The 113,737-nt window shown below is 73.5% G+C and carries 94 protein-coding genes and 1 pseudogene (1 of these 95 cut by a window edge); 34 read left to right on the top strand and 61 right to left on the bottom strand.

Going from position 1 to position 113,737, the window contains the following annotated elements; all coding sequences use genetic code 11:
* The 4 genes and pseudogenes from ACIPYQ_RS21595 to ACIPYQ_RS21610 all read left to right on the top strand — a co-directional run.
* Positions 1-132: pseudogene (locus ACIPYQ_RS21595) on the top strand (4-hydroxy-3-methylbut-2-en-1-yl diphosphate synthase); the annotation flags it as partial.
* Between the two features lie 31 nt (positions 133-163).
* The gene (dxs, locus tag ACIPYQ_RS21600; RefSeq protein WP_401253448.1) at positions 164-2,089 is read left to right on the top strand and encodes a 1-deoxy-D-xylulose-5-phosphate synthase; all 1,926 of its coding nucleotides are present in this window, start codon (positions 164-166) and stop codon (positions 2,087-2,089) included.
* Positions 2,086-3,096, top strand: coding sequence for a 4-hydroxy-3-methylbut-2-enyl diphosphate reductase (locus ACIPYQ_RS21605; protein WP_401253451.1), 1,011 nt, complete (start codon positions 2,086-2,088; stop codon positions 3,094-3,096). The genes dxs and ACIPYQ_RS21605 overlap by 4 nt, the downstream gene beginning before the upstream one ends.
* 96 nt (positions 3,097-3,192) lie before the next feature.
* Complete coding sequence (locus tag ACIPYQ_RS21610) at positions 3,193-4,335, top strand: alpha/beta hydrolase family protein (RefSeq protein WP_401253454.1); 1,143 nt, start codon at positions 3,193-3,195, stop codon at positions 4,333-4,335.
* A gap of 132 nt (positions 4,336-4,467) precedes the next feature.
* Here the strand turns inward: ACIPYQ_RS21610 and ACIPYQ_RS21615 are convergent, their stop codons facing one another.
* The 5 genes from ACIPYQ_RS21615 to ACIPYQ_RS21635 form a co-directional block, all read right to left on the bottom strand.
* Positions 4,468-5,325 carry an SAM-dependent methyltransferase gene (locus tag ACIPYQ_RS21615; protein ID WP_401253456.1) on the bottom strand — a complete coding sequence of 286 codons (858 nt, stop codon included), beginning with the start codon at positions 5,323-5,325 and terminating at the stop codon, positions 4,468-4,470.
* Entirely contained in the window at positions 5,322-6,323 is a 1,002-nt protein-coding gene (locus ACIPYQ_RS21620; protein ID WP_401253459.1) for an NAD-dependent epimerase/dehydratase family protein, read from the bottom strand. The genes ACIPYQ_RS21615 and ACIPYQ_RS21620 overlap by 4 nt, the downstream gene beginning before the upstream one ends.
* Positions 6,324-6,518: 195 nt before the next feature.
* The gene (locus ACIPYQ_RS21625; protein ID WP_361754514.1) at positions 6,519-7,325 is read right to left on the bottom strand and encodes a class I SAM-dependent methyltransferase; all 807 of its coding nucleotides are present in this window, start codon (positions 7,323-7,325) and stop codon (positions 6,519-6,521) included.
* Positions 7,326-7,407: 82 nt separating this feature from the next.
* Positions 7,408-8,295, bottom strand: coding sequence for an SAM-dependent methyltransferase (locus tag ACIPYQ_RS21630; protein WP_401253462.1), 888 nt, complete (start codon positions 8,293-8,295; stop codon positions 7,408-7,410).
* Positions 8,296-8,340: 45 nt separating this feature from the next.
* Complete coding sequence (locus ACIPYQ_RS21635) at positions 8,341-9,516, bottom strand: cytochrome P450 (protein ID WP_401253465.1); 1,176 nt, start codon at positions 9,514-9,516, stop codon at positions 8,341-8,343.
* Between the two features lie 158 nt (positions 9,517-9,674).
* On the opposite strand from ACIPYQ_RS21635, the gene ACIPYQ_RS21640 reads away from it, so the two are divergent.
* Positions 9,675-10,265 (top strand): helix-turn-helix domain-containing protein, encoded by a 591-nt coding sequence (locus ACIPYQ_RS21640; protein WP_361754505.1) that lies wholly within the window; start codon positions 9,675-9,677, stop codon positions 10,263-10,265.
* 544 nt (positions 10,266-10,809) lie between these two features.
* Positions 10,810-12,078, top strand: a complete 1,269-nt coding sequence (locus tag ACIPYQ_RS21645) for a cation:proton antiporter (RefSeq protein ID WP_401253468.1) — start codon at positions 10,810-10,812, stop codon at positions 12,076-12,078.
* 103 nt (positions 12,079-12,181) lie between these two features.
* Here ACIPYQ_RS21645 and ACIPYQ_RS21650 read toward each other — a convergent pair whose 3' ends face one another.
* The 8 genes from ACIPYQ_RS21650 to ACIPYQ_RS21685 all read right to left on the bottom strand — a co-directional run bounded on the left by ACIPYQ_RS21650 (position 12,182) and on the right by ACIPYQ_RS21685 (position 20,568).
* Positions 12,182-12,394 carry a helix-turn-helix transcriptional regulator gene (locus ACIPYQ_RS21650; protein ID WP_361754499.1) on the bottom strand — a complete coding sequence of 71 codons (213 nt, stop codon included), beginning with the start codon at positions 12,392-12,394 and terminating at the stop codon, positions 12,182-12,184.
* Between the two features lie 80 nt (positions 12,395-12,474).
* Positions 12,475-13,341 (bottom strand): TauD/TfdA dioxygenase family protein, encoded by an 867-nt coding sequence (locus tag ACIPYQ_RS21655; protein ID WP_401253472.1) that lies wholly within the window; start codon positions 13,339-13,341, stop codon positions 12,475-12,477.
* 68 nt (positions 13,342-13,409) lie between these two features.
* Positions 13,410-14,693, bottom strand: coding sequence for an FAD-dependent oxidoreductase (locus ACIPYQ_RS21660; protein ID WP_401253475.1), 1,284 nt, complete (start codon positions 14,691-14,693; stop codon positions 13,410-13,412).
* A gap of 20 nt (positions 14,694-14,713) precedes the next feature.
* Positions 14,714-16,426, bottom strand: coding sequence for a prenyltransferase/squalene oxidase repeat-containing protein (locus tag ACIPYQ_RS21665; protein WP_401253477.1), 1,713 nt, complete (start codon positions 16,424-16,426; stop codon positions 14,714-14,716).
* Between the two features lie 39 nt (positions 16,427-16,465).
* Entirely contained in the window at positions 16,466-17,464 is a 999-nt protein-coding gene (locus ACIPYQ_RS21670; protein ID WP_401253480.1) for a UbiA family prenyltransferase, read from the bottom strand.
* Position 17,465: 1 nt separating this feature from the next.
* Positions 17,466-18,497, bottom strand: a complete 1,032-nt coding sequence (locus tag ACIPYQ_RS21675; RefSeq protein WP_401253483.1) for a polyprenyl synthetase family protein — start codon at positions 18,495-18,497, stop codon at positions 17,466-17,468.
* Positions 18,494-19,330, bottom strand: coding sequence for a fumarylacetoacetate hydrolase family protein (locus ACIPYQ_RS21680; RefSeq protein WP_401253486.1), 837 nt, complete (start codon positions 19,328-19,330; stop codon positions 18,494-18,496). The genes ACIPYQ_RS21675 and ACIPYQ_RS21680 overlap by 4 nt, the downstream gene beginning before the upstream one ends.
* Before the next feature lie 170 nt (positions 19,331-19,500).
* Complete coding sequence (locus tag ACIPYQ_RS21685; RefSeq protein ID WP_401253489.1) at positions 19,501-20,568, bottom strand: cytochrome P450; 1,068 nt, start codon at positions 20,566-20,568, stop codon at positions 19,501-19,503.
* A 788-nt stretch (positions 20,569-21,356) separates the two neighbouring features.
* Between ACIPYQ_RS21685 and ACIPYQ_RS21690 the strand changes: the two genes are divergently transcribed.
* The 11 genes from ACIPYQ_RS21690 to ACIPYQ_RS21740 all read left to right on the top strand — a co-directional run bounded on the left by ACIPYQ_RS21690 (position 21,357) and on the right by ACIPYQ_RS21740 (position 34,694).
* Entirely contained in the window at positions 21,357-22,901 is a 1,545-nt protein-coding gene (locus ACIPYQ_RS21690) for a class I adenylate-forming enzyme family protein (RefSeq protein ID WP_401253492.1), read from the top strand.
* A 2-nt stretch (positions 22,902-22,903) separates the two neighbouring features.
* Positions 22,904-23,161, top strand: coding sequence for a phosphopantetheine-binding protein (locus ACIPYQ_RS21695; protein ID WP_401253495.1), 258 nt, complete (start codon positions 22,904-22,906; stop codon positions 23,159-23,161).
* Complete coding sequence (locus ACIPYQ_RS21700) at positions 23,158-23,742, top strand: flavin reductase family protein (protein ID WP_361754469.1); 585 nt, start codon at positions 23,158-23,160, stop codon at positions 23,740-23,742. Before ACIPYQ_RS21695 ends, ACIPYQ_RS21700 begins: the two co-directional genes overlap by 4 nt.
* The gene (locus ACIPYQ_RS21705; RefSeq protein WP_401253498.1) at positions 23,739-24,947 is read left to right on the top strand and encodes a cytochrome P450; all 1,209 of its coding nucleotides are present in this window, start codon (positions 23,739-23,741) and stop codon (positions 24,945-24,947) included. Before ACIPYQ_RS21700 ends, ACIPYQ_RS21705 begins: the two co-directional genes overlap by 4 nt.
* Before the next feature lie 77 nt (positions 24,948-25,024).
* Positions 25,025-25,876 carry an alpha/beta hydrolase gene (locus ACIPYQ_RS21710; protein WP_361754463.1) on the top strand — a complete coding sequence of 284 codons (852 nt, stop codon included), beginning with the start codon at positions 25,025-25,027 and terminating at the stop codon, positions 25,874-25,876.
* Positions 25,877-25,920: 44 nt separating this feature from the next.
* Positions 25,921-26,652, top strand: coding sequence for a tryptophan 2,3-dioxygenase family protein (locus ACIPYQ_RS21715; RefSeq protein WP_401253502.1), 732 nt, complete (start codon positions 25,921-25,923; stop codon positions 26,650-26,652).
* Positions 26,653-26,690: 38 nt separating this feature from the next.
* A complete protein-coding gene (locus ACIPYQ_RS21720) occupies positions 26,691-28,268 on the top strand; it encodes a tryptophan halogenase family protein (protein WP_401253505.1) in 1,578 nt (525 codons plus the stop codon).
* Between the two features lie 4 nt (positions 28,269-28,272).
* The gene (locus ACIPYQ_RS21725) at positions 28,273-28,533 is read left to right on the top strand and encodes a DUF6059 family protein (RefSeq protein WP_401253508.1); all 261 of its coding nucleotides are present in this window, start codon (positions 28,273-28,275) and stop codon (positions 28,531-28,533) included.
* Positions 28,534-28,561: 28 nt separating this feature from the next.
* On the top strand, positions 28,562-33,730 hold the full coding sequence (locus ACIPYQ_RS21730) for a caspase family protein (RefSeq protein ID WP_401253511.1): 5,169 nt from the start codon (positions 28,562-28,564) through the stop codon (positions 33,728-33,730).
* Positions 33,727-34,092 (top strand): hypothetical protein, encoded by a 366-nt coding sequence (locus ACIPYQ_RS21735; RefSeq protein WP_401253513.1) that lies wholly within the window; start codon positions 33,727-33,729, stop codon positions 34,090-34,092. Before ACIPYQ_RS21730 ends, ACIPYQ_RS21735 begins: the two co-directional genes overlap by 4 nt.
* The gene (locus ACIPYQ_RS21740) at positions 34,089-34,694 is read left to right on the top strand and encodes a hypothetical protein (protein ID WP_401253516.1); all 606 of its coding nucleotides are present in this window, start codon (positions 34,089-34,091) and stop codon (positions 34,692-34,694) included. Before ACIPYQ_RS21735 ends, ACIPYQ_RS21740 begins: the two co-directional genes overlap by 4 nt.
* 45 nt (positions 34,695-34,739) lie before the next feature.
* On the opposite strand, the gene ACIPYQ_RS21745 is transcribed toward ACIPYQ_RS21740, so the two are convergent.
* The 20 genes from ACIPYQ_RS21745 to ACIPYQ_RS21840 all read right to left on the bottom strand — a co-directional run bounded on the left by ACIPYQ_RS21745 (position 34,740) and on the right by ACIPYQ_RS21840 (position 52,893).
* Positions 34,740-35,087: a S26 family signal peptidase gene (locus tag ACIPYQ_RS21745; protein WP_401253519.1), complete on the bottom strand. Its 348-nt coding sequence runs from the start codon at positions 35,085-35,087 to the stop codon at positions 34,740-34,742.
* 202 nt (positions 35,088-35,289) lie between these two features.
* Positions 35,290-35,625 carry a hypothetical protein gene (locus ACIPYQ_RS21750; protein WP_401253522.1) on the bottom strand — a complete coding sequence of 112 codons (336 nt, stop codon included), beginning with the start codon at positions 35,623-35,625 and terminating at the stop codon, positions 35,290-35,292.
* 395 nt (positions 35,626-36,020) lie between these two features.
* Positions 36,021-36,341 carry a hypothetical protein gene (locus ACIPYQ_RS21755; RefSeq protein WP_401253524.1) on the bottom strand — a complete coding sequence of 107 codons (321 nt, stop codon included), beginning with the start codon at positions 36,339-36,341 and terminating at the stop codon, positions 36,021-36,023.
* A gap of 309 nt (positions 36,342-36,650) precedes the next feature.
* Positions 36,651-37,712 (bottom strand): hydrogenase expression/formation protein HypE, encoded by a 1,062-nt coding sequence (gene hypE, locus ACIPYQ_RS21760; protein WP_361754442.1) that lies wholly within the window; start codon positions 37,710-37,712, stop codon positions 36,651-36,653.
* A complete protein-coding gene (gene hypD / locus ACIPYQ_RS21765) occupies positions 37,705-38,847 on the bottom strand; it encodes a hydrogenase formation protein HypD (RefSeq protein WP_401253526.1) in 1,143 nt (380 codons plus the stop codon). Before hypD ends, hypE begins: the two co-directional genes overlap by 8 nt.
* Positions 38,844-39,176 carry a HypC/HybG/HupF family hydrogenase formation chaperone gene (locus ACIPYQ_RS21770; protein ID WP_401253529.1) on the bottom strand — a complete coding sequence of 111 codons (333 nt, stop codon included), beginning with the start codon at positions 39,174-39,176 and terminating at the stop codon, positions 38,844-38,846. The genes hypD and ACIPYQ_RS21770 overlap by 4 nt, the downstream gene beginning before the upstream one ends.
* Complete coding sequence (hypF, locus tag ACIPYQ_RS21775; protein WP_401253532.1) at positions 39,145-41,541, bottom strand: carbamoyltransferase HypF; 2,397 nt, start codon at positions 41,539-41,541, stop codon at positions 39,145-39,147. The genes ACIPYQ_RS21770 and hypF overlap by 32 nt, the downstream gene beginning before the upstream one ends.
* Positions 41,541-42,392: a hydrogenase nickel incorporation protein HypB gene (hypB, locus tag ACIPYQ_RS21780; protein ID WP_401253534.1), complete on the bottom strand. Its 852-nt coding sequence runs from the start codon at positions 42,390-42,392 to the stop codon at positions 41,541-41,543. The genes hypF and hypB overlap by 1 nt, the downstream gene beginning before the upstream one ends.
* Positions 42,393-42,395: 3 nt before the next feature.
* Positions 42,396-42,791 (bottom strand): hydrogenase maturation nickel metallochaperone HypA, encoded by a 396-nt coding sequence (locus tag ACIPYQ_RS21785; protein WP_361754427.1) that lies wholly within the window; start codon positions 42,789-42,791, stop codon positions 42,396-42,398.
* A 113-nt stretch (positions 42,792-42,904) separates the two neighbouring features.
* Positions 42,905-43,009, bottom strand: a complete 105-nt coding sequence (locus ACIPYQ_RS21790; RefSeq protein ID WP_401253538.1) for a DUF6893 family small protein — start codon at positions 43,007-43,009, stop codon at positions 42,905-42,907.
* Positions 43,006-43,560, bottom strand: coding sequence for a hydrogenase maturation protease (locus ACIPYQ_RS21795; protein ID WP_401253541.1), 555 nt, complete (start codon positions 43,558-43,560; stop codon positions 43,006-43,008). The genes ACIPYQ_RS21790 and ACIPYQ_RS21795 overlap by 4 nt, the downstream gene beginning before the upstream one ends.
* Positions 43,557-44,999, bottom strand: coding sequence for a hypothetical protein (locus ACIPYQ_RS21800; protein WP_401253544.1), 1,443 nt, complete (start codon positions 44,997-44,999; stop codon positions 43,557-43,559). Before ACIPYQ_RS21800 ends, ACIPYQ_RS21795 begins: the two co-directional genes overlap by 4 nt.
* A complete protein-coding gene (locus ACIPYQ_RS21805) occupies positions 44,996-45,700 on the bottom strand; it encodes a DUF6084 family protein (RefSeq protein ID WP_401253547.1) in 705 nt (234 codons plus the stop codon). The genes ACIPYQ_RS21800 and ACIPYQ_RS21805 overlap by 4 nt, the downstream gene beginning before the upstream one ends.
* The gene (locus ACIPYQ_RS21810) at positions 45,697-46,353 is read right to left on the bottom strand and encodes a DUF5947 family protein (RefSeq protein ID WP_401253550.1); all 657 of its coding nucleotides are present in this window, start codon (positions 46,351-46,353) and stop codon (positions 45,697-45,699) included. Before ACIPYQ_RS21810 ends, ACIPYQ_RS21805 begins: the two co-directional genes overlap by 4 nt.
* A complete protein-coding gene (locus ACIPYQ_RS21815; RefSeq protein WP_401253553.1) occupies positions 46,350-46,877 on the bottom strand; it encodes a hypothetical protein in 528 nt (175 codons plus the stop codon). Before ACIPYQ_RS21815 ends, ACIPYQ_RS21810 begins: the two co-directional genes overlap by 4 nt.
* Positions 46,874-48,658, bottom strand: a complete 1,785-nt coding sequence (locus ACIPYQ_RS21820; RefSeq protein WP_361754409.1) for a nickel-dependent hydrogenase large subunit — start codon at positions 48,656-48,658, stop codon at positions 46,874-46,876. The genes ACIPYQ_RS21815 and ACIPYQ_RS21820 overlap by 4 nt, the downstream gene beginning before the upstream one ends.
* 63 nt (positions 48,659-48,721) lie before the next feature.
* Positions 48,722-49,777: a hydrogenase expression protein HypE gene (locus ACIPYQ_RS21825; RefSeq protein WP_361754406.1), complete on the bottom strand. Its 1,056-nt coding sequence runs from the start codon at positions 49,775-49,777 to the stop codon at positions 48,722-48,724.
* Positions 49,778-49,849: 72 nt separating this feature from the next.
* Positions 49,850-51,727: a hydrogenase maturation protein gene (locus ACIPYQ_RS21830; protein ID WP_401253557.1), complete on the bottom strand. Its 1,878-nt coding sequence runs from the start codon at positions 51,725-51,727 to the stop codon at positions 49,850-49,852.
* 185 nt (positions 51,728-51,912) lie between these two features.
* Entirely contained in the window at positions 51,913-52,284 is a 372-nt protein-coding gene (locus ACIPYQ_RS21835) for a hypothetical protein (RefSeq protein ID WP_401253560.1), read from the bottom strand.
* 105 nt (positions 52,285-52,389) lie between these two features.
* Positions 52,390-52,893, bottom strand: a complete 504-nt coding sequence (locus ACIPYQ_RS21840) for a hypothetical protein (protein ID WP_401253563.1) — start codon at positions 52,891-52,893, stop codon at positions 52,390-52,392.
* 125 nt (positions 52,894-53,018) lie between these two features.
* On the opposite strand from ACIPYQ_RS21840, the gene ACIPYQ_RS21845 reads away from it, so the two are divergent.
* Positions 53,019-53,882: an alpha/beta fold hydrolase gene (locus tag ACIPYQ_RS21845; protein WP_401253565.1), complete on the top strand. Its 864-nt coding sequence runs from the start codon at positions 53,019-53,021 to the stop codon at positions 53,880-53,882.
* 34 nt (positions 53,883-53,916) lie between these two features.
* Here ACIPYQ_RS21845 and ACIPYQ_RS21850 read toward each other — a convergent pair whose 3' ends face one another.
* The 3 genes from ACIPYQ_RS21850 to ACIPYQ_RS21860 all read right to left on the bottom strand — a co-directional run bounded on the left by ACIPYQ_RS21850 (position 53,917) and on the right by ACIPYQ_RS21860 (position 57,285).
* The gene (locus tag ACIPYQ_RS21850; protein ID WP_401253568.1) at positions 53,917-54,936 is read right to left on the bottom strand and encodes a TolB family protein; all 1,020 of its coding nucleotides are present in this window, start codon (positions 54,934-54,936) and stop codon (positions 53,917-53,919) included.
* The gene (locus ACIPYQ_RS21855) at positions 54,933-56,285 is read right to left on the bottom strand and encodes an MFS transporter (RefSeq protein WP_401253570.1); all 1,353 of its coding nucleotides are present in this window, start codon (positions 56,283-56,285) and stop codon (positions 54,933-54,935) included. Before ACIPYQ_RS21855 ends, ACIPYQ_RS21850 begins: the two co-directional genes overlap by 4 nt.
* A 121-nt stretch (positions 56,286-56,406) precedes the next feature.
* On the bottom strand, positions 56,407-57,285 hold the full coding sequence (locus ACIPYQ_RS21860; RefSeq protein ID WP_401253573.1) for a glycosyltransferase: 879 nt from the start codon (positions 57,283-57,285) through the stop codon (positions 56,407-56,409).
* A gap of 371 nt (positions 57,286-57,656) precedes the next feature.
* Between ACIPYQ_RS21860 and ACIPYQ_RS21865 the strand changes: the two genes are divergently transcribed.
* From ACIPYQ_RS21865 to ACIPYQ_RS21895, 7 genes are read left to right on the top strand one after another with little or no spacing between them, the layout of a single operon-like run.
* On the top strand, positions 57,657-58,781 hold the full coding sequence (locus ACIPYQ_RS21865) for a Gfo/Idh/MocA family protein (RefSeq protein ID WP_401253576.1): 1,125 nt from the start codon (positions 57,657-57,659) through the stop codon (positions 58,779-58,781).
* A 55-nt stretch (positions 58,782-58,836) separates the two neighbouring features.
* On the top strand, positions 58,837-59,865 hold the full coding sequence (locus ACIPYQ_RS21870; RefSeq protein ID WP_401253579.1) for an NAD-dependent epimerase/dehydratase family protein: 1,029 nt from the start codon (positions 58,837-58,839) through the stop codon (positions 59,863-59,865).
* Positions 59,862-61,019 (top strand): DegT/DnrJ/EryC1/StrS family aminotransferase, encoded by a 1,158-nt coding sequence (locus tag ACIPYQ_RS21875; RefSeq protein WP_401253582.1) that lies wholly within the window; start codon positions 59,862-59,864, stop codon positions 61,017-61,019. The genes ACIPYQ_RS21870 and ACIPYQ_RS21875 overlap by 4 nt, the downstream gene beginning before the upstream one ends.
* Positions 61,016-61,783, top strand: coding sequence for a NeuD/PglB/VioB family sugar acetyltransferase (locus ACIPYQ_RS21880; RefSeq protein WP_401253585.1), 768 nt, complete (start codon positions 61,016-61,018; stop codon positions 61,781-61,783). The genes ACIPYQ_RS21875 and ACIPYQ_RS21880 overlap by 4 nt, the downstream gene beginning before the upstream one ends.
* The gene (locus ACIPYQ_RS21885; protein ID WP_401253588.1) at positions 61,780-62,895 is read left to right on the top strand and encodes a DegT/DnrJ/EryC1/StrS family aminotransferase; all 1,116 of its coding nucleotides are present in this window, start codon (positions 61,780-61,782) and stop codon (positions 62,893-62,895) included. The genes ACIPYQ_RS21880 and ACIPYQ_RS21885 overlap by 4 nt, the downstream gene beginning before the upstream one ends.
* A gap of 34 nt (positions 62,896-62,929) precedes the next feature.
* Positions 62,930-66,235: a DUF4082 domain-containing protein gene (locus ACIPYQ_RS21890; RefSeq protein WP_401253591.1), complete on the top strand. Its 3,306-nt coding sequence runs from the start codon at positions 62,930-62,932 to the stop codon at positions 66,233-66,235.
* Positions 66,232-67,281: a glycosyltransferase gene (locus ACIPYQ_RS21895; protein ID WP_401253594.1), complete on the top strand. Its 1,050-nt coding sequence runs from the start codon at positions 66,232-66,234 to the stop codon at positions 67,279-67,281. The genes ACIPYQ_RS21890 and ACIPYQ_RS21895 overlap by 4 nt, the downstream gene beginning before the upstream one ends.
* On the opposite strand, the gene ACIPYQ_RS21900 is transcribed toward ACIPYQ_RS21895, so the two are convergent.
* Positions 67,200-67,976, bottom strand: coding sequence for a hypothetical protein (locus ACIPYQ_RS21900; protein WP_401253597.1), 777 nt, complete (start codon positions 67,974-67,976; stop codon positions 67,200-67,202). The two genes, ACIPYQ_RS21895 and ACIPYQ_RS21900, sit on opposite strands and share 82 nt — an antisense overlap.
* A 62-nt stretch (positions 67,977-68,038) precedes the next feature.
* Between ACIPYQ_RS21900 and ACIPYQ_RS21905 the strand changes: the two genes are divergently transcribed.
* Together ACIPYQ_RS21905 and ACIPYQ_RS21910 are read left to right on the top strand one after the other, a co-directional pair.
* Positions 68,039-70,072 (top strand): O-antigen ligase family protein, encoded by a 2,034-nt coding sequence (locus ACIPYQ_RS21905; RefSeq protein WP_401253600.1) that lies wholly within the window; start codon positions 68,039-68,041, stop codon positions 70,070-70,072.
* The gene (locus ACIPYQ_RS21910) at positions 70,006-70,989 is read left to right on the top strand and encodes a glycosyltransferase (protein ID WP_401253602.1); all 984 of its coding nucleotides are present in this window, start codon (positions 70,006-70,008) and stop codon (positions 70,987-70,989) included. The genes ACIPYQ_RS21905 and ACIPYQ_RS21910 overlap by 67 nt, the downstream gene beginning before the upstream one ends.
* An 8-nt stretch (positions 70,990-70,997) precedes the next feature.
* Here the strand turns inward: ACIPYQ_RS21910 and ACIPYQ_RS21915 are convergent, their stop codons facing one another.
* From ACIPYQ_RS21915 to ACIPYQ_RS21975, 13 genes are all read right to left on the bottom strand, one after another.
* Positions 70,998-71,978: an SAM-dependent methyltransferase gene (locus tag ACIPYQ_RS21915; protein WP_401253605.1), complete on the bottom strand. Its 981-nt coding sequence runs from the start codon at positions 71,976-71,978 to the stop codon at positions 70,998-71,000.
* On the bottom strand, positions 71,972-72,649 hold the full coding sequence (locus tag ACIPYQ_RS21920) for a class I SAM-dependent methyltransferase (protein ID WP_362238982.1): 678 nt from the start codon (positions 72,647-72,649) through the stop codon (positions 71,972-71,974). The genes ACIPYQ_RS21915 and ACIPYQ_RS21920 overlap by 7 nt, the downstream gene beginning before the upstream one ends.
* A gap of 41 nt (positions 72,650-72,690) precedes the next feature.
* Entirely contained in the window at positions 72,691-73,500 is an 810-nt protein-coding gene (locus ACIPYQ_RS21925; RefSeq protein ID WP_401253608.1) for a glycosyltransferase family 2 protein, read from the bottom strand.
* The gene (locus tag ACIPYQ_RS21930; protein WP_401253611.1) at positions 73,497-74,603 is read right to left on the bottom strand and encodes a hypothetical protein; all 1,107 of its coding nucleotides are present in this window, start codon (positions 74,601-74,603) and stop codon (positions 73,497-73,499) included. Before ACIPYQ_RS21930 ends, ACIPYQ_RS21925 begins: the two co-directional genes overlap by 4 nt.
* Positions 74,604-74,608: 5 nt before the next feature.
* Positions 74,609-76,138 carry an oligosaccharide flippase family protein gene (locus ACIPYQ_RS21935; RefSeq protein ID WP_401253614.1) on the bottom strand — a complete coding sequence of 510 codons (1,530 nt, stop codon included), beginning with the start codon at positions 76,136-76,138 and terminating at the stop codon, positions 74,609-74,611.
* Positions 76,110-77,009, bottom strand: coding sequence for a chain length determinant protein (locus tag ACIPYQ_RS21940; protein ID WP_401253617.1), 900 nt, complete (start codon positions 77,007-77,009; stop codon positions 76,110-76,112). The genes ACIPYQ_RS21935 and ACIPYQ_RS21940 overlap by 29 nt, the downstream gene beginning before the upstream one ends.
* 24 nt (positions 77,010-77,033) lie before the next feature.
* Positions 77,034-78,152, bottom strand: a complete 1,119-nt coding sequence (gene wecB, locus ACIPYQ_RS21945) for a non-hydrolyzing UDP-N-acetylglucosamine 2-epimerase (protein WP_361754335.1) — start codon at positions 78,150-78,152, stop codon at positions 77,034-77,036.
* 4 nt (positions 78,153-78,156) lie between these two features.
* Positions 78,157-79,413 (bottom strand): nucleotide sugar dehydrogenase, encoded by a 1,257-nt coding sequence (locus ACIPYQ_RS21950; protein ID WP_401253620.1) that lies wholly within the window; start codon positions 79,411-79,413, stop codon positions 78,157-78,159.
* The gene (locus ACIPYQ_RS21955) at positions 79,413-80,183 is read right to left on the bottom strand and encodes a WecB/TagA/CpsF family glycosyltransferase (protein WP_361754329.1); all 771 of its coding nucleotides are present in this window, start codon (positions 80,181-80,183) and stop codon (positions 79,413-79,415) included. Before ACIPYQ_RS21955 ends, ACIPYQ_RS21950 begins: the two co-directional genes overlap by 1 nt.
* Entirely contained in the window at positions 80,180-81,349 is a 1,170-nt protein-coding gene (locus ACIPYQ_RS21960) for a hypothetical protein (RefSeq protein ID WP_401253623.1), read from the bottom strand. Before ACIPYQ_RS21960 ends, ACIPYQ_RS21955 begins: the two co-directional genes overlap by 4 nt.
* A gap of 405 nt (positions 81,350-81,754) precedes the next feature.
* Complete coding sequence (locus tag ACIPYQ_RS21965; RefSeq protein ID WP_401253626.1) at positions 81,755-82,354, bottom strand: acyltransferase; 600 nt, start codon at positions 82,352-82,354, stop codon at positions 81,755-81,757.
* Positions 82,355-82,538: 184 nt separating this feature from the next.
* Positions 82,539-83,489, bottom strand: coding sequence for an AIR synthase-related protein (locus tag ACIPYQ_RS21970; protein WP_362236575.1), 951 nt, complete (start codon positions 83,487-83,489; stop codon positions 82,539-82,541).
* Positions 83,490-83,585: 96 nt separating this feature from the next.
* The gene (locus ACIPYQ_RS21975; RefSeq protein WP_401253630.1) at positions 83,586-85,193 is read right to left on the bottom strand and encodes an MFS transporter; all 1,608 of its coding nucleotides are present in this window, start codon (positions 85,191-85,193) and stop codon (positions 83,586-83,588) included.
* Between the two features lie 247 nt (positions 85,194-85,440).
* On the opposite strand from ACIPYQ_RS21975, the gene ACIPYQ_RS21980 reads away from it, so the two are divergent.
* Genes ACIPYQ_RS21980 through ACIPYQ_RS21995 form a run of 4 tightly spaced genes read left to right on the top strand, consistent with a single transcriptional unit; the run spans position 85,441 to position 93,564 of the window.
* Positions 85,441-86,445, top strand: a complete 1,005-nt coding sequence (locus ACIPYQ_RS21980; protein WP_361754314.1) for an AfsA-related hotdog domain-containing protein — start codon at positions 85,441-85,443, stop codon at positions 86,443-86,445.
* Between the two features lie 5 nt (positions 86,446-86,450).
* Positions 86,451-89,168: a BTAD domain-containing putative transcriptional regulator gene (locus tag ACIPYQ_RS21985; RefSeq protein WP_401253634.1), complete on the top strand. Its 2,718-nt coding sequence runs from the start codon at positions 86,451-86,453 to the stop codon at positions 89,166-89,168.
* Positions 89,169-89,188: 20 nt separating this feature from the next.
* Positions 89,189-91,834: a LuxR C-terminal-related transcriptional regulator gene (locus ACIPYQ_RS21990; protein WP_401253637.1), complete on the top strand. Its 2,646-nt coding sequence runs from the start codon at positions 89,189-89,191 to the stop codon at positions 91,832-91,834.
* Positions 91,825-93,564: an AMP-binding protein gene (locus tag ACIPYQ_RS21995; protein ID WP_401253640.1), complete on the top strand. Its 1,740-nt coding sequence runs from the start codon at positions 91,825-91,827 to the stop codon at positions 93,562-93,564. Before ACIPYQ_RS21990 ends, ACIPYQ_RS21995 begins: the two co-directional genes overlap by 10 nt.
* A 512-nt stretch (positions 93,565-94,076) precedes the next feature.
* On the opposite strand, the gene ACIPYQ_RS22000 is transcribed toward ACIPYQ_RS21995, so the two are convergent.
* From ACIPYQ_RS22000 to ACIPYQ_RS22010, 3 genes are all read right to left on the bottom strand, one after another.
* Complete coding sequence (locus ACIPYQ_RS22000; protein ID WP_401253643.1) at positions 94,077-95,027, bottom strand: polyprenyl synthetase family protein; 951 nt, start codon at positions 95,025-95,027, stop codon at positions 94,077-94,079.
* A gap of 186 nt (positions 95,028-95,213) precedes the next feature.
* Positions 95,214-97,895 carry an AAA family ATPase gene (locus tag ACIPYQ_RS22005; protein WP_401253646.1) on the bottom strand — a complete coding sequence of 894 codons (2,682 nt, stop codon included), beginning with the start codon at positions 97,893-97,895 and terminating at the stop codon, positions 95,214-95,216.
* A gap of 145 nt (positions 97,896-98,040) precedes the next feature.
* Entirely contained in the window at positions 98,041-98,868 is an 828-nt protein-coding gene (locus ACIPYQ_RS22010) for a metallophosphoesterase family protein (protein ID WP_401253648.1), read from the bottom strand.
* Between the two features lie 309 nt (positions 98,869-99,177).
* On the opposite strand from ACIPYQ_RS22010, the gene ACIPYQ_RS22015 reads away from it, so the two are divergent.
* The gene (locus ACIPYQ_RS22015) at positions 99,178-99,906 is read left to right on the top strand and encodes a 4'-phosphopantetheinyl transferase (protein WP_401253651.1); all 729 of its coding nucleotides are present in this window, start codon (positions 99,178-99,180) and stop codon (positions 99,904-99,906) included.
* Between the two features lie 384 nt (positions 99,907-100,290).
* Complete coding sequence (locus tag ACIPYQ_RS22020) at positions 100,291-101,328, top strand: LuxR C-terminal-related transcriptional regulator (protein WP_401253654.1); 1,038 nt, start codon at positions 100,291-100,293, stop codon at positions 101,326-101,328.
* A gap of 16 nt (positions 101,329-101,344) precedes the next feature.
* On the opposite strand, the gene ACIPYQ_RS22025 is transcribed toward ACIPYQ_RS22020, so the two are convergent.
* From ACIPYQ_RS22025 to ACIPYQ_RS22060, 8 genes are read right to left on the bottom strand one after another with little or no spacing between them, the layout of a single operon-like run.
* Positions 101,345-102,259: a 4'-phosphopantetheinyl transferase family protein gene (locus ACIPYQ_RS22025; protein WP_401253657.1), complete on the bottom strand. Its 915-nt coding sequence runs from the start codon at positions 102,257-102,259 to the stop codon at positions 101,345-101,347.
* Positions 102,256-102,492: a phosphopantetheine-binding protein gene (locus tag ACIPYQ_RS22030; RefSeq protein WP_401253660.1), complete on the bottom strand. Its 237-nt coding sequence runs from the start codon at positions 102,490-102,492 to the stop codon at positions 102,256-102,258. Before ACIPYQ_RS22030 ends, ACIPYQ_RS22025 begins: the two co-directional genes overlap by 4 nt.
* Entirely contained in the window at positions 102,479-104,404 is a 1,926-nt protein-coding gene (locus ACIPYQ_RS22035; protein ID WP_401253663.1) for an HAD-IIIC family phosphatase, read from the bottom strand. The genes ACIPYQ_RS22030 and ACIPYQ_RS22035 overlap by 14 nt, the downstream gene beginning before the upstream one ends.
* Before the next feature lie 7 nt (positions 104,405-104,411).
* Complete coding sequence (locus ACIPYQ_RS22040; protein ID WP_401253665.1) at positions 104,412-105,452, bottom strand: 3-oxoacyl-ACP synthase III family protein; 1,041 nt, start codon at positions 105,450-105,452, stop codon at positions 104,412-104,414.
* Positions 105,449-108,421 (bottom strand): type I polyketide synthase, encoded by a 2,973-nt coding sequence (locus ACIPYQ_RS22045; RefSeq protein ID WP_401253667.1) that lies wholly within the window; start codon positions 108,419-108,421, stop codon positions 105,449-105,451. Before ACIPYQ_RS22045 ends, ACIPYQ_RS22040 begins: the two co-directional genes overlap by 4 nt.
* On the bottom strand, positions 108,421-108,723 hold the full coding sequence (locus ACIPYQ_RS22050) for an acyl carrier protein (protein WP_361754274.1): 303 nt from the start codon (positions 108,721-108,723) through the stop codon (positions 108,421-108,423). Before ACIPYQ_RS22050 ends, ACIPYQ_RS22045 begins: the two co-directional genes overlap by 1 nt.
* Positions 108,724-108,776: 53 nt before the next feature.
* A complete protein-coding gene (locus tag ACIPYQ_RS22055; protein WP_362233700.1) occupies positions 108,777-110,534 on the bottom strand; it encodes an acyl-CoA dehydrogenase in 1,758 nt (585 codons plus the stop codon).
* A complete protein-coding gene (locus ACIPYQ_RS22060; RefSeq protein WP_401253671.1) occupies positions 110,528-112,339 on the bottom strand; it encodes a fatty acyl-AMP ligase in 1,812 nt (603 codons plus the stop codon). Before ACIPYQ_RS22060 ends, ACIPYQ_RS22055 begins: the two co-directional genes overlap by 7 nt.
* Before the next feature lie 270 nt (positions 112,340-112,609).
* Here ACIPYQ_RS22060 and ACIPYQ_RS22065 point away from each other — a divergent pair, with 270 nt between their 5' ends.
* Positions 112,610-113,737, top strand: the 5' portion of a protein-coding gene (locus ACIPYQ_RS22065) for an acyl-CoA carboxylase subunit beta (RefSeq protein ID WP_401253674.1). 432 nt of this gene lie beyond the right edge of the window; only the first 1,128 of its 1,560 coding nucleotides appear in the window; its start codon is at positions 112,610-112,612; its stop codon lies off the right edge, out of view.

Below are 113,737 nucleotides of genomic sequence, written 5' to 3' on the forward strand. Positions count from 1 at the left end.
AAGGGCGAGGTCATCAAGACCGTCCCCGAATCCAAGATCGTGGAAACCCTCATCGAAGAGGCACTGAAGATCGCCGAACAGATGGAGAAGGACGGTGCCGAAGCCGGCGCACCCGCCGTACTCGTTCCCTGACCCCCACTCGCCACGGCACGAAGGCCGGACCATGTCATTGCTCTCTGCCATCCGGGGACCGCGCGACCTCGACCGGCTCAGCACGGCGCAACTCTCCGCACTGGCCGGGGAGATCCGCGGCTTCCTGGTCGAGGCGGTGTCCAAGACCGGTGGCCACCTCGGCCCGAACCTCGGCGTCGTCGAGCTGACGATCGCCCTGCACCGGGTCTTCGACTCGCCGCGCGAGCGCATCCTCTTCGACACCGGCCACCAGAGCTACGTGCACAAGCTCCTCACCGGCCGGCAGGACTTCGCCGGGCTGCGCGCCAAGGGCGGCCTGTCCGGCTACCCGTCCCGGGCCGAATCCGAACACGACGTGATCGAGAACTCGCACGCCTCCACCGCGCTCGGCTACGCCGACGGCCTGGCCAAGGCCCATCAGCTCCTGGGCCATCGGGGCCGTCCCGTGGTCGCCGTCATCGGTGACGGCGCGCTCACCGGCGGCATGGCCTGGGAGGCGCTCAACAACATCGCCGACGCCAGGGACCGTCCGGTGGTCATCGTCGTCAACGACAACGAGCGCTCGTACTCCCCGACCATCGGCGGCCTCGCCAACCACCTCGCGGCCCTGCGGACCTCCCAGGGGTACGAGCGCTTCCTGTCCTGGGGCAAGGAAGCGCTGCAGCGCACCCCCGTGGTCGGCCGCCCGCTCTTCGGAACCCTGCACGGAGCCAAGAAGGGGCTCAAGGACTTCATCGCCCCGCAGGGCCTGTTCGAGGACCTCGGCCTCAAGTACATCGGCCCGGTCGACGGCCACGACCTCGAGGCCCTGGAGTCCGCGCTCGGCAGGGCGCGCGGCTTCGGCGGTCCGGTGATCGTGCACTGCCTCACCGAGAAGGGCCGCGGCTACCACGCCGCCGAGAGCCACGACGAGGACCGCTTCCACGCGGTCGGCGTGATCCACCCGGAGACCGGGCTGCCGGTCAAGACCGCGGGCAAGGACTGGACCTCGGTCTTCGGCGAGGAGATGGTCGCCCTCGGCCGCGAGCGCACGGACATCGTCGGCATCACCGCGGCGATGCTGCACCCGGTGGGTCTGGCGCCGTTCGCCGCGGCCTTCCCGGAGCGCACCTTCGACGTCGGCATCGCCGAGCAGCACGCCGTAACGTCCGCCGCGGGGCTCGCCACCAACGGCCTGCACCCGGTCGTCGCGCTCTACGCGACCTTCCTGAACCGGGCCTTCGACCAGGTTCTGATGGACGTCGCCCTGCACCGGCTCGGCGTCACCTTCGTACTCGACCGCGCGGGCGTCACCGGCGCCGACGGCGCCTCGCACAACGGCATGTGGGACATGTCGATCCTGCAGGTCGTCCCCGGTCTGCGGCTCGCCGCCCCGCGCGACGCCGATCAGCTCCGCGCCCAGCTGCGCGAGGCCGCCGAGGTCGCCGACGCGCCCACCGTGGTCCGCTACCCCAAGGGCGCGGTCGGGCCCGCGGTGCCCTCGCTGGGCAGGGTCGGCGGCATGGACGTCCTGCGCGGCGAGGCGGAGCCGGGCGGCGGCCCGTACCGCGCCGACGTACTGGTGGTCGCGGTCGGCGCGACGGCTCCCGCCTGTCTGGAGGCCGCCGAGCTGCTGGCCGCGCAGGGCATCACCTCCACCGTGGTCGACCCGCGCTGGGTCAAGCCGGTCGACCCCGCCCTGCCCGGACTTGCCGCGCACCACCGGGTCGTCGTCACGGTGGAGGACAACGGCCGGGCCGGCGGCGTCGGTTCGGCGATCGCCCAGGCCCTGCGCGACGCCGACGTGGACCTGCCGCTGCGCGACATCGGCATACCGCAGCAGTTCCTGGACCACGCGAGCCGGGAGCAGATCACGGCCGGGATCGGACTGACCGGCCCCGACATCGCCCGCCGGGCCGCGGCCCTGGTACGGGCCGGCCGCCCGGCCCTCGAGCACAGCGGAGGAAAGACATCGTGACCACGAACCGGCCGGCGCCGGATCCCACCCCCACCCCCGCGACGGCCCCGGCACCGCGACGCCGCGTCCTGCTCGCTTCTCCGCACGGCAGCTGCGCGGGCGTCGACCGTGCGGTCGCGACCGTCGAGCGGGCCCTGGAGATCCACGGCCGGCCCGTGTACGTCAGGAAGCAGATCGTCCACAACTCCTTCGTCGTGAAAGACCTGGAGGACAAGGGTGCGGTGTTCGTCGAGGAGACGGACGAGGTGCCCGAGGGCGCCGTGGTGATCTTCTCGGCGCACGGGGTGGCCCCCGGGGTGCGCAGCGAGGCCGCCTCCCGCAACCTCCGCGCGATCGACGCGACCTGCCCGCTGGTCGCGAAGGTGCACCACGAGGCCCGGCGGTTCGCCGACGACGGCTACGACATCCTGCTCATCGGGCACGAGGGCCACGAGGAGGTGGTCGGCACCCTCGGCGAGGCGCCCGGCCGCATGCAGCTGGTCGGCGGGGCGGACGACGTGGCCCGGGTGGAGGTGCGCGATCCGGCGAAGGTGGCCTGGCTCTCCCAGACCACCCTGTCCGTGGACGAGACGACGGCGACGGCGCAGTTGCTGAGCCGGCGGTTCCCGCAGATCGTCGCACCACCGAGCGGCGACATCTGCTACGCGACGCAGAACCGGCAGCAGGCCGTCCGCGCCATCGCCGGCGACAGCGACCTCGTCCTGGTCGTCGGCTCCCCCAACTCGTCGAACTCGGTCCGCCTGGTCGAGACCGCCCTCGCCGCGGGCGCCCCCGCGGCCCGGCTCGTCGACGGTTTCCGGGACATCGATCCCGCCTGGCTCGCCGGCGTGTCGACGGTCGGCCTGACCAGCGGCGCCTCGGCACCGGAGGTGCTGATCACCGAGGTGCTCGACTGGCTTGCGGAGCAGGGGTACCGCGAGACGGTGCGGGTCAGCCCGGTCGAGGAGAACGTGACCTTCGCCCTGCCCGTGGAGGTGCGCCGGGGAGGCGGTACGCCCACCGCGTGAGCCCCCGCCGGCCACGTTCCGCAGCCCTGCGAACACGCCCGCATACCCCCAAAAATCGGGGCGGCCGGCCGGGGGCCCGCGTTGTAGCGTGAGGCCATGTCGCAACGATTAATACGCCTTGTTGCCACGCTGGTTGCCCTCTTCGGTGTGCTGGTGACCGTGGCAACGCCGTCCTCCGCCGCCGCCTCCGGCCCGCCCGCCGCGGGGACGGCCTCCGGCTCTCCCGAGCTTCCCGCGCCGACGGGCCGGTACCTGGTCGGCGCCCGGACGCTGCACCTGACGGACACGTCACGGCCCGACCCGTGGAAGCCCGGCACGGCCTTCCGCGAGCTGATGACCACCGTCTGGTACCCGGCGCTCTTCCCCTCGGCCCGCGAGACCCCCTTCATGTCCGCGCAGTTGTCCACCGCGGCGTTCGGCACGGCCGAACTCGGCACCGTGCGCACCCACTCCACCACCGACGCGGTCTCCCTTCCCGGCCGCAGACCGCTGGTCGTCCTGTCCCCCGGCTTCGGGATGAGCCGCGCCTCCCTGACCGGGCTGGCCGAGGACCTCGCCTCCCGGGGCTACGTGGTCGCCTCACTGGACCACACGTACGAGGCGGTCGTGGAGTTCCCCGGGGGCCGGCTGGAGCCCTGTCTGAACTGCACCGGCCAGGGTGGTCCCGAGGTGGTGCGCAGCCGGGTGAAGGACATCCGCTTCCTGCTCGACCGGCTGACCAGCCCCTCCTCCGGCCTGCCCGTCGACTGTTCGCGCATCGCCGTCGTCGGCCATGCCATCGGCGGGACCAGCGCCGTCGAGGTCCTGGGCGAGGACGCGCGCGTCGACGCCGCCGCCACCATGGACGGCACCTTCTTCACGCCGCCGCCCGCGCAGCCGGTGACGCGGCCGGTCTTGCTGATGGGGGCCCAGTGGCCGACGGCCGGCGGAACCCCCGCCGCCAACTGGGTCGACCGCTGGTCCGCCCTCGCCGGATGGAAGCGCTGGCTGAGCGTCCCCACCGCCGGCCACATGTCCTTCAGCGACGCCCACTGGCTGTACGAGCACATCGACCTGACGGGGACGATCCCGCCCGTCCTGGCGCCGGCCCTGTTCGGAACCGTGGGCGGCGAGCGCGCCACGGCGATCACCCGGAGCTACGTCGGTTCCTTCCTCGACCTCCAGCTGCGCGGCGTCCCGAGCCCGCTGCTCGACCGGCCCTCACCGGCCCATCCCGAGGTCTCCTTCGTAAGCCCGTGACGGAAGGCGGCGGCTTCGGCCGTGCCGTCGCCGCAGCAACCGCAGCGACGAGCCGGCCCGCATCGCTCCCTTGAGGGGGCGGATGCGGGCCGGCTGGGTCCGTCGCGGCGGCCGTTCCGGCCGGGTGGGCCGCTACGGAAGGCCGGGGCGCTCGGCGACGACCATGCCGTAGCCGAATCCGGCCGCCTCCAGGCGCAGGACGATGCCGTCGAACTGGTCGACGACCTGGGCGCCGAAGCGCCGGGTGAGCGAGGCGCGGTCGTCCACCAGTCTCTGCCGCATGGAGGCCATGGTCCGGGCCACCGTACGGTCGCTCACGTCGGTGATCTCCACGGGGACCAGGCCCGCCTCTTCGAGCAGCGCCGGATAGTCCCGCAGTGCCATCAGCTTGCCGGCCAGGACCGCGTACTGCGGCGCCGCCTCGGCACGCGGGGCGCCGTCACCGGGCGCGGTGCGGTCCAGGAAGTCGGTGAGGGCGAGGCGTCCGCCGGGTCTGAGGACGGCTGCCGCCTGCCGGAGCACGGCGAGCCGGTCCGGCATGGCCATGATCGACTCGAAGAGCCAGACCGCGTCGAACGACTCCGGTGCGAAGCCGAGGTGCACGGCGTCCTCGCACCGGAAGCTCACCCGGTCGGCCGCTCCGTTCTCTTCGGCGTACCGCGTGGCCAGACGTGCCTGTACCGGGCTGTTGGTGATGCCGACGACCGAGGCGCCCGTCGACCGTGCGAGCTGGACGGCCGGCGCGCCCGTGCCGCAGCCGATGTCGAGGACCCGGGCCCCGGGGCCGGCCTTGATCCGTTCGGCCATGAGATCGGTGAGACGGCGGGAGGCCTCGGCCATCGTCGCGCGGTCGGAGGGCGCGTCCCAGTAGCCCATGTGGAGGCTTCCGCCCGACAGTTCGGCGAGGAACTCGCTCGTGTCGTTGTAGAAGCCGTCCTCCGCCTCCTGCTGCGAGAGGGGCTCCGCCGGGGCATCGGCGCGGCGCGTCATCGTCCCTCCCCGCCGAAGCGGTCGAGCACGCGCTGCTCGGCGGCGGGATCCAGCCCGCGGGCGACCCCCGCCTGCCACGGCGGCTCGCCCTCCCGCTCCAGCCAGGACCAGGAATCGGCCAGGGTGTCCCGGAGCGGTCGGCTGGTGTCGAGCCCCGCGCCGTGGGCGGCGGAGACGTCGACGTCGTTGATGCCTCCGCGCATCGCGGCGGGCAGCCACAGCGGGAGGTCGAGATAGGGGCGGATCCCGGCGGCCAGGAGCTCCTCGTCGGGGACCCAGACCAGTTCCGCGTCGGAGCCGGTCACCTCGCGCATCGTCTCCAGGAGATCGCCCATCGTGTGGCGGCCGCGGGCGCACACGGTGTTGAAGGCTCCGCCGGTACCGCGCTCGACGGCGTCCAGCATCCAGGGGGCGTGATCGCGGACGTCGACGTACTGGAAGGGGTCGGACGGCCGGCCGGGGGCCAGCACCCGCCCGCCGCGGTGGATGCGGCGCAGCCACCAGGTCAGCGAGCCGACGTCCTCGTACGGGCCCAGCATCGGCCCGGGGCGGGTGATCAGCGCGCGCTCGCCGAAGACGCGCTGGACGGCCAGCTCGCAGCCGCGCTTGGCCACCGGGTAGAAGGCGTCGGACTCGTCGTCGGGATCGCCCTCGACGGTGGCGGCGCTCTCGTCGGCGCCGGGCGGAGCCGGTGGCCGGTACACCGCCCAGCTGGATACGTAGCCGTAGTGCCCGACCCGGTCGGCGAGCAGCGCGCAGGTGTCGCTCAGCACGCGGGGGGAACCGGTCCAGGTGTCGATCACCCCGTCCCACTTCCCGTCGCCGATCGCCCGGCGCAGTGCCGGTGGATCCGTCCGGTCCGCGATCAGGGGCTCGATGCCGTCGGCGGCGGGGCGGCTGCCGCGGTTGAGGGTGGTGACGTCGTCACCGCGCTCCAGGGCCGCGTCGACGATGCTGCGTCCCACGAAGTGCGTTCCGCCCAGCACCAGAAGTCTCATGACGTCCTTTCGGAGGAGGGTGATCCGGGCCGGGGTGCGGTGGCGCGGGCCCGCGGACCCTCGGCCGGCGGCCCGGATGTCGCGACGTCGGGGGTACCGGACCGGCTCACGGCCCGGCCGCCGCGGGACCCGGGCCGCCGACCGGCGTCCCGCCCGCAGCGGACGGACCGTGCGGGTGCCTGAGGTGCCGGTGCGTCAGGCGCCGGTGCGCACGGCGGAGATCGCCACCGTGGCGTAGTTCATCGTGAAGCTGCCGCCCATCGCGTCGATGGCGGTGCCGGCGCCGTCGAGCACCTCGGCCATCTTGTCCGGGGGAAGCCGGGTGAAGGCCCCCAGCGTGGGCATCTGGTCCAGCCAGGCGTCCCGGGTGTAGGTCCACTCCCAGTCGAAGCGCCACTGTTCCGGCTCCCCGAAGCCGCCGGCCTCGCGGATCCCGTCGGAGGTCTTCGCGAAGAAGGCCTGGTAGCCGTCCATGGCTCCGGTCAGCATCGCCCGGAAGTCGAACGGCGCGTCGGGCATCACCCGCTGGCAGACCTCGGCGATCGCGTCGGCCACCTCGGCCGGGAAGTGGAAGACGTTCCAGAAGGCCGCCAGGCGGCCGCCGGGGCGCAGGATCCGCGCGGTCTTGGCCGCGCCCGCGACCGGGTCGACCCAGTGCCAGGCCTGTGCGGCCACCACCGCGTCGTACTGGCGGCCGGCCGGATCCCAGTCTTCGAACGTCGCCACGTCCACCGCGAGGCCGAACTGGACGGCGAGTTCCGCGAGTCGCGGATCCGGTTCGACGCCGGACACGTGACAGCCGATCGCCTGGAACTGCCGGGCGGCGATGCCGGTGCCGGTGCCGACGTCGAGGACGTCCTTGCCGGAACTGCCGGCGACGATCCGCTCCACCATGGCCTCGGGGTACCGGGGCCGGGCCCGGTCGTAGCGTTCGGCGTCCGCGCCGAAGGACTCCGCGACCTGTCGCTGCTGATGTACTTCACCGTGAGGATTAGTGGGCATGCGCCCACTTTAAATGGGCGGGCGCCCACTCGTCAACTCCGCCTGCAGAAAGCCGGCTTCGGCGCTCTGCACGCGAGTGCGGCTACGCGGGGGCCTGCGCGACCACGACGCCGTAGCCGAAGCCGGCCCGCTCCAGGAGGGGCAGGACGGTCTCGTACTGGCGCACGACCTGGCTCCCGTACTTCCCCACGAGCTCCTCGTGATCGTCGGTGAGCTTCTGCCGGAGGCAGTCGAGCGTCCGGGCCACCGTGTGCTCCGTGACGTCGGTCCGCTCGACCGGCACCAGCCCGGCCTGTTCCAGCAGGGACGCGTACTCCTCCAGGCGGATCGGCCTGGCCACCAACGGGGAGTGCCCGTGCTCGCGCGAGTGCTCGGCCAGGTCGCCCACGGCCTGCTGCATCGGGTCCGGCGCCGGGTCCAGGTCCAGGAGGTCGGTCAGCGCGACCCGTCCGCCCGGCTTGAGCACCCGCGCGACCTGGCGGAGCGCCCCGAGCCGATCGGGCAGGTGGAAGATCGACTCGATCATCAGGACCGCGTCGAACGACCGGTCCGCGTAGTCGAGGACGGTGGCGTCCGCGCACCGGAACTCCACCCGGTCGCCCAGTCCGGCCTCCCGGGCGTTGCGGACGGCGGCCTCGATCTGTACGGCGCTGTTGGTGATGCCGACGACCTGCGCGCCCGTCGACCGAGCGAGCTGGACGGCCGGCGCGCCCGAGCCGCAGCCCAGGTCGAGGACCCGGCCGTCCGGCTTCACCTCCAGCTTGCCCACCAGCAGATCGGTGAGCTGCCGGGACGCCTCGGCCATCGACGCGGGGTCGGACGGGGAAGTCCAGTACCCCTCGTGCAGGCTCCCGCCGAACAACTCGGTCAGCAGGCCGCTGAGATCGTTGTAGAAGCCGGCCACCTCCTTCGACGGCGGGGCCTGCGCTCCCGCCTCCTGCGCGCCGGCTGCCGCGATCTGATCACTCACTGAGCTCATCTCCTGTCGAATGGGGGGTGAGGGCGTGCGCCGCGGTCACCAGGTGACGGGGAGTTCCCGCATTCCGCTGATGAGCCGGCCCTCGGCGTTGGCGAGTTCCCCGGCGGGTACGGCCAGCCGCAGGCCGGGGAAGGCGGCGAGCACCGCGCGCAGTGCCACCTCCAGCTCCATCCGCGCCAGTTGGGCGCCCAGGCAGCGGTGCGCGCCGTGGCCGAAGGTGAGGTGTCCGGCCGCGCCCGCGCGGGTCACCTCGAACCGCTCGGGTTCGGGGAACGCCTCCGGGTCGAAGTTGGCGCCCGGCAGGCTGGCGAAGACCACGCTCTGCGCGGGGATGACGACGCCCCCGAGCTCCACGTCACACGTGGTGGCCCGCACCTGACCGGCGTTCTCGCGGGCGCTCAGCGGCGCGTACCGCAGCACTTCCTCGACGGCGCCGGGGACCAGCGAGGGATCGGCGCGCAGTGCCGCCAGTTGGTCGGGGTGGTCGAGCAGGGCCGCCAGCCCCTTGCCGAGTTCGGTGGCGGTGGACTCGTTGCCGGCCATGAGCAGGCCGCAGCCGAGGTGGACGAGCTCCGTCTCGCCGAGCCGGTCCTCCTCGTCCCGGGCCGTGATGAGCTCCTGGAGCAGGCTGTCGTCCGGGGCGCGGCGCTTGGCCGCGACGAGGTCGGTCATGTACGAGACGACCGCCTCGAGGGCCTTCAAGGACTCTCCGGGCGGGTAGGCGGTGGTGGCCATGACGCGATCGGCCCAGCCGCTGAACAACTCCCGGTCCTGCTGCGGGACTCCGAGGATCTCGAAGATGACGGTGAGGGGCAGGGGGCGGCACAGGCCGGCGACCAGGTCGGCGGTGGGCCCGGCGGCGGCGAGACGCGCGACGAGGTCGTCGGCGATCTGCTCGATGCGCGGGCGGAGGGCGCGGATCCGGCGGGCGCTGAACGCTCCGGCCACCAGGCGGCGCATCCGGGCGTGTTCGGGTCCGTCCAGGTCGTTGATCCCGGGTTTCGCCAGGACCGCCGACGGAACGACGACCGCGCCGATCCGGCGCGCCTCGGCCCGGCTGAACCGCGCGTCGGAGAGCACGGTGCGGACCTCGTCCATTCCGGTGACGAGCCAGCCCTTCTGACCGGACTCCGTGGTGACTTCCCGTACCGGCGCCTGCCGCCATGCCGCGAGAACCGGCGCGGGTACCGTATAGGCGTCACGCCCTGCCACTGCCGCCGCCCGCGGGCAGCCCGAAGGCATGCCTGTAGAGGCATTTAAGGGTATAGTGGGCATGCGCCCACCGTAGTGGGCAGATGCCCACTCGTCAACGTCTGGGCGCGGTACGCATGAAACGCACGAGGTCCACGAGAAAGGCGAGGGAGGCCCGAATGCCGACAGGGGTAGCGATCCGCGACGTGTCCCAGCAGCTCTTCGACGCAGCCGAACGAGTCCTGCTCCAGCACGGGCCGAACGCACTGACCAGCCGGGCCGTCACCGCCGAGGCGGGCTGCGCCAAGGGCGTCCTGCACCGCCACTTCGCCGACTTCGACGCCTTCCTCGCCGAGCTCGTCCTGGACCGCATCGGCCGGATCCAGGCCCAGGCCGCCGCCATGTCGGCCTCGGTCGGGACGGGGACGGTCGTGGACAACCTCACCACCGCGCTGACGGACCTCTTCAAGTCGGTCGCCGTGGCGATCGTCGGCCTCGTCACCGCCCGGGACGAGCTGCGCGCCCGGCTGCACCAGGCGGGCTCCATGGGCGTTCCGGTCCTGGCCGAGGCCACCGCGATGTTCGCCGCGTACCTCGCCGCCGAGCGCGAGCAGGGCCGCCTCGTGAGCGACGCCGACGTCGACACGCTCGCCCTCACCCTGATCGGATCGGGCCACCTGCTGTTCGCCGGCCGCGGGGGCGTCGCACCCGAGGTCGCCGACGTCCGCAAGGTCGTGAGCTCGGTCGTCGCCGGCGCCGCCCGGCCGTAGCGGTCGGGGCCCTCGACTCGGACCCGGGTCCGCGGACCGGCCCCGGGCCCGCCCCATAGCGGCCCGAACCGCTCGGCCGAACGAGCCGGCCGGACGGCCGCGTTGACGTGTGGGCGGTCGCCCACTATCGTGCGGGCATCTCCACCTCCGCGCTGACGCGAGCGGGTCGCGCCAAGGTCGGCGTCCATGACGCCGGGCCGGGTGCCACGCGCGGGGACGGACCGCGGCACGGAACCAGGAGCTCCGGCGCCACGGCCCGGAGCCCGGTGCCACGGCTCTCCGCCCGATCGGCGCTCCCCGCCCCGCAACGCCCTCCGGGATCCGGTCGAACGTGCCGGTGCGGCACCGGCCCTGACGCGTCCACCGCCGAGCGGACCCGGGCTTCCGCATCGCCCTGATGAACGGCGCGCCCGCGTCCCGCGGCCCCCGCCGCCGGCTCCGGCACGGCCGGCGGGACGCCCGCCGGCAGCCTTCGCACCCGCACCGCGGCAGAAGAGCCGCCCGCCACGTCCCGGCTCCCGCCCGTCCGACAGAAACGGGTCACATGAAAGCCCAGCACATCACGGAACTGCTCATCGGGCTCGCGACGGTCGTGCTGCTCGCCCGCCTGCTGGGCGCGCTGGCCCGCCGGCTCGACCAACCGGCGGTGATCGGCGAGGTCCTGGCCGGCATCCTGCTGGGGCCGACGCTGTCCGGCGACCTGATCTCCGGCCACCTCTTCCCGACGGACATCCGACCGCAGCTCACGGCCCTGGCCACGGTCGGGGTCGCCGTCTTCATGTTCACCGTGGGCCTGGACTGGGACCTCGGCCGCGCCCGGCGCTCCGGGACCCTCGCGGTCACCGTGTCCCTGAGCTCCGTCCTCCTCCCCTTCGGCCTGGGCAGCGCCCTGGGCCTGTACCTCCTGCGGGAGCACCACAGCCCGAACGACGTGGCGTTCGTCCTCTTCATGGGCATCGCGATGTCGATCACGGCGTTCCCGGTACTCGCCCGGATCCTCACCGAACGCGGCCTGGACCGTACGGCCCTGGGCGCCCTCGCGCTCGCCTGCGCCTCCATCGACGACGTCCTTGCCTGGTCGGTGCTCGCCGGTGTGACCGCCGTCAGCGGCGCGGCCGGCGTCGGCCAGTGGCGGCTCCTGCTCGTGGTCCCCTACCTCCTGGGCATGCTGTTCGTGGTACGGCCGCTGCTGCGGCGCCTGGCGGCGCGCGGTGCCGGCGCCGGCAGCCTCGGCCCGACCGGGTTCGCGTGCGTCCTCGCCGGGCTGCTGCTGTCCGCGGCCGCGACGGAGTGGGCGGGCCTGCACTACATCTTCGGAGCCTTCCTGTTCGGCGCCCTCATCCCGCGCGAGCAGTCCTCGTCCCTGCGCGCACGGATCCACGAACGGCTCGGTCAGCTGAGCCAGACCCTGTTGCTGCCGGTCTTCTTCCTCACCGCCGGCCTGGCGGTCGACCTGTCCGGAATCGGCCCGGGCGCTCTCGCCGACCTGGGGCTGATCCTCCTGGTGGCCGTCGGCGGGAAGTTCGCCGGGGCGTTCCTCGCCGCGCGCGGCCACGGCGTACCGGCCCGGCAGTCCGCGGCCCTGGCCACGTTGATGAACACCCGCGGGCTGACCGAACTCGTCGCGCTGAGCGTGGGACTGAGTCTGGGGATCATCGACCGGGACCTGTACTCGCTGATGGTGGTCATGGCGGTGGTGACCACGGCGATGGCCGGGCCCCTGCTGCGCCGGCTCCTTCCCCGGCGGCGCCCCGAGGCCGCGGAGGACTGGGATCCGGTCGTCCCGAACGTGCCCGCCGCCGCCCGCCGCTGACTCCCCGTGGCCGGCGCCGGCGGACGGGTGAGGGCGGTGGCCCGGCTGATGCTCAACCGGGCCACCGCCCCTTGCGTCGCGCGGGCCCTTTCGGAACGGGCCGTCAGAACTGGACGATCCCCGAGGCGACGGCCCACCCGATCAGCCGGGACTTGCTGCGCGCCCCGACCCGCAGCCGGGCGTCGCGCAGGTGCTCGTCCACCGTGTTCTTCGAAATGCCCAGTCGACGGGCGGTTTCCTTCGCGGTCAGGCCCAGAACGGCGAGCCGGACCACCTCGGTCTGCCTGGGGGTGAGTAGTTGCGATGTTCCTAACACGTCACTCAACACCTCGCTTTAGCCTGCACAGGAGCGCATATGAGATCGAGCTGTTCGTCGGGTCCCTCGCGCAAACGCCGTCAGTAGGACTCCTTGGCATTGATCCGGGCCGGCGCGTAGCGCTCGCCCGGCTTGGGCTCGTACCGCGGCCACCGGGCCTCGTTACCGGTGGGCGTGTCCCCGAGCACCACGACCCGCAGTCCCGTACGGCGCTGCTGGTAGTCGTCGACGGCGTAGTGCTGGGTGACCCGGTTGTCCCAGATCGCCACGTCTCCCTGCCGCCACCGGTACCGGCAGGTGAACTGCGGGGAGGTGGAGAACTCGGCGAGGTACTGCAGGAGCGCGTCGCTCTCGTTCCGGCTCAGCTGCACGATGTGCGAGGTGTGGGCCCGGTTGACGAAGAGAGAGCGGCGGCCCGTCTCGGGGTGGACCCGGACCACGGGGTGCTCGGCCCGGCTGTCCAGTCCGGGGATGTGGATGGCGTGGACCGCGGTGAGCCCGTCGAGCAGCTCCCGCAGCGGGGCGGAGAGGGCCTCGTAGGCGAGGTACTGGTTCGACCACATCGTGTCGCCACCCGCACCGGGGCTGCGCACGATCTGCAGGATCGACCCGATCGGGGGGTTCGGCGCATAGGTCATGTCGGTGTGCCAGATGGGGATCTTGCCGTCCTGCTCCGAGTCGATGATCTGGATCTCGGGATGTCCGTCGAGGTGGGGCAGGTAGGGGTGGACCTCCAGTTCACCGAGTCTGCGGCCGAAGGCGGTGCGCGCCTCGGGCGACCATCCCTCCTGGTCCGGGATGAAGAGCACCAGGTGCTCCAGGAGCAGACGGCGCAGCTCGGCGAACTCCTCGTCGGTGACGGATTCCAGGCGCAGGCCGTGGATCTCCGCGCCGAGGGCAGCGGTCAACGGACGGACTTCGAAGGCCGTCCCGCGTAAGTTCGACATGGTTTCAACCCTTTCACTCGTCTTCCAACCCCTGCATGGGTCCTGCTCGTTCGGTCCGCGGCGGCGGATCACCCCGCCCCGCCGGCGGGCCGTGCCCTTCGGTCGGGCAGCAGACCGAGCTGGACCAGCCGGTCCACAGCGGTGAGCGGACGCATGCCGAGGCCGGACATGTTGTAGGTCGTCAGGTGGCGCAGCCGGGGGCTCCTGGACGTTCCGGTGAGCAGGCGCCGGCCCAGCATCCGGCCGCCGCGCGAGGTGCTGGTCATCATGCGCGCGGCGTTGTGGCTCATGGTGTGGATCGCCTTGACGCTGCCGAGGCGTTCGCCCTCGTACGCGCGCAGTGCGGCGTCGGCCGCGGCCGGGTCGGTGAGGTCCACGGCGGCCAGCCGGGAGGCGAACGCGGCGGCGTCGGCGATGGCCGTGTTCATGCCCTGGGCCGCCAGCGGGTGCACGCCGTGCGCCGCCTCGCCGATCAGCGCGATGCCCGGCCGTACCAGGGACGGCGCCCGGAACTGGAAGACCGGCAGCAGTTGCCGGCTGTCCAGGCCGCCCTTCAGCGCCGTGGCGAGGGGAGCGAGGGCGGGCACGTCGGCGAGCAGTTCCTCGCACCACTGCTGCAGTCGCGCCTGGTCCGCCTTCCGCAGCTCGTCCGCGGCGACCTGGACGTAGACCCGGATGCGCTCGTCCGGCAGCGGATAGACCATCACCAGCCCGCGGTCGGTGACGTAGGCGGAGACCTCGTCGTCCACGGGCGGCTTCCCTTCGAGTTCGAAGGACAGCAGCCGGTGGTCGTACGCGACCGGGTCCGCGGTCATCCCGGACAGGCGGCGCAGCCGTGAGGACCGGCCGTCGGCGGCCAGTACGACACCGGCGCGAATCTCGCGCTCGTTCCCGGCCTCAGTGACCCGCACCCCGACGACGCGGCCTCCACCGTCCCTGACCAGGTCGTTGACCAGCACCCCGCGCCGTCGGCGCACGGTGTCGCCGAGCAACTCCTCCAGGCATTCCAGGATCGCCGCGTAGTCGAGGGAGAGCATCCAGGGCCGCTCGCCGTCGAGCTCCGCGAAGTCCATCGTGAGCAGTTCGCGGCCGTCGGCGCGCCGGGCGACGAGCCGGTCGAGGCGGACCGCCCGCCGGGTCTCCAGCGCCGGCAGGACACCCCAGCGGTGCAGGAGGTCCAGCGAACCGGGCTGGAGCACCTCGCCCTTGGCGACCGGGGGCTGCCGCCGCTGCTTCTCCAGCAGCAGCACGTCCACGCCCAGCCGGCCGAGGGCACAGGCCGCCGCGAGGCCGGCCACTCCGGCCCCGCAGATCACGACACCGGCCTCCTCGGGAGCATGCGTCTCCCTCACGTGCCCCTGCCCCGCGCCCCTCACACCTCCTCCTTCGCGGGGGCCGTCGCGGCCAGCGCGGACCGGTAGCCGCCGAGTGCCGTCAGGGCGAGACCGGTCACGATCAGGCCGTCCACGTAGTAGGCGAGGTTGCGGATGTGCATGCAGACCTGGCTCGCCGGCCACAATCCGTCCGGCTGCTGCGCCGCCAGGATCCAGTCGGCCGCGCTCCGGATCCGGGGGTCGTCGGCCGGCACCCCGCCGGCGAGCAGTGCCCGCAGGGCCCAGGCGGTCTCCTCCACGGTTCCCCGCGCGGGTTCGTCACCGAGGATCCCGGTGTCGCCAGGTCCCCAGGAGCCGTCGGGGAGCTGGGCCCGCAGCAGGGCGTCACGGGCGCGCCGGGCCACCGGGTCCGCGGTGCGTCCGGCACGGCCGAAGGCCACCAGCACCATGGCGGTCCCGGGCGTGAGCCCCCGGTACCACAGGGCCTCGTAGGTGCCGTCCGGCCGCTGGTGGGCGCGCAGCCAGTCCAGGGCCCGGCGCACTCCGGGGTGGTCCGGGGAGGCGCCGCCGGCCAGGGCCACGTCGACGGCCTGGGCGGTGACGTAGGGGCAGGGGCCGTCGTTGGCGAGTGTGGTGTCGGGGACGAAGGTCCCCCACGAGCCCGTACGGTCCTGCCGGGACTGGAGCCAGCGCAGGCCGCGGCGCAGTGGTTCGGCGCCCTCCGTCTCGTCGCCGGTCTGGAGGGCGGACAGTACGGTGGCGCTGTCGAGGAAGTTCGGCCAGCCGCGCGGGCCTTCCCAGCCCCAGCCGCCGGGCGGGGCGCCGAACACGGGGAAGGCCCGGTCCTGTTGGCAGCCGCGCAGCCACTGCCGTGCCCGCGCCAGGCGTTCGTCGCGGGCGTAGCCGGCCTGGGCCAGGCCGCGGGCCACGAAGGAGCCGCCGATCAGGTCGAGGCCCTGCATGATGTGCCAGGAGCCGTCCGCCTGTACGTGGGAGCGGAGGTAGTCGACCGTGTCCGCGGTCATCGCGGCCGGGGCCCCGGTGCTGGTGAGACCGAGGCACACCAGGGCGACCAGCCAGTTGTCCCCGCCGTAGCCGCCGCGCTCGTTCTCGCCCGCTTCCACCCGGCCGAGCGTGCGGAGCCCGGCCCGCCGGGCGGATCGGTGGAGGAGGCGGCCGGGCCCGGCGGACGGGGCGAGGCGCGCCTGGAGGAACGCCATCGCGACGAACGGCGCCACCCGGAAGGAGAGCCTGCCGCGCCACAGCCGTGGTGGCAGCAGGAGGAGCTCCAGCGGGATGCGCCGCGAGTCCTTGATGTCCCCGAGGCCCGCGAGGGCGAGGAACGTCCTCGCCAGGTGGGCGATGCCGGGGTCGGCGAGCGACTCCACCCCGCCGTGCGCGCGCACCAGGTCCAGGGCGCGGCGTACGGGCTCCCGGTGTCCGGCCGGATCCAGCAGGTGCAGGCTGGCCGCCGCGATCACGGTGGGGACGAGCTGGGTGGGGGCGCCGGCGACTCCGCCCCAGCCGCCGTCGGCGTTCCGGGCGGCCAGCAGCCACCCCGCTCCGCGGCCGACGAGATCACGCGAGCGTTCGCGGTCGGCGATGTGGAGGGCGGCCACCGCGCCGGCCGTCCCCAGCACGGCGGCGGGCCGCCGGTTGGGCCAGGAGCCGTCGGGACGCTGGAGGGCGAACATGGTCTCGGCGGCCTGCGTGATCGACGCCTCGACGCGACTGTCCAGAGCTGAGCACACGGAATGCGTTCTCCTTCTCCCCGCCAGGGGGCGGTCGGTTCATGGGGCGGACGGTGCGCGGTCGCCCGGTGCGAACTCGTGCCGGGAACGCATCGTGCGCTGGGTGCCGATGGTCAGTACCAGTGCCACGGCGAGGATTCCGAGTGCCGCGGGCAGCCCGAGGCCCGGCACGAGCAGGGCGTCCGCGAGGACGAGGCGCTCGGCGACCAGCACCTCGTGGGAGCTGAGGGCGACGCGCGGGGTGAGGGCCCGGCCGGGGACGAAGAGCAGCCGGAAGGCCCCGCATCCGACGATCGCGGCGAGCAGCACCAGCAGGAGGTAGCCGGTCTGCCGGCCCGGTACCACCGCTGCCCCCGCGAGCGCGGCCGCGACGGCCGCGCCGTAGAGGACCGCCGCCGTACGGGCCGCCGTACGCAGGCCGTGGCGCACGGCGAAGGTGGCGTATCCGCCCTCGCGGTCCCCGGCGACGTCGCGCAGGGTGCCGACGAGGTTCGAGGCGGCGTCGTGCGCCCAGAACACCGCGGCGAACAGCAGCAGTCCGGCCGGCGGAAACGGTGCGGCGGTCATCGTGCCGAAGAGGAACGCCGCGCCGGTGAGGGCGCCGCGGACGATGTTGCCCCAGATCCCGCGGGCCTTGAAGAGGCCGTTGTACGCGAGCGCCCCGCCGATTCCGGCCACCAGGAGCAGGATCGTGCGCCAGTTGAGGACCACCGCGACGACGGTGGCCGCCGCGGCCAGGGCGGCGCCGCAGGCGAGCGCCGTCGAGGGTCGCATCCGGCCGGAGGGGATCGGCCGCTGCGGCTTGTCGATGGCGTCGAGGTCCCGGTCGAGGTAGTCGCCCAGGTAGTGGGCGGCGGTCCAGACCGCGGTGGGGACCAGCCAGGCGACCAGCATCCGCGCGGCCGAGAGCGGGGTGGGGTGCGGGGCGGCGGTCAGGGTGGCGCCGGCCAGCCCGACGAGACCGGGGTACCAGAGCGTGTAGGGCCGCCAGGTGTGCAGGTGCGCGCCGAGCGTCCGGCCGAGCGGAGTGCCGGCCACGTCAGAACGCGCGCCCGGACGAGTAGTCCGCGATCTGGGCGAGCGTGTCGGTGCTCTCGCCGGCCGGCAGTCTCGTGAGGCAGTCCTTGGCGTCGGCGATCAGGTCCGCGGCGAACTGCTGCGCCGCCTCGCGGCCTCCGGTGCTCTCGACGATCTTGCCGACCACGGCGAAGGACTCCTCGCTCGCGCAGTCCTCGCGGAACGCCCGTTCCAGCTCCCAGCGTTCGCCGGACGAGGCGCGCTGGTAGCTCAGCAGGATCGGCAGGGTGGGCCGCCGGTTCTGCAGGTCGCTCTCCCGCGGCTTGCCGATGAGCGCCGAGGAGCCGTCGAAGGCCAGGAGGTCGTCCCGGACCTGGAACGCGGTCCCCAGTCGCATGCCGAAGGTGCCCAGGGCGTCGATCCAGTCCTGGCGGCCGGTGCCGAGCACCGCACCGATCCGGCAGGCCGCCTCGAAGAGCGCCCCGGTCTTCAGCTGGGCCATCGTCAGGTACTGCTCCACGCCGCAGTTCAGGTCGCCGACGAACTCGGACTCCAGCAGCTGTCCGCGGCACACCCCCACGCCGGCCGACGCCATGATGGAGGTGACCGCCACGATGTCGGCGTCGGAGACGCCCGCGGGCCGGGCACCGGTGAGGGCGGCGAAGGTCTCCAGGATCAGACCGTCCCCGGCCACGATGGCGTCGGGAACGCCGAAGGCCGCCTGGACGGACGGGCGCCCGCGCCGGATGTCGTCCTCGTCGATGATGTCGTCGTGGATCAGGGTGGCGACGTGCAAGTACTCGATCGCGAGGGCCAGTTCGGTCAGTTCTTCCGGGGCCCCGCCCACGCACCGGGCCGACTCGAGCACCAGGAGGGGCCGGAGCAGTTTCCCGGCCGGGACGAGGGCGTGCTCCGCGATGGCGCCGAGGGGGTCGCGGCGTCCACCCCAGATGGCGGTCAGCTCGCGTTGCAGCAGGTCGCCGCCGGCCAGGAAGGAGGTCAGGCCGGACAGCCCCGACTCCCCCGGGCGGGTCATGTTGTTGACGGTCGTCATCCCTCGCACTGCCTTTCTTCCGGCTTGCCGATGGTGGTGGTGAGGGTGCCGATGCCCGCGATGGACACCTCGACCCGGTTGCCGGGCGACAGCGGACCCGACCCCGCCGGTGTCCCGGTGAGGATCACGTCTCCGGGCAACAGCGTCATGTGCTCGGTGACCGCGGCGATCACCTCGTGGACGGGGACGAGCAGGCCGCGGGTCGTCGCGCGCCGGACGGTCTCGCCGTCCACCGCGCAAGTGATCTCCGCGTCCGCCGGGTCCAGGTCCGTGGCCAGCCAGGGGCCGAGGGGCGTGAACCCGTCGAAGTGCTTCGCCCACACGGGCGGGTACGGCGTCCTCGCGGCCCCGCCGGGTACGTCCTCGGCGGGCAGCGCGTAGGCCGTGAGGTCGTTGGCGCAGGTGTACCCCGCGACCACGCGGGCCGCGTCCCCGGGCCGGACCCGCGTGCAGCGCACCCCGATCACGACGGCCAGCTCGGCCTCGTACGTCAGCTCCCAGGCGCTTCCCGGATGGACGACGGTGTCGCCGGAGCCGGTCAGCGAGGAGGGCGGCTTGAGGACGACCGCGCACGAGGCGGCGCCGGCCGGACGCCCGCTGCCGTCGGGCACGTGCCCTTCGGGAGCCCGGTTGAGCGCGACGCAGGCGATCTTGCTCGGCTCGGCGGGCGGCAGGAGGGTGAGCTCCGGGAGCGGGCGGGCCGGGCCGTCGGCCTCCACCCAGCGGCCGGCCTCCGGGTCGTACGCGACGGGAACGACGTGGCTGCCGTCTCCACGGTGTTCCAGGCGGCCGTAACGGGGCCGCCCCTCATCGATATATCGACAGACAAGCATGTGTAGGTTTCCTTCCTGGCCGTGACAGACGAGGACGGACGGGAGGGGAGGCCACAACGGGGCGACCCCTCACCGGGAACGGGAGCCCTCACCGGCGACGGGCACGCCTCATGCGGTGAGGTGCGGGCCTCATGCGGTGACGTGCGGGCCCCGCCGGGCGGCGGGCGGGTTCACCAGGCGACGGGCAGCGCCGTCAGTCCCAAGGTGACGTGGCCGCCGCGCCAGCGCAGGCTCTCCGGGGCCACCGCCAGGTGCATGTCAGGGAAGCGCCGGAGGATCGCCTCGAACACGGCTCTCATCTCGACTCTCGCCAGGGCGGCGCCGAGGCAGTGGTGGGCTCCGTGGCCGAAGGCGAGATGCGGGTTGGGCCGGCGCGCCACATCGAACCGCGCGGCATCGGGGAAGACCTCGTCGTCGCGGTTGGCGGCGTTGACGGAGACCTGGACGAGTTCACCGGCGCGCACGAGGCGGCCGCCCAGCCGGACGTCCTCGGTCGCCACCTGGACCCGGTTCAGGTCGATGACCGGCTGGTGGCGGAGCAGTTCCTCGATCGCCGGGTCCAGCAGCCCGGGGTCGTCGCGCAGTCTCGCCAGCTGATCGGGGTGGCGGAAGAGGCGGAGCAGTCCGGCACTGATCGCGGTCCGGGTCGTCTCCAGCCCGCCCGCGAGCACCACGACGACCAGCGTGACGAGTTCCTCCCGGGTGAGCGCCCCCTCCTCGTCGTGGGCGCGGACCAGCGTGCTCAGCACGTCCTCGTCCGGCGGGGCCCCCTGCGCGAGCGCGGAGCGCTTCGCGTCGGCCGCGCGGGTCACGTAGGCGCTGAGCTCACGCCACGCCTCCTGGTCCACACCACCGGCGCCCACCGTGGTGATCCGGTCGCACCAGCGGCCGAGTACCTCGTGGTCGGCGACCGGGAACCCCAGCAGTTCGCAGATGACGACGGCGGGCAGCGGGGCGGAGACGTGGCGGACCAGGTCCGCGGGCGGGCCGTCCTTCTCCAGGGCGTCCAGCAGACCGTCCGTCAGGTCCGCCACGCGCGGGCGCAGCGCGTCGATCTGCCGGACCCCGAAGGCCTTCGAGACCAGACGGCGGAGTTCGAGGTGCGGACGGCCGTCCATGTTCACCGTTCGCATGGGGCGTGCGCCGTCGGCCGGCTGCGCGGTACCGGCAGCGCCCGACAGGTCGCGGGTGAAGCCCGCCCCGGAGAGGACCGTCCGCACGTCGTCGTGGCGGGTCACGAGCCAGGCGGTCCGCCCGTCGGGTAGGCGGATCCGGGAAACCGGATCCGCCCGCCGTAACCGTTCCAGCTCTTGCGGGACTTCCCCCGCGTGGTCGGCCGAGCTCGGGTAATCGGCAATGTGGTCCATAGTCTGAATTCCGATCTGCACGCGTTCGCGACGGAGCGCGCGCCGAAGCGGCCCACGGTGTCGTACACCGCGCGGCACAGGTGACAGGGAATACCGGTGGACGGGTGAAGAGGTAAATGACCGGAGGCCGGCGACGTCTCAGACTCGAGGTCGACCCGGGGGTGGCGAATGGGTCCACGGGAAACCGGGAGCGCCCTGTTTCGGAATATCAGATGCCATCTCACTACCCCCGTACGATTGCAACTCTGCGGCACCGAAGCAGCGATGAGGGCGCGGTCGGGGAGCCGACCCGCCGCAACATCTCGCGCTTGTACCGCTTCTGTATCAATAGAAACATCGCCGAGGGACCCTCGGCGTAACAACCCTCATTTTGGAGGGTACCCAAACACTCCAGGGCTCGCTATAATCCGCCCGCCTCCGGGCCCGCCTGAACGCGAATGCGAATGACTCACGACTCCCCGCCATTCGCAACTCATTTTCCGTTGCGCCGGCGAGGCCCCGCCGTCTGCCCGTGCGCGCGAACTCGATCCGTTAGCAGACGAATGCCCGATCGGGTACCCCAGCAAAGTGAGGGTTGTTGGCCCCACCCCTGTCCCGGCAATGTGCCTGTTGCCGATCAGGAGACCAGGAATACCGAGAGACGGGGGAGGTGTTCGTCCATGTCATGGATGGCTCAACTACTGGAGAGGGGCCGGCAGCGCCGGGGCGAGCGGATCGCAGTCCTCGACGGCGAGAGGCAATGCACCTATGCCGAGCTGGACCGCCGGACCGACGCTCTGGCCACGGCTCTCCTCGGCCTGGGCATCGGTCTCGGCGACCGGGTCGTGGTCGTCTCGCACAACCGCCTGGAGGTGCTGGAGACCTACTTCGCCCTCGGGAAGATCGGGGCGGCCGCGGTTCCGCTCCACTACGGGGCGGTGGCCGGGGAAGTGGCCTCCGCGGTGCGGAGGTTCGAAGCCTCGGCCGTCATCGGTGAGGAGGGGCTGCCCGGTACGGCGGATCTCGGCCACGGCCTTCCCGTGCTGCGGTACGAGAGCGAGGAGTACCGGCAGGCCGTCTCCCGCGCACCCGACCTGCCCGAAGGCGAGGTTCCCGACGACGCGTTGATGTTCATCCTGCAGACGTCGGCGACGACCGGCCGGCCCAAGGGCGTCTGCGTGGACCACCGTTCGCTGCGCTCCGTGGCGCTGGGCTACCTGGCCGACGTCCCGACGGACCGCGAGACCGTCTTCCTGCACTGCGGACCGCTTTCCCACGGGGCGATGGTGATCCCGCTGATCTACCTCGCCGCCGGCGCGACGGTGGCACTGATGCGCATGTTCAGCCCGCAGGAGTGCCTCGCCACGATCCACCGGAACGGGGTGACCCACCTGTTCCTGGTCCCGGACATGCTCAGGTTCCTGCTCAGGGCCAAGGGGTTCGCGCCGGAACGGACGGCCGGCCTCCGGGAGGTCATCTACGGTGCGGCGCCGATGCCGCGCCCCCTGCTCCTCGAAGCCCGGAAGGCGCTCGGATGCGGGTTCCGTCAGCTGTACGGCCTGACCGAAGCCGGCGGCCCGGTGGTGACCCTGCCGCCCGAGGACCACGACTACGCACCGGGAGAAGCCCGGGGCCGGGCCGCGTCGATCGGCCGCGCGACCGCGGGCACGGCCGTCCGGAGCCGTGACGACCGGGAACACCCCTCCCCCACCGGACGGATCGGCGAACTCTGGGTGCGCAGCCCGGCCGTCATGCGGGGCTACTGGGCGGACACCGCGGCGACCGAGGACGCCCTGCGCGACGGCTGGGTGCGCACGGGGGATCTGGGGACGGTGGACGAGCAGGGCTACATCCACCTCACCGGCCGGGTCAAGGACGTCATCGTCCGCGGCGGGCAGAAGGTCTACCCCGCCGAGGTCGAACAGGTCCTTCTCAGCCATCCGGCCGTGCGCGAGGTGTGCGTCGTCGGAGTGCCGAGCGAGGACTGGGGCGAGCTCCCGTACGCCTGCGTGGTGGCCGACGGCCCGGATCCGGGGCTGGCCGGCGAACTGCGTGACCTCGCCCGTCGGCAACTGGCGCGCTACAAGCGGCCGGTGGAGTTCCTGACCCTGCCGGAGCTGCCGCGCAACAGCGCCGGGAAGACCGACCGGCGCAGCCTTCGCGCCGCCGTGGCCGACGGCGCCGCACCGACCGCTGGGACCGCCCGGCCGACGCAGGGAGAGTGAGCATGGCGAGCACCGAGCTGGAACACGTCCTCACCCGACTCGAAGCCCTCCTGGCGGAGGTCTGGGACGACCTCCCCGACGGTACGCCGGTCCCCCGCGACGCCTCGCTGCTGAGCCTCGGCGTCGACTCGCTCACCCTCACGATCCTCCTGGACCGTCTGGAGAACGAGTTCCGTGTCGCATGGGACGCGGACCGGCCCCCCTCCGCCTTCAGTTCGCTCCTCTCCCTCGCCGAGTCCGTGGCCGGACGGCCGGAGTGAAACCCCTTCCCACCGCCGCCCCCGGCTCCGAGCCGGCGCGCGCCGCCGACCGGTGCCACGTGGACGGCGCCGGCTTCCGGTCGCTGATGAGCTCGTTCCCCACCGGAGTGACGGTCGTGACGAGCACCGGCCGGGACGGCTCGCCCCGCGGCGTCACCTGTTCCTCGCTCAGCAGCGTGAGCCTCGATCCGCCGACCCTGCTCGTCAGTCTCAAGACCCACGGCAGCACCCTCGACGCGATCAGGTCCGGGGGCCGGTTCGCCGTGAACCTGCTGCACGCGCGGGCGCGCCGTACCGCGGAGGTCTTCGCCTCCCCGGTGGAGGACCGCTTCGCCCACGTCAGCTGGCGCCCGACCGGGGCGGCGCGCCTTCCACGGCTGGTCGAGGACGCCTTCGCGGTCGCCGAATGCGCCGTCTCCTCGCTGTTCGACGTCGGTGACCACACGGTCGTCCTCGGCGAGGTGGCGGCGGTGGACGTCCGGCCGGGCGTACCGCTGCTCTACGGCCTCCGGGAGTTCTCCGCCTGGCCGGCGACCGGCCGGGACCACCGTGCCGACCGAACGAGGGGAATACCGCGATGACCGCAGCCGCACACAGGGCCGGGCTGGCCGACCAGTCCGGCGACGCAGAGACCGTCCTGGCCTGGTTCCGGCGGATGAGGGAGGAAGAGCCCGTCAGCCACGACGAGGCGGCCGGCGTCTGGCACGTCTTCCGGTACGCCGACGCGGAGCAGATCCTGGCCGACCCGGTCACCTTCTCCTCGGACTTCAGCGATCTCACCCCCTCCCAGGAGGACGTCGACCTCTTCTCCCGGGGCAACCTCATCCGCAAGGACCCGCCCGACCACCGCAAGCTGCGCGCCCTGGTCGGCAAGGCGTTCACCCCGCGCGTGGTGGCCCGGCTGGAACCCCGCATCGCCGAGATCACCGCCGGGCTGCTGGACGACATGCGGGGATCCGACCGGATCGAACTGGTCTCGGACCTCGCCTACCCGCTGCCCGTCATCGTCATCACCGAGCTCCTGGGCATCCCGGCCGAGGACCGGAAGACCTTCCGGCGGTGGGCGGAGGCCCTCGTGTCGCCGGACGGGCAGACCGGCGGCCTCATCCCGAACGAGCAGCGCGTGCAGTCCATGGCGGCGGTCATGCGCGAGATGAACCCCTACTGCCTGGAGCACATCCGCTCCCGGCGCGCCCGGCCCCAGGACGACCTGATCAGCGCGCTCGCGGCCGCGGAGGTGGACGGACAGCGGCTGGAGGACGAGGAGATGGTGGGCTTCGTCAGTCTGCTGCTGCTCGCCGGCCACATCACCACCACCGTGCTGCTCGGCAACGCGGTGCTGTCCCTGTCCGAACACCCCGAGGCCGTCCGGGCCCTGCGCGCGGACCCGGGCGGGCTGCCCACCGCGATCGAGGAGGTGCTGCGCCACCGCGCGCCGCTCGCCCCCATGACGCGGAGGACCAGCAAGGACGTCCGGATCGGCGGGCACACCGTGCCGGCGGGCCGGATCGTCGTCACCTGGCTGTCCTCGGCCAACCGGGACGAACGCCGGTTCGCCGACCCGGACCGCTTCGACTTCCGCCGGTCACCCAACCCGCACCTGAGCTTCGGGCACGGGATCCACTTCTGCGTGGGCGCTCCGCTCGCGCGCCTGGAGGCCCGGATCGCGCTGGAGATGATGCTCGACCGGTGGAGCGGGTTCTCGGCCGGCCCGGACGTCGAGTTCCACGACTCGCGCGGGATCTTCGGCCCGAAGCGGCTCCCGCTCCGGCTGCAGTGGGCCTGAGCCCGGGCCGGCCCGCCGCCCCCGCCCGAGCCGGCGGGGATCCAGACCACGAGAACCAGAGAGAGGACGAGCCGGACATGGCGACGACCACCGAACCGACCGCCCGCACACTGGACGTGCCGGGCGCACGCATCTGCTACGAGACCGGCGGAACGGGCCCGTTGCTCCTGCTGGTCGGTGCGCCGATGGGCAGCAGGGGATTCGCGACCATCACCCCGCTGCTGGCCGAGCACTTCACCGTCGTCACCTACGACCCCCGCGGCTTCCTGCGCAGCACCGTCGAGGACCCGGACGCGGAGGTGACGCTCGACGTGCTGACCGACGACGTCCATCGGCTGCTGTCGGCGCTCGGCCGGGAGCCCGCGTACGTCTTCGGCAGCAGCGGCGGCGCCTCCATCGGCCTCGCGCTCACCGCCGGCCACCCCGAGCAGGTCCGCACCCTCGTGGCCCACGAGGCGCCCCTGGTCGAACTGCTGCCGGACCGGACGCGGTTGCGCGCCGGGATCGAGGAGGTCTACGCGACCTTCACCGGCGAGGGCCGCAACGCGGCGCTGAAGAAGTACGCCGCCCTGACCGGTGTCGAGCGCTTCTCCCGGCCGCCGGGCGGCGGCCGGCACGAAGTGACCGACCTGGAATCGTTCACCCCGCCGGCCGATGTCCGGGCCATCCTCGACCGGTTCTTCCTGCACGTCCTGCGTCCCACCGCTCTCCACCGCCCCGACCGGGCCGCGCTGCGGGCCGTGGCCGACCGCATCGTGGTGGCGGGCGGCTCCGACGCCGAGGGCCAGCTCTCCCACCGGTCCGCGACCGCGCTGGCCGAGGAGCTCGGTACGAAGCTCGTCGAGTTCCCCGGCGACCACACCGGCTTCCAGGGCGAGCCCGAGCCGTTCGTCCGTCTCCTGCGCCAGGTGCTCACCGAGAGGGCCTGAGCCGGCGCCGTGCCATCGACCCCGTGCTGCACCCGGAGTGACCCATGACCGATCTGACCACGACCGATCCGACCTACTCGGACTACCTGCGGGTGGACACCCTGCTCTCGCTGCAGACTCCCCGTACGCCCGCCACCGCCGACCGCGCGGTGGCCCTGGCCGAGCACTTCTTCATCGTCGCGCACCAGTCCTGCGAGCTGTGGCTCAAGCAGGTGATCGCCGACCTCGACGCCGTGGTGCAGGCCCTCGCGCCCGAGTCCGGAGCCGAGGGCGTCGAGACCGGCGTGGAGCTCCTGCGGCGGTCGAGCGATCTCCTCCGGGTGCTGCACGAGCAGGTCCTGGTGCTGGAGCGGCTGCCGCTGCGGCACTTCGCCGAGTTCCGGCCGTACCTCGGCACGGCGAGCGGGGCCCAGTCCGAGCAGTTCGCCCGGCTCGCCCGGCTGATCGGGGACGGCCGGCGGGCCGGGGCGCTGTACGAGGCGTTCACGGCGGCCGCGGCCCGTCGCGGCGCCTCGGTCGCCCAGGTGTGCCGGCCGGGACACGACACGGGCGGGCTGTACCGCGTCGGCGAGGGGCTGCTCGACGTCGGCGACGGCTACTGGCGCTGGAAGGTCGCCCACCTCGGTCTGATGTCGAGGATGGTCGGCGACGAGCCCGGCACGGGCGGCAGCAGCGGTGTCGACCACCTGGTGCGGCGCATCGTCCTGCCCTTCGCCGAGCTCCGGCGGCTCCGGGGCGCGGCGCACGCCCCGGAGCTCGCCGGCAGCGCCGGCTGAGAACCCCTTCGACCACGAAAGACTGAGGTGAGGACCAAATGATCTCCCGTGTGGTAATCGTCGGCGGCGGGACCGCCGGGTGGATGACCGCCACCTACCTCAAGGCCGCCCTCGGCGACCGGATCCACGTGACCCTCGTCGAGTCGGAGAACGTCTCGACGATCGGGGTGGGCGAGGCCACGTTCAGCACCGTGCGGCACTTCTTCGAGTTCCTGGGCCTGGCCGAGCACGAGTGGATGCCCGAGTGCCACGCCTCGTACAAACTCGCCATCCGCTTCGAGGACTGGCGGGCCAAGGGCCACCACTTCTACCACCCGTTCGAACGCCCGCGGTCCGTCGGGGGCTTCTCGCTGGCCGACTGGTGGCTGCACCTGCGGCCGGGTGACCAGTACGACCGCGACACCTCCGTGCTGGCCGCGCTGTGCGAGGCGAAGAGCTCGCCCCGGTACCTCGACGGGACCATCTTCGAGCAGGAGGTCACGGCCGGCGGCGACCGCCCCATGCACCGCGCGGCGCCGAACGCCGGGAGCACGCAGTTCCCGTACGCCTACCATTTCGACGCGACGCTGCTGGCCCGCTTCCTCACCCGGTACGGGACCGGGCGCGGGGTCCGGCACGTCGTCGACGACGTCCTCGACGTACGCCTCGACGAGCGCGGGCACATCCGGAACGTCCTCACCAAGGACCACGGCGAACTCGCCGGAGACCTGTTCGTCGACTGCACCGGCTTCCGCGGCATGCTGCTGAACCAGGCCCTGGGCGTGCCCTTCCTCTCGTACCAGGACAGTCTGCCCAACGACAGCGCGGTGGCCCTGCGCGTGCCGGTGGACGTGGCTTCGCGGGGCATGCGCCCCTGCACCACGGCCACCGCCCAGGACGCCGGATGGATCTGGACGATCCCGCTGCTCGACCGGCTGGGCACCGGGTACGTGTACGCCGGCGACTACCTGTCGAAGGAGGGCGCGGAGCGGACCCTGCGGGAGTTCGTCGGTCCGGCGGCGGACGACCTGGAGGTCAACCACATCCGGATGAGGATCGGGCGCAGCGCGCAGTCCTGGGTGAAGAACTGCGTGGCGATCGGCCTCTCCAGCGGGTTCGTCGAGCCGCTGGAGTCGACCGGGATCTTCTTCATCCAGAACGCCATCGAGCAGCTGGTGCGGCACCTCCCCGACCGGCAGGACGACGACCGCCTGCGCCAGGCGTACAACCGGCAGGTCGGGCGGGTCATGGACGGCGTCCGGGAGTTCCTCGTCCTCCACTACTACGCCGCCGCCCGCGACGACAACCAGTACTGGCGGGACGCCAAGACCCGTCCACTGCCGGACGCCCTCGCCGAGCGCATCGAGCAGTGGCGCACCAAACTGCCCGACGCGGACTCGGTCTACCCCTACTTCCACGGCTTCGAGCCCTACTCGTACACCGCCATGCTGCTGGGCCTCGGCGGTCTGCCGGTCCCGGCGCTCCCGGTGCTCGGCGGACTCGACGACGCCGACGCGGTCAGGGAGTTCGAGCTGGTGCGCCACCAGGCGAAGACCCTGGTCGACCGGCTGCCCAGCCAGTACGCCTACCTGGCGCACCAGCACGGCGGCGCGGCGGGCCGGGCCGCGGGCGTCTGATCGCATGGCGCACCGAGAACGGCACTGGCTGGTCAGGTTCACCGAGTGGATGCAGCCGGGGTTCATGGCCTTCGGCACGCTCTGGGGCCTCACCCCGCCCCTGGAATGGATCACCGCGGACGGGGCCCACCCGCCGGATCCCCGCTCACCCCCCGGCCCGGGCCACCCGGAGTGCCTCGTCCCCGACCTTCCGCCCTCCCCCGCCGAGCGGGCCCTGTGGAGTCAACTCACCACCGGAGCACGCGGATCGGATGCCATCATGTGATCTTCGGAGGGGATACCGAGGGGGTCGGATGGAAGCCGCCGGTCGTACCGCGCTCTTGATCGGCGTGCGGGACAACCCCGGGGTCGCGCACCGGCTGCGGCCGCTGGGGGCCACCGTCGACGCGGACCTCCGGGCCATGGGCGCCGCTCTGCGGGGGAGCGGCTACGCCGTCGAGACGCTGTGCGATCCGACGCGCAACGAGATCACCGAGCGGATCACCGCCCTCGCGGCGGGGGCGGCCGCCGGAAGCACCCTGCTCCTCTACTTCACCGGGCACGGCGTGCGCATCGGTGACACCGACTATCTGGTGCCCGCCGACGCCCGGGCCTCCTCCGGACCCGCCGACGCCCGGGCCTCCTCCGGACCCGGCGGCGACCGGGACGCCTGGGACCAGCCGCACGTACGCGAGTCCCTGCTGGACGCGGACATCAGCAGGTATCTGGCCGACTGCGGCGCCGGCACCGTCCTGTGGCTCATCGACGCCTGCCGCTCGGCCGGGGACGCGGGAGCCACCGCGTTCGGAAGCCACGTCACGCAGGGGCCGCCGCACTCCGGCTTCGCCCTGCTGACCGGATGCGCGCCCGGCGAGCGCAGCGGTTTCTCCGAGGCCGGCAGCTTCTTCTCCCTCGCCCTCGCCCGGGCGTTCGACCCCCTGACCGAAGCCGTCACGGTGGAACAGGTCCACGAGGCGGTCCGGCGGGAGACCCAGGCCCGCGCCCGGCGCGCGCGGGCGGCCCCTCAGCAGGTCCTGATCCGCTACGGCAGCGACCGGGAGGCCGAGACCAGGTCGCGGGAGATCGCCCGGGGCAGGCGCCTGCTGGAGGCGTGGCAGGATGCCGTGCGCACGTCGGTGCTCTGGGACCGCGTCCCGGCCGGCGACGCGGCGTCCGTCGCCCCCTTCCAGGACTGTCTGGCCTCGCTCGCCGTGGACGTGGCCCGGCACGTCCACCACGCGCAGGAGCGGCTGCCCGACCCGTGGGCCGACGACGAGTTCCCCGTACGTCTGCTGCGCGACGTGCTCCCGATGCTCCTGCCCGAGGACGCCGGGCTGTCCGCCCTGGAGGTGACGGCGCTCATCGCCGGCGTCCTGCTGCACGAGGCGGCGTGGGCCGGCCGGCTGAGCCGGGCCGCCGAGATCCGTCCGCGGTCGGTGGGCCGCCGTTCGGACGCCGACGACCAGCGGCGGCACTACGAGCAGATCACCGAGCACCATCCCCAGGTCACCGAGAAGCTCACGGGCTGGTACTGGTGGGAGTCCACGCCGTCGGACGACCGCGACGCCGTCGTGCTGTGGCTGGTGCACCGGTGGATCGCCGAGCGGTTCGCCACCGACGAGGAGGCCGTGCCCGGGGCGTGGGGCGACGGCTTCGTGGCCCGGCTGCTGGAGGGGGCGCCGCCCCCTGCGGACGGGGCGGGCGCGCCGGGCAAGGCGGCCACGGCGGGCACCGGACGGGCGGCGCAGCTGTCGGCGGCCCTGCGGACGGTTGCCGCGGGACTGGTCCTCGGGGAACCGCCGGAGGGCCGGCGGGCCGAGCTCCCCGCCCGCCATGTCGTCCGCGGGACGAGGACCCCGCAGCGGCTGCGGGTGCGCCCGCTGGCGGCGCTGCTGCGTCTGGCGGGGCTGCTCGCCTTCGACGCCCGGCGACTTCCGGAGGTCGTCGCCGAGCACCTGGCCGTCTCCGACCCGGTGGTGCCGCACGAGGTGATCACCGTGCTGCGCGACGCGGTGTGGGACCTCGACCGGAGCGGCGGGGCACCCCCGTACCTGCACCTGGACGCCGTCTGCCCGCACCCCGCGGTCCATGCCGCACTCGCCTCGGTCGTCGAGGACGCCGACGAACTCGTCCATGCCCTCACGGAGACCGCGCAGCGACTGCCCACAGACGAGGGCGCGTTGCTGAAGGGGCTGCCCGCACGGCTCACCGACCACCGCCTCAGGCCGGAAGAGCAGCGCGGCCTCCCCGCGTACGACGTGCCCCTGGCCCGCTTCTCGCTGGCGCAGACGGAGATCCGGCGGCTGCTGATGGGCGAGGAGCTGTACGACGGGAAGCCGGCTCTGGCCCTGCGGGAGATGTACCAGAACGCCCTGGACGCCTGCCGCTACCGGGAGATGCGGGTCCGCTACCTGCGCAGCTGCGGGAAGGCACCCCGGCCCTGGGCGGGCTCCATCCGGATCGAGACCGGCGAGGACGACCGCGGCCGCTACGTCGAGTGCCTCGACAACGGCGTCGGCATGACCGAGATCCAGCTCAGGAGCACCTTCACCCGGGCCGGCCGGCGTTTCGACCAGTCCCAGGCCTTCCGTCGCGAGCAGGCAGCCTGGCTGCGCCAGGACCGGACGCTGCGGCTCTACCCCAACAGCCGTTTCGGGATCGGTGTGTTCAGCTACTTCATGCTGGCCGACGAGATGGTGATCGTCACGCGGCCGGTCGGCACCGACGGCAGGCCCGCGCAGAAGGCGCTGCGCGTGGAGATTCCCGTCAGCGGCAGCCTGTTCCGGGTGCGGGAGGTCGACGAGCGCGACGGCACGGACCTTCCCGACGGCGGCACGCGCGTACGCCTCTACCTGCGCGATGCCCATGTCATGACGGACGCCTCCTGCCTGTCGGCGCTGCGTTCACAGGTCCTGGTCGGCGAGTTCGCCCTGGAGGTCCGGGGCGCGGACGGCCGGGGGGCCACCTGGGGACCCGGCGAACTCCAGGCAGGTGAGGGTAAGTTCGAGGTCGCGGCGGACTCCGCGGTCGAGGCGGTGCCCGGCACCCTGTGGTGGGTCGAGGACGGCGGTGCGCTCGTGTGCGACGGCATCCTCTCCGACAAGGGCACGTTCGGCTACGTCCTCAATCTGTCGGGCGCACACCGGGGCAGACTCAGCGTCAACCGGAACAGGCTGGAAGGGTACGACGTCCGGTGGGCGCACGAGCAGATGCGCCGGGGCGCTCCCGCCCTCGCCGCGTGGCCCGGACTGACCCTCGACTGGCTGCGGAGCCTGGAGTCCAGGCACCCCTCGATCGCCCGGATCCTGTGGAAGGAGTGGCGGGGCCGGGGTGTCCTGGTCGGGGCCGAGTACGGCCGCAGGGTCGACCTCGACGAAGTCGGCTGGTTCAGGCTGGACGCGCGCCTGGGAGACCGGTCGCGCGGCTCGGGCGAGGAAGGCCGGCTCCATGACGCCGTCCGGCCCTGGAGGACCGCCGCTCTCGGGCGGGGTTCCCGCGGGCGGCTGCAAGCGGCTCCCGAGTCCCTCGAGGGCCATCCGGTACCGCAACCGGGCTGGTCGGACATCGCGACCGGGGTCAAGGGGGACTGGCGCAACGCGGTGCAGGCGGCCGGGACCCAGGGGATCCGCGTATCGGAGGTGCTCCGCGCGGCCCGGTCCCTGCGGATCGTGCACCCGATGCTGGCCGGGCCGGCGGTCTTCGGCCGTGGCGACCTCGACTGGAGGCCGGACGCCACCGACCTGAGGATCGTGTCGGGGCTCCTGGGTCCGGACCGGGACTCCGTGCGCGACTTCCCCGTCACCGTCGGGGGCCGCAAGAAGGCCAAGCCGAAGGGCCCCGACACGATCCTCCACCGGCATCCGCCGCAGGACCTCGGCGGGATCGTCCGCACGTCCGCCCAGTACCGGACGGAGCTCGGGCGGTTGGCGGACGCGTGCGCCAAGTACGCGCCGTTCCTCCCCGGGCCGGTCCCCGACGTGCCCGGCCACCACCGCGACCACGTGTGCACCGAGGAGGAACTGGCCCTCCTCTACGTCCCGGAGGACACGTACACCTGGCGGCCGGTCACCACTGCCCGGGACCTCCGGTCGGCGGCGGTGCGCGGAGGGTGCGATCCGCGCGAGGCCCTGCGGCGGATCGCGCCCTTCGGCTGGCTGCGCCCCCTTCCCGATCCGGAGGCCGTCGACCGCTGGGCCCGGGTTCCCGCCGATCTCTTCCCCCTCCTGTGGCACTACGTCGTCGGCGAGGGCGACGGCGGCGACGGACGCACCGTGCTGCCGTGGGCCGCCACCATCGCCCTCGCCGCGGAATGGGAGATTCCGCTGGGCAAGGCGGAGCGGATCCTCGCCGCGCAGGCGGAGGCCCTCGGTCTGGCCCACCAACGGCGGTACCCGAAGGGCTCTGCGGGACGGCGGACCGTTCCCTCACCCGGGACCGGCCAGCTCGTGGGCCGGCTGCACGGGGTGGACGTCCACCTCGAGGGCGGGGTCTCGCTCCGGGACCTCGCGTACGTCCGGTCGCACAAGACCTCGTTGCAGGAGCAGTCCTGGAGCGTCGACGAACTGCGCGCCGCGGGAGTCTCCCTGCCCGACTGCGCGAACCTGCTCCGGGCCTGGGGCGAGCTGCCGACGCCGAGCAGGTACGCCTTCTCCGGCGCCGACCCCTCCTTCGACGCTGCGGACTACCCGGTCCCGGCCACCGGGGCCGTCCTGTTCACCGCGAGCGTGCAGCTGCGGGAGAAGCTGTCGTACCTGTGGAAGACGGCGAACCGGGAGGCCGAGCGCCTGAAGCTCGCGCCGGAACTGACGGCCGGGGAACTGCCCAGAGAGCTCAGGAAGTTCAGTCCGTCGTGGGAGGAGACGGCGGCCCTGGTCGCGTACGGGTTCGACGACGAGACCGACGGTGAGTGGTGCGAGAGCCCCCGCTGGACCCCGCTCACCCTGCACGGCCTCGTCGAGTACGCCCGTGAGCGCCGCAAGGGCGTGCGCGAGGCGTTCGAGGCGCTCGTGCCGCTGCGCGCGATCGGCGCGCTCGTACCGGAGCTGGATGCCGAAGCCGTGGCGGCCCTCCCCGGCGGCGTGCCCGACGACCGTGACGTCGCGACCGTCGCCCCGGAGCACCGGGCCTCCCCCGCCGGGTCCCCTCTCGTGCCGCTCGACCTCGTCAGCATCGCCGGCCGCCTCGGTGAGCCCGTGAGCCGCACGTGGCGGCGGATCAGGCCGTACCTGGCCTTGGCAGGAGGGGCGCCGCCCTTCACCGGGGTACCCGACGTCGTGCCCCGCTGGCAGGACCTGGTGATCCTCTCCGAACGGCTCGACGGCATGCTGCCCGCGGCCCCCCGGACGGCCGGCGGGGAACGGGTGGCCGCCTGCGCCCTGGCCGTCGGGGAGACACCCGCATGGGTGAGGGAGCGACTGGCCGTGTACGCGGAGATGTTCGGGCTCGATGTGGAGCCGGCCGAGAAGGACGAGGAGGGCGCATGACGACGGCACCCGGCCGATCGCACGACCACGGACTGGCGTACGCGGAGGAGGACCTCGGCGAGGTCGACCCGGCGCTCTTCACCCGGCGGACCGCTCCCGACGGCACGGGAGTGGTCGTCTCCGGGACGTGCCCGCGCTGTCACGGCCGTACGGAGTCGCCGTTCCCGTGGGCGATGCCGGGGACCGGGACCAAGGGGGTGCTGGGCCGCCTCCTGGGAACCGCGACGGCGGACCCGGCCCCGGCCGAGCCGGATCCCCTGTTCGAGGAGACGCACTTCTGTGAATGCGGGCACGCGCATCCCCAGTGCCCGCCGGACACGTGGTACCGCGGGTGCGGGGCCAGCTGGCGCGTCCGGCGGTGAGCGCGCACTCCGATCGGCGCTGGGCCGAGCGCGCCCGTGAACTGGAGTTCACCAGACTGCCGGAGCTGCGCAGACAGGCCGAGGGCTGGCGCACCGGCCTGACCGGGCTGACGACGCTGCTGGCCGTGCTCGTGCTGCTGAAGGGCCGGGACAATCTGGCGGAACTGCCGCAATGGGCCCGTGCCACGGCGACCGGACTGCTGGTGTCGGCCTTCGTCCTGCTGGTGGCGGGCTCGCTCCTGGCCGTGCGTGCGGCCCACGGTGTGCCCGGCGGCGAGATCCTCCTGGGGGGACAGGCGCTCCGGCGCTGGACCGAGCAGGAGGTGTCGCGGGTGACCCGGGCGCTGGGCCGGGCCTCCGTGTGCTGCCTGCTGGGGGTCCTCCTGGTGGTCGGGGCGCTGCTCCTCGCCTGGGTGACGACGTCCGCCGCCCCGGACCATCTCGTCGACGTGCGCACGAGCACCGGGAGCGTGTGCGGTGAACTGGTCGCGGCGGACGGGCAACAGGTGTCGCTCCGCACCAAGGCGGGCGGCACGGTCTCCGTGCCGCAGACGAGCGTCGTGAGCCTGCGGCCGGCCCGTACCTGCGGCACGGCCCCGTAGGCCCGCTGCGCGGGAGGCGCGGCCGAGCCCGGGCCTCCCGAGAGGTCAGGGGCGGCGCCAGAGGTCCCGCAGGAGCCGGCCCAGGACGGCCGAGGCCGGGAAGTAGCCCAGCTGCCGGGAATCCAGGCTCTGTTCGGGGTGGTCGCCGATGAGCACGAGCCTGCCGGCGGGCACGCGCCGCTCCGGTACGCCGGCCAGGGCCGGAGCGAGGTCCCGCGGCACGGGGTCGCCGGGCACGGCGAGCACCCGCTTGATCAAGTGGGCGCCTTCCTCGCGCGGGTTGGCGACCACGACCACCCGGCCCCGGCGGGCCGCGGTGCCGCGGACCACCAGGACGCGGTCGCGCTCGCGGTAGGTGGGCTCCATGCTGCGGCCCCGTACGGTCACCAGCACCAGCCGGCGCCCCGGCAGTGCGGCGAGGGCCCCGCGAGCCGTGCGAGCCGGGACCCGTGCGCCTGTGGCGCGCGCGGGGAGGGCCAGGACACCGCGAGGGCGTCGAGCTCCTCCCGGCTCGGCATCACCCCGGCCGCAGGATCGTAGGAAGGGCCGCGCCGGCCGGAGCCGGGACGGGAGGCGGCACGCGCCGGACGGGCCCTCACCGCGGGACCGCCGCGTCGGGGACGGCCTCGGGGACGGCGGGGGCCGGGTCCTTGGGCCCGTCCTGGTAGTCCTTGGCCTGCAGGTGGAACAGGTCGGCGTACGTTCCGCACGCGGCCAGCAGCTCCTCGTGGCCGCCCTGCTCGACGATCCTGCCGTGCTGGAGCACCACGATCACGTCCGCCTCCCGCACCGTGCCGAGCCGGTGGGAGATCAGCACGCTGGTCCGCCCGGCGCGGAAGCTCCGCAGCGAGGCGTGGATCTCGTGTTCGGCCTCGGCGTCGAGGCCGGAGGAGGGTTCGTCGAGGATCATCAGTTCCCGGTCGTGCCGCATCAGGGCACGGGCCAGGGCGACCCGCGGCGACGGCCCGGGGCGAGAGGCGTGAGTCCCCCAGGTGCCGTTCCACGAAGCCCTGCACGCGGAGCATCTGGGAGCGCCGGTACGACTCGGCCGGTACGCAGGCCGCGGTGTCCAGCTCGTGGGCCAACAGGGCCGTCAGCAGGTCGAGGAGGATGCCGCCCAGCCGGGCCGTGTCGGCCGGCCGGTAGTGCCGGGCGTCCCTGACCAGGCGGACGAGGAAGTCCGTCAGGAGGGGCCGGCCGTGCAGCGGGAGCGCCAGGTGGAACAGTGCGGGATCGGCCCTGCGGATCAGGTGCGGGGTACGGAGCACCTGCAGCGAGCGGAAGGTCAGCGCGGGCACGTCTCCGACGTGCGCGGCGCCGTCCTCACTACGGATGGCCGTCTGTAACAGGATTCTCTCCTTCCCGGTGGATCCCCTCGAAGGGGACGGGGTCCGTTCGCCAACCGGCCAGCGCGGGCGCCCCGGTGAGGGCCCTGCGCACGATCCGGTCGCCGACCGAGGCGGCGTCCTCCGCGCCGGCGGCCAGGAGGAACAGCGCGATGTCCAGGCGCCCTTCGGCGGAGCGGGTGTAGACGTGCTCCAGCCGGTCGGCGGGGACCGTTACGGCCCAGATGACATCGGTGACGAGATGGCGGTCGACGGGCCGGCCGGGATGGTCCGGCGGCGCCGACAGGAACAGCAGGGTCATGACGAGGTGCACGACCCCGGTCAGTGCCAGATCAGACCGAAGAAGATGAAGAACACGGCATGCCTCGTTTCCGGCGGTCGGGGGAGGGGGCGATCGGAGATCGCCCGGTCGGTGTGCAGGGAGGCGGGCCCGCCTTGTTCCTTGTGACGAGTCTTGCGACCGGCCGCGGCGCACGGAAGGGAGACCGGGTGACAGCAACCGTTCCGGAGCGGTTGCTGTCACGCGCGAAGCCCCTGGCGGAGACCGGGATTCTCAGTGGAGAACCCGTCCCGCCAGGGGCTTCGTCGTACGGTCGCAGTCCGGCCGGAGCTAGCAGATGCGCGGCAGCTGCTCCCCGAGCGGCAGGTCGACCACGCGGGTGCCGCCGAGGGCGGTACGGGAGACGACCATGCCGGGGTGGGCCTCGACGGCCTCGCCGATCACCGTGGCGTGCCGGCCCAGGGGGTGGGCGCGCATGGCGTCGAGGACGGCGTCGGCGTGTTCGCGGGGGACGAAGGCGACCAGCTTGCCCTCGTTCGCCACGTAGAGCGGGTCGAGGCCGAGGATCGAGCAGGCGTTCGCGACGGCCGGCGGGACCGGGACACGGCTCTCGCTGATCACGACACCGGTGCCCGAGGCGGCCGCGATCTCGTTGAGCGCGGCCGCCAGGCCGCCGCGGGTGGGGTCGCGCAGGACGTGCAGGTCCGGGGTGACGGCGAGCATGCTCTGCACGAGGCCGCCCAGGGCCGCGCAGTCGCTCTCGATGTCCACGCCGAACTGCAGCCCCTCGCGGACGCTCATGATCGCCACACCGTGGAGGCCGATCTCGCCGCTCACGATGACGACGTCGCCGGGCACCACGCGCTGCGGGCGCAGGTCCACCCCGTCGGGGATGATCCCGATGCCCGCGGTGTTGATGTAGACGCCGTCCCCGTGGCCCACCTCGACCACCTTGGTGTCGCCCGTGACCACCTCCACGCCCGCGGCCCGCGCGGCGGCGCCCATGGCCTCGGCCACGCGCGCCACGGCGGACATCTCGACGCCCTCCTCCAGGATGAAGCCGCAGGAGAGGTAGGCCGCCCGGGCCCCGCTCATGGCCAGGTCGTTCACCGTGCCGTTGACCGCGAGGTCGCCGATGGTGCCGCCGGGGAAGAAGAGCGGCCGCACCACGTACGAGTCGGTGGAGAAGGCCAGCCGGACTCCCCCGAGGGTGACGGCCGCGGAGTCTCCGAGCTGGGACAGCGCCTCGCCGCCGAAGGCGGGGGCGAAGAGGTGCTGGACCAGTTCGGCGGAGAGGGCTCCCCCGCCGCCGTGGCCCATCACCACGCGGGGGTGGTCGCGCAGCGGGGCCGGACAGGTCCAGCCCGTGATGTCGAGTGCGGTGTCAGACAACGGGGCTCGCCTCCAGCGGGGCGGTCGGGGCGGCGGGCACGGTCTTCAGTTCCAGCCGCCGGTAGAGGTAGTACGCGGCGCAGGCGCCCTCGCTGGACACCATGGTGGCGCCGAGCGGGCTGCGCGGGGTGCACAGCGTGCCGAAGGCCTCGCACTCGTGCGGCTTGAGGAGCCCTTGGAGCACCTCGCCGCTGCGGCACGCGGCCGGCTCGCGGGTGTCGATGCCGGTCACCGAGAAGCGGTGCTCGGCGTCGAACTCCCGGTAGCGGTCGGACAGTCGCCAGCCGCTGCCGGGGATGACGCCGATGCCGCGCCAGGCCCGGTCGGTGACTTCGAAGACGTCCTCCAGCATGGCGAGGGCGGCCGGGTTGCCCTCGGGGCGGACGGCCCGCGCGTACGCGTTGTCGACGGTGTGCTCGCCGCGTTCCAGCTGCCGCACCGCCCGCCGTACGCCTTCCAGGATGTCCAGCGGCTCGAATCCCGTCACCACGATCGGCACGCGGTGGCGCGCGGCCAGTTCGGGGTACTCGCCCACGCCCATCACGCTGCACACGTGCCCGGCGGCGAGGAAGCCCTGGACCCGGCAGCTCGGCGACTGCATGATCGCCTCGATCGCCGGGGGCACCCGGACGTGGGAGACCAGCAGGCTGAAGTTGCGGATGCCCAGCCTCTTCGCCTGGTGGACCGTCATGGCGTTGGGCGGCGCGGTGGTCTCGAAGCCGATGCCGAAGAACACCACCTGCCGGTCCGGGTTCTCCCGGGCGATCCGCAGGGCGTCGAGCGGGGAGTAGACCACGCGTACGTCGCCGCCCTCGCTCCGCACCCGGAACAGGTCGCGGCCGGTCCCCGGCACCCGGAGCATGTCCCCGAAGGAGCAGAAGATCACGTCGGTGCGGGAGGCGATCTCCAGCGCCTTGTCGATGACCTCCAGCGGGGTGACGCACACCGGGCAGCCCGGACCGTGGATCAACTCCACCTGATCCGGGAGCAGTTGGTCGATGCCGTGCCGGATGATGGTGTGGGTCTGGCCGCCGCAGACCTCCATCAGCGCCCAGGGGCGGGTCACGGTGGCGTGGATGTCGTCGAGCAGCCGGCGGGCGAGCTCGGGGTCCTGGAACTCGTCGATGTACTTCACGGCGTGACCTCCTCCTGCGGTGCGGCGGCTGGTTCGCCGGTGAAGGGCCAGGGCTCGCCGCCGGCTTCGGCGGCCTGTTCCCACGGGTCGCCGAACTCCTCCTGGAGCATGCCGAGTTCCGCGAAGAGTTCGAGGGTCTGGCGTGCCGACTCCTCGTCGAGGCGCTGCAGGGCGAAGCCCACGTGGACGATGGCGTACTCGCCCACCTGGAGGTCCGGCAGGTACTCCAGGCACACCTCCTTCTGCACACCGCCGAAGTCGACGGTAGCCATGCGGGTGCCGTCCTTCTCCCCGATGTCAAGCACTCTGCCGGGTACCGCCAGGCACATGGGCTTCTCCTTGCTGTGGGTGGTGCGCGGTGTCGGCGGCGGCCGCCACCACGAGCTGGCCGAGGGACAGCCCGCCGTCGTTCGGGGGGACCCGGCCGTGCCGCAGGACGGTGAAACCGCCCGCGCGCAGGGTCCGGGCGCACGCGGACGACAGCAGGGTGTTGGCGAAGACCCCGCCGGTCAGGGCGACGGTGTCCAGGCCGTGCCGCTCGCGCGCGAGCTCGCAGAGCGTGCCGACGAGGGCGCCGACGGCGGTGTGGAAACGTGCGGCGATCAGCCCCGGGTGCGTGCCCGCCCGTACGTCGGCCACCACCGCGGCCAGTACGGGCGCGGGATCGGCGGTGACCGGAGCGCCGGCCGGGCCGGGCGGGACCCGCAGGCCGAAGGCGTAGCCGGGGCCGGCCTCGCCCGCTCCGAGCGCCGCGCCCTCCAGCTCGATCGCGGCCTGCGCCTCGTACCCCGCCCGGTGGCAGACGCCGGCGAGGGAGGAGACGGCGTCGAAGAGCCGGCCCATGCTGGAGGTCGGCACGCAGTTCAGGCCGCGTTCCAACTGCCGCTCCAGAACGTGGAGTTCGTCCGGCGGGCAGGCGGCGGCGCAGGGCAGGTCCGGGCTCCATCCGATGCCCGCGGCCCGCAGGTGGGACAGTGCCATGCGGTACGGACGCTGCACGGCCGTGTCGCCGCCCGGCAGCGGGACGTATCCGAGGTGGGCGAAGCGGGTGTACCCGGCGTAGTCGGCGAGGAGGACCTCGCCGCCCCACACGGCCCCGTCGTCGCCGTAGCCGGTGCCGTCGAAGGCGATGCCGATGACCGGCCGGCCGCCGTCCAAGCCGTGCTCCGCCATGGCGGAGGCGATGTGCGCGTGGTGGTGCTGGACGCGCACGAGCGGCCGGGCGCCCGCGGCGCGCCGCGCCCAGCGGGTGGAGCGGTAGCCGGGGTGCCGGTCGGCGGCGAGGCGCAGGGGGCCGACGCCGGTGATGGACTCCAGCTGGCGCTCGGCGCGTTCGAAGGCGTACTGGGTGGCGAGGTCGTCCATGTCGCCGACGTGGGCGGACAGCCAGGCCCGGCGCCCTTCGCCGAGGCAGAAGGCGTTCTTCAGGTCACCGCCCACGGCGAGGGTCGGGGGGACCGGCAGCGGCAGCGTCAGCGGCAGCGGGGCGTATCCGCGGGAGCGCCGCAGGGTCAGCGTCTCGCCGTCGCAGACCCGCACCACGGAGTCGTCGCACGGCACGTGGATGGGGCGGTCGTGGGTGAGCCAGGCGTCGGCGAGGCCGGCGAGCCGGTCCAGGGCCTCGTCGTCGTCGGTGACGATGGGCTCGCCGGCGAGGTTCCCGCTGGTCATGACGAGCAGGCGGGGGCCCGGAGGGTCGCCGGGCAGGCCGAGCAGCAGGTGGTGGACGGGGGTGTACGGGAGCATCACGCCGAGGTCGGGACAGCGCGGGGCGACCCCGTCAGCCAGGGCGCCCGGGGTGCCCGGACCCGCCGTGCCGCCCTCGCGGCGGCGCAGCAGCACGATGGGCCGTACGCCTCCCTCCAGCAGCTTCCGCTCCTCGGGGCCGATGTGCGCGAACCGCTCGGCGTCGGACAGGTCCCGGGCCATCAGGGCGAAGGGCTTGTCACCGCGGTTCTTGCGGCGGCGCAGCTCGGCCACGGCGCCGGGGTGGGTGGCGTCGCAGGCCAGGTGGTAGCCGCCCAGTCCCTTCACGGCGAGGATCGCCCCGGCCGCCAGCAGCCGGCGCGCCTCGGCGATCGGATCGACGCCCGGGGTCTCGCGGGGCGGCTGCCCGGTGAGCAGTCTCAGCCGGGGGCCGCAGGCCGGGCAGGCGACCGGCTGGGCGTGGAAGCGGCGGTCGGCGGGGTCGCCGTACTCGCGGGCGCAGTCGGGGCACATGGGGAAGCGGGCCATGGTGGTGTGGGCCCGGTCGTACGGCAGCCCGGTGACGATGGTGAACCGCGGCCCGCAGTGGGTGCAGGTGATGAAGGGGTGCCGGTGGCGCCGGTCGGCGGGGTCCGCCAGTTCGGTGCGGCAGTCGGCGCAGGTGGCCACGTCCGGGGAGACCAGGGTGCGGGCGGGACCGCCGGTCCGGGAGGCGACGATGGTGAATCCGGCGCCGCCCGAGACCGGGACCTCGCAGTGGTCGACGGCGTCCACGACGGCCAGCGGGGGCGCGTCCGCGGCGAGGTGCTCGCAGAACCGGTGCACCGCCGCCGGGGCGCCCTCGACCTCGGCGACGACGCCCTCGGGGGTGTTGGTGACGTGCCCGGCGAGACCGAGCCCGGTCGCGCGGGTGTAGACGTAGGGCCGGAAGCCGACGCCCTGGACCACGCCGCGGACGGTGACCCGGCGGCGCTGCACGGCCTCCATCAGCGGGTCTGCGCGGCGGAACGCACGTGCGGGTGATCGTGGCGGTGACCGTCCCCATGACCGTGGCCGTGGCCGTCGCCGTGGAGGTGCCCGTCCCCGTGGTCATGGCTGTGGCCGTGGTCGTGCCCGTCCCCGTGGTCGTGGTCGTGGCCGTGCGCCTGCTGCCGGGCGGCCATGACCGGGGTGTGCGTCGCGGCGCCCGCGCCCGCCGCCAGCGCCCGGTCGAGCAGGAGGCCCAGCCCCTCGCCCGCGCGGGCCGAGGTGAGGACCACCTCCACACCGGGGTTGACCTGCTCGACGTGGGCGCGGAAGGCGGCCTCGTCGAAGTCGACGGCCCGCGCGATGTCGGTCTTGGTGACCACCACCAGCTGGGCCAGTCCGAAGGCGGTCGGGTACTTCAGCGGCTTGTCCTCGCCCTCCGTCACCGACGCCAGGACCACGCGCAGCGATTCCCCGAGGTCGTACGAGGCCGGGCAGACCAGGTTGCCCACGTTCTCCACGAAGAGCAGCCGGGTGTCCTCGGGCAGCCAGCCGTCCAGGTGCCGGCCGAGCATCCCGGCCTCCAGGTGGCACAGGCCGTCGGTGAGCACCTGCTTGACCGGTACGCCCGAACGGGCCAGCCGCGTCGCGTCGTTCTCGGTGGCCAGGTCCGCCGTGAGGGCGGCCACGGCCACGCCCCGCTCACGGGCGAGGAGCAGTTCGCGTTCCAGCAGCGCCGTCTTCCCGCTGCCGGGACTGGAGAGCAGATTTACCACCGCCGTTCCGCGGGCGGTGAGTTCGGCGCGCAGGACCTGGGCCGCCATGTCGTTCTTGGCGAGTACCGCCTGCCGCAGATCGACCACTCGGCACATGGTTCAGGCCTCCTCGGGAATCGGTTCGCGGGTACGGGCACCGGCGGGGCCGTCCTCCCAGCAGACGCTGAGGATCTCCAGCTCGCGGCCCGACAGCAGTTCCACGTCCGTGGCCCTGCCGCATCCGGGGCAGCACAGCTCGGGGGGCATCCCCACGGCCCAGGTGCCGGGGCAGGAGGCGCAGCGGGCGCGGGCCGGGACGGACTCGGTGACGAGCGAGGCTCCGTCGAGGACCGTTCCGGCACAGGCCAGTTCGAAACAGAAGGCCAGCGCGTCGGGGACCACGCCCGCCAGCTCGCCGACCTGCAGCCGTACGGAGGTGACGGCGCTTGCGCCGCCCGCCCGGGCCGCCTCTTCCACCTGGCCCACTACGGCCATGGCGATGGACATCTCGTGCATGGGACTCCGTCCTGCCGGGGCTCATTACACCGGCGGGACGGGGTCGTCGCGGTCGGGCACGCCGGTGCGCGGCGTGCCCCGTACGCCATTCGGGCGCGGCAGGGGCAGCGGCGTCACATCCTGCGGATGCGCAGGTAGCGCCTGAGGTCGGGGAGGACCACGGCCAGGACCACGGCGAGGGCGGCGGCCGCGGCCCCGCCGATGACGGCGTTCTTCATGGGGTTCTCCTCAGTTCGCGGCGGAGGCCGCCGGTTTCGTCGGGGGACGGACCGCGGATCAGGTCCAGGGCCATGCGTACGGCTTCCGGGACGGCGGCGGTCACGGGTGCGCTGAGCCCGATGCCCTCTTCGACACAGGCCGGTTCGCAGCCGAGGACCAGCGTGCGCCGCGGAGGGGTGGCGCCGGTGCCGGCGCACAGGGTGCCGAGCAGCGCGAGGACGGTGTCGGGTGACATGTGGTGGCCGTCGAGGACGGGGCCGCCGGGCGCGGCGTCCACGGGGCCCGGGCTGCCCGGATCCCCGCTGCCGTCGGCCTCGATGAGGTAGAGCGTGCCCGGCTCGCCGCCCCGTGCGGTGGCGTCGATCAGCAGGAGCGTGTCGTAGCCGTCGAGGAGCTGGTAGGCGAGGTGGACCCCGCGCACGCCGAAGTCCACCACCTCGACCCCGTCGGGCAGCGGGTGCGCGGACAGCGCCCGCACGGTCTCGACGCCGAAGCCGTCGTCGCCGAGGAAGACGTTGCCGATGCCCGCGATCAGGACCCTGTCGCTCACGCGTCCTCCAGGGGGGTGACCTCGTCGGGCTGGAAGTAGAGGAACCTTCCCTGCTCCCGCCGGATGTCGGCGCCCGGGTCCTCCTCGACGGTGACGGCGAGGTGGACCCCGCCGTCGACGTCGTGCAGGACCGCCTCGACGAGCGCGGCACGGCCCTGGAGGAAGAGGTCCTGGGCGTCGGTGCGCCGCAGTCCGGGGCGCAGCAGGACGCGGCTGCCCGGTCCCACCGAGGCGCCCCCGATCGTGATCCGGTCGCGGGCCGGGTCCGCGGTCTCCGCCCGGGCCGGGTCCCACCAGGGGGTGTCCGGCGTGAACACCGCGTCCACGTCGGGGAGTTCCCTCAGCAGGGGCGGCTGGTCCGGGCCGGTGATCTCCCGCAGGCCGCGCACCGCGCCGTGCAGGCGTTCCAGCACCTCGGGGGGCATGGAGTCGGCGAGGTCGATCACGGCGGCCGCGCGGGCGTCCGTACCGCGTGCCTCGCGCTTCTCCTGCTCGGTCAGGGCCGCCGTGCGCAGGGCGAGGATCTCGTCGATCTCGGTGGAGTCGTACATCGCGCCCGCGCTCTCGGGGGCGATGGCCGCGTGGTCCTCCAGGATGATCGGGGAGGACAGGACCACGTCGGCGCGGCCGGGTTCGCCCGCGAGCACCGGCCAGGTGTGGCGGTTGGCGCACGCCGCCACCGCCTCCCGGGCCCACTCGGGCGGGTCGGTCATGGACAGGAAGGAGCCCGCGTCGAGGCCCAGCAGGAGGTGGGCGGCGACCAGCGCGTGCGGCAGGGCGGCCTCGCGGTCGGCGGACCCGTTCCCGGAACCGGCCGCCGGAGCCCACGGGCTGGTGTTCTCCACCACCGCACGGAGCCTGAACACGCGGTAGGCGCCGTCGAGTTCGGTGGCCAGGAGCCTGAGGCGGCCTTCGACCTCCTCGGTACGCCGGACCATGCGGCCGACCGTCCGCCCCTCGCCGTCGAGGACGGTCTCGGTGTCGTCGCGGGCGGGGCGGCGGAAGGGAACGGTCACTTCTCCGGCCGCCAGTTCGGCGACGGGGACGTTCAGTTCGACCCGCTCCTCCACGCCCTCGTCCCAGGGGACCAGGACGCGGTCGGCCAGGTGCAGCTCGGCGACCTCCGCGAAGCGGCCGTCCTCCAGGGCCTGTTGGACGGTGCGCCGCTGGGCCCGCAGGAACCGCAGCTCCAGGGCGAGCGTCGCCCCGCCCTTCGGCTCCATCAGGATCTCGGTCTGCTGGAAGGCGTGCTCCTCGTGCGCGCGGCCCCACGCCGGGGGGACGAGCACGCCGAACTGCCAGCGCAGCCGGTTCTTGGCCGCCGAGGCCCGGTACGGGTAGAGCACGTACCCCTCGAGGAGGACGGCGTCGGCCACCTGCCGGGCGGCGGCGAAGCGGGACTGCGCCGCGGCGGTCGTCGTGGTCGGGGAGCCGGTCACGGGGCCGTCCTCTCACTGCGGCGGGGCAGGACCGCACCCAGCCGGAGGGCCCCGGGCGGGGGTGGCTGCGGGGGCGGGGCGGCCGCGTCCAGCAGGGCCCGTACGGTCGCCTCCCACGAGGCGAGGGCGTGGCGGGAGCGGAAGGCGAGCAGCTCGTCCATGGTGTCGCGGGGCAGCCGGAGCCAGCCGCAGCCGGGGAAGTGCTGCTCGACCATCTCGCGCCACACGGCCACGGGCATCCGGTACGCGGCTTCGCGGTCCCAGGGCACCGGCTCGACCCGGAAGCCGCCGTCACCGGTGAAGGCGGTGCCGGAGAAGAGCATCAGCAGCGGTACCTCCCCGTCCTCCAGGGCTTCGAAGTAGCGGGTCGCGGCGATGTCCATGTCGTAGGTGCACGGCACGACCAGGTCCGTCTCGGTCTCCCCGGTGAAGCTCGGGACCATGGCCTGGACCTGGGCGAACTGCACGGGCTTGAGCGAGGTGCCCCAGCGGGCGCGCTCGCCGAACAGGTCGGCCAGGCCCTCGGCCTCGGCGGGGCCGTAGCCGCGCCGGGCCGGTTCGATGCGGATCTGGCAGCGCAGGGCGAGGGCGTGCACCCGGGCTCCCCCGGCCGCGGTGATGCGCAGCCGGAAGACGAGGGTGGGGCCGGCGGCGTAGGGGTCGGCGCGCACCCCGGTGCAGGTGAAGGAGAACTCCGTCATCGGGCGTCCTCCGCCAGGATCCTGGCCCGGCGCTCCACCTGCGCGAAGAAGTCGCGCAGCGCGGCCCGGGCCTCCGCCCCGCCGTCGAAGCCCTGCCACAGCAGCCGCATCCGCCCCACCAGCTCGTAGCAGATGTCGATGGGCACCAGGTAGCACTCGGTGCGGCCCTCCGAGCGGCGCAGCAGCAGCGCCTCTACGTCGGGTTCGAGCAGCGCGGCGAGCCGGCCGGTGCCGAGGACGGTCTGCCAGGTCTCCGGGGCGAGTTCGCTCTCGGTGGCTCCGGCCGGGCTCGGGTAGAGGGCGACGAGCCGGTCGAGGGCGGCGTTGCGGAAGAAGAACGCGACCCCGACCGGGATCTGGAGGAGTTCCCACGCGCCCTCGTCGAGCCGGTGGCCCGGGTCGGTGAGGTAGCGGTCGGGGACGGCCCGCAGGCGTCCGGTGGCCGCGCCCGGCCGGTCGAACAGCAGGGCGCAGGCCGTGCAGGCGCAGACCAGCGTCCGCTTCTCGGTCTCCACCAGGTGGCGGTGGGACTCCCCGGGCACGATCACCCCGCACAGTTCGCAGGTCTCGGGCCGGGGCGGGCGCGGGCCCGCGAACCTGCGCAGCCCGCGCGGCGAGCGCGGGCCGTCCGTACGGATTCCGGGGCCGGTCACGACACCCGCGCCGGGCTGGGGGGCCGGGTGCCGATCTGGAGGAGGGCGGGCGGCGGGGCCGCGGCGGGTTCCATCTCCACGCTCGTCACCTCGGGCGCGAAGCAGGCGAGGGTGTCCTCCAGGGTCTGCCGGGCGTCGGCCTGACCGCCGCTGCCGCAGCCGCAGCCGCCGGTCGCGGGCCCGGGGCGCAGCCGCAGGACGCCGGTGCCCTCGTCGAAGGCGACCAGCTCCAGCGGGTCGGGGACCGCGTCCAGGGCGCGTGCGATCCGGGTGCGCGCGTCCTCGGGGTGCAGGCCGTGCAGGGAGAGCAGGCTGGCGACGAGTTCGTCGTCGAGCACCGCGTCGAGCGGGCCGTGCCCCAGCCCCTCGACGATCCGGGCGAGCCCGGCGCCGTAGAAGTCCATGAGGACGCGCACCAGTTCCTCGGCGGCCGCGCAGGCCGCCCGGTCGCCCGTGGCGGCGATCCGGTCGAGCACCTCCTCGACCCTGCGCCCCGCCTGGGCGGCGTCGAGCACCGCGCTCATCCGCCCAGTCCGCTCAGGCCGGTGGGCACGTGCATGGTCTTCACCGTCTTGCCGCCGCCGACGTACATGTGGACACCGCAGGGCAGGCAGGGGTCGAAGCTGCGCACCGCGCGCATGATGTCGATGCCCTTGAAGTTCTCCGGGCTGTTCTCCTCGAAGATCGGGGTGTTCTGGACGGCGTCCTCGTACGGTCCCGGGGTGCCGTAGCTGTCGCGGACGCTGGCGTTCCAGGGCGTCGGCGGGTACGGGTGGTAGTTGGCGATCTTCCCGTCGCGGATCACCATGTGGTGCGACAGGACGCCTCGTACGGCCTCGGTGAAGCCCACTCCGATGGACTCGTCCGGCACCTCGAACTTCTCCCAGGTCTGCGTGCGTCCCGCGCGGACCTCGGCGAGGCCCTTCTCGGCGCAGTGCAGGGCGATGGCGGCCGCGTACGCCTGGAAGTAGGTGCGGGCGCGGTTGCGCTCCAGCGCGTTGCTCCACTTCGGGATCTTCCACTCGAAGCGGGTCTCGGGCTTGGTCATCGTGCGCGGCAGGGTGATGACGACGCTGTTCCCGGTGGCCTGGACGTAGTCGGTGTGGACCAGCCCGGACAGGGCGGTGGACCACAGGCGGGCGATGGGGCCGCCGCCGGTGTCGAGCGCGAGGTGGTCCTTGCCGTCGAACCAGCGGGGCGACATCACCCAGCTGTACTTGTCGTCGAAGTTCCGCTTCTGCGGGGCGGGGATGGTGTGCTGGTTCCACGGGTGGCGGGGGTCGACCGGGTTGCCGAGCGGGTCGTGGGTGACGAACTGCTCCTGGCCCTGCCAGTCGTCGTAGTACGAGCTGCCGAGCAGGATGCGGATGCCGAGGTTGATCTCGGTGAGGTCGTTGGTGACCAGTTTGCCGTCGACGATCACGCCCGGGGTGACGAACATCTTCCGTCCCCAGTCGGTCATGTTGGCGTACGTGAAGTCGCAGTACTCGGGGTCGTTGAGGGCTCCCCAGCAGCCGAGCAGGACGCGCCGGCGGCCGACCTCCTCGTACCCGGGCAGGGCCTCGTAGAAGAAGTCGAAGAGGTCGTCGTGGAGGGGGACGACCTTCTTCATGAACTCGCAGTACCGCATGAGGCGGCTCATGTAGTCCGTGAAGAGCTGGACGGAGGCGATGGTGCCGACGCCGCCCGGGTAGAGCGTGGAGGGGTGCACGTGGCGCCCCTCCATCAGGCAGAACATCTCGCGCGTGTAGCGGCTGACCTGGAGGGCCTCGCGGTAGAACTCGCCCTCGATGGGGTTGAGGGAGCGCATGATGTCGGCGATGGTCTTGTAGCCGTGCTCCCCCGCGTGCGGGGACGGCGTGCGCTCGGCGAGCTCCAGGACACCGGGGTTGGTCTCGCGGACCATCTTCTCGCAGTAGTCGACCCCGACCAGGTTCTCCTGGAAGATGTTGTGGTCGAACATGTACTCCGCCGACTCGCCGAGGTTGATGATCCACTCGGCGAGGTGGGGCGGCTTCACCCCGTAGGCCATGTTCTGCGCGTACACGGAACAGGTGGCGTGGTTGTCACCGCAGATCCCGCAGATGCGGCTGGTGATGAAGTGCGCGTCGCGGGGGTCCTTGCCGCGCATGAAGACGCTGTAGCCGCGGAAGACTGACGAGGTGCTGTAGCACTCCGCCACCCGCTTCTGCTTGAAGTCGATCTTCGTGTGGATGCCGAGACTGCCCACGATCCGGGTGATCGGATCCCAGGCCATCTCCACCAGGCCGCTGCCGTCGCCGGCCGCCTTCGTGTTCGGTGCCATCGTGTCTGCCGTGACCCTTCTTCGGTGCGGGGAGCGGGAGTTGGGGTGTGTTTCCGGGGGCCGTCACCAGGGCGGGCGGTAGCCCGTGGTCAGGCTGCGGCCGCCGTGCCGCCATTTCGGCTCCTCGTCCACGGTGTGGGCGGTGACCGACCGGAGCTTGCGGATCAGGGCGCCGTACGCGCCGCTGGCCGTCACAGACACCCTGGCGCCGGGGGGCTCGTCCATGAACGGCATGAACTTGTCGGGGAAGCCGGGCATCGTGCAGGCGATGCAGATGCCGCCGACGTTGGGGCAGCCGCCGATGCCGTTCATCCAGCCGCGCTTGGGGACGTTGCACTTGACGACGGGACCCCAGCAGCCGAGCTTGACCAGGCACTTGGGCGAGTCGTAGGTCTGCGCGAACTGGCCCTGCTCGTAGTAGCCGGCGCGGTCGCAGCCCTCGTGGACGGTGGCGCCGAACAGCCAGGTGGGGCGCAGCTTGTCGTCGAGGGGGATCATCGGGGCGGAACCGGCCGCCTGGTACAGGAGGTAGGTCAGGGTCTCCGAGAAGTTGTCCGGCTGGATCGGGCAGCCCGGCACGCACACGATCGGGATGCCGGCCTTCGAGGTCCAGTCCCAGCCCAGGTAGTCGGGCACGCCCATGGCGCCCGTCGGATTGCCCTCCATGGCGTGGATGCCGCCGTACGTGGCGCAGGTGCCGATGGCGACGACCGCGAGGGCCTTGGGGGCCAGCCGGTCGATCCACTCGCTGGTGGTAATGGGCTGCCCGGTCTCCGGATCGTCGCCGAAGCCGCACCAGTAGCCCTCGGGCTTGATCTTCTCGTTGGGGATCGACCCCTCGACGACCAGGACGAACGGGTCGATCTCGCCCCGCTCGCCCTTGAAGAACCACTCGATGAACGTGTCGGCGCCGCCGACCGGTCCGCATTCGAAGTCGATCAGCGGCCAGTGCACGGCGATCTTGGGCAGACCGGGCAGCACGCCGGTCACGATCTCCTCGATGCTCGGCTGCATCGCGGCCGTCAAGGACACGGAGTCGCCGTCGCAGCTCAGGCCCGCGTTGATCCAGAGGATGTGGATCGGCGGGTCTTCGACCGGGTCCTTCGTCACTGCGGCCATGGGATGCCTCCTCGGGGAGGGGGTCGGGAAGGGGGTGCGGAGAGGCGGCCTGTCTCGTCCTCACCCTTCTTGCTAACAGCAGGCCGGGCCGGGCGCCGCGTCAGGTGCGGCCAGTCCAGTGACACCGCGCGGCCGGACGGCCGAGCGGGGCGCGGCGGCCGGCGGCGCGGTGACGGCCGGGGCGGCGGCCTGCGGGACGGCCCGGGGCGCGGCCTGCCGGGCGGCCTGCGGCGCGAGGGCGGCCGCGGAGGCGGCCGCGGGGGCCCGGTCCGTCGTGGCACGGGTGAGGTGGGGCGGGGTGGCGACCGCGCGCTCCTTGCGTACGAAGGCGCGGCGCAGGGCGTGGTAGGGGGCCTCCGGGTCGAAGAAGGTCCGCCGCATCCGGGCCAGCTCGGCCTCGCGGTGGGCGGCCAGCGGCCGGACCGCCTCGTCGCGCTCGCGGGCCGCCTTCTTGGCGGCGATCCGGGCCGCGGTGGCGGGCAGGGCGGCGAGGCGGGCCGCGAGGCGTTCCGTCTCGCCCGTGAACTCCTGGGGCGCGCAGGGCACCGTACGGTCGACCAGGCCCAGCCGCTGCGCGGCGGCGGCGCTCAGCGGCAGGGCCTCGGCGGTGAGGCGCTCCGCGAGGGCGGGGCCGACGCGGCGCGGCAGGGTGTAGGTCCAGTATTCGGAGCCGTACAGCCCCATCAGGCGGTAGTGCGGGTTCAGGACGACGCCCGAGCGGCACCAGACCTCGTCGGCCGCGAGGGCGAGCACGGCCCCGCCGGCGGCGGCGTTGCCGCCCAGCGCGCTGACCACGAGCCGGTCGGTGGTGGTCAGCACCGCCTCGACGAGGTCGTCCATGGCGTTGATGTTGGCCCAGGACTCCTCGGCCGGGTCGGCGGCGGCCTCGATGACGCCCAGGTGGATGCCGTTGGAGAAGAAGTCGCGGCCGCCGCCCAGGACCAGCACGGAGGTGGGGCGGGTGCAGGCGGTCCGGTACGCGTCCAGCAGGCGCCGGCAGTGGGCGGTGCTCATGGCGCCGCCGGGGAAGGAGAACGTCAGGAAGCCGGCCTGGCCCTCCTCGTGGTAGCCGATGTCGGACCAGGTGCGGCGGTGCGGGCCGGCGTCCGGGGGCGCGGGCACCTCGGGCAGCGGGGGCAGCCGGTCCGCCAGGGCCACCGTCGCGGGCAGTTTGGGTTCGGCCGGCCGGCCCGGCAGGCGGCGGGCGCGCAGTTCCGGGATCCAGACGGCGCCGTCGGCGGTGGCCCGGCAGACCGCGCCGGCCCGGGTGGCCAGCAGTGCGCCGGGGCGGCCGCGCAGCTGTTCCTCTCGGTGCCCGCCGTGCAGGAACCACTCGCCGCCGAGCAGGTCGTCCCGTACGCCGGGCTGCGAGTCGGCGGCGCGCAGCGCGCGCAGGACCTGCTCGGTGCCGTCCGCCTCCCAGTCGATCCGGCGCTCCTCCTGGCGCAGGAGCGGCCGGGCCCGGCCGCCGGTCTGCGGCCGCGGGACATAGGTGGCGGAGGCGAAGCGTTCCACCGCGAGGAGGACGGCCTCCAGGGCCGCGTCGGCGATCTCGCCGCGGTAGAGGTCGCTCTTGCCGACCGGCGGCACCGGGCAGTCGGCGCTCGCCCACACGTCGCCGGCGTCCATCTCCGCGTTGGCCTGCAGGACCGTGACCCCCCATCGGGTCTCCCGGTCCCGGATCGCGTGGTCGAGGGAGGAGGGGCCGCGGTCGCCGACCGGTCCCGGGTGGACGATCAGGCAGGTGTGGGCGGACCACACCTCCTCGGGGACGGCCGTGGTCAGCATCGGCGCGACCACGAGGTCGGGCCGGTGCCCGCGTACGGCCTCGGCCAGGGAGGTGCCGGGCAGGGCGAGTTCGACGGCGACGTGGTGGCCGTGGTCGCGCAGCTCGGCGTGGACTCGCTGCGTGAGGCTGTTGAACGCGCTCGCGACGAGCAGGACGTACAAGTGATCTCCCAGCGGCGGCCCGGAGCCGCGGTACGGCGGTGCCCGGCCCGACCGGCCGTGCGTGTCCGGAACATGACCGGCCGCCTGAGATGGTCGGGGAGATCGGGGCGCCCGCGGCCGAGGCCGCGCGGGTCGTCACTCGAAAGCGCCCCTTACGGGGTCCGCTCGGCCCAAGGGCGGGTCCGCTACTCGACGTCCTCGATCCCGATGGCCTTGGCCAGGTCCCGGTGCGCGGGGCCCGGCTCGCCCTGGTACTGCTCCAGGAGGGCGGCGGCGATGGCGTCGAGCTTGACCTGGATCGCGTGCTCGGCCCGGCGTTCGGAGTTCTTCAGCAGGGCCAGGAGCAGCAGGGCGACCGCGCCCATCGCGTCGCCGAGGAGGTGCTGCCAGCTGACGTCCAGGTGAGCCAGGTGGACCGCGACGAAGCCCGCGACCAGCAGGACGCAGAACAGGGAGAAGGCAGGGGAGCTGGTGAAGTTCGAAGCCAGCTCCGCCAGCTTCTCGAAGCGGCCGAGCCGCCCGTGGTCACCCTTTTCCGAGGGATGTTCGAGGGCCATGGTGTGCAGGTGCCCGCTCAGGCCGCACCCAATCGGACCGGCCCGCTCAAGCACCCGACCGGCCCACGCCGGCGGGGGTCCGGGGCCGCCACCGGCTCCGGGCCGTCACCTCGCCCGTACGGGCGCCCACAGGCTGACGCTCCACACGTCCCCGTGCCCCGTGTGGCAGCCCCGCTCCTCCTCCTCGTCGTCCACGACGAGCACGGAGACGTGGGACGCCTCCGCCCGGTACTCGAGGAATCCGCCCTGGGCGCTGACCGTGAGTTCCGGGGCTCCGGGGACGCGCTCGAGCTCCTCCCGCACGGCTTCCCAGGCGACGTGGCGGGGGAAGTCGACCTCCATGATCCGGGCCCATTCCCGGGCCATGTCGTGGCCGGACGCGAGCCGGTGCAGCTCGATGGACGCGCCGGACATCACCCACTCGTCGCCGGGGTTGAAGGAGAACTCGACGAATCCGTGATCGCGGCGCAGCGACTCGCCGCCCTCGTCCACGACGTCGACGAAGCGGTGGCGGACGGCCCGGCCGGCCTCGTCGAGGGTGGAGCCGATGCCGAGCCCGTGCAGGCGTCCGGTCCTGAGGAAGGAGGCGAGGAATGCGATGCCGTTCACGGCAGGGATCATCACACGTCCGGTCGTGCGGTCGCCATGCGCACCCGCCCCGACGGACCGGGCGGGATCCGGCTGTTGAACGTGGACCGCGGGCCACGCAGGATGGCCACGAGCGAGGGAGGCCCGTGAATCCGTCCACCGAAGTGACCACGCGGACCGTGCGCGCCGAGGACGGCGCCACGGTCCATGTCCGGTTCCACCGAAGGCCGGAGGATCCGTCGGCCCCCGTGCTGGTGTGCATGCCCGCCATGGGCACCAGGGCCGTCTCCTACACGCCCCTGGCGGAGGCCCTCGTCCGGGCCGGGTTCCAGGTGGTCCTCGGCGAACTGCGGGGGCAGGGCACGAGCTCCGTACACGTGCGGCGCGGGGTGCGCTACGGCTACCACGAGATGGTGAGCTACGACTACCCGGCGCTGTTCCGGGCGGTCGCGGCCGCCTTCCCCGGGGCTCCGCGCTTCCTCCTGGGGCACAGCCTCGGCGGTCAGCTCGGCGCGCTCTACCTCAGCCAGGAGCCGCACATGGCCGCGGGCGCGGTCCTGGTGGGCGCCCCTTCCTGCCACTACCGCGGCTGGCCTTTCCCGCAGAGCCTCGGGATGCTGGCGGGATTCCGGCTCGCCGCCGCGTTCTCCTCGGCGTACGGGTACTTCCCCGGGCGGCGCATCGGCGTACTGGGCAACGACTCCGCCCAGGTCCTGCGGGACATGGCCACCCAGGTCCGGACGGGCCGCTACCGCGTGCCGTCCTCCCCCGTGGACTTCGAGCCCTCACTGGCCGGGCTGGACCTGCCGGTGCTCGCGGTGACCGTCAAGGGCGACGCCATGGCCCCGCCCGCAGGGGTGCGGGGACTCAGCGACAAGCTCACGAGCGCGCGGGTGACGCACTGGGAGCTGGTCCTCGGCGAGGGGGTGCCGGGCAGCCGGCACTACGGGTGGATCCGCGACCACGCCTCGCTCGTCGACCGGGTGCGGACCTTCGTGGACCAGGTCTGACCGGCCTGCGGCGACGGGCCCGCGCGCCGGCCCGTCAGCCCAGACGGGACGGAGAGGAGGCGCCGGGGGTCAGCAGCCGGGGGGCGCCGGTGCCGTCGGCGGGCACGGTCCACAGGTCGGTGCTGTCGGCGGCCCCGTCGGTGGGCAGGGCGTAGGCCAGGGTCCGGTCGTCGAGCCAGGCGGCCTGGTCGTCCACGCTGCGCTTCTCGGCGAGCGCGTGCTCGCGGAGCGTACCCAGGTCCATGACGTGTTCGCGCCACAGCGAGGCTCCGGCCCGCACCCGCTTCTTGTACGCGATGCGGGTCTCGTCCGGCGACAGGGACGGGCATTCGACGTTCTGCGCGAGGGTGGTGACGGTACGCCGGGAGATCGATCCCCTGACCAGATGGGTCTGGCCGGCGGTGGCGAGCGTGGCGTAGAAGGTGTCGTCGTCCTTGGAGAAGGTGACGCCCCAGAAGTTCACGTCCTGGGCGCGGTAGTCCCGGCCGTCCATGGAGATGGCGAACTCCTCCAGGCTGGATTCGAGCTTCCCCGTGCGGGTGTCCAGGATCGCGGTGCGCGTGGAGAAGAACGCGGAGCCGTAGGACTCGCCGGAGACGAAGACGGTCCAGGCGGCGAACCGGCCGCTGGGCGAGACGCGGGCACGGCTGGGGGTGCCCGCCAGGGGGAGGCTGCGCACCGTGCGCAGGTCGGCGTCGACGATCAGGGCCTTGTTGTCCTGGGCGAGCGCGCCCGGCGAGGAGCGCAGGCACACGCCGGTGCCGGCGGCCGCGTGGAAGCGCTGGCAGTCGAGGTCGGAGGCGGTGCGCGCGGACTGGGGCGCGTCGGCCGGGACCGAGGCGAGCGTGCCGCGGTGGGGGCCCTGTCCGCTGTTGAGGAAGGCCAGTTCCCCCTGCCGGGTGAGGGTGACGCCGCCCGCGGCGATCTCCGGGCCGCCCGTACGGGGCCGGTCGGCGCGGTCGGCGGCGCGCACCACCAGCGCGGTGGCGAGGCCTCCGAGCAGCAGCACCGCCACGGCGAGGACGAGCAGGCGGCGTGAGAACGACAGCGTCATACGGGGGGCCTCACGGGCTTCGGGTCGAGGTCAGAGTCGGAGTCGGAGTCGGGGAGGACGGGGCCGTCTTCGGGGGCGGCCGGGCGCAGGACGAGGCCGGCGACGGCCGCGCAGCACAGCAGTCCGGCCGCGGCGGCGGCGAGGGCCGGGCCGGTGCCCCAGAGGCTCCACGCCGCGCCGAAGGCCAGCGAGCAGCCGAAGCGGGCCAGTGCCTGGCCGGTGCCGACCAGGGCGAGGCCGGTGGCGCGCAGCCCGCCGGGGACGGTGGCGGCCACGGCGGCGGGGAGCACGCCGTCGGTGGCGGCGTAGAACATGCCGTGCAGTGCGAGGACGAGGTAGGGCAGCGGCGGCCAGTCGGGGGCCCACAGCAGCAGCCCGTAGCCGGCCAGCAGGAGGGCGTGCCCGGTGAGGAACACGGTGCGCCGGCCGATCCGGTCGGCGAGGGCCCCGGCAGGGACGGCCAGCAGCAGGAACACGGCGGCGGTGCCCAGCGGCAGGAGCGGGAACCACTGCTCGCCGATGCCGGTGCGGCGCTGCAGCAGCAGGTAGACGAAGGCGTCGCTGACCGTGGTGAGGCCCAGCAGGACGGCGCAGAGCGCCAAGGCGCGCAGCCGGGGCAGCCGCAGCAGGGCCATCGCGTCGCGCAGCCGTACGGGGTCCGGGCGGGCCGCGCCGCCGCCGTCGGCCGGCCGGGGCGGGACCGCCGCGGCCCCGCCGGACGGGACGAACAGCACGAGGACCACGACGCCGAGCACCGCCACGCACGCGCTGACGCCGAAGACGGCGTCGTACCCGTCGACCGCCATGCTCAGCACGAGGAACGCGGCGAGCGGGCCGAGCAGCGCCCCGGTGGTGTCCATGGCCCGGTGCACGCCGAAGGCGCGGCCTTGTAACCCGGCCGGTGTCGAGAGGGAGATCATGGCGTCGCGCGGCGCGGTGCGCAGGCCCTTGCCGGTGCGTTCCAGCGCGAGGATCACGCTGATCGGGCCGAGGCTGTGGGCGAACAGCAGCAGCGGCTTGCACAGGGCCGACAGTCCGTAGCCGATGCCGGCGATCAGCTTGTGGTTGCGGACCCGGTCGGCGAGATGGCCGCCGGTCAGCTGCACCAGGGCGCTGACTCCGTTGTAGAGGCCGTCGAGGGCGCCGAAACCGAGCGGGCTCAGGCCCAGTCCGGCGATCAGGTACAGGGGCAGGACCGCGGTGACCATCTCGGAGGAGACGTCGGTGATCAGGCTGACCGTGCCCAGGGCCAGGACGGCGGAGGTGACGGCGGGGGTCCGTAAGGATCCCCGGTCCGGCGGGGTCCCCGTGTCCGCGGGCGAGGGCGCGGAGCGGTCCGCGAGGTACATGCGCTGGAGCTCCCGGTGCCGACGGTCTGAGTCCTCGAACGTGCGAGTGAAACCCTAGTGGTTGTACGGGCCAACGGTGGGGCGTACGGCCCGATTCGGCCGCACGCCCCGGTGCCGGCGCTCAGCCCTGCCGGCTGCTCTCGTCCCGCAGCCAGGTGGAGAAGTCCTGGTTCCGGATGGCCTTGCGGGACCCCCTGCGGGCGGCGAGCGCCGCCAGGACGAAGACCACCACGCCGGGGAGCAGCCGCGGCTGGGCCCGCAGCAGGACGCGCAGGTCGGCCGTGCCCGTACGGGCGGACGGCGCGGCCGCACCGGCCCGTTGCGAGGCCTGGAAGCGCTCGAACTCGGCGGAGGAGGTCGCCGCGCGGATCCGCCGCCGCACGAGGTCGGACCAGGTGCGCGGCGGGTGCACGACGACCCGGGCCGCCTCGACGACGCGCCGCTCCTCCGGCCCGAAGGCGAGGGACGCGGCCAGGTCGTCGGCCATCAGCGGGGGCAGCGCGGCGATCCGCGCGTGCCCCGGCTCGGTCACCGCGATGACCCCCCGCCCGAACAGCCCCTCGCGGACGGCCGGGAGCAGCTGCCACACGCGGTAGTACGCGCGGACCGGCCAGGCGCAGCCGGCCAGCGGGATGTCACGGCCGGGGGCGGCGGCGAGCAGGCCCGGACTTCCGGCGAGGGCGCCCGTCAGGGCCCGTACGTCGGCGGCCCCGACGACGACGTCGGCGTCCACGTAGAGGCGGGGGAAGCCCCGCGCGTGCTCGTCCCCGACCCGGAGTGCCGTGTGTTTGGAGGGAGTCGGTATCTCCACCACCCGTACGCGGGAGCCGCGCGCGCCCGCCACCCGGGCGGTGTCGTCCGTACAGCCGTTGCACACCACGACGATGTCGGGTCCGTCCGCCGGTGTGCCGGTGTTGCCGTCGGCGTCGGCCAGGAGCGCGTCGAGGAGCCGGCCGATGACCCGGCCCTCGTTGTGGGCCGGGATCACGATGCTGGTCACCCGGGCAGTATGCACGGTCGAACACCCGCGCCAGGCGATTCCGCCAACTCTGCCCGGGGGTACGCCCGGTGGACTAGATTGAGCGGCGCCGAGCGGATTCGGCGCGCTTCGGCGCGGCCGGCACGATCCGGAACCGGCAAGGGTGGTACGGGTTCGGCTGCTTGTGGGGAACAGGCGGTCGGGCCGGGGGGCGGCATACGCGATTCACGCAGAACATCGGTTGTGGGGGGCCATCACCGTTGAGCAGGTCACGCACGGGACGCGCAGGCGTCCGGCGTGCCCCTCGGCGACGGCGTTCCTCCTCCACCACACGCGTCCCGGCCATGGGTTGTCGACACGCCAGTCGGCGTGCGCGGAAGGAAGGGAACGCTGTGAAGGACACCTCCAAGGACGGCGCGCAGAGCGCCGACCGCACCGTCGGGCAGGGCGCCGGAATCTCCGGCCGGGGGTCCGCGGCTCCCTTAGGCATCGCCGTGGTCGGAGCGGGCTACTGGGGCCCCAATCTCGTCCGCAACTTCCAGTCCAGCCCGCAGTTCCGGCTGCGGTGGCTCTGCGACCTGGACATCGACCGGGCCCGCCAGGCGCTCGGCAGGTACTCCACGGTGCAGCCGACCTCGGACTACGCGGCGGTCCTCGCCGACCCGTCCGTCCAGGCGGTCGCCGTGGCCACCCCGGCCGGCACGCACCTGGACGTCGCGCTGGCCGCCCTGCGGGCCGGCAAGCACGTCCTCGTGGAGAAGCCGCTCGCCGCCACGTACGAGGACGGGATGCGGCTGGTCGCGGAGGCGGAGAAGCGCGGTCTCACCCTGATGTGCGACCACACCTACTGCTACACCCCGGCGGTGCGCCGCATCCGGGAGATGGTCCGCTCCGGCGAACTCGGCGAGATCCACTTCGTCGACTCGGTACGGATCAACCTGGGGCTCGTCCAGAAGGACATCGACGTCCTGTGGGACCTGGCCCCCCACGACCTGTCGGTCCTCGACTTCATCCTCCCCGACCACGTGCAGCCGGTGGCCGTCGCCACGACCGGCGCCGATCCGATCGGGGCCGGCCAGTCCTGCGTGGCCTACCTGACCCTCCAGCTGAGCACCGGCGCCATCGCGCACGTGCACGTCAACTGGCTCTCCCCGACGAAGGTGCGCACCACCATGGTCGGCGGCTCCAAGCGCACCCTGGTCTGGGACGACCTCAACCCCACCCAGCGCGTCTCGGTGTTCGACCGGGGCGTGGAGCTGAGCACCCCGCAGGAGATCGGCGCCGACGAGCGCCGCGACATGCTCGTCTCCTACCGGAGCGGCGACATGGTGGCGCCCGCGATCGGCGAGAAGGAAGCACTGCGCAGCATGGTCGAGGAGTTCGCCGACGCCATCAGGACGGGCCGGCCGCCGCTGACCGACGGACGGGCCGGCCTGAAGGTGCTGGACATCCTGGAAGCGGCCTCCCGGAGCCTGGAGTTCAAGGGCGCGGTCGTCGGACTGCGCACCGGCCGCTGACCGTTCGCGGATCCGTGACACGAAAGACGATGAACGACTCAGTGGGGGCAGGGCGTTGAGCAGCGTACGAGGCAAGAGGATTCTGGTCACCGGCGGAGCGGGCACCATCGGCTCGCACCTGGTGGACCTGCTGGTGGACAACGGGGCGCGCGAGGTCGTGGTGCTCGACAACTTCGTGCGGGGGCGGACCGCCAACCTGGCCCGCGCCCTGCCGAGCGGCGTGGTGGAGGTCGTCGAGGGGGACATCCGCGACCTGGCCGCGGTGCGCAAGGCGACGGAGGGCGCCGAGCTGGTGTTCCACCTGGCGGCCATCCGGATCACCCAGTGCGCGGAGGAGCCGCGGCTGGCGAACGAGGTGATGGTGGACGGCACGTTCAACGTGCTGGAGTCGGCGGCCGCGGCCGGCGTGGGCAAGGTGATCGCCTCGTCCTCGGCCTCGGTCTACGGACTGGCCGAGCAGTTCCCGACGACCGAGCGCCACCACCCGTACAACAACGACACCTTCTACGGCGCCGCGAAGGCCTTCAACGAGGGAATGCTGCGCAGCTTCCACTCCATGTACGGGCTGGACTACGTCGCCCTGCGCTACTTCAACGTGTACGGGCCGCGGATGGACATCCACGGGCTCTACACCGAGGTGCTGATCCGCTGGATGGAGCGCATCGCCTCGGGCGAGCCGCCGCTGATCCTCGGAGACGGCCTCCAGACGATGGACTTCGTCGACGTGCGGGACATCGCGCGCGCCAACCTGCTGGCCGCCGAATCGGACCTGACCGACGAGGTGTTCAACATCGCGAGCGGGACCGAGACCAGCCTGCTGGAGCTGGCGAACGGCCTGCTGGAGGCGATGGGCGCGGACGGCCTGGCGCCGGAGCACGGCCCGGCCCGCGCCGTGAACGGCGTGACCCGCCGGCTCGCGGACACCGCACGGGCCGCGGAGCGGCTCGGCTTCACCGCCGGGATCGACCTGCGCAGCGGGCTGCGGGACCTGGTGGACTGGTGGCGGGCCGAGCGCGCCGCCGACGCCGCGTCGGCAGCCGCGGCGGCAGCGGCGGACACCGCGGCCGGGGAGGCCGGCCGATGAGCGCGCAGGATCCCGTACCGCCCGCCCGCGTCCCGGTCATGGTGCCGTGGCTGGGCGAGGAGGAGGCGAAGGCCGCCGCCGACGCGGTGCTCTCCGGCTGGGTGGCGCAGGGCCCGCGGGTCGCCGCGTTCGAGCGGGCCTTCGCCGAGCGGGTGGGCGCCGGGCACGGCATCGCGGTGAGTTCGTGCACCACCGCCCTGCACCTGGCCCTCATCGCGCTGGACCTGGGCCCGGACGACGAGGTGATCGTCCCCTCCCTGTCCTTCATCGCCACGGCCAACGCGGTCCGCTACGTGGGCGCGCGACCGGTGTTCGCGGACGTCGAGGAGGCCACCGGCAACCTCACCCCGGCCACCGTGGACGCGGTCCGCACCTCCCGGACGAAGGCGGTGCTCGCCGTCCACCAGGGCGGGGTGCCCGCCGACGTGCACGCGCTGCGCGCGGCGTGCGCCGACTGGGACGTCGCCCTGGTGGAGGACGCCGCCTGCGGCATCGGCGCCACGGTCGGCGGCAAGTCCGTCGGCCACGGTGCGCTGCTCGCCGCCTGGTCCTTCCACCCCCGCAAGGTGATCACCACCGGCGAGGGCGGCATGCTGACCACGGACGACGCGCAGTGGGCGGAGCGGCTGCGGCGGCTGCGCGAGCACGGGATGAACGTGTCCGCCGCACAGCGCCACGCGAGCAGCAAGCCGATCGTCGAGAGCTACCTGGAGGTCGGCTACAACTACCGGATGACCGACATCCAGGCCGCGGTCGGCCTGGTGCAGCTCGGCAAGCTGGACGAGATCGTGGCCCGGCGCCGGTCGCTGGCCGCCCGGTACGCGCAGCTGCTGCGCGGCGTGCCGGGTCTCACCCCGGTCCGGGACCCCGGTCACGGCGAGGGCAACTTCCAGTCGTACTGGGTGCTGCTGGCCGAGGACTTCCCGGTCGGCCGGGACGAGCTGCTCGCGGTGCTCTCCGAGGCGGGGATCTCGGCCCGGCGCGGGATCATGGCCTCGCACCTGGAGCCGGCGTACGCGGGCCACGGCGCGGCGCCGCTGCCGGTCACGGAGCGGATCAGCCGGGATTCGCTGATCCTGCCGCTGTTCCACACGATGACGGACGACCAGCAGGACCGGGTGGTGGCGGTGCTGCGCGAACAGGCCGGCGGATGAACGGGCCGCGGGGCACCGAGGACCTGCTGATCGTCGGCGCGGGCGGGTTCGCCCGGGAGACCGCCCAGGCGGTCCGGGACGTGGCCGCCGCCGACGTGGCACGGGGCCTTGCGCCGCGGTGGCGGCTCATCGGGCACCTCGACGACGATCCGGCCCTGGAGGGCCGGGACGTCGACGGGGTGCCGGTGCTGGGCGGCAGCGAGCGGGTGCACGAGCTGTGGGCCGCCCGGGTGGTGGTCTGCGTGGGCAGCCCGCGCGACTACGCCGTGCGCGCCCGCGTGGTGCGGCGCCTGGGGCTGCCCGTGAACCGCTACGCGACCGTGGTCCACCCCACGGCGGTGGTGTCGGCGTCCTCGATGCTCGGCGCGGGCTCGGTGCTGCTGGCGCAGTGCGTGCTGACCGCCGCCGTCCGGGTGGGCTCGCACGTGGCGGTGATGCCCCAGGTGGTCCTCACCCACGACGACGCGGTCGGGGACTTCGCCACGCTCGCCTCGGGGGTGCGCCTCGGCGGCGGGGTGCGGCTGGGGCGGGGGGCCTATGTGGGCGCGGGCTCGCTGGTCCGCGAGTACACGACGGTCGGCGCCTGGTCGCTGACCGGTATGGGAAGCACGGTCCTGGCCGATGTGCCGCCCGGCGAGGTGTGGGCCGGGAGCCCGGCCCGCCGGCTGCGCGCGGCGGACGCTCCGGCGCTCGACGAGCTGCGGACCGATGGGGAGATGACCGGCCGGTGGCCGGGGACACGGATGGAGAGCCCAGTCGCATGAACCAGATACCGCTCGTGGACCTGAAGGCGGCGCACGCCGAGGTCGCCGGGGAATTACGGGCCGGATTCGACCGTGTCCTCGAGAACACCGCCTTCATCGGCGGTGAGGAGGTCCGCGCGTTCGAGCGCGAGTACGCCGACTTCGCCGGGGTCGGTCACTGCGTGGGCGTCGCCAACGGAACCGACGCCCTCGAACTGGCGCTGCGGGCCAGTGGGGTCGGGGTGGGCGACGAGGTGGTGCTGCCCGCCAACACCTTCATCGCCACCGCGGGCGCCGTCGCCCGGATCGGCGCCCGGCCGGTGCTGGTCGACTGCCTCCCCGACACGCTGCTGATGGACCCGCGGGCCGCGCTGGACGCGGTCGGCAAGGCCACCCGCGCGGTGGTCCCGGTCCACCTGTACGGGCAGTGCGCCGCCACCGCGGAGCTGACCGCGCAGCTGCCGGCGCACGTACGGATCGTCGAGGACGCCGCCCAGAGCCAGGGCGCGACCCGCGACGGCCGCTCCCCCGGCAGCGGCGGGATCGCCGCGACCAGCTTCTACCCGGGCAAGAACCTCGGCGCGTACGGCGACGCGGGCGCGGTGGTGACCGACGACGAGGAGAGCACGGACCTGGTCCGGGCCCTGGCCAACCACGGCGGCGTCGCCAAGTACCGGCACGACGTGGCCGGTTTCAACAGCCGGCTGGACGGACTGCAGGCCGTGGTCCTGCGGGCGAAGCTGGCCCGGCTCGCGGAGGGGAACGCGGCCCGCCGGGCCGCGGCCGCCCGCTACGACGGCCTGCTCGGCGGGCTCGCGGCGGCCGGCCGGGTCACCCTGCCGGTCACGGCGAAGGGCAACGTCCACGTGTGGCACCTGTACGTCGTACGGGTCGCCGGAGCGGACCGCGACGCCGTCGTCGGCAAGCTCAACGCGGAGGGCATCGGAGCGGGCGTGCACTATCCGGCCCCGGTCCACCTCACCCCGGCCTTCGCCCACCTCGGGCACGGCCGCGGCGCCTTCCCGCGCGCCGAGGACGCCGCGGACCGGATGCTCTCCCTCCCCCTCTTCCCGCAGATCACCGCCGCCCAGCAGCAGCGGGTCGTGGACACGCTCAGCGACGCACTGCGCTGACACCTCCCGGTTCACGCCAACAAATGAGGTACAGATGAACAAGCGGAGAAGGCTGCTCCGGTTTCGGTACGGTCTTTTCACCGTGGTCGCCGCCCTGGTGGCCACGGTTCTCTCACCGGCCTCGGTGGCCGGTGCCGCCGACCCCTGCGGTCCGACGTCGAACGCCGTGGTCTGCGAGAACTCCAAGCCGGGCACACCGATGTCGGACTGGTTCGCGCCCAGCGCCTGGGGCGACATCAAGGGCTTCAGCGCCCAGACGAGCGTCCAGGCCGGCGACACCGTCCAGTTCAAGGTCCAGTCCCCCTCCCCCTACCGCGTCTCGGTCTACCGGCTGGGCCACTACGGGGGCAACGGCGCCCGGATGCTGTCGACGGAGGCCCAGGCCGCCCAGACCTACCCGGCCAACTTCGCCCAGGGCGGGAATCCGAAGAACTGCACGACCAAGGCCTCGACCGGTCTGGTCGACTGCGGCAACTGGCCCGTGACGGCCACGTGGAGCGTGCCGTCCGACGCGGTCTCCGGCCTGTACATCGCCAACTTCGACCAGGCGGACGGCAACGGCCTGATGCCGTACCCGTTCGTCGTCCGCAACGACTCCAGCCACTCCGACATCCTGGTCCAGACGAGCGACCAGACCTGGCAGGCGTACAACAACTACGGCGGCCAGGACCTCTACGACGGCGCCGGTCCCGCACCGGACGGGCGGGCGTACGAGGTGAGTTACAACCGGCCGCTGGACATCGGCGGGGAGAACGGGATCTACGGATCCGAGTACCAGATGATCTCGTGGCTGGAGCGCAACGGCTACGACGTCAGCTACATGTCCGGGATCGACATGTCGGTGCGCGGCGGCTCCCTGATGCAGAACCACAAGGTGTTCATGTCCTCGGGGCACGACGAGTACTGGACGCAGGAGCAGTTCAGCAACGCCCTGAACGCCCGGCGCGCCGGTCAGCACCAGACGTACTTCGCCGGGAACGAGATCTTCTGGAAGACCCGGCTGGCGCCGAGCATCGACGGCGCCAACACCGCCAACCGGACCCTGGTCTGCTACAAGGAGACCAAGCTGTCCTTCCCGGTGCCCAACGGCGTTCCCGACCCGAGCGGCACCTGGACGGGCACCTTCATGGACCCGGCCAGCGCCACCAACGGGCGTCCGTACCAGCCCCAGAACCAGCTGACCGGAACCCTGTTCACGGTGAACGGCTACCGGGCGGACGCGATCACCGTGCCGGGCACCTTCGCCAAGATGCGGCTGTGGCGCAACACCACCGTCGCGAACCTGACCCCCTCGCAGACCGCGACCTTCCCGACCGGAACGCTCGGCTACGAGTGGGACTCCGACATCGAGGACGCGGCGCGGCCGCCGGGGCAGATCAAGATGTCCTCCACCACCGTGGACATCGAGGACGGCAAGTACCGGCTGGACTACGGCAACACCTACGGGAACGGCACCGCGACGCACAGCCTGGTCGCCTTCCGCGACCAGACCTCGCACGCACTGGTCTTCGGCACGGGCACCGTGCAGTGGTCGTGGGGCCTGACCAACATGCCGACGGGCAATCCGGACGACGCGGTGGTCACCGAGGACAAGCGGATGCAGCAGGCCACCGTCAACGTCTTCGCGGACATGGGGGTGCAGCCCAAGAGCCTGCAGGGCAACCTGGTCCCGGCCACCGCGTCCACCGACGCCACCGGGCCGACCGTCAGCGTGACGAGCCCCGCGTCCGGCGCCACCGTGCCGGCCCTGCGGCCCGTGACCGTCACCGGCACGGCGGCCGACAGCGGTGGCGGCGTGGTGGCCCGCGTGGAGGTCTCCACGGACGGCGGAACCACCTGGAAGGCGACCACCGGCGTCGGCTCCTGGAGCTACACCTGGACGCCGACCGCTCCCGGCTCCGTGCAGGTCAAGGTCCGCGCGGTGGACGACAGCGTCAACATCGGCGCCGTCACCACGGTGCCGCTGACCGTCGGCCCCCAGCAGTGCCCCTGCACCGTCTGGCCCGCGGCCGCGGTACCGGGGACCGTCAACGCGGGTGACGGCAGCGCGGTGGAGCTCGGCGTGAAGATCCGCACCACGGCGGCCGGTTCGATCACCGGCGTCCGCTTCTACAAGTCCCCGGCGAACACGGGCACGCACACCGGCAGCCTGTGGAGCTCCAGCGGTCAGCGCCTGGCCACGGGCACGTTCACCAACGAGACGGCCTCGGGCTGGCAGCAGCTGAACTTCGCCACTCCGGTGCCCGTCAAGGCGAACACCACGTACATCGCCTCCTACTTCGCCCCGCACGGCGGGTACTCCTTCGACAACACCTTCGCCTCCGGCCCCGCGGGGCTCGCCCCGCTCACCGCGCTCAAGAGCGGGACCGACGGCGGCAACGGCGTCTACCGCTACAGCCCGACGGGCGGCTTCCCGAACACGGCCGCGAGCGGCAGCAACTACTGGGTCGACGCGGTCCTGGACACCTCGGCCGCGAGCACCACACCGCCCACCGTCACCTCCACCTCGCCGCAGTCGGCGGCGACCGGCACGCAGATCACGGCATCGGCGTCGGCGACCTTCTCCACGGCCATCGACTCCGACACCCTGGTGTTCACCCTGAAGGACTCCGGGGGAGCCGCCATCCCGGGTACGAAGGTGATGGGGGCGGCCAACAGCGCGACCTTCACGCCTTCCAGCGAACTCGCGCTGAACTCGACCTACACCCTCTCGGTCCAGGCGAGCGACCTGTGGGGCAACGCGATGGCCGCACCGGTCACGTGGAACTTCACCACAAGTCCCAACCCGCCCACCGTGAACTGCCCTTGCGGCCTCTGGCCGAACACCGCCACGCCGACCACCGCGAACGTGGTGGACGACACCAACTCCGTGGAGCTGGGCACCCGCTTCCAGTCGGCGGTGAACGGCTACATCACCGGTGTCACCTTCTACAAGGGCGCCGGCAACACCGGTACCCACACCGGCAGTCTCTGGGCCGCCGACGGCACCCTGCTCGCCACCGGAACCTTCGGCAGCGAGACCCTGTCCGGCTGGCAGCAGCTCAAGTTCGCCACCTCGGTGCCCGTCACCGCCGGCACCTCGTACGTGGCCTCGTACCACGCGCCGCACGGCAACTACTCCGTGGACGGCGGCTACTTCGCCGGGGCGCACCGCTCCTATCCCCTGGTCGCACCGGCCGACGGATCGGGCGGCGCCAACGGCCTCTACAAGTACGGCGCGACCACCACGTTCCCCACGAACACCTTCGGCTCGGTGAACTACTGGGTCGGGCCGATCTTCACCACCACCCTGCCGAACGGCATCCAGTCGGACGGTTCCACGGAGGTGGCCGGCCAGTGAGCACGGTCAGCGTGGTGATCCCCTGCTACAAGTACGGCCATTTCCTGGCCGACTGCGTCAAGAGCGTCCTGGACGAGCAGGAGGGCGTCGACGTCCGGGTGCTGATCATCGACGACGCCTCCCCCGACGACTCGGCGGAGGTCGCGCGCGCCCTGGCGGCCGCCGACCCGCGGATCGAGGTGCGGGTCCACGAGCAGAACCGGGGTCACATCGCCACCTACAACGAGGGCCTGCTGGAGTGGGCCGACGGGGACTACGTCGCCCTGCTCTCGGCCGACGACCGGCTGGTCCCCGGGGCGCTGGTGCGTGCCGCCGCCCTGCTCGACGCGCATCCGGAGGCCGGCTTCGCCTACGGCCGGCCGCTGCGCTTCCAGCACGGCGGCCCGCTGCCCGCGGCCCGTACCCACAGCACGGGGTCGGTCGTCTACCCCGGGCAGTGGTGGCTGGAGCGGCGGTTCCGTGAGGGCACCGGATGCATCACCTCACCCGAGGTGGTCGTCCGCACCAGCCTCCAGCGCAAGGTCGGCGGCTACGATCCCGAGCTGCCGCACGCCGGTGACATCGAGATGTGGATGCGGCTCGCGGCCCACGCGGACGTGGGCTACGTCCAGGGGGCCGACCAGGCCTTCTACCGGGTCCACGGCAACAACATGTCCACCACGGACTTCGGTGGGCAGCTCGACGACCTGCGCCAGCGCCTGGTCGCCTTCGACTCGGTGCTCGACAAGTGCGGCGGTCTGCTGCCGGGTGCCGACCGGCTGGCGGTGGCGGCGCGCACCCGGCTCGCCCGGTACGCGCTGCGGCGCGCCTACCGTGCGTACGACCGGGGACGCACGGCGGTGGTACCGGTCGACGAGCTCGTGGAGTTCGCCGCCGAGTGCCTGCCCGGCGGCTACACGTCGCTGGCCGAGTACCGGGCCCTGCGCAGGCGCCGGCGGGTCGGTCCGCGCGTGATGCCCTACCTTCAGCCGCTGGTGCTGTCGGCCGTCGCCGACCGGGGGCGCGAGTGGCTGTGGTGGCGGTCCTGGAAGCGCCGAGGGATCTGATGCCCCGTCTCCACCGGTTCCACCGGCGGGTCCTGCGGACCGGCGTCGGCGCTCTCGCGCCGGCGCCGGTTCCGGCGTGTCAGGAGCCGGTCGGTCCACAGGGCCGCCGCCACCCCGCCGACCGCGGCCAGCAGGGCCACTCCGGCCAGGCCGCGCACCCGGTCGCCGGTCCGCGCGAAGGCGTGCGGCTGCACCAGCAGGTCCACGCTCATCCGGGCGGCGTCCGGGATGCCCTGCTGCGTCTGGAGTTCGGCGAGGTGCCGGGTGTAGACCTCGATGATCTTCCGTACGGAGGCGTCGGCCGCGGCGGGGTCGGAGTGCTCCACCTGGATCTGGAGCGAGGGGATCAGGTGGCGCGGGCTGACGCTCGTACCGCTGTTGCGCGGTGTCATCCGGTAGGTGCCGGTGACTCCCGCGGCCTTGAGCTCGGCCGCTCCCGCGGGCGAGCCGAGCTGCTGCACCACCGCGTAGGAGACGGCGGCGAGCGGCGGCTGGAGGTTCGCGAGCTGGTTGGGCTGCCTGCCGGTCACCGGCGGCTTGAGCACCACGATCGCGGAGCTGAGATGGACCGGTTCGGGCCGCAGCACCGTCGCCGCTCCGGCGGCCGCGAGCAGCATCGCCACGACCAGGACGTACCAGCGCCGACGCAGCGCACGGACCAACTCACCAGGCGACACGGGGATCCTTTCCTTCATGTCCGATCTTTGCAGGACCCGGGTAGGTTCGCCATCAAATCCGTTACGCGGCAGGGGTGTTCGTGAGCATTCGGGAAATGGTCGCGGTGCTGCGCCGGCGCTGGTACGTGATCGTGCCGGCGATCCTGCTCAGCCTGCTGGCGGCGCTGCACCTGTACCGGTCGGTGCCGGTGGCGTACCAGTCGCAGAGCTCGGTGGCCCTGCTCGACTCCAACGCCGCCTCCCAGCTGCCGCCCTCCTTCGGCAATCCCATATCCAACGCGGGCGGCACCCTGGTCGTGACGGCGGACGTGCTGATCAGGACGCTGTCCGGGGCCGACGCCGCCCGCGAACTGCACAGCCTGGGGGTGACGGATCCGTACACCGTCGGGTTCGCCGCGAACACCTCGGGCCCGCTGCTGACGCTGACGGTCACGGGCACGGACCGCGAGAAGGTGCTGGAGGAGACGAGCACGCTGACGGACTTCGCCGGTGAGCAGCTCAACGCGCTCCAGGCGGCGGCCAAGGTCCAGCCCGCCTACTTCGTGCAGAGCACGCCGGTGGTGCTGCCGCAGACCCCGGTGGCACAGCTCAAGAGCCGCTACCAGCAGGTGCTGGGGGTCCTCATCCTCGGCGTCACCGGCGGGTTCACCCTGTCCTTCGTGGCGGACGCCCTGCTGGCGGTCCGCCGCCGCAGGCGCGAGAGCTCGGCCGAGGCCACCGCGCGGGGACTCGCCGGCCGGCGCAGGTCCCGGGGCCGTCATGTGGACGCCACCGCGCTGCTCACCGGCTATCTCGCGCTGGCCTTCTTCATTCCGTCGAACCTGACGCTGCCGGGCATGGGCGGGGTGGGCACCCCGGCCAACGTGTTCGCCCTGCTGGCCCTGTTCTGGTACCTGGCGACCTGGCTCACCGGCCGGATCCGGCCGGCGCCCGGGACCCGGCTGGCCCGGGTGGCGATGTGGCTGCTGGCCGTGTCGGTGCTGGCCTCCTACATCGCGAACGCGGGCCGCGGGAGCGTGCGCAAGGAGCTGCTCGGTGCGGACCGCGGCCTGATCGCCCTGCTGGTGTGGGTGTCGCTGGTGGTGCTGGTCTCCGCCGGCATCCAGGACCGCGCGCGCCTGGACGTACTGATGCGCCGGGCCGTGGTGATGGGGACGATCGTGGCCGCCATCGGGTTCTACGACTTCTTCACCGCGACGAACATCGCCGACAGCATCAGCATCCCCGGGCTGCAGTCGAGCGTCCCGCAGATCGCGACCCTGGACCGCGGGGCGTTCACCCGGCCCCGGTCCACGACGGCGCAGCCGCTGGAGTTCGGCGGGATGCTGGCGCTGCTGCTGCCCTTCGCCGTGCAGCAGGCCTTCGATCCCGTACGGAGCCGTCTGCGCGCCTGGCGCCGCTGGGCGCCGGTGGCGCTGATGGGCGGGGCGCTGCCGCTGACGGTCTCGCGCACCTCGATCATCGGGGCGCTGATCGTGATCCTGGTGATGGTGCCGCGCTGGAAGCCGCAGCGGCGGTGGACCGCGATCGGCGTGCTGGTGTGCGCGGTGGCCTGCTTCAAGGTGATCATCCCCGGGCTGATCGGCACCATCACCGGCCTGTTCGCGTCCTTCCTGTCGAACTCAGACAGCAGTACCCAGGCCCGTACCGTCAAGTACAGCGCGATCGTCCCCTACCTGGACGAGCGCCCCCTGGTCGGGCAGGGTCTGGGCACGTTCATTCCCGAGCTCTACTTCTTCACCGACAACCAGTACATGCTGACCCTCGCCGAGATGGGGTTCCTGGGGCTGCTCGCGCTCCTGTTCCTCCTCTTCACCGGCATGCACCAGGGCGGGGCGATCCGCCGGCTGGCCGTCGGCGAGTCCGACCGGGAGCTCGGGCAGGCGTTCTTCGCCTCCGCCGCGGTGGCCCTGGTCGTCAGCGCCACCTTCGACGCACTCAGCTTCCCGATGTTCGCCGGGATGTTCTTCCTGACGATCGCCGCCGGAGGCAGTTACCTCGGCTTCATCCGGCGCACGGCGCCGAAGCCCCGATCCGTGGAGTTCCCATGTCTTCCCGCCGACCAGCCTCCCCCGAGTCCCTCCCCGGCGCCGGCTCCGGTTCCGGTCCGGTAGCGGTCCTCGTCGTCACCTGGAACAGTGCGGCGGTGCTGCCGGAGTTCCTCGCCTCGCTGCCGGAGGGCATGGCCGGGACCGACTGGCGTCTGGTCGTCGCCGACAACGACTCGGCCGACGCCACCGTGGGCCTGGTCCGCTCCCTGGCCCCGGACACCACGGTCGTCCAGACCGGCCGCAATGCCGGGTACGCGGCCGGGGTGAACGCCGCTCTCGGCGCCGCCGCCGCGTGGGAGGGCGGCTTCCGGGCGGCCCTGGTGTGCAATCCGGACGTCCGGATGCGGCGGGGCTGCGCGAAGGTGCTCGTGGACGCGCTCGACGTCGCCGCGCCGGGCGGCGGCCGGGTCGGGATCAGCGTCCCGCTGCTGTACGAGGAGGACGGCCGCACCCTCGTGCAGTCGCTCCGCCGGGAGTCGAGCGTGCCCCGCGCCCTCGGCGAGGCCGTCATCGGCAACCGCCGGGCCGGGCGCTTCCCCGGCCTGAGCGAACTGGTCACCGACCCCGCAGCCTACGAGCGGCCCACGTACGCGGACTGGGCGACCGGAGCCCTGATGGCCCTCTCCGCGGACTGCCTGGCCGCCTGCGGCCCGTGGGACGAGTCCTTCTTCCTCTACTCCGAGGAGACCGAGTACTGCCTGCGCGCGCGGGACCGGGGCCACCTCACGCGGCTCGAGCCGGCCGCCGAAGCCGTGCACCTCGGCGGCGACTCCCGGGTCTCTCCCCGGCTCTGGACGCTGCTCTCCCTCAACCGCGTCCGTCTGTACCGGCGTCGGCACGGCGCCCTGGCCACGGCCGCCTTCCGCGCGGCCGTCCTGCTCCGGGAGACCTCGCGCGCCGCGCTCGGGCGCCCGGCCAGCCGTGCGGCCGCGGCCGCACTCGTCCGGCCGGGCGCCCTGCGCACGACACCGGGGCCCTGACCGCCGCTCTAGGAGGTGCGGGGGCGGCAGACCATGGCGACGAAGTCGTGCCCCACCTCCGGGAGCGCCGCGTCCTCCGCGGCGAAGCATTGCTCCAGCAGCTCCAGCGTCTCCGGCTGCTGGTCGCGGAAGTTGTGCGCGATCCCGGAGAACGCGATGTGCAGCACCGTGCCCCCGTAGGGCCGTTCCTCGATCACCTCGAAATGGCGCCGCAGGCCCGGCAGCAGCGCCGCCGCGTCCACCGCCTCCGAGGGGTCGTCCAACACCATCGACAGCCTGCTGGGACGCACGACGCGGCGCTTGATCCGGCCGTCGGCGAGGCGCCGGCGCTCCTCGGGGAGCCGGGCCAGCAGCGCGTTCGCCGCCTCCAGCTGGCCATCGGTCCACTGGAACCGGGTGGGTCCGACGAACTCGTCCACCACGAACGTCCCGTCGGGCTCGATCAGTCGGGACAGCCGCGGCAGGGTCTCGTCGAGCTGGTCGAAGTGGTGCAGGGACTGGAGGCCGAGCAGTACGTCGAAGCGCTCCCCGTCGGCGGCCATCCGGTTGACGTCGGTGACCCGGAAGCGCAGGACGTCTGCGAGGCCGTGCTCGGCGGCGGCGCGGGTGGCGAAGTCGATGCGCTGCTGCGCCACGTCCACGCCCTCCAGGAGACCGAACGCGCCGGTCTTCGCCCAGAGCAGTTCGTTTCCGCCGGTGCCGCACCCCAGCGAGAGGCCCTGCAGATCGGTGCGCGGCGCGAAGTGCCGGGCGGCCACGTACTGGGGGAAGGAGGTGTCCGCGTCGCCCGTCATCAGCAGGTTCCACCGATTGATGACCGCCGGTATCGCCCACCACTCGGTCAGCGACGGGTCGACCTGGGACCAGTGCTGGACCACCCGCGCTCCGCCGCGCACCCGCAGTTTGGCCAGCACCGGGTCCAGGTCCAGCTTGCGCACCTTGCGCAGCAGCCGGTCCGCATCGTGCCGGTTGATCCGGTTGTTCAGCATGCCCGCTCCGTTCGTACGGCGGTCAGCGACTTCGTCACACCCAGCACCCGCTCGTCGAGGAGCACCGAGCCGGGGAACAGGTAGCGCATTTCGGTACGGGTCAGCAGCTCGATGTTGATCACGGCGTTCATCGCCGACTCCGGGCTGTCGGGGCGGCTGTGGACCAGCGGCCAGCGCCGTACGAGACGGGCCCTGGCGGCGAGCGGCAGGAACTGGAAGCCGGGCGCCACGAAGTGCGGCTCGACGGGGAAGTAGCGGTACGGCGTCTGGATCCAGTGCAGCGGGGCCAGCGACTCGACGGCGGCGACGAACAGCCGACGCTGGCTGTGGCCGCCCACGTGCTCGATGGTCGAGTTGGAGAACACCAGGTCGTAGCCGCCCTCGGCGCTCAGTTCGGCGGCGACGGCCGGGTCGGTGACGTCGGCGATCTCCGGGGTGATCCAGTCGGGCAGTTCTGCGGGGTGCTCCTCCAGGTTGATCAGGTGGACGTGCTTGGGGCGCACGGGTGCGCGCAGCCACATCTCGGCCGTCCCGCCCAGGTCCACGACGCTCATGTTCTCGATGCCGGGGAAGCAGCGTCGCAGCCGCTCCCAGCGGGCGACGCGCATGCGTTCGCCCAGCGAGCCGGGCGCGTCGACGAACTTGTTCCTGAGGGCCCGGGATCGGGGCATCGGATCAACCACCTGTGTTCGGAGTGGATAGGGGGCGACGGTCAACTGGACTGCCGCCATTGGGTGTAGAAGCTTTCCGGGTTCACCAGGTACCGGACGGTGGGGTGCGGCACGTGGAGCACCCGGTGCCGACGGGCGTACCGGCGGATCAGCTCCCAGTCCTCGCGGGGCAGCACCTCCGGTGTCCGGCGCAGTCGGCTGAAGTGGAGGGAGCGAGTGCGGCGGGCGACGAAGGCGTTGGTGTCCAGGAAGGACTCGCGGGCGGCCCTGCGCCGGTCGTAGGGCACCGACAGGACGTCCCGCTCGGTTCCGTCGGGCAGGACGCGGCGCAGTGCCGTGTAGACGCCGTCGGGGCCGTCCGGGGACTCCAGGACCGCCAGCGTCCGTTCCAGGTGGTCGGGTTCCCACACGTTGTCGTCGTCCAGGAAGGCCACGTACCGCGAGCGGGTGAGGCGGATGCCCACGTTGCGCACGACGCCCGCCACGGCGGTGTTGTGCGCCAGAGAGACGGCGAACAGGCGGGGATCGTCCGGGAGTTCCGGCAGTCCGGCGCCGTCGTCGACCACGATCACGACGTGGTCGCGCACGGTCTGGCCGAGGGCCGAGCGCACCGCGGTGCGCAGCGCCTCGGGACGCCGGTGGGTGGCGATGACCGTGGCGACCAGCGCCGAGGGCGGCGACGACAGGACCGCGGCCAGCCGTCGGGTCTCGGCGTCCTCGATCCGGCGCAGCCGCACCGCGGTGTGGGCCAGTACGACCTTGTTCCTGGCCTCGAACAGCACCAGCCAGCCGAACAGTGCCTTGAGCAGCGTCCAGGGCGCCCGCGCGGAACGGCGCACGACGCCGCTCACGGGGCCGGCTCCGGCTCGATCGGGCGGCCGTCGGACATCCGGTTGTTCCGCCACACGTTTCCGGCGCCGCCGTGGTTCCAGTGGGCGACCACGCCGTAGCCGCCGGAGGCGGGGTGGTACTGCGTCGAGAAGACGTTGTCCGTGACCTTGATCCCGGTGGCTCCGGTGCTGCCGCCGTAGAGGGCGTACGCGCCGCCGGCGATCCAGTTGTTGTCGACGGTGACGTTGCGGACCACCCCGGTGTCCGCGAACAGGCCGATGCTCCCCGAGGCGCCCTGTGTGAGGCTGGTCGGGTTCAGCAGGGTGTTGTGGCGGATGATCAGTTCCCCGGTGTTGCCGCCGCCGCTGATCACCGTGTTGGTGTGCTGCCACTCGCCGCCCAGGTTGATGAACGGGACGAGGTCGTGCACGTAGTTGTCGTGCAGGTTGCCCTGCCCCATGGACAGGGCGTCGCCGAACACCGACACGTCGCACCAGCCGACCTCGACGGAGCTGCCGCCCATGTTCGACACCGCGTAGTCCACGCCGCCGTTGTCCGGGCCCTTGCCGGGCACGGCCGTGATGGTGGAGTGCAGGACCCGCAGGCCGCTGTAACCGGGGCGCAGGTTGATGCCCCACCAGTTGTCCGAGGTGATCTTCGTGTCGATGACGGTGACGTCGTTCGCGTAGATGTCGAGGGAGCCGGTGATGTCCCACCCCCGGATGACGAGCCCGTCGGTACGGACGGCCATGTACCCGGTCCTGTGGGGCTCCAGGGGGATCCGCGGACCGGTGGTGCTCGCGTCGGGGAACCCGCAGGCGCCGGGAGAGGCGCAGGCGGTCTTGGCCGCGGGGGTGCCGGACGGACTCCCGGCGCCCGCCGTGGCGGTGGGCTTCTCCGTCGGGGAGGGAGAGGCGGCGGGGCTGCCGCTCGCCTGGCCGGCCGCGGTCGGGGCAGCGGCGCCCGGTGGCGCCGAGGACCGGCTCGCGGGGCAGGTCGGCGCGTCGTCCGGGCAGTCCGACGCGGCGGTTCGGTCCGGTCCCGAGCAGGCCACGCCCAGGACCGCCAGTAAGGCCGCGAGCAGCAGTCCCGCGAGCGAGGTCCGGCTGATGCGCCGTGACATCGGGTTCACCTCATGTCCTGTTGGTCGGGCCGGGGCGTGGCGTGGCGGCCGACGCCCCGCAGGAAGTCGCGGCTGGGCAGGACGCACAGCACGTAGCCGGCCAGGGCGATCGCGGCGACGGCGAGGAGGGCGAGCGGGCCGTCGCCGAGCGGACGCTCCAGGCCGAGGATGATCGCGGCCATCACGGCCCCGCCGAGGAAGGGCCACGCGCAGGCCCGGCCGATCGAGCGGACGCCGATGCCTCCACGGCTGAGGGCGTACAGGAAGACGGGCACCACCAAGCCGCCGGCGACCAGGACCTGGGCCTGTGAGACGCCGACGATGCCGTTCAGGCGGGCGCCGAGGAAGAGCGCCGGGACCAGGGCCGCCAGCCACAGGCCCTGGACCAGCAGGAGCAGCCGGCGCTGTCCGGTCGCGACCATGCAGTCGTAGGCGAGTTCGCAGGCGATGCGGATCAGGCCGAGGGCCATCAGCCAGGGCAGGGCCGCGGCGGCGGGGGTCCACTGGCTTCCGTAGATCAGCCGGACGGACGGCTCCGCGAGGCCCGCCAGCAGGACGCACAGCGGGACGGTGCCGGTGATCACCACCCCCAGGGCCCGGCTGAAGCCCTGGGCGAGCGCCTGCGGCGAATCGGCCAGGCGGGAGAAGCCGGCGAAGGAGACCCGGCGTGCGGCCTCGGAGATGATCCGCACGGGCCAGCCGGAGACGTTGAAGGCGAGCACGTAGAAGCCCAGGGCGACACTGCCCAGCGTCGCGCCCACCACCATGGTGTTGACGTTGGCCACGGCGAGGGCCAGCAGGCTCGCCCCGGCCAGCGGAAGCCCGAACCGCAGGAGCTTCCGGGCCTGCCCGGGGTCCCAGCCGTACTTCAGGGTGCCCGGTGCGGCCAGGCAGCAGCCGATCAGCGTCACGGTGTTCCCCGCCACGGCTCCCCAGGCGAAGCTCATCGCGCCCCAGCCCGCGAAGGCCAGCAGCAGCGTGACCGAGGTACTGACCACGAAGTTGAGTCCGTCGATGATCATCCGCTTGCCCTGGGCGAACTCACGGGTGAGGAACTGGCCGGGGACCGCCGCCACCCCGCCGATCAGCACGCACAGGCACATCACCCGCAGGACGCCCGTGGCGTCCGGCGAGCCGAGCAGGCCCGCCACCGTCGGTGCCGTCGCGAACAGCGCCACGTACAGCAGGGCGCTGGAGAGGGTGCTGAGGGTCAGCACGGTCGGCGCGAACCGCCGGGGGTCCCCCTCCCAGCGCACGATGGCCAGGCTCACGCCCAGCTCGTTCGCGGACAGCAGGACCAGCAGGACGGTCTGGGCGACGCCGTACACGCCCCATTCCGCGGGGCCCAGGGCGAAGCGTGCCAGCACGATGCCGGTCGCGAAGTTGCCCAGGCGCAGGACCACGGTGTTGATCAGGCTCCACCGGGCCGCCGAACGGACCTTGCGCTCGAAGGAGGCGGTGGCGGGGGGCGCGGGAGGAGCCGGGGCTTCGCTCGGCTCACCGGTCTCAGTGTCCGGTGCGCGGACGGTGTCCATGAGTCGACTCCTCGTCGAGCGGCTCGGCGGCGGACGGTACGGCCACGACGGGCTGTGGCGCCTCGGGCTCTGCGGCGGCCGGTCCGTCCTCGGTCGACCGCGCCCAGCTGGGCGGCCGCCGGATGGCGAGCGTCTGTTCCACGGCCGGTTCCCCGGTCGGGGGGAGGGGGGCGGTCGTCGTCTCCTCCCCCGGCTCGGAGCCCGGTGCCTCCGGACCGGGCTCGGTCTTGGGCCCGGTCTTGGGCCCGGACTCGGGCTTGGTCTTCGGCTTGGGTGACCTCCTGCGCGCCTCCACGTAGAAGGCGGCGACCATGCTGAGCACCAGGCCCAGGCCCCCGGCCATGACGAGGTACTGCAGCCTGGTCTTGGTCTCGGCCACCGGCTTCTGCGGCGGCACGATCGTCGCCATGCGGATCATGGCGTCCGGGCCGACGTTCTGCTTGGCCTGGAACTCGGTCAGCCGCTTCTCGGCATAGGCGGTGAGCTTCCGGTCCGACTCCAGGACGCGGTCCGGGTCGCTCCCGGTGACGGTGAGCCACATGAACGGGCCCAGGGCGTTGTCGGCGATCTTCGCCTCGGGGGTTCCGGTGACGCCCAGCTTCTTCAGGTCGGCCAGCGAGGCGTCGGAGTTGAGGTTGCGGGCGAGTCCGTCGGCCATGCCGGTGAGGGAGGCCTGCGTGCTCAGGAAGGGGTTGCCGTCGTAGGCCTCGGTCGCCTTCTGCGAGTTGAGCATGGTCACGGTGCTCTGCGACCGGTACGTCACCGGCACCACCAGGTGCACGCCGACGACGAGCGCCCCGGTGACCAGCAGTCCGGGCAGCAGCACGTACCAACGCCTGCGCATGACCCGCCAGATCTCGGCGAGGTCCATGGTCTTCCCCCTCTTGTCACTTCACTACGGTTGCTGCGGGACGAGATCGGTCGGCCGGAGCCGGGTCCCCGCGGGCGGGCCGTCGAGCAGCACCGCGGCGATGCGCTCGCTCGCCCGGCCGTCCCAGAGTCCGGGGCAGCGCGGCGCGGGCGGATGGTCGAGCACCCGGTTCACGGTGGCCGTGATGCGGTCCGGATCCGTGCCCGCCAGGACGTTGGTGCCCTCCTCGACGGTGATGGGGCGCTCGGTGTTCTCCCGGAGGGTCACACAGGGCACGCCCAGGGCGGTGGTCTCCTCCTGGACGCCCCCGGAGTCGGTGAGCACCAGGCGCGCGGAGTCCTGCAGCGCGATGAAGTCGAGGTATCCGGCGGCCGGTACGAGCCTGATGCCGCCGGGGACGCCCAGGTCGGCGAGCCGTTCGGCGGCCCGCGGGTGCACGGGCAGCAGCAGCGGGCAGCGGCCGGCGATCTCGCCCAGCGCCTTGAGCAGGCCGCGCAGGGCGGCCGGGTCGTCGACGTTGGCCGGCCGGTGCAGGGTGACCAGGCCGTAGCCGCCGCGGGTGAGTCCGTAGCGGTCCAGGACGTCCGACCGCCTGGCCCGGTCCAGATTGGCGAGGAGGGTGTCGATCATGACGTTGCCCACCACGTGGATCTGGTCCTCGCGGTAGCCCTCCGCCCGCAGGTTCGCGGCGGCGTCGGGCGAGGGGGCCAGCAGGTAGTCGCTGAGCCGGTCGGTGGCGACCCGGTTGACCTCCTCCGGCATGCTCCAGTCCCGGCTGCGCAGGCCGGACTCCACGTGGGCCAGCAGCGGGCCGGCCTTGGCGGTGACCAGGGCGCAGGCGAGGGTGGAGTTGATGTCGCCGACCACCACCACCGCGTCCGGGGCCAGTTCGTCGAGCAGCGGCTCGAAGGCGGCCATCACCCGCCCGGTCTGCTGGGCGTGGGTGCCGGATCCGGCACCCAGGTACCGGTCGGGCGGGCGGATGCCGAGGTCGCGGAAGAACACGTCGTTCATGGACTCGTCGTAGTGCTGTCCGGTGTGGACGAGGATCACCTCGGCGCCGCGGCGCTCCAGTGCGTCCATCACCGGTTTGATCTTCATGTAGTTGGGCCGGGCTCCGGCCACGCAGACGATCCTGGTCATGGGGTCAGAGCACCTCCACCTTCGGTCCGGTCATGCGGTTGCGGGTGTCGAGGACGAAGGAGGCGTGCTCCGCGATCATCTGGTAGTCGAAGGAGTCGTGGTCGGTGAGCAGGACGACCACGTCGGCGGCCGCCACTTCCTTGCGGGTCGGCTCGACCCGGACGAGCCGGGCGTCGACCTTGATGCTCTCCACGACGTGCGGGTCGACGGCGCGGACCTTGGCCCCCATGTCGAGGAGCAGCTCGGCGATGCGGACGGCGGGCGACTCCCGTGCGTCGCCGGTGTTCTTCTTGTACGCGAGCCCCAGCAGCAGGACCTTGGAGCCGTTGACCGAGCGGCGCTTGGCGTTGAGCGCGTCGATCACGCGGCGGGTCACGTACTCGGGCATGTGGTTGTTGATGTCGTTGGCGAGTTCGACGAAGCGGAAGTTCTGGCCGAGTTCGCGCTGCACCCGCCAGTTCAGGTACGAGGGGTCGATCGGCAGGCAGTGGCCGCCGACGCCCGGGCCGGGGGTGAACTTCATGAAGCCGAAGGGCTTGCTAGAGGCCGCTTCGATGGCCTGCCAGACGTCGATGTCGAGGTGGCGGGCGAACATCGCGATCTCGTTGACCAGCGCGATGTTCACGTGCCGGAAGGTGTTCTCCAGCAGCTTCGCCAGCTCGGCCTCCTTGGGCGAGCGGACCGGGACGGTGGTGTCGACGAGTTCCCCGTAGAAGGCCTCGACGGCCTTGAGGGAGCGGGCGTCGACTCCGGAGACCACCTTGGGGGTCTGCTGGAAGCCCCAGACGGTGTTGCCGGGGTCGATGCGCTCGGGGCTGTAGCCGAGGTGGAAGTCCTCGCCCGCGGCGAGCCCGGAGCCGTCCTCCAGGATCGGCGCGAAGAGCTCCTCGGTGGTGCCCGGATAGGTGGTGGACTCCAGGACGACGGTCGCACCCGGGCGCAGGAAGCGGGCCAGGGTGTGCGCCGACTCCTCGATGTAGCGCAGGTCGGGGGCGCCGTCCTGTAAGGGGGTCGGCACGGTGACGACGGCGACGTCGAAGCCGCCGCAGTCCCGGGCCAGTTCGCTCGGGCGGTACGAGCCGTTGGCCAGCGCCCGGTTCAGCCGTTCGGAGGAGACGTCCTCCACGTACGATTCGCCGGCGGCGAGGCTCTTGACCCGCCGCGCGTCCACGTCGTACCCGATCACCTGGTGTCCGACCTCGGCGGCCCGGATGGCCAGCGGCAGTCCGACGTATCCCTGTCCCACGACGACGACGCGCATCAGTGACTCCTGTTCGCGGAACCGGCAGACGGTGTGCGGTGGATGAGCTCCCGGACCGTCATGGCCAGGAAGGCGGCGTTGGTGGTGAGGTAGCGCTTGCCGAGACGGCGCGGCTCCTGGAGGGTGCGGTAGAACCATTCGAGGCCCATCCGCTGCCAGACCAGCGGGGCCCTCTTGGTGATGCCGGCGAGGATGTCGAAGGAGCCGCCGACGCCGTGGACGACGTGGGCGCCGGTGCGCTTGCCGTAGCCCGCGGTGAAGATCTCCTTCTTGGGCGAGGTCATCCCGAGGAACAGCATCCGGGCGCCGCTGTCCGCGACGCCGTCGGCGATCGTCTCCTGGTCGGAGTCGGCGAAGTAGCCGTTGCGGCTGCCGGCCACCCGCAGTCCGGGGAAGCGTTCGGAGATCCGCCGGAGCATCAGTTCCAGGACGGACTGTTCGGCGCCGAGCAGGTAGACGGGGATGTCCGCCACTTCGGCCGCCGCGAGCAGCCGCATGAACAGGTCGATGCCCGCGACCCGTTCGGGCAGCGGAACGCCCAGGACGCGGCCGGCCCAGACCACCGCCTGGCCGTCGGCCAGGACGAGGTCGCAGCCGGCGACCGCCTCGGCGAGGCGGGGATCGCGCCGCATGTTGACCAGCTTGGCGGCGTTGACCATGCCGATCTCGATCTGTTCACCGCGCCGCACCGCGTCGAGGCAGCGCTGCACGGTCTCGTCCATGGTCAGGGGATCGAGCGCGATCCCGAAGAGGGTGGGCCGTCGGGTCATCTCGGCAGCCCCCCGAGCCAGGCGAAGAGCATCCAGCCGAATTCGTACGGCCGGCATTCGCGGTCCACCGCGAGCGGCCGGAAGATCCGGTCCAGCGGGGCGAGCCGCGCGCCGGGCGCCACCCGGGTGGTGAGCCCGCGGGCTGCGCGGACGGCCTTCTTCGGGTCGCCGCGGTGGACCTTGCGCCAGGTGACGCCGAAGTCCTCGCGGATCACCGGCTCCCGCGGGGTCCCGGCGGGACCGGCGAGTTCGGGGACGTCGGTCATCCAGCGCAGCCCCTTGCGGACGGCCGCGCCGAAGTCGGTACCGCCCGCGTCGGCCAGGTCGAGCAGGGCGGTCGGGGCCATGGCGTGCTGGTGCACGCTGTAGACAGGGTAGCCCTCGATCACGCCGCCGCGGCGGGCGTCGTAGTGCCACCACCACTGGCCGCCGTCCCCCTGCAGGGCGCAGATGCGGGCGGCGCAGGCGTCGGCGGCCGCGAGGGCCTCCGGGTCGTCGCCGCTCGCGTGCAGCCGGGCCAGTGCCTGGAGCGGATAGGTCTGGTCGGCGAAGCAGGCCACGTGGGAGCGGTATCCGGGGACCAGCCCCGGCCCGGTGGCGTGCGGGAAGAGCGAGCCTTCGCCCGTCCTGGCCGCCAGCAGGCGGGTGCGGGCGGCCGCGAGGCGGTCCTCCACGTCCACCGCGCCGCGCGCGGCGGTGAGGGCGGAGAGCACCCAGGCCGCCTCGACCGTGTACTGCGGCCGCCCGGGCACGTCCAGCGCCGCCACCCGTTCGAGGGCGTCGGACAGCTTCGGGTGGCCGGTCTCGGCGGCGGCCCAGGCGATGAGCGCGGCGTCGCCGAGGTTCACCACCCCCGGCAGGCGCTCCACGAGCAGGCCCGCGAACTCCTCGGCGGAGCGCCCGCCGAACAGGGCGCGCTGGCGGTCCTCGGGCAGGAACCGGGCGCCCAGCGCGGTGATGGCCGCGTACCGGGTGCTGGTCCCCCGCTGCTCCAGGCGGCGGGTGCCGTCGGGCGACACGGTTCCCGCCCTGGTGAAGACGAAGGTCTCGGCGTCCGGCAGGTACATCGCGGGAAGTCCCGCCTCGGCCAGTGCGAGCAGCCGCTCGGCGAGGGCGTGCAGCGGCAGGTCCTCGCCGGCCAGTGCTCCTAATCGTGTACTGGTCATCGGGTCCCCACCCCGACTCCCCGGGTGCTCCGCGCACCCCGTATCTCCGAGCCGTACGGCACCAAGACACCTACCCCCTCTGATCGCTCCTCGGAGGGGGATTGCGCGTGACGGCGACGCCCGTGCCGCCGGTGTCGTCCCACCGGTGGCACGAGCCGTCCGAAGGCTGCGTCTGGACCCCCCAGCGATGCCTCGGACTGGGGCATGCTTGATCGGCAGTGCCGGCAGGCGCGTGGTGTCCGCGCCGGCCGTCACACTGCCGCGATGCCCTCGTCGTGTACAACCCCCCACTGAGCACAGCCTGTTGCGTGCTCAGATCCCGTATACAGGGACAAGGTATGCCCACGGATGTTCGTTGATTGCGGTTTTGAGGAAATGCCGATGACGTAGTTTGCCGACGTTGCGTCAGGTCCGCTCGAGGAGCGCGCCGTCCTTCTCGTCGTGCAGCGCACCGGTGCGCGGGCACTCCCATACGCCGGGCTCGCCCGCACGCTCCACCAGACGGACGCCGGCCCGGCCCACCCAGCCGATCCGCCGCGCCGGCACACCCGCCACGAGCGCGAAGTCCGGTACGTCCTTCGAGACGACCGCGCCGGCCGCGACCAAGGCCCAGCGCCCGATCCGCACGCCGGCCACGCACACCGAACGGGCCCCCAGCGAGGCCCCTTCGGCGACCACGACCCCGGCGGGCTCCCAGTCGCCGTCGCGCTTGAGCCGGCCGTCGGGTTCGACCGCGCGGGGGTAGAAGTCGTTGGTGAGGACGACCGCGGGACCGATGAACACCCCGTCGCCGAGCTCGGCCGGCTCGTACACGAGCGCGTAGTTCTGGAGCTTCACGTGGTCCCCGATGCGTACGCCGGGCCCGACGTACGCCCCGCGCCCCACGATGCACCCGCGCCCGAGCCGGGCCTCCTCCCGTATCTGCGCCAGATCCCAGATCGTGGTCCCCTCACCGAGCTCGGCGCTCTCGTCGACCTGGGAGGAGGGTTGAATGCGGACACTCACGGCGCGGTCCCCTTACGGTTCGCGAGGCGTTCGGACGTACGGACGCACGTCCGCACGGGCCGAGCATATGCGCCGCGAGGACACCCCACCCGTTGATCAACCAACCGTCCGGAAACGGGATTTGGCCGGTTTCACACCCCGCCGCGGCCGGCCGCGACCTGCCCCGCCCGGCCGCACCGGACGGTCACAGGAGGCGCTCGGGGACGGAGCCGGCCGGGACGGTGCGCGCGTGGAGGCGGCCGTCGGGGGCCCGGAACTCCACCTCGCCCATCGGGTCGGCCGTGACCTCTCCGACGGCGGCGGCCTGGCGGCCGTACGGGTGGGCGTGCAGCGCCGCCAGGACCCGGGCGGTGTGCTCCGGCGGGACGAACAGACAGAGGCAGCCCGCGCAGGCCGCGTCCAGCGGAGCGAGGCCCCGGGCCCCGAGGGCCACCCGGGCCTCGTACCGTACGGGCAGGGCGGCTTCCTCGACGCACAGCGTGAGGCCCCGGCCCGCGGCGCACTGGCGCAGTACCTCCGCCAGGCCTCCCGCGACCACCGTGCGGGCGTGGTGGATGTCGGCGCCGACGGCCCGCAGCAGGCCGCCGAGCGGGGCGCAGTCGCTGGGCACGTGGTGCTCGTACCCGAGGCCGTCGCGCAGCGAGACCAGGTGGGCGGCGTGGCTGCCCAGCGGCCCGGTCACCAGGATGCGGTCGCCCGGCCGGACCGATTCGAGGTCGAGGGCCGGTGCGCCGGGGACCGGCACGCCGAAGGCGGTCGCGGTGACGAAGACGCGGTCGGCCTCGCCGGCGCGGACGACTTGGGTGTCCACGGCCGCGATCGTGACCCCGGCCTCGGCGGCGGCGGAGCGGACCGAGGCGGTCAGCCGGTGCACCAGCTCCAGCGGCAGCCCGGCCTCCAGCACGATGCCGAGGGCGATGTGCCGGGGTTCGGCGCCGGTGACGGCCAGTTCGTTGACGGCTCCGCAGACGGCGACCCGCCCGATGTCGCCGTTGCCGAAGAAGGGCGGGTCGACGACGTACGTACCGGTCCGGACGATGACGCTCCGGTCCGGCAGGAGCTCTTCCTCGATCAGGGCCCGTACCCCCGGACCGAAGCCGACCTGGGCCGCTTCCCACCCCTGTGTGTACGTCACGCCATCCCCCGATGCCCGCGAGCCATGATCGTCCCATCATCCTGCGCCTACGGGGTCCCGCATACCCGTGTCACCCGTACGGCGACGGATGAGGGGTCAGTAGGGGCGGCGGCCGGTCCGTCCGTAGCCGCGCAGCAGGACGACGGCGCCCGCGGTGGCCAGGGCCGGGAGGAGGGCGAAGCTGGCCAGCATGCCCAGTTCGGCGGTGGCGCTCTGCTCGGCGGCGCGGCCGGTGCCGGAGGAGACGTAGCCGGAGAGCTGGAGCACGAGGCCGTAGAGGAAGGGGCCGAGGGCGACGCCGAGCCCCTCGCCGGTGGTGAACAGGCCGGACAGGACGCCGGCCTGGCGGCGCTCGGTGCGGGCCGTGTCGTCGGCGATGCACTCCGGCAGCATCGCGTACAGGAAGAGCAGCTGGCCCGCGTGGCCGGTGCCCGCGAGCGCCATGGTGGCGAGCACCGCCGCCGGGGGCAGCACGGGCGCCGCGAGGAAGAGCAGGCAGCCGGCGGCGAAGAGCGCGGAGGCGAGGGCGTGGCCGCGGCGGCCGCGCAGCCGCGACCAGAGCGGGAGGGTCAGCAGGTTGGGGGCGACGAACGCGGCCACCATGGGGCCGACCCCGGCGGAGTCGTGCAGCACGTGGTCGGCGAAGTACGGCGCGCCGGCGAGGAGGACCCCGGTCGCGACGGACTGGACGACCACGCACCGCAGCAGCGCCATGAAGGAGGGGTTGCCGCGGGCGGCCGCGAACTGGCGGCGCAGGCTGGGGAATGTCGTCGAAGTAGCGTCGTCCGCCCGGAGGGCGGGGCCGGCGGGGCCTGGTGCGTGCGATCGCAAGGCGGAGGAGGGAGGCGACGCGGAGCGTCGTCGACCGACGACAACGCGGCGAGCGTGCGTGCCAGGCCCCGTCGGCCAGACGGGACTTCGACGACACGACCCAGGCTCGCTCTCCAGGACGCGGCCGGAGCGGCCGGCGCCGGAGGTGCCGGCGAAGACCCAGAGCGCGCCCAGGGCGATGACCGCCGCGCCGAAGACGCCGACCCAGCGGTGCCCGGCCAGGCCGCCGCCGCCGGCCTCGACGAGTGCGGGAGCGGCGGCGCCGGTGACGAGGGCCGCCACGCCGATGACGGCGACCCGCCCGCCGACCAGCCGCATCCGGTCCTCGTCGCGGTCGGCGAGCTCGGCGGGCATGGCGACGTACGGCACTTGGAAGAAGGCGAACGCGGTGGCGGTCAGGAAGTAGCCGGCGGCGGTGAACCAGGCGCCGGCGGTGCCCGGCAGCAGGCCCGCGAAGGTCAGCGCGAAGGCCAGGGCCATCGCGAGGCCAGCGCCCAGGACGTACGGGCGGCGGGCGCCCCAGCGGGTGCGGGTGCGGTCGCTGGCCCGCCCGACCAGCGGGTTGAGCAGCGCGTCCCACGCCTTGGGGACGAAGACGATCGCGCCGGCCAGCGCGGCGCCCACGCCCAGGGTGTCCGTGAGGTACGGGAGCAGGAGCAGGCCGGGGAGCGTGGTGAAGGTACCGGTGACGAGCGATCCCGAGGCGTAGCCGTAGCGGAGCCGGGCGGTCGGAGCGGCCGGCGCCCCGCCCGGCGGTCCCGCCGGGCCCGGTGCTCCCGGTCCCGTCGGTTCCGACGGTGCCTTGGGTGCTCCCTCCGGCCCCGCACGGTCCGGTACGGCGCGGGGGGTGCGCGCGGACCCTGTGGTGGCCATCGGGGCCCCTTCCGGGATCGGGGAGAGCAGTGGTTCGAAGGCCCCGCCCGAAGGGCGGGGGACGTCCCGGGGGCGGGGCCTCGGTACCGACAGTGCCTCCCGCCGCATGGACGTCACTAAAGGCCGGGGGGCCCGGAGGGCGCCGGCGGGGCGGGACGAGTTCCTGCCATGCACGTTGCTGACACCGGCGCCGAGTGGCTGCCCGCTCCGCCACCGCCCCACCATGGCTGCAGAGAAGGAGAGGGACATGACAGTCGACAACGGCACGACCTCGCCCCCCACCATCCATGGACACGCGACCGCGGGCACCCAGCACCTGATCCACCGTCCGCCCACGCGGGCGTACTACGCCCTGGACGCTCCCAGCCTGGGGGAGGAGCACTTCACCCTCGTCGGCGCGACTCCCGTCACCCACCCGCTCTTCAACGACGGCCCGGGGTACTTCCACGACCTGCAGATCGCCACCGAGACGGTGCGCGAGATCGGCGAGTTCGTCGGGCACCGCTACTTCGGCGTGCCCGAGGACCGGCCCGGGCTCTTCTACCGCTTCACCCTCGACTTCACCGACCTCTCCGCCTGGCGCACGGACGCGGGCACCGCCGGCCCCGTCCCCCTGGCGACCCACATCACGGCCCGCCCGGCGAACGTGGTGGCCGAGGTGCCGCGCGGGCTCGACTTCCACCTCCAGGTCACCATCGACGGCCGCCCCTGCGCGACGGGCGCCGCCGGCCTGGTCTTCCTCATGCCGAAGCTGTACCGCAAGCACGTGGAGCACTCCCGGCAGGCGCTGCAGGCCGCGCCCGAGCTCGACGACGCCCCGGACGGCCCGCTGCACCCGGTCGACTCGGCCGAGGCGGGCCGCTACGCCCCCGAGAACATCGTGATCAGCGAACCGACCGACGTCTCGCGCGGCCGGCTCAGCACCTGGCTGCTCTCCACCCGGGTCAGCCCCGTGTTCACCGGCGAGGACGGCCAGTACTCCGGTCTGCACCTGATGGAGGCGCTGCGCCAGACCTCGCTGCTCGCCGCGGGCCGCGTGCACGGACTCAACCCCGCGCGCAGCACGCTGGGCGCCTGCCAGGTGCACTTCCGCGGACCGGCGGAGCGCGATCTGCCGCTGCGCTGCGTGGCGGTGGCCGGGCCCCTGGAGCGGGACGACGAGGGGCGGCCGACCGTTCCCGTCACGCTCACCCTGACGCAGCGCCGCCGGGCCGTCGCCGAGGCCCGTACCTCCGTGGTGCAGGACTACTGAGCATCATGCGCTTCGGGATTCTGGGCCCGCTTGAGGTCACCGGCGGTACGGGCCCCACGGACACCGGCCAGGTGACGTCGTACGCCCCGCAGGCCGCCAAACTGCGGGTCGTCCTCGGCACGTTGCTGGTCCGGGCGAACGAGGTCGTGTCGGTGGAGAGCCTCATCGACGAGCTCTGGCCGGACGCGCCGCCGCGCACCGCGACGACGACGCTCCAGGTGTACGTCTCCCACCTGCGCAAGACCCTGCAGAGCGCCGACCCGGAGCACGGGCGGGAGGCACTGGTCACCCGCCGGCCGGGCTACCTGCTGCGGGTCGGGGCGGACGCGGTCGACGGCACGGCCTTCGAGGACCTGTCCCGGCGCGGCCACCAGGCCCTGCAGGCGGGCGACTTCGCCGCCGCGGCCGATCTGCAGCGGCGGGCGCTCGCGCTGTGGCGGGGGCCGGTGCTGTCGGACACCCCGCACGGTCCGGTGCTGGAGGGCGCGGCCGTCCGCCTGGCGGAGGCGCGCACCACCGCGCTCGACGAGCGCATCCGGGCCGAGCTCCACCTCGGGCTGCACCGCGAACTGGTCGCCGAACTCCAGGAGCTGGTCGCCGAGCACCGCATGCACGAGGAGTTCCACACCCATCTGATGGTGGCGCTGTACCGGTGCGGCCGGCAGGCCGAGGCCTTACGGGTGTTCGCGCTGCTGCGCGAGACCCTCGTCGAGGAGCTGGGGATCGAGCCGGGTCCGGCGTCGAGCCGGCTCCAGCGGCGCATCCTGGAGGGCGACCCGGCGCTGTCGCGGTCCGGCGCCGGAACCAGGGCCAGGGCGGCGACCGCCACCGGGCCGGAGGGCGGGGCGCGGGACGCGGGCGGGGCGCCGGCCGGGACCGAAGGCACGTACGGCGAGCGCGCGGCGGGCGAGGGCGGGGACACCGGCGGGGAGGACGGCGCCGGGGCCTCCGCGGGCGACCGGGCCGCGGCGCTCGCGTCGCTGCTGCCCGCCGCCGACCCCTGCTTCACCGCCCGGGCGGACGAACTCACCGCACTGGAGCGGATGCTGCGCAGCGCCCCGGCGGGCGGCTGCGTCGCCGTGACGGGCATGCCCGGAGCCGGCAAGACCGCCCTCGCGGTCGAGGCCGCGCACCGGGTGGCGGACGCCTTCCCCGACGGGCGGATCTTCGTGGACCTGCGGGATGCGACCGCCGTGTCGGCTGAGGGGACGGAGGGCGCGCAGGCCCTGGACCGGCTGCTGGAGCGGGCCGACGGGCCCGCCGGGCCGGCGGACGGCCCCTCAACGGCCCCCCGCGTGCTGCTGATCCTCGACGGCGTCAGCTCCGAGACGCAGGTGCGGCCCCTGCTGCCCGCGCTGCGGGGCGCCGTGGTGCTGCTCACCGCGCGCCGCGTGCCCGCCGGGCTCCCCGGGCTGCGGTCCGTGGTGCTCGGGCCGTGGCGCCCCGAGGAGGCCAGGCGGCTCGCCGGCCTGTTCACCGGGCGTGCCGGGACCCGCGCGGTGACGCGCGGCGGCGCTCCCGTGCTCGATCCGGGCCCGGTCCCCGATCCGGGCGCGGTCGCCGAGATCGCCGAACTGTGCGGGCGGCTGCCGCTCGCCGTACGGACCGCCGCCGCGCAGCTCGCGGCCCGGCCGCACTGGACGGCCGCCACCCTGGCGGACCGGCTGCGGGACGAGAGCGGCCGCCTGGACGCGCTGCGGACCGGCGACGTGGACGTACGGGCCCGCCTCCTGGAGGCGTACGCGGCCTGCCCCGACGACCAGCGCCGGGCCTTCCGGCTGCTCTCCCTGCTGCCGCCCGGCCGGTTCGGCGCCCGGGAGGCCGCGGCCGCGCTGGACGTCACCGGGCCGCAGGCCTCGGCGGCTCTGGAGGCCCTGGCCGACGAGCGGCTGGTGGCGGTGGACCGGGACGGCTGGCACCTCCCGGAGCTGCTGCGGCTGCTGGCGGTGGAGCGGCTGGCCCTGGAGGAGCGGCCCGGGGCGGCGCGTGCGGGGGCCGAGCGCGTGTGCCGGGCGTACGCCGTCGCCGCCGCGGAGCCCGGTCACCTATCCGACCAGGGCGCGCGCGGGCTCGTACGGCTGGCCCGGACCGCGTACGACGCCGGGCTGTGGGAGCTGACCGTACAGCTGACGGACGCCCTGGCCGGCGGGTCGGTGCAGGACGAGGGCGAGGCCGCCTACACGCTGGCCCTGGACGCCGCCGAGCGGTGCGGGGACCGGTCGGCCCGGGCGCGGATGCTGCGCTCGCTCGGCGATCTCGCCTGGCAGTACCGGCGCGTGGAGCGGGCCCACGAGCTGTTCTCCGGGGCGCTGGCGGTCGCCCGGGCGGCGGACGACGAGGAGGAGGCGGCGCGCGCCCTGGTGGGGCTGGCCGAACTACGGCTGGACGCCGGGGAGTCGGCGGAGGCCGCCGCCCTGCTGGAGCCCGCCCTCGCCGCCCTGTCGGCGCCCGGCCGCACGCGGGGCCGGTACGAGGCGAGCCGGGCGCGGGCGCTGCTGGCGCTGGCGCAGGACGGGCCGGAGACGGCGCGGGCCTGGTTCGGCGAGTGCCTGGAGCTGGCGGGCGCGCTGCGCGATCACCGGCTGGAGGTGTACGCACTGCGCTCGATGCGCGCGCTGAGCGCTGGCTCTGGCTCTGGCTCCGGTCACGGTCCCGCGGCGACGCGTGCCGTGGAGATCCGTCCGGGGCTCTGGCGGATCCATCCGGCCGGGGTCCGCACATGAACGGGAGGCCGGCCCCCGGCGTGGGGGGAACCACCGCGGTGTCCCTCGGCCCGGTGACGGAGCTGGTGGGACGCGAGCTCGAAGCCGCCGCGCTGCGGGAGCGGCTGCGGGACCCGTCGGTGCGGCTGGTGACGGTGACGGGCCGGGCCGGTGTGGGCAAGAGCCGGCTGGCCGTGGAGGTCGTACGAGAAATCGCCGGCGAGTTCGCCCGGGTGACGACCCTGGACCCCACGTCCGGCAGCCCGGAGCTCCCAGAACTCCCCGAACTGCCGCAGCCGCCCGGCCTGCCCGGCGTATCCGGGGTGCCCGGCGCGCTCGGAGTGCCCGGGGTGCCTGGGGTGCCCGGCGCACTCGGCGTGCCCGGCGTGCTCGGCCTGCCTGGCGCACTCAGCGTGCCCGGCACATCCGGCGTACCCGACGCATCCGGCGTATCCGGGATGCCCGGCGTGCCCAGCGCACTCGGCGTACCCGGGGTGCCCGGCCTGCCCGGCGCACTCGGCCTATCCGGCGCGCCCGGGGTGCCCGGCGTATCCGGCGCGCCCGGGGTGCCCGGCCTGCCCGGGGTGCCCGGCCTGTCCGGGGCGCCCGGCCTGTCCGGGGCGCCCGGCCTGTCCGGGGCGCCCGGCCTGCCCGACGTGCTCGGGGTGCCCGACGTGCTCGGGGTGTCCGACGTGCTCGGGGTGTCCGGTCGGGTGTTGGTGGTGCTTGACGGCTGTGACCACGAGGCGCGGTCCGGGGCGGCCGCGGCCGTGGAGGCTCTTGCCGGTGATCCGCGCGTGGTGGTGCTGGCCACTGCCGTGGAGCCGCTCGGCGTGTACGGGGAGCAGTTGCTGCCGCTGGCGCCGCTGCCCGTGCCGGGGCCGCGGCGCGGGCCGGCCGGCGGCGTCGCCGATCCGCACGAGGTGCAGGAGGCGGCCTCGGTCGCGCTGTTCGTGCGCCGGGCCCGGGACGCCGACCCCTCCTTCGCGCTCACCGAGGAGAACGCCGGGGCCGTCGCCGAGATCTGCACGCTGCTGGGCGGCCTACCGCTGGCCGTCGAACTCGCCGCGCGGCGGCTGCGGTTGTTCCCCCCGCACCTGCTGCCGGCGCGCCTGCGCGGCCGTACGACCATCCTGTCGGGCGGCCCGGCGAACGCGCCGGAGCGGCACCGCTCGCTCGCCGCGCTCGCCGAGTGGAGCTGCCGCGGCCTGGACGACGGAGCCCGCGCCCTGCTGGGCCGGCTCTCGGTGTACGAGCCCGGCTTCGGCCTGTCGGCGGCCGGGCTGTCGGCCGAGGCGGCCGTCGAGACCCTGCTGGACCGCGGGCTGCTCGCCGTGGTGGGCGAGGAACAGGGCGAGCCGCGGCTGGCCGTGCCCGAGCCCGTACGATCGCACTGCCGGGCCGAGTTGGCGGATTCGGGCCGTGAGGGTGCGGCGCTGGACGCACACGCGGAGCGCTACCGGTCGCTGGTGACCGCCGCCCTGCCGGGACTGCGCGGCACCGGACAGGAGAGGCTGCTGCGGGAGCTGGCGGCCGAGGGCGCGAACGTGAGCGGCGCCCTGCGGCGGCTGCGCGAGCGCGGCGACAGCGAGACGGCGGCCGCCCTGGTGCTCGGCTGCCGCCTCCCGTGGCTGGCCCAGGGGCGGCTGCGGGAGGGACTGGAGTGGTGCGACGACATCGCCGAGGCAGGTGGGGCGGTGCTGCTGGAGGCCGTACGGGCCCGGCTCGCCGACCTGTCCGGCGTCTTCGCGCTCGCCCTCGGCGATCCGCAGGAGGCCGTCCGCCGCCACCGGCACGCCCTGGCCCTGGGCAAGTCCGTCGGCGACCGCCGGCAGAACGCGCTCGCCTCCGCCCGGCTCGGCGCGGCCCTGCTGCGGGCCGGTGATCCTGCGGGCGCGCGGGCCGTCCTGGTGACCGCCCTCAACGCGCTGGAGTCGATGGGCGTGACCGGGGGCGCGGCCGAGGCCGCGGGCTCGCTCGCCGCCGTCCTGCGCGCCGAGGGGGACCGGCGCAAGGCGCAGGAGCTGCTGGACCGGTCCGTGGAGACGTTCCGGCGGATCCGCGACGGGCGGGGGCTCGCGGGCGCCCTGCGGACCGTGGCCGCGCTCGCTCTGGAGGGCGACGAGCCGGACGGGGCGGACCGGGCGCTGCGGGAGAGTCTGCGGCTGTACGGGGCCTTCGGGGAGCGGACCGAACTGCCGGGCGCACTGGAGGAGTTCTCCCTGCTGCTGCTCCGCACCGCGCCCGCCCAGCGGCCGCGGACGGTACGGCTGCTGGCGGCGGCCGACACCCTGCGCGGCGAGACGGGCGCGGAGGTGCCGGACGAGTGGCGCTCCGCCGCCGAGCGGGCCCGTACGGAACTGAGCGCCCGCCTCGGCTGGACCGACTTCGCCGTGGCCTGGGCGGAGGGCGTCCGGATGTCCGTGCCCGCGGCGGTGGCGGAGGCCCTTTCGGCGCCGGCGCCCTCGCGGCGCGCCGCGGCCGGGGCGGCCCCCGAGGCGCAGTCGCTCACCCCGCGGCAGGTCCAGGTGGCCCTGCTGGTCTCCGAAGGCATGACGAACCGTCAGATAGCGGCCAAGCTGGACATCTCCGAGTGGACCGTCGTCAACCACGTCCGCCACGTGATGCGCCGCCTCGGGTGCAGTTCGCGCGTGCAGGTGGCCGGGGCGGTGGGCCGATGGGCCTGACCGGCTCCGGCGTGCCCGGCTCCGCCATGCCCGGTACGGCGGACGCACGCCCCGGGCGGGCGCCCGCCCGCCCCCTGGACCTGGTCCCGCCCGCCGAGGTCGCGGACCGGTTCCGGGCCGCCGGCTGGTGGCGCCCGCAGACCTTCCTCGACGACCTGTACCGTACGGCCGCCCGCGCGCCCGAGCGCCCCGCGATCGTCTCGGAGCGCGCCCACCGGCCCGCCGGCCTGCGCCGGGTCACCCTCACCTACGCCCAGCTCGCCCTGTACGTCGACCGGTTCGCCGGCGCCCTGACCTCGCTCGGGGTCGCCCCGGGCGATCCGGTCGCCCTCCAGCTGCCCGACTGGTGGGAGACCGCGGCGCTCACCCTCGCCTGTCTGCGGATCGGCGCGGTCGCCGTGCCTGTACTGCCGACGGTACGGGCTCACGGGCTGCACCGGATCCTGGACGGCACCCGGGCCCGGGTCTGCGTGGTGCCCGACGTATGGGAGGGCTTCGCGCACGCGGAGGCCCTCGCGGACCTCGCCGGGCGGCTGCCGTGGCTGCGCCACCGGGTCGTCCTGGGGGATGCCGCGGCGACCGGAGCGGTCGACTTCGGCGCGTACTTCCGGCGCACCGCCCACGAGCGCACCGAGGCGGGCCTGCGCAGCCGGCCGCGCGCCGGGCAGGCCGACCGGCCCGCGCTGCTGATCAGCGTCATGGGGCTGCGGGACGCGTACACCTCGGTGCTGCACTCCCCCAACACCCTGTACGCCAACATCTCGGCCCAGAGCGGGCCCGACGGCCCGGGGCGGCGGCCGGGCGAGGTCTTCCTGAGCACGCTGCCGCTCACCTCGCTGGCCTCGCTGATCTACACCGTGTGCTGGCCGCTGGCGGTCGGCGGGACGGGGGTCTACCAGGACGTGTGGGATCCGGGCCGCTGCCTGGACCTGATGGCCGCGGCCGGGGTCGACCAGGTCTACGCCGAGCCGGCCTACCTGGCCGAGCTGGTCACCGCGCAGCGCCGGCGCCCCCGGGAGACGGACCGGCTGCGGCTGGTGCTGTCGGGGGGCCGCACCAGCACCCCGGCGCCGCTCGCCGCCGAACTCCGCGAGGTGTTCGGCGTACCGGTGCTCTCCGTGTGGGGCGCGCCCGAAGTCGGCATGGGCGCGCTCTCCGACACCGCGCGGGGCGGTGACGGCGCGCTCCCGCTGCGGGGGCTGGAGGTGTCGGCGGCGGACGCGGCGTCCCCCCTGGAGGTGCGGGGCCCGTCCGTCTGCCTGGCCACCTGGCGGCACGGTGCTCCGGCGCCGGTGGCCACCTGGGAGGAGGGGGACGGGTGGCTCGGCACGGGGGATCTGGCGACGGCCGACCGGCACGGCGGGATACGGGTCCTGGCCCGGGCCGGCACCCGGACCGGCGCCATCTTCATGGTCCCGGTCGCCGAGGTGGAGGAGCGGCTGCTGGCCCACCCCCGGGTGCGGGAGGCGGCGGTCGTCGCCTACACCGATCCCGAGCACGGGGAGCTGCCCTGTGCCGTCGTGGTCCCGACCGCCCTGGACCGGCCGCCGGGGCCGGCCGAACTGCGCGAGCACCTCGTGTCCCTGGGCGTCGCGGAGGCCTTCCTGCCCACCCGTCTGGAGATCGTCGGCGCGCTGCCGCGCGACGAGGGCGGCCGGGTCCGCCGGGGCGCCCTCCGCACCTGGCTGACCCGCCTCCGCCCAGGCGACCCCCGCCCAACCCCAACCTGACCGCTAGGCCGTTCGGCTGCGCCGCTCAGGCCGGGCCGGCGGCGGGCTTCGCCAGTACGGGTGGGCCCGGGCGGCTGGCTGCGCCGGTGCGGGTGGGGGCGGGCGCGCGCCGGGGCGTCTCCTCGGGCGCCGAACGTGTCGGGGGGTCGGCGGGCCGAGGCACCTTGCGTTCGACGCCCTGCGGGGATCACCCCGACACACACCCAACCCCGGCGGGAGCCAAGGCTGCTGCTTCAGCCCCTGCGACCTTTCGGCTCCGCCGCACCATCCAGCCTCGCCGCACAATCCAGCCCCTCCGGCGTTTGAGGAGCGGGGTCCGGGGCGGAGCCCCGGTCTTTGAGCCGCACCATCCCGTCCCGCCGCACCCCCAGCCCCGCCGGCGTTTGAGGCGCGGGGCTAGGGGCGGAGCCCCGGTAGTTCAGCCTCGCCGGCGTTTGAGGCGCGGGGTGCGGGGCGGAGCCCCGGCTTTGAGTCGCACGGTCCCGCCCCGCGGCAGAGGCACGGCAGGCGGGCTAGCCCGCGAATTCTCGGGCCAGGGCGCCCAGTTCGGTGCGCCAGGCGCGGGGGATGCGGGCGGCGGCCACGGCTTCGTCCGCGCGGACCACGAGGGCGGCGATCGTCTCCTCGGCCCGTTCCCGCGCCTGCGCGTCGAAGAACACGTCGCGCAGGAACTGGGCGTCGCCGTCGAAGCCCGGGCCGCCGCTGAGGAAGCCGCGGATCCGCCAGGCGCCATGCACGGCCCGGGCGTATTCCTCGTAGGCCTCGCCCAGGTCCTCGCGGCCGGCGAGCGCGGCGCCCATCAGCAGCGAGTGCCGCAGCCCGTACCAGCCCGCGCCGCAGCCGCTGCCGCAGCCCTCCAGGCACTGCCCGGGCCAGGCGTCGTCGAGGTACTCGGTGGCCGCGGCGGCCTCCATGTGCGCGCCGATCGCCCGCTCGGCGCGCAGGTCGTCCCACAATCGCCGGGCCCCGTGCGGCAGCCGGACCGCCAGCCGGTCCCCGTAGGCGAGGGCCAGGTCCCCGGCGAGGACGGCGGTGCCCTCCCCGAAGCGGCGCGGTTCGCCGCGCCAGCCGTTGCGCTCGTGCTCGGCGGCATGGCTGATGTGCAGGGTCGGGATGCCCCGCCGCAGCGGCGCGTTGTCCCGTACGTCCGCCCGGATCACCAGGCAGGTGTCGAGCAGTTCGAGTGCGGCGGCGGCCGTCACCGCGTCCTCCCCCTCCGGGTCGCCGCCGGCGGCGAGGTACCCGGTGAGGCAGATCGCGGGGCGGGCCCGCTCCCCGCCGGCCTGGACGAGCTCGGCCACGCCCATCACCAGGACGGCGCTGCGCGGGTCGGACGTACGCCGGTTGCGGTGCTCCTCGGCGAGCAGTCCGGCGAGTCGCTCCTCGACCCGGTCGATCATGGCGTCGCGGACCTGTCCGGGCGACGCGGTGCGCCACGGCTGGTCGTGTGTCGGTGTGGTCATGGTGCCCTCCCTGCGGGCTACGTCCTCATGACCGACTGTCCCGCACACCGGGCGCGGAAGCCACCGAAGAGCGTGCACCGGCAGGTTCCGGCGTGCGCGGCGGGGCCGGGAGTCCCTGATGTCTGCCACGCACGGGCCGGAGGGGATTGGCTTGCCATCACCTTGTCATACCGGACCCCCGCCGCGTCAGACGAGCTCCGCGACGCCCGGCTGGAGGTCGGCCGGGAGCGCCTGCCGGCCGGGGATGTTCAGTTTCCGGTAGACCCGGGTCAGGTGCTGTTCCACCGTACTCACGGTGATGAAGAGCTTCTTGGCGATCTCCCGGTTGGTGTGGCCGTGCACCGCGAGCAGGGCCACCCGCCGCTCCGACTCGCTCAGGCTCGCCACCAGTCCGGCGTCCGGCGCCTCGGCCGCCTCCTGCGCCTCGTCGTCCTCACCGGTGTGGCCGGGCAGGATCTTCACGCACAGGGCCTCGGCCCCGCTCTCCTTGGCCAGGTGCCAGGCCCTGCGGTCGACCATGCCAGCCCGGGCCGGTTCGCCCACCTCGCGCAGCACCTGGCCGAAATCGCCCATGGCGCGGGCCAGTTCGTACTGGTCCCCGGAGCGCTGCAGTTCGTCGACGGCCCGGGCGAGCATCGCCTGCCGCTCCCTCGGCTCGCGCAGGGACGCCCGCAGCCGCAGCGACGTGCCGCGCACCCACGGGTCGGCGGCGTCCCGCGTGGTCAGCTGGTCCGCGAGGAACCGTTCCGCCTGGTGGGCCTCGCCGAGCCGGAGCAGGGCCTCCGCCGCGTCCGTGCGCCAGGGCAGGACCCGGGGCCGGTCCAGGCCCCACCGCTTCATGTGGCGGCCGATGTCCAGGAAGTCGCCCAGTGCCGCGTGGAACCGGCTCGTCGCCAGCGCGTACTGGCCCCGGGCGCGCAGGTGGCCCAGGACGTGGACGCTTCCCGCCAGTTCGGCGGGGACGGGCCGGCTCAGGACGGCCGCCGCCTCCTCGGTCCGGCCCATGGCGATGCGGGCCCGGGCGAGCGTCCCCGCCACCGCGCTCAGCAGGATGCTGCCGCGCCGGCCCGGCGCCGAGCGCAGGACCTCCTCGGCGGCGTCCGCCGCGCCCGTCAGGTCGCCCGCGCGCAGCCGTGCCTCGGCGAGCAGACCGGCGAACACGGCCCGCCAGCCGGTGGCTCCGCGCCGCGTCGCCTGCCGGACGAACTCCTCGCACCAGGGCAGCGCACGGGCCGGGCCGTCCAGGTACAGCAGGGTGCGCAGGGCTTGCGCCACCGGTTCCACCGTGCCCTCGGCGAGGGTGGCGCCGCGCAGGAACAGTTCGGCGGCGCGGACGGCCGCGCCCTCCTCCGGCTCCCCCGGCAGGGTCCACAGGGCGGCCGGGTGGACGGCGGCCCGGGCAGGACGGGCGGCCGGGTGCGGCCCGCCCTCGGCGGGTGCGCCGCGGCGGGCGGAGGCCGCCCACTGGGGGAAGGCCGAGAGACCGTCCAGCGGGTCCTCCCCCGGAACGCCGGTGCGGCGCCCGTCGGCGGGCGGGAGCCGTTCCAGTACGTCGACCGCCGCGTCGATGCGGCCCTGGGCGGCGAGTGCCCGGGCCAGCGAGCCGAGCGCGTGCGGGTCCAGCCTGCCCCCGGCCACGGCGGCCAGCGGGACCGCGAGGTGGTGTTCGGCGGCGGCCGGGTCGGTGCGGCCGGCGACGGTGCTGAGCCTGACGCTCACTTCGGCGCGCAGCGCGTCGTCCGGGCACGCCTCGTGGGCGAGCCGCAGGAGGGCCACGGCCAGGTCCGGCTCCCCGTCCGCGACGTGCTGGTCGGCGGCGGAGCGCAGGACGGGCAGCGCCCATTCCTCGCGGGTGTGCCGTGCGGCGAGGAGCTGCGCGGCGACCGCGGTGTCGGGCGCGCCCGACGCGCGGGCCAGCAGGGCGGCTTCCCGGTGCAGGGCCGGCCGGTCGGCCGGGTCCGTCCGGTCGAGTACGGCGGCCCGCGCGGCCGGGTGGCGGAATCCGCCCCCGGGGGCGAGCAGGCCCGCGGCCTCCAGCGCCGTGAGCGCCCGGGCCGCGGTGGCCTCGGCGGCGCCGGTCAGCCGTGCGAGGTGGGCGGGCGTCGCGAGGTCGTCGAGTACGGCGATCGCCCCGGCCAGTTCGGCCGTGGCGGGACCGCTGCGGTGGAAGCAGGCGAGGACGGCCCGGGCGTAGCAGTCGCCGGGCCGGGCCTGCGGGTCCTGCAGCAGGGCCCGCAGCAGCAGCGGGTTTCCACCGGTGACCTCGTACAGCCGGTCGGCCTCCGCCTCGGTGCGGTCCGCCGTCATCGCGCGGACGGCTTCGGGGGCGAGCCGGTGCAGGCGCAGCCGCGCGAAGTGGGGCAGCCGCATCAGCTCGGTGCCCAGCAGCGGGTCGTCGCCGTGTTCGTGCGCGGATTCGGCGAGGACCAGCAGGACCCCGGCCTGCCGGGTGCCGCGCGCGAGGTGCAGCAGGTAGCGGCGGGAGAGCTCGTCGACGTGGTGCAGGTCGTCGACGAGGACGACCACCGGTGCGGCGGTGCCCAGTGCGCGGACGGCCGCGGCGAAGGCCCGCATGGCCTCGACCCGGTCCGCCTCGTCGGGCGCCGGCGCGGGCAGCGCACCGGCCGGGGCGTCGGCGGCCAGCTGGCGCAGGACGCCCAGCGGATGGCCTTGTTCGGCCGCGGTGCCGATGGCGCGCAGAACGGTTGCGCCGCGGATCTCCGCCAGTCCGGCGGCCGTTTCCAGGAATTCGCTCTTTCCGCAGCCGACCGCGCCTTCGACGAGCAGCAGTCCGGAATTGCCGGATGCGCATCCCGAAAGCAGTGCATCTAAGAGAGAGATTTCCTCGGCGCGCCGGAACAAAAGCATAAGAGTCCCCCAGTGTCCCGGTTCCGCTTCTTCGCCGGGAAAGCACGAGAACGGAAAAGGGATGTTCGAGCGTGGAGCGAGCAAGAATTCACGAGCAGTCTAGGCGGGGATGGCACCGCCCACACTGTCCGGAAGTTGCCAGGCATCAATTCCCGGGGCCGGTGGCGGGGAAGATCCGGCGCGGGGTGTCCCGCGGGTGGCCGGGAGTCTGCCACTCGCGCGGATAGCCGACGGACACCTCCTCGAAGCGCACGCCGTCGTACCACGTGGTGCGCGGGATGTGCAGATGCCCGTAGACGACCGCGGCGGCCCGGAACCGGGTGTGCCAGTCGGCGGTGAGCTCGGTGCCGCACCACTGGGCGAACTCCGGGTGCCGCAGGATCCGGGTGGGGGTGCGCACGAGCGGGAAGTGGTTGACGAGCACGGTGCGCAGGTCGGGGTCGCAGGCGGCCAGCCGCTGTTCGGTGGCGGCGACCCGGGCCCGGCACCAGGCCTCCCGGGAGGCGTAGGGGTCGGGGTGCAGCATGAACTCGTCCGAGCACACCACTCCGGCCTCGTACGCCTGTTCAAGCGCCTCTTCCTTGGTGGCGGCGGTGGGCGTGCGGAAGGTGTAGTCGTACAGCAGGAAGAGGGGGGCCACGATGAGCGGGCCGCCCGGCCCCGACCAGACGGGGTAGGGGTCCTCGGGCGTGTGCACGCCGAAGGAGCGGCAGATCTCGACCAGCCGCCGGTAGCGCGCCTCCCCGCGCAGGGGGTGCGGATCGTCCCGCACGGTCCACAGTTCGTGGTTCCCGGGCGCCCACACCACGGTGGCGTAGCGCCGGGTGAGCAGGTCGAGGACCCATCGGAGGTCGTCGAGCGACTCGCTCACGTCGCCGGCCACGAGGAGCCAGTCGGCGGGACTGTCGGGACGGAGCTCCTCGACGATCCGGCGGTTCTCCGGGAATCCGACATGGAGGTCGCTGATACCCATGAGGTTTCCGTGCGGCATTCCGCGAGTGTGGACGACCGACTGCGGCATGAACACCCCTTCCCTACCCCTCAATTGACGAGAACGAACCCCTGTTCGGCCGCATGGCAGGGAGATGACAATGCCGCGCGGCCGGCTGCCAGTCTGCCCGCAGGCTACGCATGGACGGACCGGTGGATGGCAGCAGCCTGGGAGAGAACCGGGGTTACTCCGGGTCAGTCCGGTTGACCTGGGACTTCGTTGCTGGTCGAGGCGGGGCGACGGCGTGAGTGTGGGAGCTGTCAGACCGAAACAGCGACCCGAGGGAATGCCGTGCTCACAAAGCTCCTGCCCGCGAACGTCGCGACCGCCGAAGCCACCACCGACCCTGCCGACGTCTTCCTCTACCCCGAGGAAGAGCACCTGATCCGCAATGCCGTACCCAAGCGGCGGCTGGAGTTCGGCACCGTCAGGTGGTGCGCCCGTCGCGCCATGGGAAAGCTGGGCCTGCCCCCCGCTCCCGTGGTGCCGGGCCGGCGCGGTGTCCCGCAGTGGGCGCCTTCGGTCGTGGGATCCATGACCCACTGCGCCGGTTTCCGGGGCGTGGCACTCGCCCGCAGCGCCGAGTTCGCCTCCGTGGGAGTCGACGCGGAGCCCAACGCCCCCATGCCGGAAGGAGTGCTCGACTCGATCGCACTGCCCGAGGAGCTCCGTCTCGTACGGGAGCTGGGGCGGGCGGTGCCCGAGGTGGCGTGGGACCGGCTGCTCTTCAGCATCAAGGAGGCCGTCTACAAGACCTGGTTCCCGCTCACGGGGCAGGAACTCGACTTCACCGACGCCCTGGTGGGCGTCGATCCGGTGCAGGAGACCTTCCACGCCCGGCTCCTGCCGGATCCCTCCACACTCTCCCCGGCCGGGCCGACCGCGTTCAGCGGCCGCTGGTCGGCGGAGAACGGCGTACTGCTGAGTGCCATAGCGGTGCCGGCTGCCCGGCTCGCCGCCGTGGGCGCTCCGGTACGGAGAAGCGCTCCCCGCATCTGCCGTGCGGGGAGCGCCTTCTGAACCGTCAGCGGTGGGTGCCGGTCAGCCCCATCGGTCGTCGTCCGGTACGACACCCACCTCCGGGGTGTCCCCATCGAGCTGGACGGCGATCACGGACTCGGGGGCCGCGTTCGACACCACCGGGCCCGCCATGGCCTGAACTCCCACCGCTAATACCACACTCGTCACAACAGTCAAGCAAATCGAAGATACCTTAACGGAAACTGTCCTCACGACTTCCCCCAGTCGAAGATCGAGATCCACTCCACCCGTACCTCCGGACCCTTACGTCTCGCTGGCTCCGGGCGATGCGAACAGACTGCTTGATCTCGATCAGCCACGCCAAGGGCGGGACGTTGGCGTAAAGTTACGTGGCAGCAATTACACCGATCAGCGGGGGCTGGCATGTTTACTGGGGAGGGCTCGGATTCAGGGTTCGCCGAGCTGGACGACATCAGCGCCACCGCGTACGGTCTGGCGGTAGAGCGCGGCCGCTTCGCCCGTGAGCAGATTGCCGAACAACTGTCGCTGACGCCCGAGGAGATCACCCGGGTGGAGCAGGTGCTCCGCGGAGTCCGCCTGTTGCAGTCAATGCCGGGAAACCCCGAAGAGCTGACCCCCGTCACCCCGGACGTCGCAGCCGCATCCCTGGTGGGACCCGCCGAACGGCACATACGCGACCTGCAGCAGGCGGTCACCGACGTCCGGGCCAAGCTGCTGTCCCTGACACCCCTGTACTTCGAGGGGCGCCGCCTGCGCAACCGGCTGGAGGCCTTCGACGTCATCACCGACGTCTCCCGGATCCAGGCGATGCTCGACCACCTGAGCCAGAACTGCAAGAGCGAGCTGCTCACCGTCCAGCCCGGTGGCGCACGGCCGGCGGATCTGCTCGCGGAGGCCAGGGACTCGGCCCTGTCCACCCTCTCCCGCGGCGTCCGGATCCGGACGATCTATCAGCACACCGCCCGCAATGACCTGCCCACCCGCTCCTACGTCCGCGAGGTCAGCGAACAGGGCGCGGAGATCCGGACCGCGGACGAAGTCATCGACCGGCTGATCATCTACGACCGGGAGGTCGTCTTCCTGCCGGAGCGCACCCGTGGCGGCAGCACCCCCGGTGCGGCGATCGTCCGCGAGCCCACGCTCGTGGCGTTCCTGTGCTCCGTCTTCGAGTACCTGTGGGACGGTGCGTCGCCGTACGTCGTCGAGTCCCAGCGCTCCCCGGCTTCCTCGGACGAGCTCAAGTGGTCGATCATCCGGCTGATGACCAAGGGGTACAAGGACGAGATGGTCGCGCGCCGGCTCGGCATGTCCGTGCGGACCTGCCGCCGCCACATCGCCGAGATCACCGAGGAGCTGGAGGCCACCAGCCGCTTCCAGGCCGGCTACAACGCCGCCCGGCAGGAGATGCTCTCCGGGGGAACGGTGCCCTCCTTGTCGTGATCCCGGCGATGTGCACTCAGCGGCCGGCGCCCTCGCCGTACACCGTCCCGTCGTACGCGATCCCGCCGTACACCGCCTCCTCGTACGCGGTCTCGTCCAGCGCCTCCGTGATCGCGTCCGCGCAGTCCTGGTCGAGCATCGTGGTGACGTGGGCGTCCTGGAGCCGGCCGAAGCCCGCGTCGTACACCGCGGCACTGACGACGTAGCCGTCGGCGACCGGGAACGTACGGAAGATCCACTCGTCCCCGGTCCCGGCGGTCCCGTCGGGCCGCTGGACCCGCACGGCCCTGCCGTCCGGACCGAAACCGAACTCCGTGAACCGGAACTGCATGCCCTGGCCGATGGCCTTGCTGTAGGCCTCCTTGAGGGTCCACAGCCGCACCAGCGCGTCGTTGCGCTCCGCCACCGGCATCCCGGACAGCAGCACCGACTCGTACGGCGTGCAGATGTGCCGGCCCAGTCCGCCCCCGTGCATCTCGCGGTCGGCCCGTTCCGCGTCCACCCCGATCAGGCCGGTGGTCGTCAGTCCGACGAGCAGCAGGTCCTCGGTGTGGCTGAGGCTGATGTCGATCTGGTCGCAGCCGCGCAGGTACGGGCGGCCGGTCGGCCCGTAGGCCAGTTCCAGGTCCGCGGGATCGCTGTCGAGCACCGCGCCCGCCGCGTACTTCAGGAGCATCCGGGAGGCGATGTAGCGGTCGCGTACGTCCGCGTGCGTCAGGTCGAGGTAGCGCGTCCAGTCCCGGCCGAGCAGCTCGCGCAGCCCGTCCCCGGACGGCACGCGCGGCTCCAGGTCCCTCAGCCATGCGTAGACGAGCGCCGTCCCGTGGGCGGCGAGGTCGTCCCTGACCCGGTCCCACGAGTCGCCTCCCGGGACCACGGCGACGGGCTCACCGAGCGGTGGGCCGAGCGAGGGGCTGCCCGGGGCAGTCATCCGTACTCCTTCACGAGGGTGTGGATCTCCCGGAGGCGGTGCGCCTCCAGCAGACGGTGTACCGGTACCCGGTGGCCCGACTCCTCCAGGAGCGCCACCAGGCGAAGCAGGTTCAGCGAGTCCCAGCCGGGCAGGTCCGCCAGTGCGGTGTCCGCGCCTTCGGGAATCGCGATGTCCAGGCCGAGGTCGTCACGGACCGTCCGCAGGAACACGTCGAGGCTATCGAGGCTCATCCGTCCGTCTTCCCCCTGGGGTTTCGGTGATGCGCACGTGCGCCGGGACTTCCGGCACCCGCGCCAGGTCGTGGTGGAACTCCACCGCCGCGTCCGCCGGCCCGCCGGCATCCGCCCGCGTGAATCCGCAGGACGGGTAGAAGTCGCGGGCGCGGTGGTTGCGCGGGGTGGGGACGTACCGGGCGGTCACCCCGGTCAGTCCGAGGGCGCGGGCCTGCTCCAACAGCACCGCGAGGCAGGCCTGTTCGACGCCGCGGGCGAGCACCCGGCAGCTGAGCCACATGTTGTCCAGCAGCAGGACCCCCTCCGTGACGGTTCCGAGCACCGCGCCGACCAGGCCGTTGTCGCCGAACCGGTCCGCACTGCGGGCGGCGAGCAGCAGGCGTGCGGGGTCGGCGGCCAGGGCGGCCAGTTCGGACTCGGTGTGGCCCCCGCCGGCCAGGTTGAACTGATTCGTGCGCAGGGTCAGCTGGGACATCCGGGCGAACTCGTGGGGGCGGGGCGGGCCGAGCCCGACCCGCACCTCCAAGGCCCGCAGGAACTCCTCGTGGGATCCCGAACCCGCCTGCAGCGCCCGGCGCTCGCGCTGCCGGTGGTAGTCGCCGGTCCTGGCCCGGTCCTCGTCGGTCAGCCGCAGGGTGTCGAACCAGCCGTCGGCCAGCAGCCGGGTCACGTGCAGCGCGGGTTCCCCGTCGAGGGCCACGACGGCCACGTCGGGCGCCCCGTGCCGCACCTGCGCGCGCTCGGCCGGTGAGTCGTCGGCGAAGACGAGGGCGTCGGCTCCGAGGTCCAGTGCCTGCGCGATGTCGGCCAGATTGGCGTCCTTGGGCTCCCAGTTGGCGTTGATCCGTACGAAGTCGGCCTCGCGCAGCACCAGATCGGGGTGGGTTTTCAGCGCCCCGAGGACCGGACCCTCGTCGTTCTTGCTGCTGACCGCGAGGAGCACGCCCTGGGAGCCGAGCTGTTTGACGCACTTCTGGAAGGCCCCGAAGGCCTCCCCGCGCAGGGTGCCGGCCGCCGCGATGCCCTCGGGCCCCTCCTCGCCGAGCACCCCGTCCCACAGGGTGTTGTCGAGGTCGAGCACGAGGCACTTGCGGACCCGGCCGGCCAGCGCGCGGGCCAGGTGGCCGACCTCGCGGGCGTAGGCGGCGAGGAGTTCCGCTCCGAGCTGGACCTTGGCGTGGCGGGCCAGCCGCGGGTCGGTGACCGGCCCGCCCTCGCCGACCAGCGGTTCCAGGTCGATCACCACGAGCCGGGCGGCGGACGCGGCGAGCCGCAGCAGGCGGGCGTTGAACTCCCGCCACACGGCGCCCAGGAGGGCCCGGGAGCGGTGGTCGATCAGCTGGTGGCTGTAACCGCGCGGCAGCGGAAGGGTGTTGAACACCAGGGTCCCCGGAGCCGCCCCGGCCAGCGCGGCGCACCGGCCGAGGACCTCCTCGGCCGCACGTTCCACGTCCTCGGGCCGCCACACCGCGGGAACCTCCGCGAAGACGGTCTCGGCGTCCAGCAGGCACAGGGTGAGGTCCGGCCGGGCCGTCCACAGCTCGCTTCCGGGGTCGGTCAGGTCGCGCAGGTAGGTGCCGTGTTCGCCGAGCACCGGCCTCAACAGCAGGCCGTGCCGGGCCAGTTCGCCCCGGAGCGGGTCGACGACGTGGCCGACGGTGGACTGGCCGGTGACGGCCACCGTCACGACGGGGGTCCGCGGGTGGTGGGCCAGTACGGCGTCGGCGTCGAGCCCGCCGAGCAGCCGGCCGGCCGCGGCCGCGGACACCGCTCCTCCGGCCGTCCCGGCCCCGGATCCGGGGCCGTCCGGCCCGCCCTCCTGCGCGAGCAGTCCGGGTACCTCGTCGTACGCCTTCTCCAGCAGACCCTGTGCGCGCAGTTCGCGCAGTCGGTCCAGTCCCGTCGTCATCGACGCCTCACACCTTCTCCAGGGCGAACCCGGCCCGGATCCACCTGCTGGACTCCACGCACAGGGCCAGTGCCCGGTCGCCGGCGGCGAACTGCGGGAGCAGACGCTCCAGTTGCAGGAAGGGCAGGGCGTTGCCCGTGTTGCCGGTCTCGGACACGCAGGAGACCTCCCGCGCGGGGCCGGCCGGCAGCCGCTCCACGATGCGTGCGGTCATCCGCTCGGACAGCTGGGGCGGCAGCAGGAAGCCGATGTCGTCGAGGCTCCACCCGAGGCCCCCGAGCAGTTCCCAGAGGATCTCCACGGAGATCTTCGGCACGTGCTCCTCGATCGCCTTGTAGTCCTCGGCCAGCATCCGCCGCTCCGAGTCGCGGTCGGTGGTTCCGTACCAGTCCAGGAGCTGGCCGGGCGGACGGCCCTGCCCGGTCCAGGAGTTCAGCACCGCTCGTACGGCGACCCGCTCGCCCTCGGGCTCGTCCGTGAGGACCGCGGCGCCGGCCCCGTCCCCGAAGAGGACGTAGTTGACCAGTTCCTCGGTGGGCATCCGGGCGGCGTCCCGCCGCGGCGACAGGAACCGGTGCGTGACGTCCCCGCCGAGGATCAGGCCGGCCCGGCGGCCGCCGAGGATCAGGGTGCGGCCCAGGTCGAGGGCCTGGACTGCGCCGGAGCAGCCCGCCTGGATCTGGTAGACGGGCAGGTGGTCGAGGCCCAGCCGGTCGGCGACCTCGGTCGCGGTGGTCGGCAGCAGCAGGTCGGGGGTGGCGGTCGCGAGGACCACGAACTCGATGTCGGCGGGGCCGAGTCCCGCGGCGCCCATGGCCTGGGCGCCGGCCTCGGCGCACAGGTCGGCGAGGGAGCCGCGGACCTCTCCGGTGACCGGGTCCCAGCCGAAGTGCCGGGTCCTGGTGCCGACGAAGATGTCGATCCACTCCTCGCTCACGCCCAGCAGCGCGCCGAGCGCGGTGTTGTCCACCGGGGCGCCGGGCAGCGCCGTACCGGTCCCCGCGAGGTACACCGCGGCGCGGTCCGCCGCGTGCGCGGCCCGCGTCATGCCGACCTCGCCAGGAGCATGTCGTCGAGGAAGGCGGCCAGCGAGCCGACCGAGCGCAGGGCGGGCAGCATCTGCTGCACGGAGACCTCGCCGACCCGCGGCAGCCTGGCCTCCACCTGGTTCTTGAGCTGCATGATCATCACCGAGTCGAAGCCGAGGTCCTCGTAGAAGCGGGCCTCGCGCACGACGCGTTCCGGGGGATAGCCGCCGACCTCGGTGACGGCCTGGACGACCGCGAGCAGCACCGGGTCGTCAGAGTGGGCCCCGGTCCCGGCCCCTGGGGGCTCGGCGACCGGCGGGTCGGTGACCGCCGGGACGGCGACGGGCCCTGCGGCCTGAGGCGGGGCGGGCTGGGGCTGGGGCTGGGCCGAGTGCACGAACGCCTGCCGGTCCCAGTGGCGCTGCGCCGACGAGAACACGTACGGGCTCAGCGCTTCGACGACCCGGTGCTCCGGCGCGTACAGCTCCTCCCAGAGCGGGTCCAGCCCGCCGCGGTACAGGGCGGCGACGGTCGCCGCGAGCTCCTTCCCCGTGGCTTCGGCGCCCGGGGCCGGGTGCAGGAACTCCGCCGCCGCCGCGCGCCCGCCCCGGGCGGCGATCTGCAGGAGCGTGCCGCGCGGGCCGATCTCGATCAGGTGGGTGGGGGCGACGTCGGCGACGAGCGCGCCGAGCGCGGTGTCCATGAGCACGGGCTCCTCGATCTGGTCGGCCCAGTAGCCGGCGTCCATGAGGTCGTGGCGCAGCATCCGGCCGTGCCGGGTCGAGGCCACCGGCACGGTGGGCGGCCCGCAGCGCACCGGCTCGGTGCGCAGGCCCGCGGCGGCCGGGGCCATCAGGGGCGAGTGGAAGGCGTGGGAGACCGGCAGCCGCTTGACCCGTACGCCGCGGCCCGTGAGCTCGCGCCCGATCCGTTCCAGTGCCTCCAGCGGTCCGGACAGCACGGTGTCCGCTGGGCCGTTGAGCGCCGCCACGACCGTGCCCGGCTCCCCCGCCAGGAGTTCCGCGAGCTCGTCGGGGCCGGTGGCTGCGGCGATCATGCCGCCGTCGGCGGGCAGTTCGCCCATCAGCGCGCCCCGCCGGACGACCAGGCGGGCGGCTTCGTCGAGCGAGAGGGCCCCGGCGGTCACGGCGGCGGCGTACTCGCCCAGGCTGTGGCCGAGGACGGCCGCCGGGGTGATCCCGAGCGAGGTGAGCGTACGGGCCAGCGCGTAGCCGACGGCGAACAGCGCGGGCTGCGCGAACTCGGGCCGGTGCACCCGTTCGTCGCCGCTGAGGATCAGCTCGCGCACCGACGTGCCGAGGTGTGCGGCGAGCGCCTCGTCGGCCTCCGCGAGATGGCGCCGGTAGGCCGGGGAGTCGCGGTGGAGCCCGGCCGTCATGCCGGGGTACTCGCTGCCCTGGCCGGTGAAGAGGAAGGCCACGACCGGCCTGCCCCACGGGCGTCCGCCGCTCCCGGCCGCGTCCTGGGGGGCCGCCGCGCGGCGCAGTTCGGCCACGAGCTCGTCGGTGTCGCGCACGGGGGCCGCGAACCGGTACGGCAGGCCGGTCTTGATCCGGTTGCTGCTCCGGCACAGGGCCGCCGCCCCGCCGCGCGGCCGCCTGGCGACCGCGTCGGCCTGGGCGGCGAGGTTGCGGCGCAGCGCCTCGGGGGTGTCGCCGCTGACGGTGAAGACGCCGACGGCGTCGCGTGCCGCGCCCGTACGGGCTCCCGCGGCGACCGGGATCCGGGGCGCCGAGCCCAGGACGGCGTGGGCGTTCGTCCCGCCCATGCCGAAGCTGCTGACCCCGGCGAGGCTCTCCCCGCGGGGCAGCCGCATCGGGGACTTCAGCAGCCGCATGCCGCGTTCGCCGAGCCGCAGCTGCGGGTTCTCGCGGTCGGCGTAGAGGCTGGCGGGGACGATCCGGTGGTGCAGGGCCAGCACGGTCTTGATGAGGCCGGCGATGCCCGCCGCGCCCTCGGTGTGGCCCAGGTTGCCCTTGACGGAGCCGACCGCGCAGGGGGTCTCGCGCGGGATCCCGTGCACCGCGCCGAGCGCCGCGCACTCGATGGCGTCGCCGAGCACGGTCCCGGTGCCGTGCGCCTCCACGAAGGCGACCCGGTCGGGGGTGACCCCGGCGCGCCGGTACGCGGAGTTCAGCACCCGCTGCTGGGACCAGCGGTTGGGGGCGATCACCCCGTTGCTGCGACCGTCCTGGTTGACGGCGCTGCCGCGCAGGACGGCGTAGATCCGCTGTCCGTCGGCGAGCGCGTCGTCGAGGCGGCGCAGCACCACCAGGCCCACGCCGTCGCTGCGCCCGATGCCGTCGGCGTCGGCGCTGAAGGGCTTGCAGCGTCCGTCGGAGGCGGCCAGGCCGAGCTGGCCGTAGACCATGCCCAGGGACGGCGAGAGCACGACGTTGACGCCGCCGGCCAGGGCGGTGTCGCACTCCCCGGTCAGCAGGGAGCCCGCGGCGAGGTGGACGGCGACGAGCGAGGACGAGCAGGCCGTGTCCACGGCCAGGCTAGGTCCGGTGAAGTTGAAGTGGTAGGAGATCCGGTTGGCGGCCATGCCGGCGCTGCTGCCGGCGCCGAGGAGCGGGGTGACGCGGGCGAGGTCGCTCATGGTGAGGCGGCCCCATTCGCCGCCCATCACACCGATGAACACCCCGGTCTCGGTGCCCGCGAGGTCGCCGGGGGCCCGGCCGGAGTCCTCCAGGGCCCGCCATGCGCAGGGCAGCAGCAGCCGGTGGTGCGGATCCATGGCGGCGGCCTCGCGCGGGGTGACGGAGAAGAAGTCGCTGTCGAAGACATCGGCGTCGTCGATGAAACCGCCGCTGCCGCTGACGGCGGGGAAGTCCCGGGCTTCCCAGCGCTGCGCGGGGACGGGGCCGATCCCGTCCCCGCCGCGCATCAGCAGGTCCCAGTACGCCTGCACGCCGGCCGCCCCGGGGAACGCGCAGTCGATCCCGACGACGGCGATGTCCCCCATCAGTGCCGGCCCTGCGCGTCCGGGGAGGCCGCCGGGAGCACCGTCGACAGGTAGTCGACCAGGCTGGTCACGGTCGGGTGGTCCCAGAGCAGGGTGGGCTCCACCTCGAGGCCGAACTCGTCCTCCAGGTCGCCGCACAGGCTCAGGGCCGCCACCGAGTCCATGCCGTACTCGGCGAGCGGCACGCTCGGGTCGATGGTCTCGGGTGCGCGCCGCAGGTAGAGCGAGAGCCGGGCGTACAGCCACTCGTGGGGCAGCACGCCGTCGATGGCCGCGGCGGGCCGAGCGGTGGGAACGGTCATCGTGGGACTCCTTCAGTGCGTACGGGCATCCACCGGCGGCCGGGGGAAACCGGTCAGCCGGGGATGGGCGTGGAGTAGAGGTCGTAGCTGATCTGGGTGCTGAAACGGAGCTGGACCTCGTGCCGGATCCGGGTCTCGCACTCCGCCGGCAGGTCGGCGACGCGCGTGCCCAGCCGCCGGGCGATGCGGTGCAGCGCGGCGGCGGCCCAGGACGGGTCGGCGAGGAAGGGGTCGGGCCCGTAGCGGCCCTGGTCCCACAGGCCCAGTACGGCGGCCGCGGCCAGCAGCAGCGCGTACCGGTCCATGAGGGCGAACTTCGCGGGCTGCGCGGTGGCCGCCGCACCGGCCGCCTCCAGCCGCAGCACCCGGGCCCGGACGTCGCGGAACTCCTCGACGAGCTGCCCGGCGAGCGTGCGCAGGGCGCTCTCGACGGGGCCGGTGCCGTCGATGCCCGCGCTGACGGCGAGCATGGTCGCGCTGAGCGAGTCCCGGCCGCACGCGAGGCTGAGCCGGTCGGTCCGCAGCGGCGGCAGGTCGCCCTGCAGCCGGAACAGCCCGGCGGGCGCCTCGTCCTCGACGAACCAGGAGGCCCGCGCCAGCCGTGGCATCTGCGGGATGACGGTGGCCTGGCAGGCGACGGTCCCGGCGTGGCCGAGGCTGAGCACCGGTACGTCCCTGACGTGCTTCTGGAAGATGCCGAGCGTGCCCTCGCGCGTGTAGAAGCCGGAGCCCAGCACGATGGACAGGTCGTACATGGTCTCGGTGAGGACGCGGGGCAGCAGGTACTTGAGCGCCGCCGAGTAGACGCTCGTCTCGGCGGGCAGCAGGTGCAGGGCCCGGGTGGCGACCACGGCGAGGGCGTCGTACAGCAGCAGGTTGACGAAGGCGTTGGTGAGCGCGGCGCCCGTGCGGCCGCCGTCCCCGCGTCCGCCCGCCTGCCAGCCGCCGGAGCGCTCCCGGTCGAAGCGGACGGCGGTGCGCAGGCTGGTGTCGAGGGCCGCGACGGCCGTCGCGGCGATCACGGTCCGGCTGATCTGGAACGAGCGCAGGGCGGTGGTGATCCCGCTGCCCTCCGGGCCCAGCAGGGCGGACCGGGGCACCGGGCAGTCGTCGAACTCGACCCCGGCGAACCTGCAGCCGCGCAGCCCGACCGGGGTCCGGCGCGCCGTCACGGCCGCCCGTGCGTCCGTCAGCTGCCCGGGCTCCAGCAGGAGCACCGAGTGGCTGCGGCTGCCGGGGGCGGGGTCGGTACGGCAGAACAGCACCAGCGCGCCGGCCCGTTCCAGGTCGTTGACCATGGGCTTTCCGCCGCTGATCAGGTAGCCGTCGCCGCTGCGGCGGGCGGTGACCTGACTGCGGACGTAGTCGTTGCTGTGGGCGGTCTCGTGCTGCGCGATGGCCGCCTTGCCGCCGTCGCGCAGCAGCCCGGCGAGCCAGTGCCGCTGCCGGGAGCTCCCGGCGGTCCAGACGTCGGAAGCCGCCATGAAGGTGGTCATGCCGTGGCCCATGGCCAGGCCCACGTCCCGGCGGAAGACCGGGCGCATGATCCTGACCAGAGTGTCCATCCCGTCGAGCCGCCCGCCCAGGGCGCGCGGTATGAACTCGTCGGTGATGCCGAAGCCGTCGAGCAGCGCCTCGCCCGCGGCGAAGGGCACCGCGGCCCGGTCGGCCTCCAGCAGCGCGGTGTAGCCGACCGGGTTGGCCGGGTCCGAGGGGTCGCCGAACAGCGCCTCCAGCTCGGCCACCCGGGCCCGGACGGACTTCTCGCGCTGCTGGGCCACCGCCTGGTCGCCGAGGAGCGACGTCACCACCGTCTTCCTCCGTCGGCTCCTTCCGGCCGCAGCAGGTCTTCCCCGAACAGCACGTCCTCGGCGCGGGCCAGCGCGAACACGTCCGGGGTCAGCACCTCGTACTCGCCGCGCATCACCCCGTCGAGGAAGAGCTTGCGCATCAGGGTGCGCTGGACCTTGCCGCTGCTGGTGCGGCGTACGGTGCCGGGGCGTACGAGCAGCACGTTGCCGGCCGGGATCTCGAACTGCTTGCCGATCAGGGCCTGGATCCGCTGTGCGACGGTGCGCAGTTCGGCGCTGCCCGCCCCGCGCACCTCCTGGACGAGGACGAGCTGCTCGCCGCCGGCGTCCACGGAGAACGCGGCGCCGGCGCCGAAGGTCAGCGCGGGGCTGACGGTCCGGGCGGCCCACTCGATGTCCTGCGGGTACACGTTGCGGCCGTTGATGATGATGACTTCCTTGAGCCGCCCGGTGACGAACAGTTCGCCCTCTTCGAGCATGCCCAGGTCGCCGGTGCGCAGGAAGTTGCTCTCCTCGCCGTTGAGGCTGGCGAGGAAGGTGTGCGCGGTCTCGGTGGGCCGCCGCCAGTAGCCGCGGGCCACGCTGTAGCCGCGCAGCCAGATCTCGCCGACGGCGCCGCCCGGCAGTTCGCGGTGGGTCAGCGGGTCGACGATGCGGACCTCCACGTCGACGGGGGTGCCGCAGCCGATCAGGGTCTTGACGTCCTGTCCGGAACCGGCGCGGAGCACCTGGTCGCGCTGCAGGGCGGTCTTGTCGAAGTCCCTGCTGACGTGCGGGGTGCCGGGGACCCCGCCGGAGACGACCAGGGTCGCCTCGGCCAGTCCGTAGCAGGGGTAGAGGGCCTCGGGGCGGAATCCGGCCGGGGCGAACCGCTCGGCGAACTCGTCGAGGCTCTCGGGGCGTACGGGTTCCGCGCCGTTGAGGGCCAGCCGCCAGCGGGACAGGTCCAGCGCGGCGATCTGCTCGTCCTTCACGCGGCGTACGCACAGGTCGTAGGAGAAGTTGGGGCCGCCGCCCACGGTGACGCCGTACTCGTCGATGGCCTGGAGCCAGCGCAGCGGGCGCTTGACGAAGGACAGCGGGGTGACCTGGACGCTGTGGCTGCCGAGCCAGACCGGGTGCAGGAGGTGGGCGACCAGTCCCATGTCGTGGAAGTAGGGCAGCCAGCTTCCGAAGACGTCCTCGCGGGTGGTCCGCAGCACCTTCTGCAGGGCGGCCTGGTTGGCCAGGAGGTTGCGGTGCGAGACGGTCACGCCGCGCGGTTCGGAGACGGAGCCCGAGGTGTACTGGAGGAACACCAGGTCGTCCGGGCGGGCGCTGAAGGGCTGGAAGGCGTCGGCGTCGCCGATGCCGGGCACGTCGCTGACCACGCACACCGCGTCGGGGCCGGCGTTGCGGGCGAGCCAGAGCGCGACCTCGGGGGCGGCGTCCGTCTCGGTGAGGACCACCTTCACGGCGGTGTCCTTGAGCACGGCGGTGGTGCGGTTGAGCCGCTTGTCGCGGCCCGCCTCGCCCGGCATGGGCACGGGGACCGCGATGGCACCGGCGTAGAGGCAGCCGGCGAACGCCTTGAGGAACTCGACGGTGGAGGAGTAGACGAGCAGCACCGGCTGCCCGGTCGCCCCGTGTTCCCGGAGGCAGGACGCGATGCGTCTCCCCTCGCGGTCCAGCTCGCCGTAGGTGAGGCGGTCGGCTTGCACTCCGCCGGCCGTGTCGCGCAGGAAGATGTGCACGTCCTCGTCGGCGAGTTCAGCCGCCCGAACCCGGAGGAGTTCGGTGAAGGTGGCGAAGCGTGACGGTGACATCCGCGGCATCCCCTCGGGTCAGCGGGCCCGTGGAATGGCGGACCTCGATTCCCCCGGATCCTGCGCGTACCTCCTTAAGGGGCGCTTGCGCCCGCCCGCGCCGGGGCCCCGGAGCGTGGGTCCGCCGCCCGCGGGGGCCCGCGGACGGCACCCCTATCCCGGTCAGGGGGGTGGTCGGTGTTCTCCGCGCGCGCCCCGGCCGCCTTCAATGGCGGGCACTGCCCAGGGCCGCCATCGGCGCGCCCCGACGGCCGAGGAAACGGGTGGAGCATGACAGTTGCCGATGTCGGTGTCCGAGTGGCCGAACTAGGAGCGATCAAGGAGTCCGCCGAGCTGGGACCGTCCCCGAGCGCCTCCGAGGCGCAGCACGCCCGCGGCAAGCTGACCGTGCGCGAGCGCCTCGACCTGCTCTTCGATCCGGGCACCTTCCGTGAGATCGAGCAGTTGCGCCGGCACCGGGCCACGGGTTTCGGCCTGGAGGACCGCAGACCGCACACCGACGGCGTGGTGACCGGCTGGGGCAAGGTCGGGGGCCGCCGGGTGTTCGTGTACGCGCACGACTTCCGGATCTTCGGCGGCTCGCTGGGCGAGGCCCACGCACAGAAGATCCACAAGGTGATGGACCTCGCGCTGGCGGCGGGCGCCCCGCTGGTGTCGCTCAGCGACGGCGCGGGGGCCCGGATCCAGGAGGGGGTCACCGCGCTCGCCGGGTACGGCGGCATCTTCCGCCGCAACGTGGCGGCCTCCGGGGTGATCCCGCAGATCAGCGTGATGCTCGGGCCGTGCGCCGGCGGGGCCGCGTACTCCCCCGCGCTGACGGACTACGTGTTCATGGTGCGCGACATCGCGCAGATGTACATCACCGGCCCCGACGTGGTGCAGGCGGTGACCGGCGAGCGGATCAGCCACAACGATCTCGGCGGCGCGCAGGTCCACTCCTCCGTCTCGGGCGCGAGCGCCTTCCTCTACGACACCGAGGAGGAGTGCCTGGAGGAAGTGCGGCACCTGCTGTCGCTGCTGCCCTCCAACAACCGTGAGATGCCGCCCGCCGTGGCCGCCGGGGACCCGGCCGACCGCCGGACCGAGGCGCTGTCCGAGCTGGTCCCGGCCGACCCGGCGCGCTCGTACGACATGCGCGCGGTGATCGAGGAGATCATCGACGACGGCGATCTCTTCGAGGTGCACGCCCACTGGGCGACCAACATCATCTGCGGTCTGGCCCGGCTGGACGGCCACGTGGTGGGCATCGTCGCCAACCAGCCCGCCTCGCTCGCCGGGGTGCTGGACATCCACGCCTCGGAGAAGGCGGCCCGCTTCGTGCAGACCTGCGACGCCTTCAGCATCCCGCTGGTGACGCTGGTGGACGTGCCGGGCTTCCTGCCGGGCAGCGACCAGGAG

The sequence above is a fragment of the Streptomyces sp. NPDC090045 genome (assembly GCF_044747975.1).
In the GTDB taxonomy this organism is placed as follows: Bacteria; Actinomycetota; Actinomycetes; order Streptomycetales; family Streptomycetaceae; genus Streptomyces.

What these genes read in the sequence shown, in the direction of transcription:
- dxs (WP_401253448.1), top strand. Translation starts at nt 164, where the DNA reads ATGTCATTGCTCTCTGCCATCCGGGGACCGCGCGACCTCGACCGGCTC.
- ACIPYQ_RS21610 (WP_401253454.1), top strand. Translation starts at nt 3,193, where the DNA reads ATGTCGCAACGATTAATACGCCTTGTTGCCACGCTGGTTGCCCTCTTC.
- ACIPYQ_RS21615 (WP_401253456.1), bottom strand. Translation starts at nt 5,325, where the DNA reads ATGACGCGCCGCGCCGATGCCCCGGCGGAGCCCCTCTCGCAGCAGGAG.
- ACIPYQ_RS21620 (WP_401253459.1), bottom strand. Translation starts at nt 6,323, where the DNA reads ATGAGACTTCTGGTGCTGGGCGGAACGCACTTCGTGGGACGCAGCATC.
- ACIPYQ_RS21625 (WP_361754514.1), bottom strand. Translation starts at nt 7,325, where the DNA reads ATGCCCACTAATCCTCACGGTGAAGTACATCAGCAGCGACAGGTCGCG.
- ACIPYQ_RS21640 (WP_361754505.1), top strand. Translation starts at nt 9,675, where the DNA reads ATGCCGACAGGGGTAGCGATCCGCGACGTGTCCCAGCAGCTCTTCGAC.
- ACIPYQ_RS21645 (WP_401253468.1), top strand. Translation starts at nt 10,810, where the DNA reads ATGAAAGCCCAGCACATCACGGAACTGCTCATCGGGCTCGCGACGGTC.
- ACIPYQ_RS21655 (WP_401253472.1), bottom strand. Translation starts at nt 13,341, where the DNA reads ATGTCGAACTTACGCGGGACGGCCTTCGAAGTCCGTCCGTTGACCGCT.
- ACIPYQ_RS21675 (WP_401253483.1), bottom strand. Translation starts at nt 18,497, where the DNA reads ATGACGACCGTCAACAACATGACCCGCCCGGGGGAGTCGGGGCTGTCC.
- ACIPYQ_RS21680 (WP_401253486.1), bottom strand. Translation starts at nt 19,330, where the DNA reads ATGCTTGTCTGTCGATATATCGATGAGGGGCGGCCCCGTTACGGCCGC.
- ACIPYQ_RS21690 (WP_401253492.1), top strand. Translation starts at nt 21,357, where the DNA reads ATGTCATGGATGGCTCAACTACTGGAGAGGGGCCGGCAGCGCCGGGGC.
- ACIPYQ_RS21695 (WP_401253495.1), top strand. Translation starts at nt 22,904, where the DNA reads ATGGCGAGCACCGAGCTGGAACACGTCCTCACCCGACTCGAAGCCCTC.
- ACIPYQ_RS21705 (WP_401253498.1), top strand. Translation starts at nt 23,739, where the DNA reads ATGACCGCAGCCGCACACAGGGCCGGGCTGGCCGACCAGTCCGGCGAC.
- ACIPYQ_RS21710 (WP_361754463.1), top strand. Translation starts at nt 25,025, where the DNA reads ATGGCGACGACCACCGAACCGACCGCCCGCACACTGGACGTGCCGGGC.
- ACIPYQ_RS21715 (WP_401253502.1), top strand. Translation starts at nt 25,921, where the DNA reads ATGACCGATCTGACCACGACCGATCCGACCTACTCGGACTACCTGCGG.
- ACIPYQ_RS21720 (WP_401253505.1), top strand. Translation starts at nt 26,691, where the DNA reads ATGATCTCCCGTGTGGTAATCGTCGGCGGCGGGACCGCCGGGTGGATG.
- ACIPYQ_RS21725 (WP_401253508.1), top strand. Translation starts at nt 28,273, where the DNA reads ATGGCGCACCGAGAACGGCACTGGCTGGTCAGGTTCACCGAGTGGATG.
- ACIPYQ_RS21730 (WP_401253511.1), top strand. Translation starts at nt 28,562, where the DNA reads ATGGAAGCCGCCGGTCGTACCGCGCTCTTGATCGGCGTGCGGGACAAC.
- ACIPYQ_RS21735 (WP_401253513.1), top strand. Translation starts at nt 33,727, where the DNA reads ATGACGACGGCACCCGGCCGATCGCACGACCACGGACTGGCGTACGCG.
- ACIPYQ_RS21750 (WP_401253522.1), bottom strand. Translation starts at nt 35,625, where the DNA reads ATGCGGCACGACCGGGAACTGATGATCCTCGACGAACCCTCCTCCGGC.
- ACIPYQ_RS21755 (WP_401253524.1), bottom strand. Translation starts at nt 36,341, where the DNA reads ATGACCCTGCTGTTCCTGTCGGCGCCGCCGGACCATCCCGGCCGGCCC.
- ACIPYQ_RS21770 (WP_401253529.1), bottom strand. Translation starts at nt 39,176, where the DNA reads ATGTGCCTGGCGGTACCCGGCAGAGTGCTTGACATCGGGGAGAAGGAC.
- hypF (WP_401253532.1), bottom strand. Translation starts at nt 41,541, where the DNA reads ATGGAGGCCGTGCAGCGCCGCCGGGTCACCGTCCGCGGCGTGGTCCAG.
- hypB (WP_401253534.1), bottom strand. Translation starts at nt 42,392, where the DNA reads ATGTGCCGAGTGGTCGATCTGCGGCAGGCGGTACTCGCCAAGAACGAC.
- ACIPYQ_RS21785 (WP_361754427.1), bottom strand. Translation starts at nt 42,791, where the DNA reads ATGCACGAGATGTCCATCGCCATGGCCGTAGTGGGCCAGGTGGAAGAG.
- ACIPYQ_RS21790 (WP_401253538.1), bottom strand. Translation starts at nt 43,009, where the DNA reads ATGAAGAACGCCGTCATCGGCGGGGCCGCGGCCGCCGCCCTCGCCGTG.
- ACIPYQ_RS21805 (WP_401253547.1), bottom strand. Translation starts at nt 45,700, where the DNA reads ATGACGGAGTTCTCCTTCACCTGCACCGGGGTGCGCGCCGACCCCTAC.
- ACIPYQ_RS21815 (WP_401253553.1), bottom strand. Translation starts at nt 46,877, where the DNA reads ATGAGCGCGGTGCTCGACGCCGCCCAGGCGGGGCGCAGGGTCGAGGAG.
- ACIPYQ_RS21820 (WP_361754409.1), bottom strand. Translation starts at nt 48,658, where the DNA reads ATGGCACCGAACACGAAGGCGGCCGGCGACGGCAGCGGCCTGGTGGAG.
- ACIPYQ_RS21825 (WP_361754406.1), bottom strand. Translation starts at nt 49,777, where the DNA reads ATGGCCGCAGTGACGAAGGACCCGGTCGAAGACCCGCCGATCCACATC.
- ACIPYQ_RS21835 (WP_401253560.1), bottom strand. Translation starts at nt 52,284, where the DNA reads ATGGCCCTCGAACATCCCTCGGAAAAGGGTGACCACGGGCGGCTCGGC.
- ACIPYQ_RS21850 (WP_401253568.1), bottom strand. Translation starts at nt 54,936, where the DNA reads ATGACGCTGTCGTTCTCACGCCGCCTGCTCGTCCTCGCCGTGGCGGTG.
- ACIPYQ_RS21855 (WP_401253570.1), bottom strand. Translation starts at nt 56,285, where the DNA reads ATGTACCTCGCGGACCGCTCCGCGCCCTCGCCCGCGGACACGGGGACC.
- ACIPYQ_RS21875 (WP_401253582.1), top strand. Translation starts at nt 59,862, where the DNA reads ATGAGCGCGCAGGATCCCGTACCGCCCGCCCGCGTCCCGGTCATGGTG.
- ACIPYQ_RS21880 (WP_401253585.1), top strand. Translation starts at nt 61,016, where the DNA reads ATGAACGGGCCGCGGGGCACCGAGGACCTGCTGATCGTCGGCGCGGGC.
- ACIPYQ_RS21885 (WP_401253588.1), top strand. Translation starts at nt 61,780, where the DNA reads ATGAACCAGATACCGCTCGTGGACCTGAAGGCGGCGCACGCCGAGGTC.
- ACIPYQ_RS21890 (WP_401253591.1), top strand. Translation starts at nt 62,930, where the DNA reads ATGAACAAGCGGAGAAGGCTGCTCCGGTTTCGGTACGGTCTTTTCACC.
- ACIPYQ_RS21900 (WP_401253597.1), bottom strand. Translation starts at nt 67,976, where the DNA reads ATGAAGGAAAGGATCCCCGTGTCGCCTGGTGAGTTGGTCCGTGCGCTG.
- ACIPYQ_RS21910 (WP_401253602.1), top strand. Translation starts at nt 70,006, where the DNA reads ATGTCTTCCCGCCGACCAGCCTCCCCCGAGTCCCTCCCCGGCGCCGGC.
- ACIPYQ_RS21915 (WP_401253605.1), bottom strand. Translation starts at nt 71,978, where the DNA reads ATGCTGAACAACCGGATCAACCGGCACGATGCGGACCGGCTGCTGCGC.
- ACIPYQ_RS21920 (WP_362238982.1), bottom strand. Translation starts at nt 72,649, where the DNA reads ATGCCCCGATCCCGGGCCCTCAGGAACAAGTTCGTCGACGCGCCCGGC.
- ACIPYQ_RS21930 (WP_401253611.1), bottom strand. Translation starts at nt 74,603, where the DNA reads ATGTCACGGCGCATCAGCCGGACCTCGCTCGCGGGACTGCTGCTCGCG.
- ACIPYQ_RS21935 (WP_401253614.1), bottom strand. Translation starts at nt 76,138, where the DNA reads ATGGACACCGTCCGCGCACCGGACACTGAGACCGGTGAGCCGAGCGAA.
- ACIPYQ_RS21940 (WP_401253617.1), bottom strand. Translation starts at nt 77,009, where the DNA reads ATGGACCTCGCCGAGATCTGGCGGGTCATGCGCAGGCGTTGGTACGTG.
- wecB (WP_361754335.1), bottom strand. Translation starts at nt 78,152, where the DNA reads ATGACCAGGATCGTCTGCGTGGCCGGAGCCCGGCCCAACTACATGAAG.
- ACIPYQ_RS21950 (WP_401253620.1), bottom strand. Translation starts at nt 79,413, where the DNA reads ATGCGCGTCGTCGTCGTGGGACAGGGATACGTCGGACTGCCGCTGGCC.
- ACIPYQ_RS21955 (WP_361754329.1), bottom strand. Translation starts at nt 80,183, where the DNA reads ATGACCCGACGGCCCACCCTCTTCGGGATCGCGCTCGATCCCCTGACC.
- ACIPYQ_RS21960 (WP_401253623.1), bottom strand. Translation starts at nt 81,349, where the DNA reads ATGACCAGTACACGATTAGGAGCACTGGCCGGCGAGGACCTGCCGCTG.
- ACIPYQ_RS21975 (WP_401253630.1), bottom strand. Translation starts at nt 85,193, where the DNA reads ATGGCCACCACAGGGTCCGCGCGCACCCCCCGCGCCGTACCGGACCGT.
- ACIPYQ_RS21980 (WP_361754314.1), top strand. Translation starts at nt 85,441, where the DNA reads ATGACAGTCGACAACGGCACGACCTCGCCCCCCACCATCCATGGACAC.
- ACIPYQ_RS21985 (WP_401253634.1), top strand. Translation starts at nt 86,451, where the DNA reads ATGCGCTTCGGGATTCTGGGCCCGCTTGAGGTCACCGGCGGTACGGGC.
- ACIPYQ_RS21995 (WP_401253640.1), top strand. Translation starts at nt 91,825, where the DNA reads ATGGGCCTGACCGGCTCCGGCGTGCCCGGCTCCGCCATGCCCGGTACG.
- ACIPYQ_RS22000 (WP_401253643.1), bottom strand. Translation starts at nt 95,027, where the DNA reads ATGACCACACCGACACACGACCAGCCGTGGCGCACCGCGTCGCCCGGA.
- ACIPYQ_RS22005 (WP_401253646.1), bottom strand. Translation starts at nt 97,895, where the DNA reads ATGCTTTTGTTCCGGCGCGCCGAGGAAATCTCTCTCTTAGATGCACTG.
- ACIPYQ_RS22010 (WP_401253648.1), bottom strand. Translation starts at nt 98,868, where the DNA reads ATGGGTATCAGCGACCTCCATGTCGGATTCCCGGAGAACCGCCGGATC.
- ACIPYQ_RS22020 (WP_401253654.1), top strand. Translation starts at nt 100,291, where the DNA reads ATGTTTACTGGGGAGGGCTCGGATTCAGGGTTCGCCGAGCTGGACGAC.
- ACIPYQ_RS22025 (WP_401253657.1), bottom strand. Translation starts at nt 102,259, where the DNA reads ATGACTGCCCCGGGCAGCCCCTCGCTCGGCCCACCGCTCGGTGAGCCC.
- ACIPYQ_RS22030 (WP_401253660.1), bottom strand. Translation starts at nt 102,492, where the DNA reads ATGAGCCTCGATAGCCTCGACGTGTTCCTGCGGACGGTCCGTGACGAC.
- ACIPYQ_RS22035 (WP_401253663.1), bottom strand. Translation starts at nt 104,404, where the DNA reads ATGACGACGGGACTGGACCGACTGCGCGAACTGCGCGCACAGGGTCTG.
- ACIPYQ_RS22040 (WP_401253665.1), bottom strand. Translation starts at nt 105,452, where the DNA reads ATGACGCGGGCCGCGCACGCGGCGGACCGCGCCGCGGTGTACCTCGCG.
- ACIPYQ_RS22045 (WP_401253667.1), bottom strand. Translation starts at nt 108,421, where the DNA reads ATGGGGGACATCGCCGTCGTCGGGATCGACTGCGCGTTCCCCGGGGCG.
- ACIPYQ_RS22050 (WP_361754274.1), bottom strand. Translation starts at nt 108,723, where the DNA reads ATGACCGTTCCCACCGCTCGGCCCGCCGCGGCCATCGACGGCGTGCTG.
- ACIPYQ_RS22060 (WP_401253671.1), bottom strand. Translation starts at nt 112,339, where the DNA reads ATGTCACCGTCACGCTTCGCCACCTTCACCGAACTCCTCCGGGTTCGG.